The following is a 115,343-nucleotide window of genomic DNA, read 5'->3' as shown; positions in this document are numbered from 1 at the left end:
CAGCAGCGCGCCCCGCACGGCCTGGGCGAGGCCGTCGCCGGGGTGGACGAACCGGCCGGCGATCAGCAGGGCGGGCAGTGCGGAGAGCAGCGGCAGGGCGGACAGCGCGAACCCGGTGGCGCCGTAGACGGCCGCCCAGCGGGCGGTGCGCGGCGGGCGCTGCTTGGGCCAGCCTCGGGTGGCCTTGCCGGTCTTCACGGCGGGCGCGCCCGCCCAGCGCTGGCCGGTCGGGACGTGCCCGGTGACGCTGGAGCCGGGCGCGACCTCGGCCCGCTTGCCGATCTTCGCGCCGGGCAGCAGCGTCGAACGGGTGCCGACCACCGCGCCCGCGCCGATCCGCAGCGCGCCGATCTCCAGCCGGTCGCCGTCCAGCCAGTAGCCGGACAGGTCCACCTCGTTCTCGATCGCGCAGCCCTTGCCGAGCCGCAACAGGCCCGTCACCGGCGGCAGCGCGTGCAGGTCCACGTCCGGCGCGACCCGGCAGCCCAGCGCCCGCGCGTACCGCACCAGCCAGGACCCGGACAGCTGCACCGCCCCCGACGCCTCGGCGATCCGCTCCGCCGTCCACAGCCGAAGGTGCACGCCGCCGCCGCGCGGGTACGTGCCGGGGCGGACGCCGCGCAGCAGCAGCCGGGCACTGCCCGCGGCGATCGCCAGGCGGCCGGGCGCCGAGTACAGCAGCGCCGCGCCGGCCAGCAGCAGCCACCACGGCGCGGTGGGGGCCCACGGGTAGTCGCCGAACAGGCTCAGGGCGGTGCCGAGGACGGCCAGCAGCAGCGACCAGCGCAGGCCGGTCAGGGTGGCCGTGGGCAGCATCAGCAGCAGTTGCAGGGCCTGGGCGCGGCGCGGGGTCGGCTCGACGGTGCGGGCCGGGCCCTCGGGCTGTGCGGACTTCTCCAGCAGCCGGGCCAGCTTGCGCAGCGTCGGCTGCTGGTAGATGTCGATCACCGAGACCGCCGGACAGCGGCCGCGCAGCAGCGTGGTGAGCTGTGCGGCGGCGAGCGAGCCGCCGCCGATCGCGAAGAAGTCGTCGTCGGCGCCGCGCACCGGGGTGCCGAGGATCTGCGTCCACTGCTCGGCCAGCCACGCCTCGGTGCCGTACAGCTGCTCGGCGGGGCCGGAGGTCTCCAGGTCCGACAGCGGCCAGGGCAGCGCGTCCCGGTCCACCTTGCCGGACGTCCGGGTCGGCAGGTGTTCGACGGTGGCCAGCAGCGGCACCAGCGCGGCGGGCAGTTCGGCCCGCAGCCTGGCGACCGCCGCATCACGGTCGAAGCCGTCCTGGACCACCAGGTAGCCGACCAGCAGCTGGTTGCCGCCCCGCGCCGTCCGCACCGCGGCTGCCGCACCGGACACGGCGGGCAGCGCCTGCAGCGCCGCGTCCACCTCGCCCAGTTCGATCCGCCGGCCGCCCAGCTTGATCTGCTCGTCGGCCCGCCCGAGGAACACCAGCCCCTCGGGTTCGGCCCGCACCAGGTCGCCGCTGCGGTACGCCCGCTCCCAGCCCAGCGACGGGAGCGGCGCGTACTTCTCGGCGTCCTTCAGCGGGTCCAGGTACCGGGCCAGGCCGACCCCGCCGATCACCAACTGTCCGCTGCCGCCCATCGGCACCGGCGCGCCCGCCTCGTCGACGACCGCCAGCTCCCAGCCGTCCAGCGGCAGTCCGATCCGGATCGGGGCCCGCCCTGTCAGCAGCGCCCCGCAGGCGACAACGGTCGCCTCGGTCGGGCCGTAGGTGTTCCACACCTCGCGGCCCTCGGTCACCAGCCGCTCCGCCAGCTCCGGCGGGCACGCCTCACCGCCGAAGATCAGCAGCCGCACCTCGTTCAGCGCCTCGGCCGGCCACAGCGCGGCCAGCGTCGGCACCGTGGAGATGACGGTGATCTCCTGCTCGGCCAGCCACGGCCCCAGATCCGCACCGCTGCGCACCTGCGCGCGCGGCACCGGCACCAGGCACGCGCCGTGCCGCCACGCCAGCCACATCTCCTCGCAGGACGCGTCGAACGCCACCGACAGCCCCGCCATCACCCGGTCCCCGGGCCCGATCGGCTCCTCCCGCAGGAACATCGCCGCCTCGGCGTCCACGAACGCCGCCGCACTGCGATGCGTGACCGCCACGCCCTTCGGCTTGCCGGTCGAACCGGAGGTGAAGATGATCCACGCGTCGTGCTCCGGCCTCGGCGGGGCGGCCTCGTGGCCCGAGGGCTTCACCTTCTCCGGCCGGCCGTCCACCCCGATCACCGCGTTGACGTCCGCCTCGCCGAACACCAGCTCCGCGCGCTCGTCCGGATCCTCGAAGTCCACCGGCACGTACGCCGCACCCGCCGCGAGCACCCCCAGGATCGCCACGTACAGCTCGTTCCCACCCGAGGGCACCCGGACCCCGACCCGGTCCCCCAGCCCGACCCCGGCCGCCCCCAACTCCCCCCGCACCCGCTCCACTTCGGCCATCAGCCCGGCATAGCTCAAGGTCTGCCGCCCGTCGTCCAGGGCGGGCTCCTGCGGGTACGCGGCCGCTGTCGCCGCGAGCACATCCACCAGCGTCCGCGCCGCGGCCGCCGGCCGGGCGCGGAACAACGCGGTGTCGGAATCGGTGATCATGGCCATACGGTCCTTGTCCTGGGTTCCCCGGCAGCCAACCGAACGTGTCCAAAACGCGACAACCCGGGAAAGTCTAGGTGAACGGGGCCGTGACGCCAGGGGCACGGGGAACCGCGCGAGCCGGAAGGCACCCAACGGCAGGATCGCGACGCACGCCAATGACCTGCGCGTGGCCGCGACCCTGCCGTACCGGGCGCCCGGCTACTGCCCCCGCCGCACCGCGCCCGGCGCCTTGCGCGCAGGCCGGTCCGCCCTCTTCGCGGACGTCAACTGCCAGGGCACCGATATGACCATCACCCCGGGCGTGAACAGCAGCCGGCTCTTCAGCCACAGCGCCGACTGGTTGTGCAGCAGGTTCTCCCACCACCGCCCCACCACGTACTCCGGAATGAACACCGCCACCGCGTCCCCCGGCCACTGCTCCTTCAGCTCCCGCACATGCGTCACCACCGGCTTGGTGATCTCCCGGAACGGCGACTCCAGCACCCGCAGCGAAACCTCCAGGCCGCTGGCCTCCCAGGCGGACCGCAGGTCGGCCGTCGCCTCCGGCTCGACGTCCACCGTGACCGCCTCGACCGTGTCCGGCCGGAACGCCTCCGCGTAGCCCAGCGCCCGCAGCGTCGGCTTGTGGAGCTTGGAGACCAGCACCACCGCATGCACCTGGCGCGGGCGCGAGCTCTCCGCGGCCACGTCCTCGACGGAGAGCTCCTCCGCGACGTGGTCGTAGTGCCGCCGGATGCCCCGCATGGTGAGCCAGAGCAGCAGCGCGGCGACCACGGCCAGCCACGCGCCCTGGGTGAACTTGGTGATCAGGACGATGACCAGCACCAGCGCGGTGGTGACGGCGCCCAGCCCGTTGATCAGCCGGCTGCGCTGCGCGGCTGCCCGCACCGCCGGGTCGCGTTCCTCCGCCAGCGCCCGGTTCCAGTGCCGGACCATGCCGATCTGCGACAGCGTGAAGGAGGTGAACACGCCGAGGATGTACAGGTGGATCAGGCTGGTGACGTCCGCCTTGTAGAACCAGAGCAGTCCGCCGGCCACCACGGCGAGCGCGATGATGCCGTTGGAGAAGGCCAGCCGGTCGCCGCGGGTGTGCATCTGCCGGGGCAGGTAGCGGTGCTGGGCGAGGATCGAGGCGAGCAGCGGGAACCCGTTGAACGCGGTGTTCGCGGCCAGGATCAGCACCAGCGCCGTCACGGCCTGGATGAAGTAGAACAGCAGCGTGTCGGAGCCGCCGAAGACGGTCGCGGCGAGCTGCGCGATCACCGTCTGCTGGGTGTAGGTGTGACAGTCGCCGGCCAGGCCGGTCAGCTGGCAGGCGTCCTCGACGTAGTGCACGTGCGAGGTGAGGGCCAGCAGCGTGACGCCGGCGAACATCACCACCGCGACGATGCCCATCACGGCCATGGTGGCGGCGGCGTTGCGGGACTTGGGGGCACGGAACGCGGGCACGCCGTTGGAGATCGCCTCGACGCCGGTGAGCGCGGTGCAGCCGGAGGCGAAGGCGCGCAGGCCGAGCATCAGCAGGCCGAAGCCCTGGAGGGTGTCCTTGCCGTCCACGGCGGCGATGCCGAGGGCCGCCGTGGGGGCCTGCGGGTTGTCGCCGAAGGCCAGCCGGATCAGGCCGGTGACGACCATCAGCAGGATGCCGCCGATGAACAGGTAGGTGGGGGCGGCGAAGGCCCGGCCGGATTCGCGCACGCCGCGCAGGTTCATCGCGGTCAGCAGCGCCACGAAGCCGACCGCCAGCGCCACCCGGTAATCGGCGAGCGAGCCGAACGCGGAGATGATGTTGTCGACGCCGGACGCCACCGAGACGGCGACCGTCATCACGTAGTCGACGAGCAGCGAAGCCGCCACCACCAGGCCGGAGTTGGCGCCGAGGTTGCGGGAGACCACCTCGTACGAGCCGCCGCCGCTCGGGTAGGCGTGCACCACCTGCCGGTAGGACATCACCACCACGGCCATCAGGGCGACCACGCCGGCGGCGACCCACGGGGTGAGGTACAGGAAGGCGGTGCCACCGACGGTGAGGACGAGCAGGATCTCGCCGGTCGCGTAGGCCACCGAGGAGAGCGGGTCGGAGGCGAAGATCGGCAGCGCGAGCCGCTTGGGGAGCAGCGTCTCGCCGAGCTCCTCGCTGCGCATGGCGCGGCCGATCACGAGGCGCTTGAGCGCCTGGGGGAGGTTGAACACAGCACGGGAGCGTATGCGCCCCTGCCGTTAAGACAAGCAGCCTGTCCGATCAGTGGATTTGCCGCATTCCCGCAGGCCAGAGGCGGTGCAAGTGATCGAATCGAAGGCCCAGGGGCCGTAAAGGCTGCCGTTAAGGATTCGTCAATGTCTCTTGTCGGGCGCCGCAAAACGGGACAAAACAGTCACCGGGAGGCCGGCAGCCGGGCCTCGATGGCGGCCAGAACCGCCCTGATCGTCGCCACGTCGCCCTTGTCGGCCACCTGGTCGCCCTCCTTCAGCTTCACCAGCAGCGTGCCGCCCGGCTCCAGCACGATCAGTGAGGTCTCCTCCACCCCGTTGCCGCCCTGGTGCCGGATCGCCACGTCCAGGTCCGGCACCCGGATGCCCTGCCGGGCGACCTCCCGCAGGTCGTACCGGCCGTCTTGGCCCAGCACCGTCGGCGTCCCGTCCAGCAGCCGGTTGAACCACTCCCAGCGCGCCGCCTGCCGCACCAGCACCCAGTCCGTGAGCAGCAGCACCAGTGCCCCGTACAGGCCGCCCACCACCGAGTTGTCGTTCCCGATCACCGCGTTCTGCACCACATTCGACAGCAGCAGCATGACCACCAGGTCGAAGGTGTTCAGCTGGGCCAGCCCGCGCTTGCCGACCACCCGCAGCAGCACCAGCAGCGCCAGGTACACCAGTACGGTGCGCAGCGTCTTCTCGCCGTACGAGATCCCCGCCTGGAACATGTCGTGCCACATGCCCGCCACCGTAGGCACCGGCCCGATCCACCGCTCCGGCCCCCACGCCCGCACTCCCCCGGACGGCCTACCGGCGGCGGGTGCCCGGATCGCCACCCCCGGCGGGTGGCCGGCAGCAGACCGGTCGAACAGTCCAGGTAGCGCCTGCCCGGCGGTGGGTGTGCCCTCCGGTGGCGGATCGGGGACCGGGCCACGAGGGTGACTTCCGGGGGAACACCGGAACGCCTCACCGGAAAAGAGCGAGAGATGCCCGAAGTCACCAAACCGTACGAGACCGGCACTCCGTGCTGGGTCGATCTGATGGCGAAGAACCAGCAGGCGGCGCTGGACTTCTACCGCGACCTGCTCGGCTGGCAGGGCAAGCCCGGCCCGGCCGAGTTCGGCGGGTACGCGGTCTGCGAACTGAACGGCAAGGCCGTCGCCGGGATCGGCCCGGCGATGGCGCCCGAGGGCCAGCCGGAGCCGCCGACCGTGTGGACCACCTACCTGGCCACCACCGACGCGCAGGCCACCCAGGACGCGATCGTCGCGGCCGGCGGCACGCTGCTGGCCCCGGTGATGGACGTCGGCAAGCTGGGCCGGATGCTGATCGCCCAGGACCCGCAGGGCGCGGTGTTCGGCGTGTGGCAGGCCCTCGACTTCTCCGGCGCGCAGGTGGTCAACGAGGCCGGCGCGGTGGTCTGGAACGAGCTGCACACCAGCGACATCCCGGCGGCCACCGCCTTCTACGGCGAGGCGTTCGGCATCGAGATCGAGCCGATGGAAGGCGCGAAGGACTACTGGGCGCTGCAGGTCGGCGGCCGCGCGGTCGGCGGTGCCACCCTGCTCGCCAACGACCCGCCCGGCACCCCGGCGCACTGGCTGACGTACTACGCGGTGGACGACGTGGACTCCACCGTGGACGCGCTGGCCAAACACAAGGGCACCGTGCTGGTCCCGCCGTTCGACATGGTGGCCGGGCGGATGACGGTGGTCTCCGACCCGCAGGGCGCACCGTTCGCGATGATCAAGCCGAAGCCGATGTAGGCGCCTGTCGCGCTCCCGAAAGCCGCCCGCCCGGGTCCGTCCGGGGCGGGCGGTGCCGTGTGTTCCGGTGTGCGGTCTGCCGGGCGGACGGTACCGTGCGGCCTGCCGTGTGGTCCGGCGTGCGGTCAGGGCAGGACCGGGCCGCAGGTGAACAGCAGCGGGAGGACGGGGGCGGCGGCCGTGGTGAGCACGGCGGCGGCGCGCAGCGCGGGGTGCGGGGCGGTGGCGGGGGCCAGCAGGCGGCGGACCCGCAGCAGCGCGGCGGGGCCGCCGGCGGCGAACGCGGCCTGCGGGACCTGGCCGCCGGCCACCCGGTACATGGCGGCGGCGAGCACAGCGCGCGGGTGGCGGCGCACGGCCCGGTCGTCGGCAGCCATCTCCAGCAGCAGCGGGGTCTCCCGGGCGGCGAGGCGGGCCAGCGGGAGGAACGGGAACGCGGCGGCGAGCGCGTCCGCGGCGGTGCGGGCCAGGTGGTGACGGCCGGTGACGTGGGCGCGCTCGTGGGCGAGCACGGCGGCGAGTTGACCGTCCGTGAGGACATCGAGCGCGCCGCGGGTGAGCACGATCCGGGAGCGGCGGCCGGGCAGGCAGTACGCGGCGGGGATGTGGTGGTCGAGGACGTGCGCGCCGAGGCGCGGGTCGCGGGCGGCGACCAGGTCGAGCACCGTCCGGTGGCGGCTCCGGTGCCGGGCGGCGCGGGCCAGCACGGTGGCGAACCGGCCGAGCGGCCAGAGCGCGGCCGCGGCGGGCAGCAGCAGCCGCCATCCGCCGCCGAGGGCCGGCCCGGCAGGGTGGTCGACACCGCACAGGTGCATCAGGCCGACCAGCCCGAGGTGCAGGTGGCCGCCCGGGACGGCCAGGTGATGGACGGCCAGCACCAGGGCGGTGAGGAAGGACAGCGCCAGCCCCTGCCAGAGCGCGACGGCCAACCGGGGCGCGCGGTGCGTCCAGCGCGCCCGGGCCAGCGGCAGCGGGGCGAGCACGCCGACCAGCATCGCGTACCCGAACAGCGCGAGCGCGGCGCTCACCGTGCGCCCCCTGCGCCGCCGCGGCCCGGCTGCTCGCGGTCTACGGAGTCGATGGCGGCGCGCAGCGCGTCGAGTTCGGCCGGGGTGAGCTGCTCGACCAGGTGGGCGAGGGCGCCGGTGGGGTTGGGGCTCTCGCCGAGGACGTCGCGCATCAGGGCGGCGCTGTACGCCTCGCGGGTGCACGCGGGCCGATAGCTCCAGGCCCGGCCGGACTTCTCGCGGCGCAGCATGCCCTTGCGGTGGAGGATGTCGGCGACCGTCATCACGGTGGTGTACGCGAGCGGCCGGGAGCGGTTGAGGTCGTCGACGATCTCTCGGACGGTGGCGGGGCGGCCCCAGGTCCACAGGCGGTCCATGATCTCCGCCTCCAGGTCGCCGAGTCTGCGCACTGCCGTTCCGTCCTCTTCGGGTCCCACCGGTGGTCCGGCTCATCGTAGTGGGCGCGGGGTGGCTTGCCGGTCCTTCTACTGAACTACTAAGTTGTCTCGTAGTTAAGGCCCGGAGTTCTGAGGAGAGACGCAGCGATGGGAACGCACCGCCGCCCCCGACCCGCCGGACGCACCAGGACGGCCGTCCTCGGCGCGGCGGCCGGCGCCGCCGTCCTGCTGCCCACCGGCTCGGCCTGGGCCGAACCGGCCACCGGCACCATCGACCAGGTCAAGGCCAAGGTCGACGCCCTGTACGAGGACGCCGAGGCGGCCACCGAGCAGTACAACAAGGTGGACGAGCGGGCCAAGCAACTCCAGGACCAGGCCGGGAAGTTGCAGGACCGGCTGGCCGGACAGCAGGCGAAGATCCTGCAACTCCAGGACACCCTGGGCGCGTTGGCCGCCGAACAGTACCGCGGCGGCGGAGTCGACCCGAGCATGCAACTGATGCTCAGCTCCTCCCCCGACGAATACCTGCGCCGGGCAGGCCTCCAGGACCTGGCCGGCGGGCAACAGGCCGACGCGCTGCGCAGCGCGCTGCGCCTGCAGCAGTCGATCGACCAGGACCGGGCCGAAACCGCGGGCAAGCTGGCCGAGTTGGAGCAGGCCCGCAGCACCCTGGCCGCGAAGAAGACCGAGGTGCAGGACAAGCTGGCCGAGGCCAGCCGCGTCCTGGCCGGTCTCAAGGCCGCCGACCGGGCCCGCGTCCTCGGCGACAACAGCCAGGCGGCGTCCCGCAGTTCGACCCGCGGCCAGACCTACACCGGCCCCGCCACCGGCCAGGTCAAGGCGATCCTCGACTTCGCCTACGCCCAGATCGGCAAGCCCTACGCCTGGGGCGCCACCGGCCCCAACTCCTTCGACTGCTCGGGCCTCACCCAGGCCGCCTTCCGGGCCGGCGGTGTCAGCCTCCCCCGCGTCTCCCAGGACCAGTGGAACGCGGGCAAGCGCATAGCGAAGGCCGACATCCAGCCCGGCGACCTGCTCTTCTACTACAACGACCTGCACCACGTCGGCATCTACATCGGCAACGGCAAGCTCCTGCACGCCCCCCGCACCGGCAAGAACATCGAAATCGTGGACATGGACGTCATGCCGTACATGGGCGCGGTCCGCCCCTGAGCGGCGCCGGGCTACGGGTTGATCGAGATGCTGCGGACCCGAGTCGTGCTGGTGTTCGGCGCGTGCTCCGTGCGGTTCCTCAAACGCTCATGAGCCGGAATCGCCCGACTCCGTGACGGGCAGGCACTCGGCCAGGAGGTCGAGCATGTCGCGCCAGGCCCGGGCGGCTTGGCGGGGGTGGTGGCCGACGCCCGGGAGGACGACGGCGTTGACGGTGGGGTGGTGGAAGGCGTGCTGGGCGCCGCCGTAGACGGTCAGGCGCCAGTCGACGCCGGCGTCCTGCATTTCGGCGGTGAAGGCCTCGCGGCGCTCGGCGGACATGATCGGGTCCTCGGAGCCGACGCCCGCCCAGACCGGGCACGGGATGTTCGCGGCCTCGCCGGGGCGGCCGGTGGTGACGGCGTTGAGGGTGCCGATGGCGCGCAACGGGGTTCCGGCGCGGCCGAGTTCGAGGGCGATGGCGCCGCCGGTGCCGTAGCCGATGGCGGCGATCCGGTCGGGGTCGGTGCGCGGTTCGGCGAGCAGGACGTCGAGGCCGGCGCGGCCGATGCCCCGCATCCGCTCGGGGTCGGCGAGCAGCGGGAGGGCGCGGGCCAGCATCTCCTGCGGATCGGTGAACCAGCGACCGCCGTTGATGTCGAACAGCAGTGCCACGTAGCCGAGTTCGGCGAGGGCGTCGGCCAGGCCGCGCTGGAAGTCGCTCAGGCCGGGGCCTTCGGGGCCGATCAGCACCCCGGGCCGGCGGCCGGTCCCGGCGGGCAGCGCGAGGTGGCCGGCCATGGTCAGGCCGTCGGCGGGGTAGTGGACCGTGCGGGAGGTGACCGTCGTCATGCGATCGGACTGTACGGACCGTCGCACCCACTCGGTACCGTCCTTAGCTGCGGGCAGAGCGGAAGGGGTGCACGGATGCGGCTGCGCAACGTCGGGCCGGGGGACGTCGGGGCGTACCTCCGGATGCGGTGCGACCCGGCGATGACGGCCGAGTTGGGCGGGCCGCTGCCGGCCGAGGGCATGGCCGAGAAGGTCCGGCTCGATGTGGAGCGGACGGTGGCGGACGACTGGTGGGTCCGGATGATCGTGCCGGACGGCGCCGGGCCCGAGGTGGTCGCGGGGACGGTGACGCTGTGGCCGCACAAGGAGGACGGCGCGTCGATCTCCGAGATCGGGTGGATGGTGCTGCCGGAGTTCCAGCGGCGCGGACTGGCCAAGCGGGCCGTCCATGAGGTGCTCGAAGCGGCCGGCGCGGACGGGCGTTGGGGCCCGGTGCACGCCTTCCCCGGGGCGGCCAACGGCGCGTCGAACGCGCTGTGCCGCTCGCTCGGGTTCGAACTGCTGGAGGAGCGCGAGGTGGTGTTCGCGGGACGGGTGCTGCGGACCAACCATTGGGTGATCGAGCCGTAGGGCGGAGAGTTGGTGGCCCGGCCCCGGCCGCGGGAGACGTGTCGGCCGGGGCGGGCCGGTCGGTGGGCCGGGCGATCAGCGCTCGCGGCGGGTGCGCGGCGGCCGGGGGCTGCGGGCGGGCGGACGCACGGTGGCGAGCGGGCGGCGCGGGGCGGGGATGGCCGGCGGGCGGGACTTCTGGAACATGCGGGAATCCTCGTTCTCGATCGGCGGCCCGCCCGTGGGACGGGACGGGTCGGGTCCGCTCAGCATGCGGCACCCGCTCGGCCGCATCCGGACGGCGCAACGGGAAGCCACCCGAACGGGCCAGGGCGGCCCGCGTGTCGGGCCCGGGCGGCCCGCGTGCCGGGCTGGGGCGGCCCGCGTGCCGGGCCCGGCGGGCGCTGTGTCAGCATTCGGAGCACAGGCCGCTCCAGGGTCAGGACAGGCGGCCGGATCGGAGGGACTGTGGGAACCGTCGTCGCCCCCAAGCCGCTGCTGCTCCAGGACGGCCGGCCGGCCGCCGCCGGGTGGTCGCTGGACCCGTCGTTGCGGCATCTCAATCACGGTTCGTTCGGGGCGGTTCCGCTGGCCGCACAGCGCGCGCAGCAGGATCTGCGGGAGGAGATGGAGCGCGCCCCGGTGGTGTGGTTCCCGGCGCTCCCCCGCCGGGTCGCCCGGGCACGGGCCGCGATCGCCGAATTCCTGGGCGCCCCGGTCGAGTTCACCGCGCTAGTGCCGAACGCCAGTGCGGGCGCGAGTGCCGTGTACAACAGCCTGCCGCACCGGCCGGGCGGGGAGGTGCTGGTCACCGACCACGGCTACGGGGCGGTCACCATGGGCGCGGCCCGGCTGGCCCGGCGCTGGGGCGGCTCGGTCCGCACCGTGCACGTGCCGCTGGCGGCCGGTCCGGAGGAGGCCGCGGCGGCGGTCCTCGAGGGGATCGACGACCGCACGGCGCTGATCGTGCTGGACCAGATCACCTCCGCCACCGCGCGCCGTCTCCCGATCGACCTGATCGGTCCGACCGCCCGCGAGCGCGGCATCCCGCTGCTGGTGGACGCCGCGCACGTCCCCGGCCTGCTGGAGGACCCGCGGGCGGGCCTGGACTGCGACGCCTGGGTCGGCAACCTGCACAAGTTCGGCTGCGCGCCGCGCGGCACCGCCGCGCTCGTCGCGCGGGGCGAACTCCGGCACGCGCTCTACCCGTTGATCGACTCCTGGGGCGCGGAGGAGCCGTTCCCGGAGCGCTTCGACACCCAGGGCACGGTGGACGCGACGAGCTATCTGGCCGCGCCGACCGCGCTCGACTTCGTCGCGGAGCAGTGGGGTTGGCCGCAGACCCGCCAGTACATGACGGAACTCGCCGACTACGCACAGGAGTTGATCGGCGAGGCGTTCGCCAATGCCACCGGGGAGTCGGCCGCGGCGGAGGTCGGCATGCCGGTCAACGCGCTGCGGCTGGTCAAGCTGCCCGCCGGACTGGGGCGGACCCGGCTGGAGGCGGACGGCCTGCGGGACCGGCTGGCAACGGAGTTCGGGGTGGAGGCGGCATTCACCAGCTTCGGCGGGACGGGTTACTTCCGGCTCTCCACGCATGTGTACAACACCGCCGCGGACTACGAGTACTTTGCCGAGACCTGCGTCCCGGTGCTGTGCGCCTGGGCCGCGAAGCACCGCCAGGAGGCTTAGCCGGATGGGCAGTTACCGGAAGGTTCCACCGGGTCGGCGGCGGGTGCAGGTGGATCTGCCGGTGGAGCTGGCGGAGTGGCTGCAGAACTTCGCGGAACTCTCGCACCGGACGGCGACGGACGTGGTGCGCGGGCTGGTCGAGCTGGAACGGCAGCGGGTGGAGGCGAACTGGTCCCGCCCGGAGTGACCGGCCCTCCCACCGGCCACCGCTACGACGGGAGTTCGGCGTAACGGCGGCAGGTGGGAACGAACCGGCCCCGCGTGCAGTGCGCAGCGCGGGGTCACCGGCCTTCGCTACGCCGGGAGTTCGTAGTCGAGGTGGATGCGGTGGGTGCCGTCCTCGTCGATCACGATGCCGCCGGTGCCGGTGATGCCGGCCAGGCCCGCGGTGCCGCTGCCGGGAACGATCACGAAGTACTCGCCCTCACGGCCGGCGCCCAGCGTGGTGGCGGAGTGCGCGAAGTTGAACGTGCCTTCGGTGTCGTGCAGTTGGCCGGCGAAGGACTCCATGGCGAGGTACGTCCCGACGCCCGCCGCATGGTCGAAGGCCGAGGTGAAGAGCGTGGTGGAGCGCCCCTCGATCTCGCCCCGGAACTCCTTGCGCATGGTGGCCACACCGACGCCGACGGCGGTCTTGATGTCGCCCTCCGGGACGGGCGCGGGGGTGAACTCGGGGACGGTGAAGGTGCCTGATGCTCGCATGGGCGCGATGGTAGAGGCTGGCACCGACAACCGGCGGCCCGTCAGGGCGCGGCGGCCATTGGTGCGGGCGGTGCGGGGCGGCGACCGGGGCGACGAACCGACAACCGGCGACCCGTCAGGGCGCGGTGGTCACCCACTCCGGGTAGGCGGTCGGCGTGGGGCGGCGCCGGCGGCGGGCGAGCATGCCGAGGATCGCGGCGATCAGCAGGAAAGCGCGCCGAGCACCGCCACGACCAGTGCCGCCTTGCCGAGTCGGCCCCACTGCCGCATGTGCGTACCCGTTCCCCGCGCCGAACGCCCGGGCAGGTGCGCCCGGGCGTTCGGGAGTGTAGCGGGCGGGGTGTGGCGACGCCCCGTCAGTCCACCGTCCGCTCCCGGGCCAGGCCGAGGCGCTCCCGCAGCGCGGTCAGTGGGCGGGGCGCCCACCAGGCCCACCGGCCGAGCAGGCGCAGCGCGGCGGGGACGAGGACGGCGCGGACCAGGGTGGCGTCCACGGCGACGGCGACCACCAGGCCGACGCCGATCATCTGCAGGAACGCGAGGGAGGAGGCCACGAAGCCGCAGACCACCGTGATCAGCAGCAGTGCGGCGCTGGTGATGATCCCGCCGGTGCGCTGGAGGCCGAGGGCGATCGCCTCCTCGGGGTCGGCCCCGCGGTCGTGGTGCTCCTTGATCCGGGAGAGCAGGAACACCTGGTAGTCCATGGCCAGGCCGAAGGCGATGGCGACGATCAGTACCGGGAAGTCGGCGTCGATCGCGCCGATCGGGTCGAAGCCCAGCAGGCCGTGCAGGTGGCCGTCCTGGAAGATCCAGGTGATCACGCCGAACGCGGCGAACAGCGAAAGCAGGCTCAGCAGCACGGACTTGACGGGGATCGTCACCGATCCGAAGGCCAGGAACAGCACCAGGGCGGAGACGGCGGCGACGAACAGCGCCATCCACGGCGCCCGGGAGCCGATCATGTGGACGATGTCCGCCCGGGAGGCCGGCATGCCGGTGAGCAGGGCGCTCGCCCCGTCGGGGGGTGTCTGGGCGCGGAGGTCCCGCACCATGGCGGCGGCGTCCGGCGACATCGGGTCCATGGTGTAGTGCAGGGTGATCCGCGCGGTGTCGCCGTCGGTGGCCGTCACGGCGGCGTCGGTGACGCCGGGTCCGGCCGCCAACCGTCCGGTGTAGGCGGCCAGTTCGGGGCCGGCGGCGTCGGCGGGGCGGGGCAGGTGGACGACGGCGGTGAGCACCTTGGTGGGGTCGTGGTCGAAGTCGGTGGTCAGGCGTTCGGCGACCACCCGGGCGTCGGCATCGGCGGGCAGCACCCAGTCGCCGGGCCGGGCCCAGTTGACGCCGAGGAAGGGCGCTCCGGCGGTGAGCAGCAGGGCGACGGCCGCGGCGGCGGTCAGCAGCGGGCGGCGCATCACCAGCCGGGCGGTGCGGTACCAGCGGCCCTTCACCGGAGCCGTCGGGCGGCGCCAAGGCGTGGGTATCCGCCAGGAGTTGACGCGATGCCCGGTGACGCGCAGCAGCGCGGGCAGCACGGTGAGGGAGGCGAGGACGGCGAAGGCGACCACCGAGACGGCGGCGTAGCCCATCGAGCTGAGGAAGCGGGACGGGAACAGTGCCAGGCCGGCGAAGGAGATGGCGACGGCCAGGCCGGAGAAGGCGACGGTTCGTCCGGCGGTGGCGGTGGTGCGTTGGACGGCGAGGTCGAGCGGGGTGCCGTCGGCGAGCTCCTCGCGGAACCGGCCGACCATGAACAGGGCGTAGTCGATGGCCAGTCCGAGCCCGAGGATGGTGATCACGTTGATCACGCTGCTGGAGATCGGCACCGCGTAGGCGACGATCCGCAGCACGGTGAACGAGCCGAGCGCCACCACGGCGCCGGTGGCCAGCGGCAGCAGTGCGGCGATCGCGCTGCGGAAGATCAGCACCAGCAGCAGGAGCAGCAGCGGCACCGAGAGCAGTTCGGCGCGCCCGATGTCCTTGCCCGTCCTGGCGTTGACCTGTTCGGTCATCGCGGTGACACCGCCGAACGCTACGTCGGTGCCCGGGACTTGGAACCGGCCCTCGATGCGCTGCAGGGCCTGCACCCGCTGCTGGTCGTCGGACGCCTTGAACTGGACGGTGACGTAGGCGGCGTGGCCGTCGTGGCTGAGGAAGTCGGCGTCGCCGGTGGACCAGTAGGACTCCAGCCGGGCCACGTCCTCGCGCGGGACGGCATCCAGCACGGTGCGCAGTTGCGCGGCGAGGCCGGGGTCGTCGATGCGGCCCTCGTTGCTGCGGTAGAGCACCACGACGTCGGGTTGCAGGCGGCCGAGCGGGCCGGCCAGCACGCGGTCGGCGCGGACGGAGGCGCTGTCGGGGTCGTCGAAGCCGGCGCCGCCGGTGATGGCGCCGAACACCTGGGTGCCCCAGACGCCGGCCACCAGGGTGAACAGCAGCGTGGCCAGCAGGACCAGGCGTCGGCGGCGGGCGGCGAATCTTCCGAGCAGGGCGAACACGGGCGGCTCCTTGCCGAGGGCTTGTGGGCCCCGCACTCGCGGCTCGTGCGGTCCGGGGTGCGGGTTGCGGACCCCACACTCGCCGCCCGGCCGGGCCCGCCGCCTCGGGCGATCGGTCCGGGCCGGCCGACCGGAAGGAGGAGACGTCTCCTCCGCACGGGGGACGAAACCCCGGCCTGCGGGCCCGTAGGGTCGGATCCCGTGCTGCGCATGCGGATCGAACGAATCCTCGGCCGCAGGTTCGGCCCGATGCGGCTGGCCCTGCTGGCCTTCGGCCTCGGCTACCTGCTGCTGCTCCGCCGACCCGGTCAACTCGGGCCTGCGGACTGGGCGGTGGGCCTGGGCGTGCTGGCGCTGTCCGCGCTCGGCGGGCTCCGCCCGGCGGTGACGGCGCTCGGCCAGTGCGCGATGCTGGCGCTGGCCGAACTGGTCGCCCCGCTGGTGACGGTGGAGGCGAAGGTCGGGGCGGCGGCCGCCCTGTTCGAACTGGCGGTGCGCCGGTGGGGCCGGCCCGCCGCGGCCGCCTCGGTCGGCCTGGCGCTGGCCCAACTGGTGCACACCGGCTGGCCCTTGACGAGCGACCTGTTCCCCGCGCTGTACCGGGCGGCGGTGATCGTCAGCGTGCCCGTGCTGCTCGCCGGGTACATCCGCTCCGCGGAGCGCGCCGCGACCATCGCCCAGGAGCGGGCCCGGGAGGCCGAACGCAGCCGTGACCTCGCCGAGTGGGGCGCCAGAATGGGCGAACGGGCGTCGATCGCCCGGGAGTTGCACGACATGGTGGCCCACCACCTGGCGTCCACGGTGCTGCGGGTGGGCGTGGCGCGGCACGTGCTGCCGCAGACCGACCGGCGCCTCACCGAGGTCCTGGACGACGTGCACTCCAGCGCCAACACCGCGCTCACCGACCTGCGCCGCCTGCTCACCGCGCTGCGCGAACCCGCCGCCGACCAACTCGCCCCGCTGCTCGCCGAAACCACCGACCTGCCGGCCGCCGTCCAGGGCGTGGTGGAGCGCAGCCGACAGGCCGGACTGGACGTCCGGGCCGAGGTCGATCCGGCGATCTCGCGGCTGGACGCGATGCGGTCGCTGACGGTGCTCCGGCTGGTCCAGGAGGGGCTGGCCAACGTCACCAAGCACGCCGGGCCCACCGCCCGAGTGCTGCTGCGGACCGCGATGGCGGACGGCGAGCTACGGCTCGACCTGGCCAACACCCGCCCGTCCCGGGCAAGTTCACCGACCGCGGTCGGCCCGTCCGGTGGGCACGGCCTGCTGGGCATGCGCGAGCGCGTCGCCCTGGTCGGCGGGACGATCGAGGTCGGACCGACCCCGACGGCTGGCGGATCAGGGCCGTCCTGCCCGCCGACGCGAGCGGGGTGGGCGCGTGATCACCGTCCTGATCGTCGACGACCAGCATCTGGTCCGCGCCGGGGTGCGGATGCTCTGCGAGTCCACCGAGGACATCACCGTGCTCGGCGAGGCCACCGGCGGCGCCCAAGCCGTCTGGCTGGCCGAGGAGTTGGGGCCGGACGTGGTGCTGATGGACCTGCACATGCCCGGCATGGACGGCATCACCGCGACGGCCGAGATCCTGCGGCTGCGCCCGGCCACCCGCGTCGTGGTGCTGACCACCTTCGACGACGACGACCGGCTGTACCCCGCACTGCACGCCGGGGCCTGCGGCTTCCTCGGCAAGGACGTCGAACCGCCCGCCGTGCTGGACGCCGTGCGCCGCGCCGCCGCCGGGGACAGCCCCTACAGCCCGACCGTGCTGCACCGGGTGGTGACCCGCGCCGCCCGCGCCTGGGGCGGCCCGCCCGGCCGGGCGGGCGGCGGCTCGCCGTTCACCCAGCGGGAGACCGAGGTGCTGCGGCTGATCGCGGCCGGGCTCTCGAACAGCGAGATCGCCGAGCGGATGCACATCGGCCTGACCACGGTGAAGACCCACGTCTCCAGCCTGATGACCAAGACCGACACCACCAACCGGGTCCGCCTCGCCGTCCTGGCCAATCCAGGCGGGCATCACTGTCGATCACCCGCGCTCTGACAGGTGATCAGGTGGCCGGTTCCGGGGGCGGGATCACCTGGGGCCGAGGTGGGCACGGATCGGATCAGGTTGGGGTCGGCGTTGGTGGGTGGGCGGTACGGCCGTTGCAGGCGGTGCGGCCGTGGGGATGCTGTCCGCCGGGAGGGCGGCGAGGGGACTTCGGGGCGGTTCACGCCGACGCGCCGAGGTCAGTATGGTGCGCCCATGTCACCACACTTCCCGGATCCTGGACCGTTGACCCCATCGCAGGCCGACGGGCGCACGCCGGTCACGGCGGCGGATGTTGAGCAGGCCGTGCGGCTGGCGGTCGCGGCGCTGACGGACGCGCCGTCCGCAGGCTGGCGCGCCCGGGCCTGCGGACTGGAGTGGGACTGTTGGGAGACCCTGGAACACCTGGCGGATGCTTTGTTCAGCTACGCGACCCAACTCGCGCCCGCCCGGCCCCCGTTGGACGGGTACGTGCCGTTGCGCTGGCAGCGGGAGCGTCCCGCGGGGCCGGCGAGCGTGATCTTCGTCGATCGCGCTGTCGGACCCGCCGGCCTGCTTCAAGCCCTGGACGCCGGAGGCGGGTTGCTGGCGGCCATGGTCCGGACGGCTGCTCCGCAGGTCCGCGCGTTCCACTCCTACGGGGTGTCGGATCCGGCGGGTTTCGCCGCGATGGGCGTGGTGGAGACCCTGGTGCACACCCACGACGTGGCCGCAGGCCTCGGCCTGCCCTGGGACCCGCCTGCCGAGCTGTGCGACCGCGCCCTGACCCGGCTGTTCCCCGAGGCGCCTTCGGACACCGACCGGTGGACCACTCTGCTCTGGTCCACCGGCCGCGCCGAACTGCCCGGACACGGCCGCCGCGTCTTCGAGCGCTGGCACAGCGAACCGCTGCCGTGAGGACCGTCAGCCACTGCCCCAAGGGTTGACGACGGTGCGCGGTTCGGCCACCCACCCGGCTGCCAGCACCAGCCGGGAACCGCGGTGCACCGCGAGGAAGGCGAACGGGCGGTCGAACCGGACCTCGATCCGCCGGACCAGGTACGGAGGTTTGCGGCTCGACACGCCAGCGGCCGTCGCTCCGAAGGCCGTGGCGGACTGGGCGGCCGCGCCGATCGCGAGCGGCGCGGAGCTGATCCCCGGGAAGTGCCCCCGGATGGTGTCGGTGGCGGAGCGCAGTCCGAACAGGCCGGGGCCGGACAGCAGGTCGCGCTCCCCCGCAAGGTCGAACTCCGTGGTGCTGACGTCGAGTTGGTGACCTCGGCGGCGGCTTCGCCGCCAGAGCGCCCGCAGCCCCGGCCCGGGCTCGCCGTTGCCGAGTGCACTGCCGGGCCTCAGGGGGGCGGAGCTTTTCGACGGTGCAGACGGCGGCGGCCAGCACGGGTCCGGGTTCGGCGTCCTCGGCGTCCAGGCACAGGTGGACGTCGATGCCGTCCATGCCGAGCACGCGCAGCACCGTCAGCGGGCCGACCTCGGTGTCGGCGGCCCCGACCCGGTCGAGCAGCGCGGTGAGGCGGTGCAGCTCGGCGACGCACAGGCCCCGCCAGGGCCCGGCCTCGACCTCGCCGGGTTCGCCCCAGAACCCGGCTCGGTGTCGTCGCGGACCTCAACGGGCATCCGGCGGATCGCCCCGGCGGTCCGTTCAGCAGCCCAACTGTCCATCTCCGCCCGGCCCTTGGTGTCATCCACACCGAGAAGGCCGTGGCTGTGCGGGGGCAGGGCGGCCGACCGGCGCAGCTCGACGGGCAACCCCGCCCGGGTCCACACACCGAGCCCGGCGACCAACTCGCGCCCCGCCTCGGCAGCCCGGTGCGGCCGCACGCCCAGCGCGAGCGCAAGTTCGCAGACGGCCGGGCCAGCGGCCCCCACGGCCAGGAAGGCCGACGGCGCCCAGGCCAACGGGGCGCTGAACACCGCGTTCCGGCCGGGCGTCGCGTCCGTTCAGGCCCAACGGGCCGTCAGCTGGTTCACGGCGCGGACGGTGTAGGACGAGATCGGCCCGGCACGGCTCCTCGGAATACAACTGCGCCCGGAGTTTGGGCGAGCGGCGGAGCGCCCCGCGACCGCGTTATCCGGCCGCGGCGGTCTCCGCGTCCAGCCAGGCCAGGTAGCCGGGCGACCCCGAGGTGATCGGCACGGCGATCACCTCAGGGGTGTCGTACGGGTGCAACTCGCCGATCCGGTCGACGAGTTGCCCTACGAGCGCGGCCCTGGTCTTGAGGTCGATCCGCCACTCGGCGGCGTCCTGGACCTCGCCGTCCCACCAGTACACGGAGCGGACGGCGTGAACCTGGGCGCAGGCGGCGAGGCGTTCACGGACCAGGGCGGTGGCGAGGGCGCGGGCGGCTCCCTCGTCCTCGTGGGTGGTGGTGACCACCAGATGCTGGGGCTCGGTCATGGCCCGAGCCTACGGGGGCGGCAGGGAGGCACTGGGTGGGCTCGGGTGGCTTCGCGTGGCTTCGGGTGGCGGCACGGGCAGGGGTCACTGGCCACCGGCTCCGGCCGTGGCGCGCCATGGCGGCTCGGGCACCCCGCGCTCGGGCCGCCATGGCGCTTGACGGTTGGCGGCCGCACTCCCGGTTCTCCTCTCCCGGAGGTGCGGGCCGCGCCGCCGCTTCGGATGGCGGTCTGCCACCACGGGTGGCCGGCGCCACTTCGGGTGGCTGTCGCCGCTGACCGCCCCGCGTGGGGGTGGGAGCGGTCAGCGGCGGGACCAGAGGGCGGGGACGTTCGGGGGTTCCCAGCCGGCGAAAGCGGTGTGCGCCTGGATGCAGACGTACGTGACGCCGTTGTAGGTGGCCTGGTCGCCGACCTTGTAGCTGGTGCCGACCTGCCAGGTGGTGGTCCCGCCCGGGGAGGAACTCGGGCTCGGGCTCGGCGAGTTGCCGGTCGGGCTGCTGCTCGGCCTGGGCGTCCCGTTGACGTTGAGCACGAAGTCGAAGCTGGCCTGGCGCCCGTTGCCGACCTGCTGGACGGTCATCACCAGCGCCGGGTCGAAGATGCTGTCGGTGGCGTTGCGCGGCTCGTTCGGGAAGTACAGCTGCGTGGTGAGGATCGGCTGCCCGGGGGCCTGCACCTTGACGTGGATGTGCCGGGTGCGGCCCGGGTAGAGGCCCGGGACGATCGTGGTCAGTGTGTACGCGCCGTTGGCGTCGCTGAACTGGTGGCCGCGGAAGGTGTACCCGGCGTTGTCGTAGCTGCCGTTGGTGTCGGCCTGCCAGAAGTCCAGGAGCGCGCCGGAGATGGGGGCGCAGTTGCGGCCGAACACGTAGCCGCTGACCGTCAGCGGGGTGCCGGGGGTGCCTGCGGTGACCAGGTTGGTGCGCAGCGGGGAGCCCGGCTTGAAGTACGGGCCCTCGATCTGCTCGCCGGTGGGCGCGTCGCCGTCGTGGCACGTGGGCGTGAGCGGGGCCGTTCCGCCGGAGGCGGCGGTGTCGCGGGCCAGGGCGGTGCCGCCACCGATCAGCACCGGCACGGCGCCGACCAGGGCGGCGGCCTTGAGCAGGCTCTTGCGGCTGATCTGGCGGTCGCCCAGGGGATTGTGGGGGGTGGACATGGCTCTCCGTTCGGATGCTTCGTCGGACGCCGCCCGCCCGGATCCCGTGAGAGGACCATGACACCTGGAGAGGTCGGGTGTCCCCGTTCGGCGACGCTGTGGGGTGCCTCAGACGCTAGGCCCTGCCGCGCGGGCCGTCGATGGACGGGGGCCGCCGGACGTGGTGCATTCCTCAGCCGGGCTTTACCCACCGTTGACTGTGCCGGTTCTTGCCGGATTCGCTTCTCCCGCCCGGCCCCGTCAGCCGCTGTGTTCCCGGAACTCCTTTGGCGTACAGCCGACTTCGCGCCGGAAGAAGCGGCAGAAGTACGCCGGATCCGAGAACCCTCCCGCGAAAGCGACCTGACGGATCGTCATGTCGGTGGTGGCGAGCAGTCGTTTGGCCTCCAGGGTCTGCTGTTCACGGATCAGCCGGGCCGGTGTGCGGCCGGTGGCGTCCTTCACCACCTCATGCAAGTAGCCTGCGGAGACGCCGAGTTCGCGGGCCAGCGCGAGCACCGAGCGGCCCGCGCGATCAGGCTCGGCGATCAGCCGGGCGAACCGGTCCACCAGCGGATGCACCGGCGCTCTCGGCACCAGCGTCCCGTCCGCGCCCTCGCCCTGCCTGGCCACCCGCAGCGCGCGCACCAGCAGGACATGCAGCAGCGCCTGCAGCACCCCCAGCCGACCGTCCAGGCCGGCCCGGTACTCCGCGCTCAACTCCACGAGCAGCCGGGAGAGTTCACCGTGCCCTCGGCGGTTCGGGTGGGAAGCGGTGGCACCGGCCAGCGCGCGCAGCAGGGCAAGATCCTCCGGGTGCCGGTGCAGGAAGTCCTCGTTGAACAGCAGTACCCAGCCGTCGAGTTGGCGCGCCCGCACCCAGTGGTGGACCTGCCCCGGCAGCACCACGTACAACACCGGCGGCTCGATCCGGTACTCCGCGAGATCGACGGCGTGGGTCCCACTCCCCTTGGTCACGTAGATCAGTTCGTAGAACGAGTGCCGGTGCGGGAAGTCCGCCCTGGAGAGCGGCCCGATGGAGTCGAAACTGCCGGCGGCGAACGGCAGCAACCCCGGGTCCGGGACGTCCAGGTCGTGCAGTTCCAGGCCGGCGGGCGGTCGGAGCGTCATCGCGCCAGTGTGCGCGGACTCCCCTCGAACCGTCCAGTGGTCCAGACCATGGACGGCCACCGCTGGGTGCTGGCACCCGGTGGTGGGGTAGGGAAAAGTCGACCAGCAAGTCTCGACCTGGCCCCGCTGACGCCGCCCTGTCCACCGACTGGAATGGGCGGGTGCTCACTTCTCCCCGCCAAGTTCGCCGCAACCGCCGCTGGTTGTGGCCCGCCGGCTGGCTGCTCTGCGCGGCCTGGGCGGCCGCGTTCCCGCTGGTCTCCCCACTCGGCCCGCACCGCGACTGGGGTACCACGGCCGCCATCGGCTACCTGCTGGCCGCCGTCCTCAGCGCGCCGCGTCGCGATTGCCGACTGCTCTCCGCGGTGGTGGCACTCGGGGTCTCCGGACTGCTCCCGCTGCTTCTGGCCATCCGATCGGGCGAGGGCCAGAGCGAGGTCACGGTGATCGGCCGGGCCGGCACGGAACTGCTGGCCCACGGCTCGCCGTACCTCGACTCCCCCACCTCCGTCCTGGACCTGACGCCGTACCTCCCCGGCATGGCCACCTTCGGCCTGCCACGCGCCCTGCTCGGACCGGACGCCGCATTCGGCGACCCGCGACTGTGGTGCGCGGTTGGGTTCCTGGCGGCGGTGGGGGGCGCGTGGCAGGTGCTGCGGCGAGGTGGGGGGTCGCTGCATGCCGCCGAACTTCCGGCTGAACGGCTGCCGTTGGCGCTGACGGCGGGATCAACTGTCGGGCGGGGCGTGGGGCGCTCCGGCCTGCGGCGGCTCGGCCGAGCGACGCTCGCGCTGCGCGCGGCGGCACACCCGGCCTCGGTCGGCGACGGGCGGACCGCCCTGGGCCCGGGCGCACAGGCCCCCGCCAAGCGCGCCATGCGGCCGTCCGGCCTGCGGCAAGTCGGCCGATCGACGCTCGCGGCGGACGCGGCAGCCGATCCGACAACACTCCCGGCCCCGACTGGCGACAAGTACACCACCCAAGGCCACCCGCACCCATGGGCCCGCCCGACGCCACCAAACCCACAGGCCACCACCTTGCGCACCCTGCGACTGACCGCCCTGCGGCGATTCGGCCGATCGACGCTCGCGGCGGACGCGGCAGCCGATCTGACAACGCTCCCGGCCCCTGCTGGCGACAAGTGCACCACCCAAGGCCACCCGCACCCGGAGGCCCGGCCGACGCCACCAAGCCCACGGGCCACCACCTTGCGCACCCTGCGACCGTCCGCCCTGCGCGTCGATCGACCGGTCTTCGCATGGTGTGCCAGGCGGCTGCCGCTTCTCACCCAACTTCCGTCCTTCAGTGCGTCGTTGGCGCCTGGCGCACTCGCGTTGGTGGCCTCGCCGGTCGTGGCATTGCCGTTGGCGGTGAGTGGGGTCGATCTGCCGATGACCGGTCTGCTCTGCCTGGCGCTCGCCCTCGCGGCGCGGCGGCATGCGGGTGGTGCCGGGCTGGCGCTGGCGGTGGCGTGCACGTTGAAGTGGACGGCCTGGCCTGCCGTTCCGGTGGCTGTCGCGCTGCTCGGGGCTGTGGCCGGACGGCGGGCGGGGTGGCGCTGCGCCGGGGTCGCGGCGACGGTCGCCACCGCGTTGGTGGCGCCCTGGCTGGTGCTGGCTCCCGGACCGATGGTGCGCCAGGTGTTCGCCTTCCCGCTCGGCCTCGGCAAGTGGCGGACGCCCGCCGCGAGCCCGCTGCCCGGACGCCTGCTCGCCCAACTCGCCCCGGGCGGCTGGTGGCTGGCGCTCGCACTGCTCCTGCTCGGCGGGGGCGCGGTGGCCGTGTCCCTGGTCCGCCGCCCACCCACGAACGCGATCGCCGCCGCCGATCGCCTGGCCGTCGGACTGGCCCTGGCCTTCCTGCTCGCACCGGCCGGACGCTTCGGCTATCTGGCGCTGCCACTGTTCCTGGCCGTCTTCACCCGTCTCGCCTCGGGTCGAGCAGGCGCCCGGCGGACGTCAACTCCCGCCCCGCAACCTGGCGTCGGCCAACCGGTGCCACGGGGCGCCGCACCCAGCTCCTCGCCGACCGACCCGCCCACGGAACGTCGCCCCACCTCTCCCGAACCGGTGTCCACCGGGCGCCGTCCCTGAGCGCCACACACCGCACCCGCCACTCCGGCCACCCGCCCCGGAGCAATCAACTCCCCGTTCCCAAGCCTGAATTCACCGCTGTCACCTCCGCTGCCGCATCGCCGCCCCCTCCTCCGGCGCCGCGCCCAGCCCCCGGGGCCACCAGCCCCGCGAACCGGTCAACTCCCGCCCCACGCGGGCCAGTCCCCACCGGCCGCCACCGCTGACCGCTGTCTCGCACACCGCCCCCAGTCCGATCAACTCCCCTCTGGCAAGCCAGCGTTCACAGCAGCAACCTCCACCGCCGAATCGCCAATCCCTCCTCCGGCCGTGCGCCGAACAGCAACTGCTCCCCAGCCAGCGGCGTCAGCCGACCGCCGCATCCCCACCTCGGGTCACCAGCACCGGGAACCGGTCAACTCACCTCCCGCAAAGCGCAGTTCCTCCCCGCCGGCCACCCCAGGGCCGTCAGCCCGGGCCGATCCGTGTCGGTCCCGACCCGTGACCGCCCGATCGGGCCCCGCCATCCGATCCGCTCAACTTCCGTCCCCTACCCGCCACTTCCCTCCGAATCCACTGCGAGGCACCCATGACCACCACGCTGATCGTCACCAACGACTTCCCGCCCCGGCAGGGCGGCATCGAGACCTTCGTCCACGCGATGGCCGTCCGGGTCCCGGACCATGACGTGGTCGTCTACACCTCGGCCGAGCCGGGTTCGGCGGCGTACGACGCGACCTTGCCGTTTCCGGTGGTTCGGGATCGGTCGCGGATGTTGCTGCCCACGGGGCGGGTGGCGCGGCGGGCGGTGGAGATTGCGCGGGCGCACGGGTGTGATCGGGTGTGGTTCGGGGCGGCAGCCCCACTCGCGGCGATGGCCCCCGCACTGCGGCGCGGCGGCGTGCGGCGGCTGGTGGCCACCACGCACGGGCACGAGATCTGGTGGGCCCGGACACCCGGGGCCCGGAGCCTGTTGCGGCGGATCGGCACGCACTGCGATGTCGTCACGTACCTCGGCGAGTACACCCGGCGGCGGATCGGCCCCGCGCTCGGACCGAAGGCGACGCTTGAACGGCTGGTGCCGGGCGTCGATCCGACGCTGTTCCGGCCCTCGGCCACCGCGCGACGGGCGATCCGCGAGCAACTCGGCCTCGGGGACGCCCCGGTGGTGCTGTGCGTGGCCCGGCTGGTGCCGCGCAAGGGGCAGGACATGCTGATCCGCGCCCTTCCGTGGATCCGCCGCCGCGTTCCGGGCACCACCCTGTTGCTGGTCGGCCAGGGCCCGGACGAGACCCGCCTGCGGCGCCTGGCGGAGCGTCACGCCCCGGGCGCGGTGGTCTTCGCGGGCGGCCACCGGCACTCCGACACCGCTCCGTTCTACGCGGCGGCCGACGTCTTCGCGATGCCGTGCCGAACCCGCCGCGCCGGCCTGGAGGCGGAGGGCCTCGGCATCGTCTTCCTGGAGGCCTCCGCCACCGAACTCCCCGTCGTGGCAGGCCACTCCGGCGGCGCCCCGGACGCCGTCCTCCCCCACCGAACCGGCCTCGTCATCGACGGCCGCGACGTCCCCGCCCTCGCCGACGCCATCGCCTCCCACCTCGAAGACCCGTCCCACGCCGCCGAGTTCGGCCGCGCCGGTCGCACCTGGGTCCAGCAGGAGTGGTCCTGGGACGCCTCCGCCACCCGCCTGAACGCCCTCCTCGCCGGAACGGCGGCCGCCTCAGCCTGAGATGCCCGGCGCGAAGTGTCCCGTCTCATCGACGTCTGCACCGTTTCACCCGAGTCTGAGCGTGGACAATCGCATCGGCGTGGAGGAGCTCACGTCCCCTCGGTGAGGAACTGGCGGGCGCCGCGGAGCCTGGTCCGGAGCCGGTCCTGGGTGGCACGGCTGTCGAGACGGACGTCGAGTGCTCCGGGAAATACGCTGTCGGCCCGCAGGCCAGTAGGGAGCCGGGAGGCATCGAGCCCGTCGCGCCGGGCGATGAGGGTGCCGAGTTCGTGGCGGCTCACGGCATCGGTTCCGGCCAGGTGATGCACGCCGGACAGGTCGCTCGACGCAAGTTCCAGCAGGGCGGCAGCCAGGTCGGCGACGTGTACAGGGCAGCGGATGTCATCAGTGAAAAGGACACCGGTGCGGGCGCCTGCCGCGAGGTCGTGCACTGCGCGTACGTGTTCCGATCGCCGGTCGCCGATGATCAGGGAGGTTCGGGCGACGACGGCGCCCGGGTCCACAAGGCGGACGCCGGTCTCCGCTGCGGCCTTCGCGGCGCCGTAGGGGGTGAGCGGGTCGGGGAGGCGGGATTCGTCATAGTGGATGCGGGCGCCGGAGAACACGGCGTCGCTGGACACGTGAACCAGGCGGCTGCCGTGCTTCGCCGCGGTCATCGCCAGGCGGACCGGTCCCTCGGCCGTGACCGACCAATCAGGTCCGCCACTTGTCGCGTTGACGACCGCGCGAGGTCCCACCTTGGCCATGACTGCCTCGATGCGATCAGAGTCACGCAGGTCGAGGGCGTGCCACGAGACCTCCGGGGTGCTACCGGGCCGGGTGGCGAAGGTCGCAGCCGTCCCATGGCCCGCCGCTGCCGCTTGGCGGACCAGTTCGGCACCCAGGAATCCACTGCCGCCGATGATCAGGATGGTCATGGTGCAAAACAGTAGAGGGGTTGCCCCTCGCGCCGGCGGACCGCGCCGAGCGGCTTCGCAAGGAGCTCGCCGAGATCCACGCCGAGGTGGCCCGGCCGGCGTCCGCCGAGGTCGTGACCGGCCAATTCATCGAGACCGCACGATGCGGGCAGGCCGAGGATCCATCCATGGTCGAGGAGTTGGAGAAGCTGCGCGCGGCGTCAAGAGCCCGGTCGCATGTGACTCGGCGTTGCGCTCTATGGCAGCGGGGTCGCGATACGGGCTGGGTCAGACTGGGCGAGGGTAGCTGTCCCGTGGGGTGCACCGCTCGTGCCCTGTTCCCAGCCCCGCCCGGTCTTCGCCGGCGGCCCGAGTGTAGGCGCCCCGGACGATATCGCCGGGTTCCTGATGTCCGCGGGCACTCGCAACACGGTTGTCCTGCACCCGACGATGCCCGCGGCCTTCGGCGGCGCCGACGAGGCAGACTGGCAGCAGCCACCGCTCACCGCCGCCACCGACCCTCCGAAGGTTGGGCCACCGATGGACACCACACCGCAGGACCTGCTGGTCGTCGCCCTGGAGGCAGGGGCCGGCCCTCCCCCGGAACAAGGCGAACTGTCACTCGCACTCGCCGGCGCCGAGCTGATCGATCTGCTCGACGCCGGGGCAGTCCAACTGGACGGCACCCAGATCCTGCCCGCCGGCCCGGCGCCCGCCACGGAGGCGCTGCTGGCCGAGGCCGCAGCGGCGGTCATCCGACAGCCGCCGTTCGAATCGGTCGAGGACTGGCTGTGGCGCCGGGGCCGAGGGCTCGCGGCCGCCTACGCGACCGCGCTCGGCACACCGCCCAGCATCCGCCGCCCCCGCCTCCACCGGATACACGGAGCACAGGAAGCGCCCCAGGCGAAGCCCGGTGACCCCGCACCGCCCGAGTCCGCCGGACGCCGTGCGGCGATCGACCGCTGGATGTCGCGCGAGCCCGTGCTCACCACCCTGGCAGCGGCCGCCGGCATCGCGGCACTGTCGCCGGGCGCGCAGCCCGACATCACCGACGACGACTTGGCGGCAGTCCTCGCCACGGTCAACGACGCGGTCCGGGAACTGGACGCCGTACGCCGGCGTCGCGCCATCGAGAAGGCAGCGTTCGACAACATCTGGCGTGGCGCGGTCGGCTGAACACGAACCGGGCAGGCCGGCCGCCGGCGCTCCCGACCACCCGCGCCCCGGCCCCGCCCCGGCCACGCCGAGGCCGGACGGTGGGCCGGTGGCGGCGCAGCCGGTCAGCGGGGGGCGTCCGGGCGGTGGACGCTGAGGCTGCCGTAGGCCGACAGCGCGCCGGCCAGGTCGCCGGGCGCGTGCCGCAGCGTGGCGTCCAGGAAGGCGAGCGTGGTCGCGGCGACGACGCGGGGGCTCCCGGTGCGGCCGAGGGAGCCGACGATCGAGGGCACTGGCGGCAGGTACAGCGGGCCGTCCATGAAGGTGAGGTGGGCGGCGCCGGGGACGGTGAGCCGGTAGCTCGTCGCGGTGTTGGATGCGAGGGCCTCGGTGAGGCGGGGCAGGTATCGCGGGTCGGTGCTCGGGGTGACGGCCTGGGTGAGTGCGAGCACCGGCTGGTGGAGGGCCGGGGAGGCGGGGCCGTGGGGGTAGCCGTCCAGGTCGATGACGGCGGCGAACCGGGGGTCCTGCCGGGCTGCCTGCAGGGCGGCGGCACCGCCCATGGAGTGGCCGGTCCCCACGGCCCGGCCGGTGTCCAGACGTCCGGCCAGCGGGTCGCGTCCGGTCGACGGGTCACTTCCGGTCGACGGGTCACTTCCGACGAGCGGGGCGGCGATCGCGCCGCGGTCCAGGCCCTCCAGCTGGGTGAGGACGAAGCCGAGGTCGGCGGCCCTGACGGCCGTCCAGCCGGCCGCGAGCTCCTCGTCCGCGTCCCGGTCGCCGGTGGATGCGGTCGCGGCGCGGATGGTCCGGCCGTCGTCCAGGACGACCGCCGCGGAGTCGTACGGGTGGTCGAGGCCGGCCACCACGTAGCCATGGCTGGCCAGTTCCTCCGCCCAGGCGGTGTTCTGGGTGCGCACCCCGCCCGCTCCGGGAGAGAACAGCACGACAGGGAACCGTTCCCCCCCGCCGGCCACCGGGGCGTTGAAGACCGCGTGGGTGCGGGCCTGCGGTACGCCGTCGACCAGGAAGCCGGGCAGGCCGACGGCACCGGCCAGGGCATCGGAGACGGTGCGCGCCTCCTGCTCCGTGCGTCCGAGGTACTGGGCCCGCTGCGCGCCCGCGGGGCTCTTCCGCGCGGGGTACCAGAGCTGGACCACGACCGTGCGCCGGTCGTCCGGGTCGGCGGTGAAGGTCTCGGGGCGGTTCGGGTCGGTCCACTGCATCACCCGGGTGCCGACGGCGAAGGAGCCCGATGGCTCGGGGAACACGGGCACGGGAAACGCCCAGGCGGCCACCGCCCGGCGGCGATCAGGCCGAGGCAGGCCACCGACCCCGGCAACGCCAGCCACCACCGCGCCCGCCACGCCCGTCGGCCGGGACGCCGCCGGAGCGTTCGGAGCAGCGGGGAGAGGGCGAACAGCAGCGCGACGGCACCACCCGCCAGCACCGGCAGCACCTGCCAACGGATCCCCGCCACACCCAGCACGATCACGGACAGCACGAACACCGCCCCCGCCGCGATCGTGACGCGCGGACGGGCAGCAGGGGGAAGCCAGCGCGCCACCAGCAGCGCGACGGCGCCCAGCACGACAAGGAACTCCGGAAGGGACATGGACAGTCCCGCGATTGTCTCGGTCACCCCGCCATCCTCGAAGCGGCGCACACGGCGGCACATCGGCCCGCCGTCTCCGGCGCATGCCACCCCAGTCGCAAACGGACACCCCGAAAGGGAGGGCGCTGTGCGACCGCAGAAGGTACCCGGGCTCCTCCTGCGGTCGTACTCCGGCGCGGTGTCCTCCGACGGCGGACGGACGTGCGCCGCCGCCCCCGCCACCTACCGTGGCAGGACGGATCACGGCAAGGGGGGACCCAGGGGGCCGTGGGTCCTGTCCCCTGGCGGCCGGCTCCGGCCGTACGCGGCGGCGGCCCCGGCCCGCGGACCCGGACCGCCACGGCGCCGCACCGGCAAGGGACATCGACAGGGACGTGACGATGACGGAGGCTGCCGCAGGGCACGACAATGCCCACCCGGTACGCCACCGGGACCGCGCACAGCAGGCGACGACAACCGGGCTGCCGACCACGGCCCCCGACCCCGCCACCGCCACCGCCGCCGGGCGGGCGACGGGGCCGGCGGAACCGACACAAGCCGCCCGGCGCTACGGCCGGCGGCTGCCGCCCGCCGTACGGCGCGCTCTGCCGCCCACGCCGCTCCTGCTGATACCCCTGCTCCTGCTCCATGTCGCGGCCACGCGCGCGCCGCACGAGCTCTCGGCGGGCATCGGCAGCGGTGCGTGGCCACCGTCGGTGCCGGTAGCGCAGCCAGGCGTGCAGCAGTGTGGTCGTGGTGTCATCGAGGTGGACGATGTGGCGGCCGTGCGCGCGGCGGATCAGATTCTGTCGGCGGGCGAGCAGAACGTCGGAGAGGGTGAGGTTGCGCAGGTCGGTGCCGTTGGTTGCGTGGAGGGCGGCCAGGGCTATGACCAGGCGGTCGGCGGGGCGAGTGCTGGTTCAAGGAGCCCGGCGAGCCGGTCGGGGGCCAGAGTGGCGGGCAGCAGTTCACTACCAGGCCACCCTGGCCAACGCCGCAGCGCTGGACGGCGACAGGCCCACCGCCACCCGCTCCCTGGCCGCCTCGCAGACAGCCATCGAGCGCGCGACCGGCGCCCCCGGCGACTCGTGGGCCTCGCACTACAGCATCGGCCGCTGGGCGCACGAGGCCGGCATGATCCTGGCCCGGCTCGGCGACTCGGCGAGCGCACAGGACCAGCTCCACCACGCGCTCGACATCCACGGCCTCGACCGACGCCGCACCCGCGCCATCGTCCTGGCCGACCTCGGAGCCGTCCGGCTCCGCCAGGATGACGTGGACGGCGCCATCGCTTCCTCGAACGACTTCCTCGACTGCGCGGACGGCATCCGCTCGATCAAGATCCAAGACGCCGTCCACGACATGCGAGCCCGCCTCTACCGGCTCCGGGATGCGCGCGGAGTCGAGGAGCTGGACGAACGAGCAGCCGCCCTCGAATGACCGGCACGCAGGTGAGCCGGGTGCTGGAGCGGTCGGAGGGCGTCAGGCCGGGTCGGCCGCCGCGTGGTCGCGGTAGGCGAGGACGGCGAGGACGCGGCGGTTGCCGTCGGTGGGGTTGAGGTCGAGTTTGGTGAAGATGTTGCCTGCGTGTTTGACCACGGAGGCTTCGGTGACGGTGAGGCGGTGGGCGATGGTCTGGTTGTTGAAGCCTTCGGCCATCAGGGCGAGGACTTCGTGTTCGCGGGGGGTGAGGCGGCGCAGGGGGTCGTCGGCGGTGCGGTGGGCGAGCAGGATGCGGACGACTTCGGGGTCGATGACGGTTTGGCCGGCGGCGACGCGTTCGAGGGCGTCGGTGAAGTCGGCGACGTCCATGACGCGGTCCTTGAGCAGGTAGCCGAGGCCGCCCCGGTCGGCGGTGGCCGCGCCGAGCAGGCGGGTCGCGTAGGCGGTGGCGACGTACTGGGAGAGCACCAGGACGGGGAGGCCGGGGTGGCGTTCGCGCAGGTGGAGTGCGGCGCGCAGGCCCTCGTCGCGGTGTTCGGGGGGCATTCGGACGTCGGTGACGACCACGTCGGGGCGGTCCTCCTCGACGGCCCGGATCAGCTGTTCGGCGTCGCCGACGGAGGCGGTGACCTGGTGGCCGAGCCGGGTGAGGAGTTCGACCAGGCCGGCCCGGAGCAGGACGGCGTCCTCGGCGATCACGATCCGGAGCACGGGACCTCCAGGCGCAGGCGGGTCGGCCCTCCGGTGGGGCTGGTCACGGTGAGGCGTCCTCTCAGGATGGCCACCCGGTCGGCGAGGCCCTGCAGGCCGGCGCCGGTGGCGGGGTCGGCACCGCCGCGGCCGTTGTCGGTGACGGTCAGCACCAGGGTGTCACCGTCGAGCGCGCCGTGGACGGTGATCTCGTCGGCGTCGCTGTGCTTGGCGGCGTTGGTGAGCGCCTCGGTGACGGTGAAGTACGCGGCGCTCTCCACCGGCCCGGGCAGCCGGTACGGCAGGTCCAGATCGACCAGCACCGGTACCGGGTGGCGCAGCGCCAACTCGGCGACGGCGGCCGGGAGTCCGTGGTCGGTGAGCACCTGCGGGTGGATGCCCCGGACCAGGGTGCGGAGCTGGTCGAGGGCGAGCCGCGCCTCGCCGCGGGCCCGGGTGACGAGCGCGGCGGCGGGGCTGTCCTGGCCGCGCAGTTCGAGTTCGGCGAGGCCCAACGTCATGCCGAGGGCGACGAGTTGCTGCTGCGCGCCGTCGTGCAGGTCACGTTCGATGCGGCGCCGCTCGGCCTCGAAGGCGTCCGCCAACCGGGCCCGGGAGCGGGTGAGTTCGACCACCTGCGCGCCGAGGTCCTCGTCGCGGACGGTCAACAGCAGCCGGGCGAGCCTGACTTGCGCACCGGCCACCAGCGCACCGCTGTACGCCGCGATCACCAGGCCGAGCAGGCCGACGCCGCTCGCCGCGAGCCCGTCGAGCGGACCGGACACCGCACGTCCGGGCAGCAGCATGACGGTGTCCGGGCTGACCACCCAGATGAACACCGGCGCGGACAGCAGGAGCAGGCCGAATCCGATTCCCGCCGCGAACACCAGGCCGACGGCGGTGAACACCGTCGACTGCAGGGCGGTGTAGCCGAGTTCGCGCCACGTGGCCCGCTCGCGCAGCCGGGTGCGGATCCATCGCCGGGTCACCGTCCGGTGCGGATCGGCGAGTTGAACGGGCTCGACCAGGCGCAGGCGGTGGCGTTCCAGCGCCCCGACCGGCACCCCGAGAACGGCTGTCGCGGCGAGGATCACCAGCCCGACCCCGAGCCCCGACAGGGCGACGCCCGCCAGCACGCCGACGGCCAGCACCAGCAGCACCAGTACGCCCTGCACCGCGCCGCTCACCAGCAACGCCCAGGCCCGCCAGGGCCATCCGGACACCAGGAACCGCAGCGGCCGCCGCCGCACGGCCGCCCACACCGCGATGTCCATCCGCCCACCGCCCCCTTTCGTGCTCGGGCATGCCGCAAGCGGTCGGTCCTCGCCCGCCGGCGCCTCCCGCAGCGCGGTCTCCGGCTGCCGGAGGGCGGGCCGGTGCGTGAGGCGGGACGGGCGGCCGGCTGCTGCGAGGTCGCCGCGGCGCCGGGCGTTGCCGGCGGCGGCTGTCGAGGCCCGTGCCCAGTATTGGATCACGGCCCGCCGCCGCCCCGGCCCCCGGGTCCGCACGTCCGTCCGCCCGTTGGCCGCGCGCTCGGGCGTGCCGTCCGCGGTCAGTCCTCGCCCGCCAGCGCCTCCTTCAGCACGGCCGCCGGCTGGTGGAAGGCGGGCCAGTGCGTGATGCGGGAGAGGCGGTCGACCGCCCGGGCGAGCCACTCCGGGTCGCCGAGGAGCTGGGCGTTGCCCGCGGCGACGGTCGAGGTCATCAACTCGACGGTCAGCAGCACCTCTTGGGCGGGGTAATAGTGCGGGTGCCGGTCGAAGGTCAGCTTGCGGTCCTCGTACGGGTGGCGGAGGGTCAGGTAGAGGTAGCCGATGCCGGGCCGCTTGGAGGGCCACAGGCTGTCGAGCCCGAAGCCGGCCTCGAACCTGCTTCCTCGCGCGAAGCGCCCGATGTGGATGCCGATCCCGTCCATCACGCTGGACCAGCGGATCAGCTCGCCCTCGATGTCACCGGTGTGCGGCACCATGCCGTCCGCCCGGAGCTCCACCCAGCGGCCACTCAGCAGCGTGGAGTCCCCCACTGCCCAGCGTCCGTCGAGAACTTCCAGCGGCCCGTAGTACTTTCGTTCGTCCCCCATGGCAACGATTTGATCACCCGGGTCTGCGGAGCGGAAGCCCCCGCCGCGTCGGAGCGTCAACTGCCGGTGCCCTTGGGGCTGCTCAGACGATCACGAGTTCGCCGCAGGATTCGGTGAGGGCGGTGCGGGCGTCCGCCGGGATCTCGTGGTCGGTGATGAAGCAGTCGAGGTCGGTGAGGGCGGCGAAGCTGCTGAGGCCGACGATGCCCCATTTGGTGTGGTCGGCGACGGCGACGGTGCGGTGGGCGGAGGCGATGAGGGCGCGGTTGGTCTGGGCCTCGGCGAGGTTGGGGGTGGTGAGGCCGGCGTGTTCGCTGACGCCGTGGGCGCCGATGATGAGGAGGTCGACGTGCAGGGAGCGGATCGCCTGGTCGGCGAGCGGGCCGACCAGCGCGGCGGAGCGGGTGGGGGCGCCGCCGGTGAGCAGGAGGTCGGGGCCGTCCTCGGCGGTGTGGGTGCGCAGGAGTTCGGCGACGGGGAGGGAGTTGGTGACGACGGTGAGGCCGGGGACGTCGAGCAGGCGGGCGGCGACGGCGTAGGTGGTGGTGCCGGCCGAGATGGCGACCACGCTGCCGGGCCGGACCTGGGCGGCGGCGGCTTCGGCGAGCGCGGCCTTGGTGTCGGTCTCCAGCCCGGACTTGGCCTCGAAGGCCGGTTCCTCCGCCGTGGCGGTGCGGGCGACGGCGCCGCCGTAGACCTTGCGGACGGCGCCGGTGCGGGCAAGGGCGTCGAGGTCGCGGCGGACGGTCATGTCGGAGACGCCGAGCCGGTCGACCAGTTCGGCGACCTTGACGGCTCCGTTCCGGCGTACCTGGTCGAGGATCAGCGCCCGTCGCTGGGCGGCGAGCAGTGCGCCGTCGGTCACTCGGTCCTCCGCCGGGGTGTTGGGGAGCCGCCAGCATAGTCGACGGGTTCGACACTGTTCGGCTCTGGTGCTGTGTGTTTGAATGTGTTGAGTATCGCCGAGTATCCCCTATGTCGTGATCACCCGCTGGAGTGCCCGATGACCACCGACGCCGCCGCCACCAGCGCAACCGACGCCACCGAAGCCTTCGCCGCCGCCTACGGTGACGCCCCCGACGGCGTGTGGGCCGCGCCCGGCCGGATCAATGTGATCGGTGAACACACCGACTACAACGAGGGGTTCGTGCTGCCGGCGGCGCTCCCGCACACCACCCGGGTCGCGGCCCGGCGCCGTACCGACGGCCGGATCCGGCTGACCAGCGTGCAGGGCGACGGGAAGGTCACCGAGCTGGCCCTCGACGGGCTCGCGCCGGGCGCGGTGCCGGGCTGGGCGGCGTACCCGGCGGGCGTGTTCTGGGCGCTGGCGCAGGCCGGTCACCCGGTGGGCGGCGCGGACCTGGCGTTCACCTCGGACGTGCCGACCGGCGCGGGCCTGTCCTCCTCGGCCGCGCTGGAGTGCGCCACGGCGATCGCCCTGGACGAGCTGTTCGGTCTCGGCCTGGACGCCCCGGCCCGGGCGCTGCTCGCGCAGCGCGCCGAGAACGACTTCGTGGGTGTGCCGTGCGGCGCGCTCGACCAGATGGCGTCCAGTTGCTGCGTCGCCGGGCACGCGTTCTTTCTGGACACCCGCACGCTGACCGGCCGCCAGGTGCCGCTCGACCTGCCCGCCGTGGGCCTGTCGCTGCTGGTGATCGACACCCGGGTCAAGCACGACCTGGGGGACGGCGCGTACGCCGCGCTGCGGGCGGGCTGCGAGCGGGCGGCCGAGCTGCTGGGCGTGCGGGCACTGCGCGACCTCGGCATCGAGGAGCTGGCGGCGGCCGAGGAGAAGCTGCCGGCCGAACTGCGGCCGCTGGTGCGGCACGTGGTGACGGAGGACCAGCGGGTGCTGGACACCATCCGGCTGCTGGACGCGGGCGAGCCGCAGGCGCTCGGCCCGGTGCTGACCGCCGGGCACGCCTCACTGCGCGACGATTACCGGGTGTCCTGCCCGGAGACCGACCTGGCGGTGTCCGCCGCGAACGCGGCCGGCGCGCTGGGCGCCCGGATGATGGGCGGCGGCTTCGGCGGTTCGGTGCTGGCCCTGGTCGACACCGACCGGCTGGGCGCCGTCGAGCGGGCCGTGTGCGCCGCGTTCGCCGAGGCCGGGTTCGCCGCCCCGTACGTGTTCCCGGCCGTTCCCTCGCAGGGTGCCCACCGCATCAAGTAGGCAGGGAAGCACGGAGCCCCGCCCCTTCCCTGGGCGGGGCTTCGCGCTGAGGAACGCTGAGGAACGCCGAGGAACCCCGGTGGCTACAGCTCGCGCAGCGTGCGGGCGGCGGTCTCGGGGCGGATGTCGTTCATGAACGCGCCCATGCCGGACTCGGTGCCGGCCAGGTACTTGAGCTTGCCGGCCGTCCGTCGGATGGTGAACAGCTCCAGGTGCAGGGCGAGTTCGGCCTCGGCGGGGCGCGGCGCCTGGTGCCAGGCGGCGATGTAGGGGGCCGGCTCGGGGAACAGCCGGTCGAAGCGGCGCAGCAGGTCGAGGTGGAGCCGGGGGAACTCGGCGCGGGCCGGCTCGTCGAGTTGGGTGAGGTCGGCGACCCGGCGGTTGGGGTACAGGTGCACCTCGTAGGGCCAGCGGGCGGCGAACGGGACGAACGCCGTCCAGTGCTCGCCGGCCAGCACCACCCGGGAGTCGGGGTGGCCGAGGGTGGCCCGTTCGGCGGCGAGGACGTCGTCGTACAGGTTGCGGCCGGTGGCCCGCTGGTGGTCGGTGACCTTGGCGAGGGCCTGCGTGGTGCGGGGCGTGGTGAACGGGAGGGCGTAGATCTGGCCGTGCGGGTGGCCGAGGGTGACGCCGATGTCCGCGCCGCGGTTCTCGAAGCAGTAGACCTGGCGGACGTCGGGGCGGGTGTGCAGTTCGGCGGTGCGGTCGGTCCAGGTGTCCAGGACCAGGCGGGCCTGCCGCTCCGTCAGGTCGGCGAAGGACGCGCCGTGGTCGGGGGTGAAGCACACCACCTCGCACCGTCCGGTGCCGGGCGTGAGCGTGTACGGCCCGTCCGACCAGGGGGTGACGAGTTCGGCGGAGGAGCCGGCCAGCGACGGGAAGCGGTTCTCGAACACCGCCACCTGGTAGTCCGCGGCGGGGACTTCGCTGAGCCGGCCGTCCCGCGAGGGGCACAGCGGGCACTCGTCGGCCGGCGGGTGGTAGGTGCGGCCCTGTCGGTGTGCGGCGATGGTGACCGCGTCGCCGGTGAACGGGTCGATGCGGACCTCGGAGGCACTGGCCGCCGGGGCCGGCGGCCGTGCGTCGACCGCGTCGCGCACGGCGGGCTCGGTGTCGTAGTAGATCAGTTCGCGGCCGTCGGCCAGCTTGGTCACCGTCTTGTGCACGGCGGCGCTCCCTCGAGGTTCGAGCATCACATCAAACATCTTCGAACATGAAGCACCGCAATGCAACATTCGTGGGCGGCCGGGAGACCCACTGCGGGCCTGTCTGTGCCGTCCGCTAGAGTCCGCCCGAACGAATGGGAACGGCATGGGACCGTTTCCAGGGGGAGAACCAGAATGTTCAGGACCGGACGTACCTTCCTCGCCGCCACCGCCGTCGTGCTCGCACTGACCGCGACCGGCTGCGGAAACAAGGACGCCGACGGCAACACCGTCAACAAGGCCGGCAACTCCGCCGACAAGGGCGCCTCCTCGGCCCCCGAGCTGGCGCCCGCCGCAGCGCTCGCGCTGGTGGGCGAGAAGACCACCGCGGCCAAGTCCGCGAAGTCCGAGGTCACCATGCAGGTCGGCACCGGCAAGGCCACCACCGTGAAGGGCGCGATCTCCTGGGAGCACGGCCTCCAGGGTGAGCTGGCCGGCACCATGGGCGGGCAGATGGCCCAGAACCTCGCCAAGGCCGGCAGCGACGGCACCTTCACCGCGCGCTACCTCAGCGACGCCATGTACATCAACATGGGCTCGGCGATGGCCGCTCAGCTCGGCGGCGCCCACTGGATCAAGTACAACTACGCGGACCTCGCCCGGCTGATGGGCGCGGCCGGCGACAGCCTCAAGAGCCAGTTGCAGAGCTCCGACCCGGTCGCCTCGGTACGGGCCCTGATCGCCTCCGGAAAGGTCGGCAAGGCCGGGACGGAGAGCCTGAACGGCGTGCAGGTCACCAAGTACACCGGTGACCTCTCGGCGTCCGAGATCGCTCAGGGCACCACCAAGGGGCTCACCCAGGAGCAGGTGGACGCGCTCCAGAAGCAGTTCGCCGCCGCCGGGATCACCAGCGATCACATCGAGGTCTGGGTCACCGGTGACAACCTGCTGGTGAAGAAGGTCGAGCAGATGCAGAGCAAGGCCGGTCAGATCACGACCACGGCGACCTACTCCGACTACGGCACCGCGGTCACGGCCACCGCCCCGAGCGAGAGCGACACGGTGGACTTCACCAAGCTCGTGGCGGGCGCCAAGAGCGGGAGCTGACACAGCACGCGCGGGGCGGTCCGACCGCCCCGCGCGTGACTGCCGTCGATGTCGGGATTACTTCTTCTTCGGCGCCGGCTTGTCCTTGATCCGCTGCGCCTCCTTGCGGACCTCGGCCTGGATGGTGCGCTCGCGCTGCAGCCAGTCGGGGTTCTCCTCGCGGAGGGCGTTGATCTGCTCGGTGGTGAGCGCCTCGGTGATCCCGGCCCGGTTGAGGCCGGTGACGGAGATGCCGAGGCGGGCGGCGACCACCTGGCGCGGGTGCGGGCCGTTGCGGCGCAGGTCGGCGAGCCACTGCGGCGGGGTGGCCTGCATGGCGTTGAGCTCGTCGCGGGTGACGACGCCCGCCTGGAACTCGGCGGGGGTCGCCGCCAGGTAGATCCCCAGCTTCTTGGCCGCAGTCGCGGGCTTCATGGTCTGGGAGCTCTTGGGCTTGGGCGTAGTCATGGTCCAAGGGTATAGGGAGTGCGCACCTGCCCAGGTCACGGTGGGTAGCCTGGACGGTGTGACCGAGATCGAGCAGCCTTCCTCTTCCTTCCGCCTGGTGTACGTGCCCGGGGTGACGCCGACCAAGTGGCTGCGGGTGTGGGGTGAGCGGCTGCCCGACGTCCCGCTGGAACTGGTGCAGTCCACGCCCGTCGCCGGGCACGAGCTGCTGCTGTCGGGCGGCGCGGACGCGGGCCTGGTGCGGCTGCCGGTGGACCGGACGGTGCTGAGCGCGATCCCGCTGTACACCGAGACCACCGTGGTGGTGTTCCCGAAGGACCACTGGCTGGCCGCCGCCGAGGAGGTGTCGGTCGCGGACCTCGCGGAGGAGATCGTCTTCCACCCGCAGGACGACGTGCTGGAGTGGCCGCAGGGGCTGCCGGGCCGCCCGGCGTTCGAGCGTCCCGCGAGCACCGCCGACGCGATCGAGCTGGTGGCGGCGAACGTCGGCGTGCTGGCGGTGCCGCAGTCGCTGGCCCGGCTGCACCACCGGCGTGACCTGACCTACCGCGTGCTGGCGGACGTCCCGCAGTCGCAGGTGGCGCTGGCCTGGCCGGAGGCGGCGACCACCGACCTGGTCGAGGAGTTCATCGGCATCGTGCGCGGCCGCACCGCGAACAGCTCCCGGGGGCGCGCCGCCACCGAGCCCGCGAAGAAGCAGCCCGCAGCGGGCAAGCCCGCCGCCAAGCCTGCCAAGTCGCAGGCGCAGCCCGGCAGTCGGCAGCAGAAGCCCCGGCCGGGGCAGCGTGCCGGCGCGCCCCGGAAGGGCCAGCAGGGGCAGGCGAAGCGGGGCCGCAAGCGCTGATTCCCCGTCAGGTGTGCTGGCGCGTTCCCGCAGTTGGCGCGGTGTGGCCCGCATGATGGTCGGCGGGCATCCTTGCCGTACCGACCGAGGAGAGAATCCACCATGGTGCACGCACGGGCCGGGCAGCCGGCGCAGCCGCAGGACCTGATCGACGTTCCCCGCCTGGTGACGGCCTATTACGCGCTGCATCCGGACCCGGCGGAAGTCGGGCAGCGGGTGGCGTTCGGCACCTCGGGCCACCGGGGTTCCTCGGTGCGGACGGCGTTCAACGAGGACCACATCGCGGCGACGGCGCAGGCGATCTGCGACTACCGGGCCGAACAGGGCACCATGGGGCCGCTGTTCCTCGGCGTCGACACCCACGCGCTGTCCGAGCCGGCCCGGGTCACCACGCTGGAGGTGCTGGCGGCGAACGGCGTGACGGTGCTGCTCGACACGGCGGACGGCTACACCCCGACGCCCGCCGTCTCGCACGCGATCCTCGCGCACAACCGCGCCCGCCCGTCCGCCGCGGCGGACGGCATCGTGGTGACGCCCTCGCACAATCCGCCCGGCGACGGCGGGTTCAAGTACAACCCGCCGCACGGCGGCCCGGCCGATTCGACCGCCACCGGCTGGATCGAGCGCCGCGCCAACGAGTTGCTCGCCTCCGGGCTGAAGGAGGTCCAACGGGTGCCGTACGCGCGGGCGTTGGCGGCCGACACCACCGGGCGTCACGACTTCCTGGGCGCGTACGTGGACGACCTGCCCGCCGTCCTCGACCTGGACGCGGTGCGGGCGGCGGGGGTGCGGATCGGCGCGGACCCGCTGGGCGGCGCGTCCGTCGCGTACTGGGGGCGGATCGCCGAGACGCACCGGCTCGACCTGACGGTGGTCAACCCGTTGACCGATCCGACCTGGCGGTTCATGACGCTGGACTGGGACGGGAAGATCCGGATGGACTGCTCCTCCCCGTACGCGATGGCCTCGTTGATCGACAGGCGGGACGCGTTCACGCTGGCCACCGGCAACGACGCGGACGCCGACCGGCACGGCATCGTCACCCCGGACGGCGGGTTGATGAACCCGAACCACTACCTGGCCGTCGCCATCGACTACCTGTACCGGCACCGCGAGGGCTGGCCGGTGGCGGCCGCGGTCGGCAAGACGCTGGTGTCCTCCTCGATGATCGACCGGGTGGCCGGCGCGCTCGGCCGGGAGCTGCTCGAAGTCCCGGTCGGCTTCAAGTGGTTCGTGGACGGGCTGCTGAACGGGACGGTGGCGTTCGGCGGTGAGGAGTCGGCCGGGGCGTCGTTCCTGCGCCGCGACGGCTCCCCGTGGAGCACCGACAAGGACGGCATCCTGCTGGCCCTGCTGGCCTCCGAGATCACCGCCGTCACCGGCCGCACCCCCTCCGCGCTCCACCGCGAGCTCACCGCCCGGCACGGCGACCCGGTCTACGCCCGGGTGGACGCCCCTGCCGACCGCGCGCAGAAGGCCGCCCTGGCCGCGCTCGACGCCTCCCGGGTCACCGCCGACACGCTGGCCGGCGAGCCGATCAGCGCCGTCCTCACGCACGCCCCGGGCAACGGAGCGGCGATCGGCGGCCTGAAGGTCTGCACCCACAACGCCTGGTTCGCGGCCCGCCCGTCCGGCACCGAGGAGGTGTACAAGATCTACGCGGAGAGCTTCCTCGGCGCCGAGCACCTGGCGCGGGTCCAGGACGAGGCCCGCACCCTGGTGGCCGAGGTGCTGGCGAAGCCCTGACCGACGGACAAGGCCGACGGCCCGCCGGGTGCTCCCGGCGGGCCGTCCGTGCGCCTCGTCAGTGCTGGCGGCGCAGGTGGGTGTGCAGGCCCTCCAGGACTTCGGCGGCCTGCGGTTCGCCGATCTCGCGGCACCAGGCGCCGGCCGCCTCCAGCCGGGTCAGCGCGTCCTGGGTGCGGTCCAGGCGGGTGCCCTCGATCAGGGCCGCGTAGCGGATCGATTCGGCGCGGGCGAGCCGGGCCTCGGGGCCGGCGGCGCCGAACGCCTCGATCGCCAGTTCCATCTCGGCGAGGGCCTCCTCGGGGCGCCGGAGGCCGACCAGGGTGCGGGCGCGGGTGTCGTGCAGGGTGCCTTCGGGGCTGTCGCTGCACAGTGCGGGGCCGTCCCGCCGGGCGGCTTCGACCAGTTCGGCGGCCTCGGCGAGCCGGGCGAAGGCCTCGTCCTGGCCGTCCGGGCCGCGCGTGTCGACGGTGAGCCGGGCGAGGCGCAGCAGCATGTCGAAGACGGCGTCGGCCTGAGGTGCGGTGCGGTGGCTGTCGAGGGCACGCTGCCGGGCGAGGTCGGCGGCGGGCCACTGGCCGGTGCGGGCCAGGGCGACGGTGGCCTCGCAGGCGGCCACGGTGTGCACCTCACGGTCGTCGTCCCGGTCGGCGGCGAGTTCGGCGACGTGCAGGAACTCCTCTGCGGAGGCCCGGTGTTCGTCGAGTTCGCGCAGGGTGCGGGCGAGGTTGAGCCGGATGTGCATCTGCTCGCGGACGTCGAGGTCGGCGAAGCCGGGCTCCAGGCGGACGGCTTCCAGGACGGCGGCGGCGTCGGCGAACCGGCCGGCCGCGGCCAGCACCTGGCCGAGCCGGCCGCGGGCGGAGGCGGCTTCGTCGGCCTGCCCGGCGTGGTCGAGGCGGGCGGCGGCCTCGGTGAGGGCGCGGGCGGCGGAGTCGTATGCGCCGCGGGCGAGGTGCACCCGGGCCAGCAGGAGCTGCACCCGGGCCGGGACGGCGGAGCGGTCGCCGTACTGGGCGGCGAGCTTCAACCCATGGTGGGCGAGTTCCTCGGCGCGCTCCAACTCCTCGGCGTCCAGCGCGAGTTCGGCCTGCCAGCCGTGGATGCCGACCAGCTTCCACGGGACGTCCGCGGCCTCGGCCCGGAGCCCGGCCTGCCGGATCAGCTCGGCGCTCTCCTCCTTGCGGCCGGTCAGGAAGTAGGCGCGGGCGAGGAGTTGGTGGGCGCTGATCTCGGTCAGCGCGTCGCCCTGCCGGACGGCCTCCTCGCGCAGGCGGGCGACGGCGGCCTCGGAGCGGGTGAGGTCGCGCTGCTCGGGGCCGTCGGCGTCGTGCTGGTGGGTGTCCGGCAGGTCCTGGCGGATGGTGAGGACGGCCCTGGCGTGCAGCACGGTGGTCAGGGCGTCCTCGGCCCGGGTGGCCCCGGCCTCGACGAGTTCGCGGACCCGCTGCTCGATCCGGTCGAGTTCCGCCGCGGTGTCGGCGTCGGTGTCGGCACCGGCGTCGGCGTCCGGTGTGGGCAGGGACGCCGCCAGTGCGCGGCAGCCGAGGGCCTGGGCGGGGCGGTCGGCCTGCTCGAAGTGCTCGGCGGCCTCGGTGAGGTGGGCGGCCAGTTCGCCGTCGCGCAGGCCGTCGCGGCGGGCGCGCTGTTCGGCGAGCTCGGCGCGCAGCAGGACGAGCGGCCCGAGCTCGGGGTCGTCCGGGTGCTGGTAGTCCTCGGCGGTGGCGAGGGCCTCGATGCGCCGCCACAGCGCGACCGCCTCGGGGTGCCGCTGCTCGTGCAACTCGCGGGCGCGGGCGACGAGTTCGGCCAGCGTCTCGGTGGCGGCGGGGGTGCTCCGCGCGGGCTGCGCCGGGGCGGGCGCGGGCGCGGGGGTGGCGGCGCGCAGGCCGAGGGCGAGCGGTTCGGCGAACAGCGGGGCGCGGCCGAGGCGTTCGCGGCGGGCGTCGCCGACGGCGGTGGTGCCGTGGCGGGCGTCGAAGCGGGCAGCGAGCGCCTCGCCCTCGGTGCCGAGCTCGGCGAGCAGCGCGGCGGCGGTCCAGCTGGTGCCGGGCGGGCCGGCCACCGGCAGGTCGCCGTGGCCGGTGGCGGCGAGCCGGGCGAGCAACAGCTGGGCGCCGGTGAGGAAGTGCAGCCGGGCCAGCGGGTCGCCATGCTGGCCGAACAGGTCGCGGTTGTCGGCGAGGATCTCCAGGCCGCGCGGTTCGTTGCCGGTGAGGGCGCAGAACTCCAGGTGCAGGCCGATCTCCTCGGCGGCGCGGGAGCGGCCGCGGGCCCACCGGTAGCCGGCCAGGTGGGCGGAGCGGGCCTCGTCGGCGCGGCCGGCCCGCAGCAGCGGCAGCAGCACGTGGGCGCGGCTGACGTGCGGCTCCTCGGCGCAGGAGTGTTCGCCGTCGAGCACCGGCTGCCAGATCGTCAGCGCCCGCGCGTCCTCGCCGAGGCGGACGAAGTGCCGTGCCTGGGCGCGCAGTTCGCAGGCCTTGCAGTCGCTGAACGCGGAGCGCGGGCGGGCCGCCCACAGCTCGAAGGCGTTCTCGGCCCCCTCGCCGGCGAGCGCGGCGAGGTGGTACTGCTCGCCGTAGTAGGGCTGTAGGTCGTGGCCGGCGGTGCGGTAGTGCTCGCGCAGTTCGCCGTGCCAGCGGCGGACCGCCTCCAGCGGAACCTCGGGGACGCTGCGCAGGGCGTTCGCGACCCACTTGTAGCGCCAGTCGGTGGCGCGTTCGGCCCAGCCGTCGAAACCTTCGGGGTGCTTCTTGCGCAGGGTGACGATCCGGGCGAAGACCACCGGGAGCTTTCGCCGTTCGGCGTCGTTCTCGTAGGCCTCCATCAGGTCGAGGAGGGCGTAGGCGAGCAGCTCGGGGTCGTCGAACTGCTCGGCGGCGTCGACGAGTTCCTCGGCGGTGACGGTGCGCTGCCGGCCGTACGGCTGTTCGTCGTTGGCGCGCAGGGCGGCGCGGACGGCGTCGATGGTGTCGAGCATCACGGCTCCCGGTGCGGCGTGGTGGGCTCGTGGCCGAGCATGGCGTGGTCGAGCAGGGCGAGGAACGAGCGGTTGAGCAGGGCGGATTCGCTGGCCTTGAGCGGGCGCCGGGTGAGCAGCAGGGCCTGGCCGTACAGCGCTTCCACGGTGGTGGTGGCGAGTTCGCGGTGCCGGATCGCGGCAGCGCGCCGGACGAGTGGGTTGAGGTGGTTCAGGACGAGTTGGGCGCGCGGCGCGGAGCTGCCCAGCGAGCCGAGGATGTCGGCCCACAACCCGTCGGCCTGGTCGGCGAGTTGGGTGCGGGTGCGTTCGTGCCGGGCTTCCCGGTCGTCGAGCAGCAGGGCGGGGGCGCTGCTGGGGTGGAAGGTGCGCAGCGCGACGTCGCAGTCGAACCGGCCGAGGACTTCGCGGGCGGTGGCGAGGAACGCGGCGGCGGCGAGTTCGGTGGCCGCATCGACGTTGTCGAGGTGCGCGGTGACGGTGGCCGGGTCGAGGTCGGCGACGGTGGTGCCGGTGCGGATCTCGGGCAGCCGGTGCACCAGGTCGCGGTCATAGGTGTAGCCGCCGTTGACCACGCCGAGGCCGGCGGCACCGGCGATCGGGGCGACCTGGCGGAACTCCTCGACGGTGCGGGTGACCAGGATGACGGGGTGGGCGCGGGCGAACTCGTCGAGGGTGACGTTGCCGTCGGTGGTCTCGAACGGCAGCCAGGGCAGCAGCATCCGCAGCAGTTGGTCGTCGTGCCGGGCCAGCGACTTGACGGCCAGGTGGTGCACGGACAGGAAGCGGTGCAGCAGCGCCGGGTCGCTGGCGGACAGGCCGGTCAGCCAGTCGCGGATCCGCAGCCCGAGTGCCTCGCGGACGGCGGCGAGGGTCTCGTCGGCGTACAGCGCCTCGCGGGAGGCGGTGGGGCGCAGCCGTTCCGCGTCTACCACGCAGCGCACGAAGAACGCCCACTCGGGGAGCAGTTCGTCGGCCTGGTCGGAGAGCAGCATGCCCTTGAGGTGGACCCGGTGCCCGGCGCGGCGGGACGGCGGGACGGCCTCGGGCAGCACGTAGGCGACGCCGCTGAGGCCGACCAGCGGCAGGTCGAGGTCGATGGTGTCGAGCGGGGTGAAGTCGAAGGTGTCGCGGCAGTGCGCGGTGAGCGCCTCGCGGCGGGCGGCCGGGGTGTCGTGGCGGCGGGCCCAGGGCGCGGGGGTCTCGCTGATCCGCGTGCTGCGGCCGGCCGCGTCCAGCACCGTCACCTGGTGGCGCAGCAGGCTGCCGTAGTGCCGGGCGAGTTCGGTGACCCGCCGGGTGGACGTCCATTCCTCGGCGTCGGCCCGGGGGGTGAGGGTGACGGTGGTGCCGGGCTCGGGGCGGGCGTCGGCGGGCAGCGTGGTGATGGTGTAGCGGCCGTCGGAGCGGCCGCGCCACTCGATCACCGGGGCGTCGGGGGTGCGGGCGGAGCGGGTGCGGACGGTGATCTCGTCGGCGACCACGAAGCAGGCCAGCAGGCCGATGCCGAACTGGCCGATGAACTCCTGGCGGGCGTCGGCGAGTTGGCCGGCGTCCAGGGCGCCGTCCGGGGTGCGCTTGGAGCTGCGGCCGATGGTGGCGAGGAAGGTGTGCACGTCGGCCTCGGTGAGGCCGACGCCGGTGTCGGCCACCGAGAACTCCTCGCCGGTGGTGACGGTGATCGTGGCCGGCGCGGTCGCGTCGAGCTGCTGCCGGGCGGTGATCGCGTCGACCGCGTTCTGCAGCAGCTCGCGCAGGTAGACCCGCGGGCTGGAGTACAGGTGGTGGGAGAGCAGGTCGACCAGTCCGCGCAGGTCCACCTGGAAGGTGTGCGCGTTGGGGTCGTTCGGGGTCACCTTCGAGGTCACCGGGCGGGTCCTTCGCTTCGGAGGTCGGTGCGGGTCGCAGCTACGGCCGGACGGCGGGCCGTGCGGGGCACGGCTGCGGCTGGACGGAGGTCGGTACGGGGCACGGCGGTGGCCGGGCGTCAGGCGCACGCGGCGCGGATGCGGCGGAAGGTGTCCACCGGGTCGCCGCCGAGGTAGTTCCAGGGGTCTTCGCAGACGGCGTCGCCGATCTCCTGGAAGATCAGGTTCGCGGCGTGCGGCTGCCCGGCCAGGTAGAAGGCCAGCGCGAAGGTGTTGTGGGCCTGCGGCCAGTTCCGGCGGCGCAGGTGGTCGGGGTGCCGGATCGAGCGGTCGGCGGCCTCGTGGAGCTGCGCCCGGACCGGGTCCCGGTCCATGTAGGACGCGTCCTCGCCGGAGGGCAGGGCGAGCCAGTGCTCGATGTGGGCGAGGGCGACGAGCTCGCCGAGCGGGCTGCCCTCGGGGGCGGCGAGCATCGAGGCGCGGGCGAAGGAGTGCATCTGCTCGTGCGAGCCGCTCCACTTCTCGCACAGCTGCTGCAGCCGCTGGCGGTGCGAGGCCGGGTGGCCGGGGCTGCGGCGCAGCGCCGCGTCGAAGCGGTACCGGGCGGCGGCCCGGTCGATGGAGGCGCCGCGGCCGCTCATCTGCAGGAAGAGCCAGGGGCCGAGCAGCTCCGGGTCGAGTTCGGCGGCCTTGAACAGCAGTTCCTCGCCGGCCTCCAGGCGTTCGTGGAAGGTCCGCCACTGCTCCTCGCTGACGTACTGTGCGCGGGCGCCGGTGCGCGCCTCCCAGCCCCAGTGGATGTGCCGGGCCCCGTACGCGAGCAGGGTCACCGGGTCCTCGGGGTCGGCTTCGAGGGCGGTGCCGAGCCAGCTCTCGCTGCCGGTGTGGTCGGCGAGGTGGCTGATCATCAGGGCCAGGTCGTCCTGGTCGAGGGCGCGGTCGAGGACGGCGCGGACGCCGGGCCAGTCCCCGGCGGCGGCACGCTCCCGCAGCAGTGTCAGCTCGGGGTCGCCGTGGGCCGGGTCGATGGTGAGGCCCGGCGCACCGCCGCCCGCGTTCCGGCGGCGCGTCAGCCGCGCGAACAGTCCCATGCCCGGTTCCCCTCGAAGAGTGCTGTGTGTCCACGTGGGCGGCCTTCTGCTGCCCTCGGACGGATGTTCATATCACGTCCGTGCGACAGGTATGCGAATCTTTCCCGGGATCCGGACCGGGGGCCTGGGCTCAGGCTCGCCCGCTGATCCGGTCGGCGAGGGTGGCGAGCGGGGAGGTGCGGGCGTGCTCGTGCCGGTCGGCGTGGCGGTAGACGGCGTAGAGCGCGTGCACACCGAGCCAGCGCAGCGGTTCGGGCTCCCAGCGGCGGACCCGGTGGCCGACCCAGGGCAGCTCGGTGAGCTCGGTCCGCCCGCCCTTGCCGAGGTGGCGCAGCGTCAGGTCGCGCAAGGTGCGGCCGGCCAGGTTGGTGGTGGCGACGCCGCTGCCGACGTAGCCTCCGGCGAAGCCGACTCCGGTGGCGCGGTCGAGGTCTACGGTGGCGCACCAGTCGCGCGGGACGCCGAGCACGCCGGACCAGGCGTGGTCGATCCGGGCCTCGGCCGCGGCGGGGAACATCTTCCGGAGAATCTCCCGGAGTTGGGCCACCGTGCCGTCGGGGGTGGTGCCATCCTGGTCGATCCGCGAGCCGTACCGGTACGGGTAGCCGCGGCCGCCGAGCGCGATCCGGTCGTCGGCGGTGCGCTGCGCGTACATGTAGGCGTGCGCCTCGTCGCCGAGGACCTCGCGGCCCTCCCATCCGATCGCGTCCCACACCTCGGCCGGCAGCGGCTCGGTGGCGATCATCGAGGAGTTCATCGGCAGCCAACTGCGCTTCTGGCCCGCCAGGTTGGCGGTGAATCCCTCCGTGCAGCGGAGCACCACCCGGGCCTTGACGCCGCCCTGCGCGGTGGAGACCCGACCGGGGGCGATCGCGGTGACGGGCGTCGCCTCGTAGATCCTCACGCCCGCCCGTTCGACGGCCGCGGCCAGCCCGACCACCAGCTTCGCCGGGTGCACCCGCGCCCCGTTCGGCGTCCAGGTCGCTCCCAACACGCCCGGCACGTACAGCCGTTCGGCCGCCTGCGCGGCGTTCAGCAGCTCCACCTGGTCCGCACCGAACGCCTGCTCGTGCGCGAACCTCTCTTTCAGCCGGGCCAGTTGGGCGGGCGAGGTGGCGATCTCCAGCACCCCGCCCCGGTGCGCGTCGCACTCAATGCCTTCCGCGGCAGCGGCCCGCAGGGTCTCCGACACCGTCTCGTTCATGGCGAGTTGGAGCCGTCGCGCCGCGTCCTCCCCGTGCGACCGGGCGTACCGGCCGCGCCCCGCGATCCCGTTGTACAGCCATCCGCCGTTGCGTCCGGACGCCCCGTATCCGCAGAACTCCTTTTCCAGTAGCACCACTTCGAGCTCGGGCGCCGCCTGCTTCAGGTAGTGCGCGGCCCACAGCCCGGTGTATCCGCCACCGACCACACAGACGTCCGCCGTCACCTCCCCCATCAGCCCGGCCCGCCGCTCGGGCAGCCCGGTCGCCGCGTACCAGAACGAGACGCCGCCATTGACGGTGGTCATGTCCACCCGCTCCACCCTTCTTTGAACCACGCCCCTCGATGTGCAGGGACGCTATGTGCGCCGCCCCGCCCCGGGCAACGGGCACCGTGTCAGGCCGACCGGGCCCGGCCTGACACGCTGCCCGGCCGGTGCGGCACACGCGTCCGGGCCCCGGGTACTGGCCGCCCTCGCCGAACGCGTCGAGTCGGCGGCCCCGAGCACGCCGCGGCCCGGACCGGCCGAGGGCGGGAGGTGGCTCTGATCGTCCACTACCGCTCGACGACCGGTCCGGGCCCGGCGGCCGACGGCGGCCTATTCCGCGGTGAAGACCTCGCGGCCGCCCACGTAGGTGCGCAGGACGCGGGTTTCGGCGATCTCCTCGGCGGGGGCGGCGAACGGGTCGCGGTCCAGGACGACCAGGTCGGCGAGGTGGCCGGGGCGGAGGATGCCGGTGGTGTCGAGGTGGTTGAGGTGGGCGGTGCCGGCGGTGTAGGCGGCCAGCGCGGTGGCCAGGTCCAGGCGCTGGTCGGCGAGGAAGACCGGGGTGTCGGGGTCGGCGCCGGGTTCACGGCGGTTGACGGCGACGTGCAGACCGTCGAGCGGGACGGAGCTGGAGACCGGCCAGTCGCTGCCCGCGGCAAGGGTCGCGCCGGAGCGCAGCAGGTCGCCGAACGGGTACTGCCAGGCGGCGCGTTCGGGGCCGAGGAAGGGGATGGTGAGTTCGTCCATCTGGGGTTCGTGGGCGGCCCACAGCGGCTGGATGTTGGCGATCGCGCCGAGCTCGGCGAACCGGGGCACGTCCTCGGGGTGGACGAGTTGCAGGTGGGCCAGGTGGTGGCGGTTGCCGCGCCGGCCGTTCGCGGCGATCGCGGCCTCGACGGCGTCCAGCGCCTCCCGGACGGCGCGGTCGCCGAGGGCGTGGAAGTGCACCTGGAAGTCGAGCGCGTCCAGTGCGGTGACGTGCTCGCGCAGCGCGATCGGGTCGACGAAGCTCAGGCCGCTGTTGCCGGTGGCGCAGCCGCAGGCGTCCAGGTACGGGCTGGTGAGGGCGGCGGTGAAGTTCTCCGCGATGCCGTCCTGCATGATCTTCACGGCCCCGGCGCGGAACCGTCCGTGGCTCAACTTCTCGCGCCGGGCGACGAGTTCGGGGATCTGTTCGGCGCCGCGCTCGCGGTCCCACCAGAGCGCGCCGACCACCCGGGCGGTCAGCGTGCCGTCCTGCGCGGCGGTGAGGTAGGCGTCGGACGGGTCGTCGTTGCCGCCGAACGCGCCGAGCAGGGCGTCCTGCCAGGCGGTGATGCCGAGCGAGTGCAGCATCCGCTGGGCACGCAGCAGGGCGGCCAGGCGGTCGGCGGCGGTGGCCTGCGGGGCGTGCCGGCCGACCAGGCCGACGGCGCCTTCCTGGAGCATGCCGCTCGGGGTGCCGTCGGCCTCCCGCTCGATCCGGCCGTCGGCCGGGTCCGGGGTGTGCCGGTCGAGCCCGGCGATCTCCAGCGCACGGGAGTTGGCCCAGGCCCCGTGGTGGTCACGGTTGGACAGCAGCACCGGCCGGTCCGGCACCACCCGGTCGAGCAGTTGCCGGGTCGGCAGTCCGCCGTCGAAGCTCTCCAGCGACCAGCCGCCGCCGGTGATCCACTCCCGCTCGGGGTGGGCGGCCGCGTACTCGCCGATCCGCTGCAGGTATTCCTCGACGGTGACGGTGCCGGTGAGGTCGCAGGAGGCCATTTCGAGGCCGCCGTAGACCGCGTGGATGTGCGCGTCCTGGAAGCCGGCGATCAGCAACTTGCCCTGCAGATCGACGACTTCGGTGCGCGGCCCGATCAGCTCCCGGACTTCGTCGTGGCCGACGGCGGTGATCTGCTCGCCGCTGACGGCCAGCGCGCTGGCCCGGGTGCGGGCGGCGTCGCCGGTGTGGATCGGGCCTCCGGTGAAGACCAGGTCGGCGTGGTTCATGCGGGAATCTCCAAGTGGTGCAGAGGATGTGACGGTACGTCAGTCTTGCTCGGTGAAGTACGGCGAGCGGCGCCCCCAGCGCGACCAGGCCGCGGCCAGCAGTCCGGAGCCGATCATCAGCACCGGCACCGAGAGTTCGAACCACCCGTTGTCGGCGGCGAGTTCGAAGTGGTCGGTGGAGTCGTAGAAGGTCCAGGCGAGGTAGCCGCCGACCAGCAGCAGCACCGTTCCGCCGAGCAGCGGCGCGACCACCGCCTTCAGCCCCTCGACGAGGTTCTCGCGCAGCAGGTGCCGGAACCGCACCGCGGAGGCGATCGCCACCAGCGCGTAGTAGAGCGCGACCACGATGCCGATCGCGTTGACGGTCGCCGAGATCAGCTCGGTGACGGTCGGGATCACCAGGGACAGGGTGGCCAGCGCCAGCGCGATGCCGGTGATCAGCCAGGTGCCGGCGGACGGGGTGCGGTGGCGCGGGTGCAGCCGCGTCCAGACCTTGCCGAGGGTGCCGTCGCGGCCCATCGCCAGCGCGCCGCGCGCGGTCGGGATCACCGCGGCCTGCAGCGAGGCCGCCGCCGAGCAGGTCAGTGCCACCAGCGGCAGCGCGGCCAGCGGCTGGTCGGCGAGCTTCTCGGCGAAGTAGGCCAGGCCGGTGGCCCCGTTGTCGGCCAACTCGTCCAGCGGCAGCACCCGTTGGAAGGCGGTACCGGCGAACAGGAACAGTCCGAGCATCAGCAGCAGCGACCACAGGCCGCCCCGGGTGGCGTCCTTCGGGTCGTGCACCTCCTCGCCGACGCTGAAGACCGACTCGAACCCCCAGTAGCAGAACACCGCCAGCACCATGCCCTGGGCGAGCACGCTCGGCGACGTCAGCTCGAACGGGTTGTACCAGGACAGGCTGAACGGCTGGTCACCCGCGAACAGCCCGTATCCGCAGAACGCGAGCAGCACCGCGTACTCGAAGATCAGCAGGTACTTCTGGAGCGCCGCGGCCAGGTCAAGTCCGCGCACCGCCACGACCGTCGCGCCCACCAGCACCAGCATGCCGATCAGTGTGCACTGCACGCTGGAGTCCGGGTCCAACTCCACGCCGAGCAGGGAGTGCAGCCCTGCCTTTCCGACCAGCTGGACGAGCGCCGAACCGGTCACCGTGGTGGTGTACGCCATGAAGACGATGGTGGAGACGATGTTGACCCAGCCGGTCAGGAAGCCCAGCCACGGGTTGAGCACCCGGCCCACCCAGCGGTACGAGCTGCCCGCGTCGGGCTCGACCTGGTTGAGCCGCCCGTAGCCGCAGGCGATGCCCAGCACCGGCAGGAACGCCAGCAGCATGATGGCCGGCAGGTGCAGGCCGACCACCCCCGCCATCAGGCCCAGGCCGATGCCGATCGAGGTGGTGGCGGCCGTGCTGGACGCGGCGATCACCACCACCGCGCCGACGCCGACCGACTTGCGCATCGCCTCCGTGCCGCCGGCGCCGGTGCCGGTGCTGGGGAGGCCGTTGTCCTCGACCGTCGTTGCCAAGGGATCACCACCGATTCAATCGTGGGGGAACGCCCGTACGACGGGCGCGAATTGAGGGTGCACCGCCCGGGGTCGGCGGCGGCGCGGCAGTGCGGCGGCGGCCGCGAAGCGGGCGGCGCGCCGGGGTGGGGGAACGCACCGGCGGGAGAACCGGTGGCACGTCATGAAACCTGCGCCCGCTTCACACGTCAATGCTGTTGACGTAAGCTCGCCGACCATGAGCGACCGAGTCGTCCCGGAGACCGCACGCCGCCGGCGGCGCCCCACCAAGCAGGGCACCGTGCTCTCCGAGCAGATCATCATCGAGACCGCGCTGCGCCTGGTCGGCCAGCACGGCGCGCAGGCGTTCACCGTCCGCCGCCTCGGCGCGGCGCTGGGCGCGGACCCGAGCGCGATCTACCGCTACTTCCACAGCACGGACGACCTGCTGCTCGCCGTCGCCGACGAACTCATCGGACGCGGCCTGCGCGGCTGGCAGCCCACCGGCGACTGGCGCACCGACCTGCGTGAGGTCGGCCTGCGCATCCACGCCCACTCGCTCGCCCACCCGCAGGCCGCCGTGCTCGCCGCCTACCGCACCACCGGCCGCGCCAACGAGATCCGCGCCATCGAGACCATGCTCGGCATCCTGCGCGACGCGGGCTTCCCCGACCCGGATGCCGTCAGCCTCTACCACGCCTTCATCGACCAGGCCCTCGGCTTCGCCGTCCTCGACTCCGCGTCACTCGCCCTCCCCGCGCCCGCGCAGAACGCCGATCTCGCCGTCTGGGACACCGCCTACCGCACCCTCTCCCCCGCCACCCATCCGCACATCGCCGCCACCACCCACCTGCTCGCCGCCGACATGCGCCACAGCGCCTACCCCCTCGCCCTCGACCTCCTCCTCGAATCCCTCGCCGCCCGCCTCCCCGACCCGCTTCGAACTGCCCACCCCTGAGCGGACTTCCGCGTTCGCGTCCGCCCGGCGTGCCACCGGCGCCCGGGGTCACGGTCGGCCGTAGGGTCTGGGGGCGGGGATCGGCGGCGAGGCCCGGAGGGCGGCGGGATGCGGATCTACATCACCTCGGTGTTCGTCGAGGACCAGGCGAGGGCGCTGCGCTTCTACACCGAGGTGCTGGGCTTCGTGGTGAAGCACGATGTGCCGCTGGGCGGCGGGGCGCGGTGGTTGACGGTGGTCTCGCCGGAGCAGCCGGAGGGCACCGAACTGCTGCTGGAGCCGTCGGGGCATCCGGCCGTTCCGCCGTACAAGGCGGCGCTGGTCGCGGACGGCATTCCGGCGGTGTCCTTCGCGGTGGACGACGTGCAGGCCGAGTACGAGCGGCTGCGGGCCCTCGGCGTGGAGTTCACCCAGCAACCCACCCGGCTGGGGCCCGTGACGGCGGCGGTGTTCGACGACACCTGCGGCAATCTGGTGCAGATCGTCCGGGTCGTATAACGACGGGCGGTGCGTGGGCCGCGTCCGCTAGCCTCCCCGCGTGATCATTGAGGGGACGCGCGAGGGCGCGAGCTGGTGGGGAATCGTCAAGTCGCGGGCCGCGGCGGGCTGGTGGCGACTGTTGCTGTTGGCGTTGGTACCACTGCTCGCGGAGTGGGCGGTGCAGTTCGGCGGAGCGGCGGTCCGGGCCCCGTTGGCGATCACCCTGGTGCTGCCGGTACTGGTCGGGGTGGCGGTGTCGGCCGTGGTGTGGGCGCCGAAGCTGGAGGTGCTGTCGGGCCGCCGGGGCCTGCTGGGCACGGCAGGGGCCGGGGTGGCGGTGCTGGCGGTGGCCCTGCTGGTGCCGCAGGCCCGCCGCTTGGTGATCACGGCGAGCTTCCTCATTCCCGAGTCCGCCGTCGGCACCCGCAACAACGTCTTTGCCACGTTGGTCCTCCCGCCGGGCGGCGCGGTGCTCGAACTGGCCGCACTGCTCGGCTCGCTGGCACTGACGCTGCTGCCGATGGCGGTGCTGCTGGAGGGTGCGGGCGTGCGCCGGGCGTGGGCGGTGCTGCGCGGCGACTGGCGGACGGTGCTGCGCGCAGTCGGCATCACGCTGATCCCGGCGATGGTTTCGTCGCTCGTGCTCTCGGCGCTCATCTCCTCGCCTGCCATCGGCTTCGACCACGCCTTCGTGATCACGATGCAGCTGACCCAGGCACTGATCAATGCCCTGATGGACTCCGTCACCGCGGTTCTGCTGTACGCGACTTGGCAGCGCGCTGCGGTGGTGCGAGGCGGCAACGGCGCGGCGCGGGAGGCGGTGTCGGCGGGAGTGTGACCTCAGGCCAGGCTCTGGGCGAGGATCCGCCCGGCGACCAGGTCGGGCGCGTCCATCGGCAGTGAGTGCCCGGCACCGGGGACGATCTCCACCTGGGCCGCGGGCAGCACGCGTCCGATCCGGGCGGCGACCTCGGTGGAGTCGTGCAGCGCGCTGCGTGCGCCGAGCAGGAACAGCGCGGGCAGGTCGATCCGGCGCAGTTCCTCGTCGGTGAGCACCGGCGGGACGGGCAGCGCGCGGCGGAAGCCCATCGCGGCGCGGGTCAGCCGCATCAACTCCTCCTCCAGCACGGCACTGTTGCCGACCGCCCGGGCCAGCCTGGGCCGCAGCGCGCGGGGCGCGGACGCGGCGAGGCCGCCGGCGATCAGCCAGGCGTAGAAGCGGAAACCGAAGCCGTTGAACCCGGCCGGGTCGAGCAAGGTCAACGCGCCGACCCGCCCGGGGTGGTACAGCCGGTGCTGGAGCGCGACCCACCCACCGTACGAGCAGCCGACCAAATGGGCGTCGGCGAGGCCGAGTTCGGCAAGGACGCCCTCCAGCCAGGCAGCGGCGTCGGTGCCGTCGGCGATCGGCGCGGTCTGCTCACTGGCGCCCGGTTCGCCGATCGGGTCGAGGGCGAACACCGGGTGGCGCTCGGCGAGTTGGCCGAGCTGATGGTGCCACATCAGCGCGTTGCCGCCGGACGCCGGGAGCAGCACGATCGGCCGCCCGCGCTCGGCGCCGGTGCGATGGACGCGGGTGGTGCCGTACCCGCCCGGAACGTCGATGGCGGTGCAGGGGCCGGGCCAGAGGGCAGCCAGGGCGTGGTCGTAGGCCGTGCGGAAACGGTCGGCGGCCTGGGCGTTCCGGAACTCGCTGATTCGCATGGTACATGTGTATCACGGCATGATACGGGTGTACCAGGGAGGCCGGACCATGAACACGAAGCTCGAACACGAGGAGCGCCGACGGCAGATCGCCGAGGCGCTGCTCCGGATCGCCGACACCCAAGGACTGCAGTCCGCCAGCATGCGCGCGGTCGCCGCCGAGGCCGGCGTCTCACTGCGGCTGGTCCAGTACTACTTCGAGACCAAGGAGGGCCTGCTGCTGGACGCACTCGCCCGCCTCGGCGCCCAGCTCCAGGCCCGGATGGCCCGCTGGATCGCCGCCGCCGGCAACCCGCCCACCCCACGCGCCCTGATCACCGCCGTGCTGGCCTGCATCCTGCCGACGGATGCCGAGAGCCGACGCATCGCCCGCACCTACACCGCCTACTACGCCCTGGTCCTCAACGACCCGGCGGCACTGGAGAAGCACGGCACCGGCCAGGCCGACCTGCTGGAGTCCTTCCTCACCAAGCAGCTCCACGCCGCCCAGCAGGACGGCACCCTCTCCCCCGCCCGCAACCCCCGCATCACCGCCGCCGGCCTGGCCGCCCTGGTCAACGGCCTCGGCCAGAGCGTCCTCGGCGGCCAACGCGACGGCGAGGCCGCGCTCGCCATCCTCACCCACCACCTGGACGAGCTGTTCGCGCCAGCGAGTTGACGGCAGGGCGAGACCCGGACGAGGAACATCTCCCACTCGCTCGGCGGGCGGCCGGTCCCGTCATCGCACCGGATCTGCGGCAGCCACTCGACGGCCGGCAGCTCCCCGTCCTCGCGGACCAGCCACCGGAAGCGGACGGCGACGGACGCCTCGCCCCCCGGGAGCGCGCCCAGAACCGGCCGTTCCGGCCCGCGTGTCGAGGGGCTCGGGTAGGTTGCCCGTCATGAGTGATCATGGAAGTGTCCGCTGGCCGTCCGCTCCCATCAGCACCGAGCGGCTGGTGCTCCGACCGTCCGAAGCCCGCGACCGGGCCGCGTTCGTCGAGCTGTTCGCCTCGCCGGAGGTCGGCACCCACATCGGCGGCGCCCGTCCGCGCGAGGACCTGGAGCGTGCGGTGCCGGAGGTGCCCGGGCAGCGGCCCGGCGTGTTCGTGGCCGAGCTCGACGGCACGATGATCGGCCTCGTCACCCTTGAGGTGCGCCCCGCCGACCGCCCCGGCCACATCCGTCCGGAGGCCGGCGAACGCGAACTCGGCTACCTGTTCCTGCCGCACGCCTGGGGTCACGGCTACGCCGCCGAGGCCTGCACGGCCGCCCTCGACTGGTACGCCGACGCACTCCCGGCCGAGCCGGTGGTGCTCTGCACCCAGCTCGCCAACGGCGCCGCCGTGCGCCTCGCGACGAAGCTGGGCTTCACCGAGATCGAGCGGTTCGAGGAGTACGGCGCCGAGCAGTGGTTCGGCGTCCGGCAACCGCGCTGAACTCCGCTGCCGGGTAACGCCGTTCACGAACGGGCCGCTCGCGCCGGAAGGCGTGCGGTAGGTTGCCGGGCATGACCGACCTCGAAGCCGTCGCCTGGCCGCCCTCCCCGATCCGCACCGAGCGGCTCGTCCTGCGCGAGCCCGAGGCCCGCGACCGGGCGGCGGTCATCGACCTGTTCACCTCGCCGGAGGCCCGCGAGTACCTCGGCGGCCCGCGTCCGCGCGCGGAGGTCGAACAGGCGATGCCCGGGACGCCCACCCGGCGGCCCGGCGTGTTCGTGGCCGAGCTCGACGGCACGATGATCGGCCTCGTCACCCTCGACCGACGCGACACCGACCGCCCCGGCCACGTCCGCCCCGAGGGCCTGGAACCCGAACTCAGCTACCTGTTCCTGCCGCACGCCTGGGGCCACGGCTACGCCACCGAGGCGTGCACGGCAGCCCTCGGCTGGTTCGACGGCGCGCTGCCCGGCGAGCCGGTGGTGCTCTGCACCCAGACCGCCAACGAGCGGGCGATGCGCCTCGCGACCAAGCTGGGCTTCGCCGAGGTCGAGCGGTTCGAGGAGTTCAGCGCCGAGCAGTGGTTCGGTCTCCGCCTGCCGAGCTGAACTCCGCACCCGCGCACGCGCCGAGCCGCCACCACCGAGACCTGCGCGGACGCTGCCGGGGACCGGACGCTCATGCGACGGCGCGGACCTCATCGACAACGCCCTCAGCGCGCTCATCGGCACGGTTGCCCGCAGTCGTCACGGCCGTCGTCCGGCGGCTCGCGCCGCCCCACCGTGATGCCGCCGGGATCGTTGCGAACCCCACCGCCGGCCAGTACGAGACGGCGCGGCAGGTCGCCACACAGCTGTTCGGCCCTGGCACTGTGGTCGAAACCTGACGTTCAGTCGGATTCCTTGCAGAACAGGAGACTTCATGACCGTCCTCGCACACGAGCTGACCACTCCCTGGGAGGCGGTCTTGATGGAGCCGACCGCGGGCAACGGCACGGGCGTCCTCGTCCTGGCCGGGTCGAGCGGCCGGGTGGACCGCCAACGGGCGAGGCTTCTCGCCGAGCGGGGGTTCCTCGCTCTGGCCATCCGCTGGTACGGCGGACCGGGGCAGCCGCCGGGGATCTGCGAGGTGCCGCTGGAGACGTTCGTCGCGGCCGTCGCCCTGCTGCGATCCCGTGGAGCGGAACGCGTCGGCATCCTCGGCTGGTCCAAGGGCGCCGAGGCCGTGCTGCTCACCGCGGTCCACGAGCCGCGCGTGGACGCGGTGGTGGCCATCTCTCCGACGTCGCTGGTCTGGTGCAACGTGGGACCGGGGCTCGACGGGCGGGACCGGCCCTGGCGGTCCTCCTGGAGCTGGCAGGGGAAGCCGCTGCCCTTCGTCCCGATGGACGGTGACCGCTGGGAGCCCGAGGGGCAGGGCGAGGGTCCGGTGGCGATCCGCGGCTGGTACGAGCTCAGCGAGCGGACCTACGCCGGGCGCCTGGACGCCGCCGCGATCCCGGTGGAGCGGACGTCCGCCGACCTCCTGCTCGTCGCGGGCGGCGACGACGAGATGTGGCCGTCCCTGCGGTACGCCGAGCAACTGGCCGCGCACCGCCGAGCAGGTGGAGCCCCTGTCCAGCTGGTGAGCCGCGAGGACGCCGGGCACCGCCCGCGCTTCCCGGGCGAAGGCCCCGCCGCGCCCTCGGAGATCTTCGCCTACGGAGGGACAGCCCGAAGCGACGCCCTGCTCGGCGAAGCAGCCTGGGAACCCGTCCTCGACCTGCTCCATCCCGGGCTCAACTCAGCCTGACAGGCGCAGACTTGGCGGGCGGACGGACAAGGGCCGCCGGTAGCGTGGCGCCCCATGACTCCGCATCGGCGCCACACCTCCCGCATCCTGCTGCTCGACCACCACGACCGCCTGTTGCTGCTCTGCGGCCGCGACCCGCGCCGTGACGGTGCCCGCTGGTGGTTCACCGTCGGCGGCGGAATCGAGGAAGGCGAGGACGCATTGGCCGCCGCCGTACGGGAGTTGCGCGAGGAAACCGGGCTGACGGTGACCGCCGACCGGCTCGGCCCGCTCGCCTGGACCCGCCGCACCCGGTTCAGCGTCGACGGTCGGCACTTCGACCAGTCCGAGGCGTACCGCCTCTGCCGCCTCACCGCCGCCGAGGCCGCCGCCGCGCGGATCGAGACCGAGGAAGCCCGCTACGGCCACCACTGGTGGAGCATCCGGGAGTTGGCCACCACCGACCAGACCGTCCGCCCCCGCCGACTGGCCCACCACCTGGCCGGGCTGCTCCGCTCCGGCCCCGGCCAAGTGCCGCTCCACCTGGGCGACTTCAACGAGGACACCGCCCCGGATGCAGCTACTGGCGATGCGTCAGATTGCTGAAGCCGAAGCCGAGTTGCCAGCGAGACGGTCGGCGAGGCCGCAGACCATGGCGGCGACCGCGAGGAAGGCGACCATCGCGCGGAGCAGACCGCTCTCGGGATAGGTGTCGGCGACCGCGCGCAGGGCCAGGTAGGCGGCACCGAGACCAGCCGTCGCGGCGAGGGCGAGCGGCAGCAGCGCGTCCCGGACCTGGCGCCGGCACAGCGCGCCGAGAGCGGTGAACAGCCCGCCTGCGAGGGCGACTTGCGGGTGGGCGAAGCCCAGGCCGTAGCGCACCGCCAGGGCCGGCACCAGGAACAGCACCAGTCCGCGGCGCAGCACCGTCACAAGCGCGGCGTCCCGCTTCTCGTCGTTGGTCAGGTTCCCGTTCATCGGGGTGAGCGCCCGACGGCGAGCCGACCCGGTGCGTGGGCGCGGGGCCGGCTCCTGTTGTCAGTGCGGCGTGACCTTGCCTGCTGGCTGATTACTTCGCCTGGGAGAGCGAGACCGCGTCGGGGCCGGCGGGGAATCGCAGCTGGCCGGTCGTGTCGTGCACGGCTCGCCACACTGTCTCGGCGACGTCGCTCTCCTTGGTGAACAGGTCCTGGCCCGTGAAGTCGCCCATGGCCTTCTTCGCCCATGGTGCGTAGGGCGCCGGGACCAGCTCGTCCAGCGAGGCGCCCTTCGTCGCGTTGGCCGCGAAGTTCGTCGTCAGGCAGGCGCCCGGCTCGACCGTCTTGGCCTGCACACCGAAGGGCGCGAGTTCGAGCGCGAGGGATGCGGTGAACCCCTCGATGGCCATCTTGCTTGCCTTGTAGACGGCCGAGAGCGGCATGTGGCCCAGCACCACGCTGGAGGTCACGTTGACCACCACGCCGGAGCCGCGCTCGCGGAACTGGCGCAGCACCGCCTGCGTCGTCGCCATCACGCCGAACGTGTTGGTTTCGAAGACTTCCCGCACTCGGGCCATAGGGGTGCCCTCGAACACGCTGATCAACGGGACGCCCGCGTTGTTGACCAGGACGTCGATGGGCCCGGCCGCCTCGAACGCGGCGGTGATGCTCTGGGGCTTGGTCACGTCGAGCTCGACGACGCGGAGCCGGTCCGACTCGGGCAGGACGCCCGCACGCGGCGTCCGCATCGTGGCGATGACGTTCCACCCCTGCGAGTGGAAGTACAGGGCGGTCTCCCGTCCGTATCCGGATGAGGCACCAGTGATCAGAACTGTCTTCATGCGGTGATCCTTGCGATGTAGTGGGATCCGCGGATGGACGGGCATTTTCCTGCCCGCGGAAGAACGGGTGATCCCATTGAATCGCTCTGACCTGCTGGAATAGTAGAACTATTGTCGCTTCGTCTTGCACGATCCTCCCTCATGGTCCGGCCGCTCAAGGAAGGACGCCTGCAGTGCTTCGCAGGCGGGCCGCGTCCCGGCTCGGGGGTGCGCCGAACTGGCGGCGGTACTCGCGGCTGAACTGCGACGGGTTGTCGTAGCCGACGCGGTGGCCGACTCCGGTGACGTCGCCCGGGTGGGTGGCGAGCAGCAGCCGGGCCTCCTGGAGCCGGATCTGTTTCTGGAACTGGATGGGGCTCATCGCGGTCACCGCCTGGAAGTTGCGGTAGAACGCGGAGACGCTCATCCCGGACAGCCGTGCCACGTCCTCGACCCGGAAGGGCTCGGCGTAGTGCTCGCGGATCCAGCGCACGGCCCGGGCGACATGGCTGAGGCCGCTGTCGGCGAGGCCGAGCTGGCGCACCGTCGCGCCCTGCTCGCCGGTGATCAGGCGCCACAGGATCTCGCGTTTGACCAGCGGGGCCAGTACGGCGCGGTCGCTGGGCTCGTCGAGCAGGCGCAGCAGCCGGACCACCGCGTCGAGCAACGCGGGCGGGGCGTCGCTGACGGCGATCCCCGACGGAGTGCCTCCGGCGGGGCGGGGGATGTCGCCGGGACCGGCTTGCAGTAGCAGTTCGGCGACGGCGGACGGTTCCAGCGTGAGGCCGAAGCCGAGGGCCGGCTGCTCGGGGGCGGCCTGGGTGAACTGTCCGGTGACGGGCAGGTCGACGGATGCGACCAGGTACTGCCCCGCGCCGTACGCGTAGACCCGGTCGCCCAGCGCGAGGCGTTTGGCGCCCTGGGCGATGACTGCGAGCACCGTGCCGGACATCGAGGGCGCCGGCGGATCCGGCCGGTCGACCTTGGAGATGAGGACGCCGTCGATGGCGGTGGTCCAGTCGGGCCGGGCATGCCGGGCCAGCAGGGTGCGGAGCTCTTCGAGGTGCATGCGTCCATTGCAGCACTGTGCTGTGCTGCAATTCCCGTACTCGCGAGGATCGTGCAAGCACCAGCGAGCATCGTTCTAACGTTTACGCAGGTCACAGCGATTGAATGGAATCACCGCACTCCATCAACGCAGAAGAAGGCCGCCATGATTGCCAGGTACGGCTTCAACGCCACGCTGACCGCCAGGCCCGGAATGGGCGACCGGCTCGTCGACCTGCTGCTGACCGGCCTGCACGAGGGCAGCCCCGGCGCGAGCGAGTACTGCGTGGTCTACCTCGTCTCCCGTTCCGCGTCCGCCCCCGACGTCGTCCACGTCACCGAGGGCTGGACCAGCGAGGAGGACCACCACCGGATCTTCGCCGGCGAGGCCGCCCAGGCCATCGTGGCGCAGATCGGCGGACTGCTGGCCAAGGAGTCCGAGTACACCGACTACGTGCCGGTCTGCGGCAAGGCCGCCTTCTGACCCGCCGAACACACCCCAGCCGCTGCCGCCTCGGTGCCCGCCGAGGTGGCCCCCGTCCTCACCCGACCGTCCGCCACCACCCATGAAAGGCAACGACCATGACCACGGCACGCCCCTCCCTCGACCCCGAACTGCATGAACTCCTGGCCGACATGCCGCTGATGTCCCAGCTCAGCCCGGAAGTGCTGGCGCAGGTACGCCCCTTCTCCTCGATGCCCGTCGAACCCCTCCTGGAAGGTCGCGCGATCGACCGGCGCGAGGTCACCGCTGCGAGTCCGGACGGCACCCCGATCCCCTTGTCCGTCTTCAGCCCCGCGAACACCGATCGCGCCACCGCCGCACCCTGCGTCTACTGGATGCACGGCGGCGGGATGGTCATGGGTGACCGGTTCTCACAGATCGACATCCCGCTGGAGTGGCTCGACGAGTTCGGCGCCGTCGTGGTCTCCGTCGACTACCGGCTCGCGCCCGAGTCCACCGGTATCATCCCGGTCGACGACTGCTACCAGGGACTGCTCTGGATCGCCGAACACTCCGAAGAACTGGGCATCGACCCCGCCCGGATCATCGTCGCAGGCGCCAGCGCGGGCGGCGGCCTCGCCGCCGGCGTCACCCTGCTGGCCCGCGACCTCGGCACCCCGACGATCGCCGCCCAAGTCCTGATCGGCCCCATGCTCGACCACCGCAACACCACCGCCTCCAGCCTCCAGTACTCGAACGGGCCCGGCGTCTGGACCCGCGAGATGAACGGATTCGGATGGCGCTGCCTCCTCGGCGACCTCACCGACGACGAGGTACCCGCATACGTCTCACCCGCCCTGGCCGACGACCTCGCGGGCCTGCCGACCACCTACATCGACACCGGCTCCGCCGAAGTCTTCCGCGACGAGGACACCGACTACGCCACCCGCATCTGGGCGGCCGGTGGCCAGGCCGAACTCCACGTCTGGGCAGGCGGCTTCCACGGATTCGACGCCCTGTACCCGCAGGCACACATCTCGGCCACAGCCCGCCGAACCCGCACTGACTGGCTCGCCCGACTCCTGCCCACGAACCCCGCCGCATAGGGGAAGTCGACGAGTTTCGGTCGTCCGCTTCAGCCTTGGCCAAGACCTCAGCGTCTGCTGTCTCCGGGCACGAGCAGGCTGGTGACCTCGGCGATCGCCTCCGCCGAGGGGTGGAAGTAGCGCCGTACGTTCTCCGGCTTCCTGTGCCGGGATTTCGCCATCAGCATCAGCTCGCTTGCCCCGGCTTCGCCGAGGTGGGTCAGGGAGGAGTGGCGGTACTCGTGCAGATCCCAGCCGGTGCCGGGCCCGGCCAGCGCGGTGTGCTGGTCGAGCAGCGCGCGCCTGCCCGTAGGAGAGGCGGGCCAGGCCAGTGTCCGGGCAGACGTCGCGGGCGGAGAGCACCTTGCCGGGGTTGGGGCGGCGGTGGGTGACGAACACCGGGGTCCGGCGGCGGCAGCCGCTTCGCCCAGGCCGGGACCGCCGGACCGTCGTAGCCGCGCTCGACGCACCAGCTCGTCCACGAGAGCACCGCGCCGCGGCGGGCGTTCCAGGTGTTCACCGCCGAACTGCCCCACAGCAGCTCCAGCGCCTCACCGATCTCGTCGTCCGCGACGGCGGCGAGCGGGCGGCCCTCGCCGATCCGCTCGGCGGTCTTCCCGACGGCGATGCCGTAGTTCCGGACGGTGTTCGGGTTGCCGAGCGAGTCGAGGAAGGCGTCAGCCGCCGTCCGGACGGTCAGTGTCTTCCCGGTCGGCAGCAGCAGGACCGCAGGCACCGTCTCTCCCTTGCCACAGATAACAGGGTCGCTTCACGCAACGTGCGGAAGAAGTCCCCGCAGGTCGCACTCGGTGATACCGCAGATAATAGGGCGTTATCTGCGAACGACTTCAGCACCGCCCCGGCGTCGACGGCCCGTCAGCCGCCCACCAGCAACGATCCGGGCTTAGCGCCGGTTTTCGTTCCGATGTTCCTCAACCCCCGGGAGGCCCGCGAGTTCGCGGAAGCTGAAGGTCTTTTCGCGGGAACCCGAGGATGGATGGTCGTGTTCTCGTGGGTTCGGCTTCCGGGTTCAGGCGAACACGCGGGGCAGGTGCCGAGCGGGCCCGCCCCTGGGTGCCTTCCCTGGAAACGGTCCTGACCCGTAGGAGTCATGAGAGCAGAAGGAACGACACCGGAACCGGAAACCTCTATGCAGAGTGGGCTCACATCTCTGGGTGAGGTAGCGTGCCGTTATCAGGCGGATGAGATACGCCCGGAAGATCTGCCAATCGCTGCTGAGGCGCTCGCAGCCGGACTGGACACCCCGACATTGTGCGAGCTCGCCGGTTGGCCTCGCAACGCGGATGTCCGCGACATTCGTGACGCGTTCGAGCAAGCACTTGCCGAGTCCGGGATCCGGTTGCCGGATCGGGGCCTGGCGCGGCGCCACGCTCTGCGCCGGATGGCGGCGAGATTCATCGATGGAGAGATAACTCCCGCTGACCTGGCGACGGACGATTGGTGGGAGACGGATGTCGAGACCGCGGCGGAGCAATCGTTCGTGGCGCTGATCCCGCAGTGCGATTGCTGCATCGAGTACACGTTGGGGCTTGACCAGCAGACGTGGGCGGCCCAGCTGCGGAACGCTGCCCTCGCCCTGACATCGTCTCCGCCGATCAGCCGCGGATGCTGACTGTGCCTGGCGTGCTCATCCTCAGCAAAGGCGTGGACCGTTAAGCAGATTTCACTGAGCCTCTTTCATCCTCTGCTGGAGGGTGTTTGTGCGCGCAGAGAATACTTCGACGGCGCTGCCAGACAAGCATCGTTTGTACAGACCCGTAACTTCTACATGCAAGGGGCCTGTCTGCAATTGACGGCCCCGCGCACTGTATCAAGGGAGTGAGTCATGAGTTCTCAGGTGAAGGCATTCGGGTTCGGCATGCCGTGGGAGTCGCTGTACGGGTACAGTCAGGCCACTCAGGTCGGTGACACGGTTTATGTGTCGGGGCAGCTGTCTCATGACCGTCACGGCAACTTCGTGGGTGCCGGCGACTTCGAACTGCAGGTCCGCACCACGCTGGAGAATCTGGACCTGGTGCTGAGGCAATTCGGGGCCGAGCGTGGCCAGATAGCGGAGACCACGGTTTTGGTGAGGAACCTGCGGGAGAACTTCGACACGACAGCACGCCTCCACGCCGAGTACTTCGGGGAGCACCGGCCCGCCAGCACGGTCATGGGCGTTTCCGACTTGGCACTGCCGGACCAACTCGTGGAGATCGGCGCGCTCGTGCGTCTCGATGTGAAGCCATAGGTGAGGAGGCCGGCCTGATTCCTCCAGTGAACCTCTTACATCCTGAATAGTTGCAGGTCAGCAGCGTGTGGACGGCTTGGACGATGGTGCTGATAAGGCGGGTGGAGCATCTGGCTCGTCGCAGCAGCCGCCAGGCTTTCAACTGGGCGAAGGCGCGTTCGCCGGGGGCTCTCAGCCGGGCGTGATCGCGGATGAACTGCTGGTAATGCGGGGGCTGTTCGCGGTGGCCATGCGGGACGTCGAGCGGGGCAGGATACGGAACCAGCAGGGCCCCTTCGGCCGCCGGTGTGATGAGTGGAATCACCACGCCAACGACGAGGGGCCCTGCCTCGTCACCACACCCGCTGACCAGCCCATTTCATCCTCCAGCACAGGACGAAAGAGGTTCACTGAAGTGGCTGTTCAGCGGCCTGGTGCAGCAGCGTCCGTGCGGAGTCTGCGTAGCGCATCGCGGTCTTCTCGTCGAGCCCGAACACCTCGGCGAGGTGGAGCGGGTCGGGCCCGTGAGTCAGGGCCTCTTCGAATTGTCGGTCGACGCGGAGCCGCTCCAGCGTCGCGTCCTGCCCACGCATCGCGGCGCTGATCCAGTGATTGCTGGCGCGGCTGGTTTTCGTGGCGGTCCGGTTGTTGATCAGCAGGTGGAGATTCGCGGTGTTCGGCCACCGGCGGCGCCGGTGCTCCAGCCAGTCCAGCAGCAGCTTCCGGGTGAGATCGTCGAGCGGGCGGACGCGTCCGGCGATGGTCAGCCGGCGATTGCCGAGATCGACGTCGTCGAGCATGAGGTTGGCGATCTGGGCGACCCGGGCGGCGTGGACCGCCGCGAGGGCGAGGATGAGCCGCGTCGCCGGCGTGGTGGCCGCGGGTCTCGGCGAGCCGGTGGGCGAGGTACTTTGCCCAGGCCAGCCACGGGCTGGTCAGGTCGGCGTCGGCCAGGGCGAGCCGGCTGTAGTCACGGGGGATCTGTGCGAACAGCGGTAGCTGCTGCCATCCGGGATCCGGGTGCCAGGCCGGTGCAGGAGGCGGCTTGCGCGGGGCTCCCCGCCGTCCTCCGCGCGTCCGAAATGTGGGGGTCGGTCTCCTGCGGTAGTGCATCCCGACGAAGAACAGTTGGCGGTTCCCGCACCGACCGCGGCCCGTTCCGTCTCCTCGGCCCGGCCAGGGCGGCTGACCTTCTCCGGTTCGGGGATCAGCAGGTCGCCGATCTCGCAGCCGAGGACCGCGCAGATGACGTCCAGGTCCTCCAGCTTGAGCGAGACCGGCTGGCCGGACCACAGCCCGGACATCTTGCCGGCCGAGATCACCAGGCCGTGCTCGGACAGGCTCCGCTGGAGCTCGGACGCCTTCCAGATACCCTTGTGCGCGGCGGTCAGCCGCAGGTTCCACCTCATCGGGCCAGTCCTTCCAGCCGCTTCGCGGCCCGTTCCATCCCGGCGGCCCAGGCGTCCTCGACCCGGGTCTGCTGCACGTGGATATACCGCATGGTCGGGGCGATCCAGGAATGTCCTAAGACCTCCTGGATTGCGAGCAAATCCAGTCCGTTTCCATAGAGTTGGGACGCACAGAAATGCCGCAGGACGTGCGGTGTCAACCTTCCAGCTCGGCAGGTGAGCCTGGACCGCGTTGTCGAGCCCGTTGCGCAGGGCGTCGTCGCCGACCCGGCGGGCAGAGCCGTCGGTGTTCTTGCGCTCGCTCGGGAACAGCGGGGCACCAGGGCGAGCGTGATCGTCGTCGAACTGACCCCACGCATCCTCGATAAACCATCGCAGTGTCCGGTCGGCACCATTGATCAGCGGAACCATCCGCTCGCGCGGCCCCGAGCCGCAGGCCCCCTTGCCGTGGCGGACGTGGAGCTTGCCGAAGCGGCCCAGGTCCCACTTGATGTCGCCCAGGTCGAGCCCACACGCCTCGCTCACCCGCAGGCCGACCTGGGACATCAACTTCGAGGCGGTGTAGTTCCGTGCGGTCGGGGCGAACTTCCGGCAAGTGGCCAGCTCGCCGCCCCAGCCGGTGAACAACGTCCGGATCTCCGGCTCACTCGGCGGGATCCGCAGCTGGGTGTCCTTGGCCCCGCGCGGCCGGTTCATCTCGTCGATCGGGCACTCGACCACTCGGCCGGTCATCCGGTGGATTTCAACCTTGTGCCGCAGCTTCGCCCTCGAAGCGGTCCTCCCTGCCGAACCGCCCGCGTTTCCGAACGAGGGCCACCTGCTCGTCCGCAACAAATGACGGCGCGGGTCGGCCTGCCGGAGCAAGACCCTTGTGCCGGCACGCGAATATCGCCGAGTCAGCATGAACACCGCCGCGAGTGGCTTCCCACCTTCGTCGCGGCACGACTCAATCAGGGCCGACCACCTGGTGGTTGACATGGCCGACAAGCCTGGGCCCACACGACTGACCAACCCGGCGAACGGCACTGGCGGCCGACGCTCGGCCTAGCGGGCCCGGCCCGGCCCCGCCGCCCCGCACGTTCCGTCTGGGGTTCGGTGACGTTCCGTTGCCGTCGGGTGGTCAAGGGGGTGGCGTCGCGGGACTCCGGCGCGGGGTGAATGGGGGCTGACGGAGCGGTGGTGGTAATCGCTTTCCATTCCCGTGCGGGCGCAATCGGGAGGCGCTTGGGGCGGCGTTCGTGCGAAGGCAAAGGAAGCTGATTCGGGGCGGGACGGTCTCGGCTCGGGCGGCAAATTCAGGGGCATTTCGCAGCGGCCCCGTCCGGCATCACGGGTGCACCGACACCCCGCCCGGCAGTGGACCGGACCAGTCTCCGAGGGGGTCCGGAGACGAGTCGCGGGGCGGTCGGCGCCAGCTGGGGGGCTTGATCACGGACGGTGATCAAGGCGGAGGCGCGGGGAGTTCACAGATCGGTTACAGGTCTCTCGGGAAATCGACTCAACAACCATTGTGGGGCCGGGGGGCGAGAGGTAGAGTCCCGGTTCGCCGAAGCACGGACGGGCACCTCTGGGCATTTATCTTGGAGCGGGCATGTCAAAGAACGGTGACATCAACAGATCGGGCCCCGACCTGTTGGATGCGTTTGCGGAAGCCGTTCTCCGGTGGCCCGAGCGAACCGCGATCGAGTCCCCCGAGCACACTCTCAGCTACCAGCAACTCGCTCTCTCTGCACAACGGTTGGCCGATCGATTGGGTGACCGGCCGGGGCCGGTCGCAGTGTCGGCCGGGCATCAACCGGACACCGTGGTGGCGCTGCTCGGCATCCTCCTGGCGGGCGGTGTGTACGTACCGCTCGACCCGGGGTTCCCGGTGACGCGGCGCCAACGGATGGTCGAGGCGGCCGGGTGCCGGTTGCTGGTCGGTCCCAAAACGAGCAAAGAGGCCGGGCAACTCGGGCTGGAGTACCTCGAGTTGGACGACGAAGAGGCCACAGGGGCGGCAACGGTCGTCACGCCCGAGGATCCCGCGTACGTTCTGTTCACCTCGGGGTCCACGGGGCAGCCGAAGCCGGTGGTGACGCCGCGTCGGGCGATCTCGGCCACGGTCGCATCGCTGCGCGAGTTGTTCGAAGTCGGGCCGGAGGACCGGGTGTTGCAGTTCGCTTCGCTGAACTGGGACACCTGCTTCGAGGAGATCCTGCCGACGCTGACGGCCGGTGGCCGGCTGGTGTTCGACCCGGAGGCGCACTCGGCGTCGTTTCCCCGGCTGTTACGGATGGTCGAGCGTCGCGGCGTCACCGTGCTGGACCTGCCCACGGCGTTCTGGCACGAGCTGGTCCTGCATCTCACCGAGGACGATGCGAAGTCCGAACTCCCGGACTGTGTCCGGCTGGTGGTGATCGGCGGCGAGGCGGCGAGCCCGGCCAGGCTGGCGGACTGGAGCCGGCTGGCATGCAGCTCGCGGATCCGGTTGCTGAACACCTACGGCTGCACCGAGACCACCCTAATCACGCACGCGGTGGACCTGCTCGGCCCGCGCACCCGGGAGCCGGGCGGCAGATGGGATCCCGCCGAGCGGGCGCCGATCGGACGGGCACTCCCCCACGTGGCCGAACTGCTCACGCCTGACGGGGAGTTACTGATCGGCGGCCCCGCTCTCGCGACCGGCTACCCGGGGCTTCCGGAGGCCACCGCCGAGCGTTTCGTGCTGCGCGACGGGCAACGCTGGTTCCGGACCGGGGACCGCGCGGCCGCCAACCAGGACGGGGTGCTGACCCCGCTGGGACGGCTGGACCACGAGGTGAAGATCCGCGGCATCCGGGTCGATCCGGCGGAGGTGGAGGCCGGACTCGGCACCCACCCCGGGGTCGGCGCGGCAGCGGTCACCGCCACCACGCTGGCCGGACGGGCCGCCCTGGTCGCCTACGTCGTCCCGCGCACCGGCGGGCCCGACCCGGCGCTCGCCACCGAGCTCCTGCACTACCTGCGCGAGCGACTGCCCGGCCACCTCGTCCCGAGCCGGATCACCGTGGTGCCGGACCTGGTCCGCACCGCCAGCGGCAAGGTCGACCGCGCCGCCTCGCACCGCCTGCACAGCACCGCCCCGCGCTGAGTCGAACCTTCCCCTCGGATGACGGACGGCCGATCAGCGAGCTGACCCACCGTCAGCTCGCTCTCACTGCCGGGCCGCAGACCCCAGCGCCCACACACACTGCACCAGGCACAGCACCGCACACCACGCACCGCTGGCACCGCCGACACCACGCCGGACCACGCGCACCCCGCACCGGTCGAAGGAGACCCCCGATGAGCCTCGACATGCCCGTCACCGCACCCACCACAACGACGCCGGAGGCACGCCCGGTGGAGGAACGCCCGGTGGAGGCACTGGCTGCGGTGCTCTGCCGGGTCCTGGAGCTGGACGACGTCCCGGCCGACGGCAACTTCTTTCTCCTGGGCGGCGATTCGCTGATCGCCACCCGGGTGCTGAGCGCCGTCGCCCGCGAGCACGGCGTCGAGCTGACCTTCGAGGACTTCTTCGCCGACCCCACCCCGGCCGGCCTCGCCACCCGCGTCGCGGCGGAGAGAATCGCGGCCGCCCGATGAGCGCCGCCTCCCACCCGCAAACGGCAAGCCCCGCGTCCCGCTCCGAACCGGTGAGCGCCGCGTCCCGCCCGCAAACGGCAAGCGGCGCGCCCCGCAGGGAAACCGGACCGGCGCCGCGTTCGGTGATCGTGGTCGGCGCGGGCCTGGCCGGGCTGACGGCGGCGGTCGAACTGGCCGACCAGGGCGTGCGGGTGACGGTGCTCGAGGCCCGGGACCAGGTCGGCGGGCGAACGCGTGGGATCGAGGTGGCGCCGGGGCGGTGGATCGACGCGGGCGCGGCCTACCTGGGCGACCTGCACACCGAGCTCCACGGCCTGCTCGCCGCCTGTGACTTGAAGACCGCGCCGACCGTCATGCGGGGCGCCAGCCGCTTCGCCCTCGCCGAGAACCGGACGGACGGCGCCGCGACCCGCGACGGGCGGTTCCCGCCGCTGAGCGCCGTCGCGCTGGGCGACCTGTTCGAGCAGCTGGAGGAGTTGACGGCCGCCGTCCGCCCGGACGCGCCGTGGCTCTCGCCCGACGCCGAGCGGCTGGACGCCATCACGGTGGCCGACTGGGCGGAGCGGCAACTGTCGCACCCGGACGCCAAGTTGTTCTTCCCGTTGTTCCTGGGCGAGATGATGGCGGCCGACCCGGCAAAGATCTCGGTGCTGCACATGGCGTTCTACCTGCGCTCGGGCGGCGGGCTGCGCTATCTGAACGCCTTCGAGGGCGGCGCGCAGCAGGACCGGGTGGCGGGCGGCGCGCACCGGTTGTGCGAGCGGCTGACCAGGCGGCTGCTGGACCGGGGCGGGATCCTGCACACGGACGAGCCGGTGCTCTCGGTGGAGCAGTCCGATCGGGAGGCCATTGTCCGTACGCCCGAGGGGAGTTACCGGGCGGAGGCGGTGGTGGTGGCGGTGCCGCCGCTACTCGCGGACGCGATCGGGTTCGAGCCGCAGCTGCCGTTCCCGAGGGCGGCGTCGCGGACCGGGCGCGGCTGCGCGGTGAAGGTGAATCTGGTGTTCCCGGAGCCGGTGTGGCGGGCGCACGGCCTGTCGGGGTGGTCGGTGAACGCGGCCGGTCCGCTGCTGTCCACGGTGGACGACACTCCGCCGGAGGGGTCGCCGGGGGTGCTGACCGGGTTCGTCACGGGTGCGGAGGCGCACCGCTTCGCCGCTCTGACGCCCGAGGAGCAGCGCGCGGCGGCCCTCGCGCAGGCGTCCCGGCTGTTCCCGATGCTGCCGGAGCCGCTCGCGTTCCATGTCACGGACTGGGTCAACGAACCGTGGAGCAGGGGCTGTTACGCGGCACTGTTCGGGCCCGGCGACTGGTCGGCGCTCGGTCCGACGCTGACCGCGCCGCACGGCCGGGTGCGTTTCGCGGGCACCGAGACCAGCACCGAGTTCTTCGGTCTGCTGGAGGGCGCGGTCCGTTCGGGTCGCCGCGTCGCCGCCGAACTCCTCGGCTACTAAAAGTTTCTGCCGTTACGTCAGTTGCCCCCCAACCATTCCCCGGCCCGGCTGCGCTTCATGAGGGCGCGCCCGGGCGTCGAGTCCTGCTTCGGACGACCGAAGAGACCGGAGACCGCCATGAGCGATCAGACATCCATCGCGCCGCTCGCCGTCAGGGAGCGCTTCATGTCCGACCCGACCCTGGGTGCGGGCAACTTCCTCGACCGGGCGGTCGAGGCGAACCCCAACCGTGCGGTGCCGTTCGCGTTCAGCCACCGGCTGGACCACCGGGGGCAGGTGGTGCTGCGCGGGCACAGCCTGCTGGATCTGGTGGCGCTGCGCGACCGGTACGCGGCCTGGTACCACGCGAACGGGGTGCGGCCCGGCGACCCGGTGGGCGTGGTGATCGCCGAGGGCCTGGAGCCGCTGCTGCACTTCTTCGCGCTGACCGCGCTGGGCGCGGTGCCGGCCCTGGTGAACGATGCGATGCGGCACGACGTGATGGTGCGCTACCTGAGTCACGTGGGCGTAGTGGGGGTGGTCGCGGACGACACCACCCGGCTGGCCTCGGCGTACCGGCAGGATCCTCAACTGCGTCCGCGTTTCCTGTCGTTGACGGCCGAGGTGCAGGCGTTCGACGCGGCGTCGGCGCCGCTGCCCAAGGAGTACCCGTACCGGCACGCGGCCGAGGACGTGGTGGCGCTGATCCACTCCTCAGGGACGACGGGCACGCCGAAGTCGACCATTCTGGCGCACCGGCAGTTCTGGGAGGGCAAGCAGCCGCGGATGGTGCGGTTCCCGGCGGAGCCGTCCGACCGGCTGATGTCGTTGATGCCGCACACCCATGCGGGAGGCCTGAGTTACTTCCTGACGGCGACGCTGCTGGGTCTGCCGACGGTGGTGATGGCGGACTGGCGGCGGGTCACGGTGGAGCCGGTGATGGAGGCGTTCCGGCCGACCATGGTGGCCTCGTTCCCGCGCACCTTCGTGGAGTTGGCGACGGGCGAGCTGCCGGTGGTGGGCGCGTCCAAGGTGCACTCCTGGTTCAACACGGGCGACAGCGCGCACTACGGGCACATTCGCCGCCTGGTTCAACTCGGCGAGCGCCCGGCGGGGTTGATCCGGCCCTGGCTGCTGCCGCAGGAGCGGGCCGGGCAGGCGGCGCTGTCGGGTTCGCAGTTCGTGGACGGGCTGGGGTCGTCCGAGATGGGCATGGCGCTGTTCGGGCAGGTCACCTCGCCGGAGACGGGGCGCGCCGACCGTTGCGTGGGCAAGCCGTCGGAGGTGGTGGAGCGGGCGGCGGTGCTGGACGAGGACGGCGTGGAGGTCCCGGACGGCACGGTCGGGCTGCTGGCCGTCATCGCGCCGTCGATCACGCCGGGGTACTGGAACAACGAGCGGTTGACGCAGTCGTTCCGGCGCGACGGGTACTGGCTGACGGGCGATGTGGCCTACCGGGACGGCGAGGGGCGGTTCTTCCACCTGGACCGGACGGTGGACGTGATCGACACCCTGGACGGGCCGGTGTACAGCCTGCCGCTGGAGGAGGTGCTGCTCGCCGACTGCGCCGAGTGGGTGCAGGACTGTTCGGTGGTGGGCGTTCCGCACCCGGACGGCGGCCAGCGGCCGGTGGCCGTGGTGCGGTTGCAGGACGGGGCGAGCGCGGACGGGCTGTTGGAGGCGGCCAACGCGGAGCTGGCGAAGGCCGGTCTCGCGGAGCTGGCGGCACTCCAAGTGGCGTCCGGCGCCGAGGAGTTCCCGCTCGGCCCGACGGGCAAGGTGCTCAAGCGGGAGCTGCGCACCCGGCACGCCGGCCTGCTGTCGCCCGCCGCATCTGCTGCGGCGCGTTCCTGATGGACCGTCGGGTTCGGCAGCCGTACCAGTATGTGCGGCGGGAGCTGGTGGAACCGGACTGGCGGCGGCTGCCGGGCTGGCGGGAGGTGACGGCCGCGCAGTGGCGGGACCCGCAGTGGCAGCGGGCGCACTGCGTGCAGAACGAGCGGCAGCTGCGGGAGCTCTTCGGGCGGCTCCTGGAGGACCGGTTCTATCGTGAACTGGCCGCTGACCAGGCCGAGTTCGCGACCATGTCGGTGCTGTTGCCGCCGCACATGCTGAACACCATGGCGGCGGGCGCCGCGCTGGATCCGGGGGCGTTCACCGAGGCGTTCCTGGCGGACCCGGTGCGGCGGTACATGCTGCCGGTACGCTCCGACCGGCACCCCGAGTGGCCCAGCCACCCACTGGCGGCGCGGGATTCGCTGCACGAGGCGCAGATGTGGGCGGTGGAGGGCCTGACGCACCGCTACCCGACCAAGGTGCTCGCCGAGTTGCTGTCCACCTGCCCGCAGTACTGCGGGCACTGCACCCGGATGGACCTGGTCGGCCGCTCGACCCCGCAGGTGGTCAAGGCACGGCTGGTGCTGCGGCCGGCCGACCGCGAGGAGCAGATGCTCGACTACCTCAAGCGCACCCCGTCGGTGCGGGACGTGGTGGTGTCGGGCGGTGACCTGGCGAACGTGCCGTGGCCGCGCCTGGAGTCGTTCCTGCTGCGGCTGCTGGAGCTGGGCTCGGTGCGGGACATCCGGCTGGCCAGCAAGTCGGTGGTGGGTCTGCCGCAGCACTGGCTCCAGCCGAAGGTGCTGGCGGGCGTCGAGCGGGTGGCCCGGCTGGCCGCCCGGCGGTCGGTCAACCTGGCCGTGCACACCCACGCCAACCACGCGGCCTCGGTGACTCCGCTGGTCGCCGAGGCCGCCCGGGGGCTGCTGGACGCGGGGGTGCGGGACGTGCGCAACCAGGGCGTGCTGATGCGCGGGGTGAACGCCACCCCGGCGGCGCTGCTCGACCTGTGTTTCGCCCTCCAGGGAGAGGCGAACATCCTCCCCTACTACTTCTACCTGTGCGACGTGATCCCGAACGCCGAGCACTGGCGGCTGCCGCTGTCCGAGGCGCAGCGCCTCCAGGAGGCGATCCTCGGCTACCTGCCGGGGTACGCGACGCCGCGGGTGGTCGCGGACGTGCCGCAGGTCGGCAAGCGCTGGGTGCACCAGGCGGTCGGCTACGACCGGGAGCGCGGCATCTCGTACTGGACCAAGAACTACCGCACCGCAGTTGAGCTTGGTTCGGCCGAAGAGCCGTGCGAGGACGGGCAGTTGGGCCGCCGTTTCCCGTACGTGGATCCGGTGGACACGCTGCCGGCGGCGGGCCGCGCCTGGTGGGCGGAGCGGGCAGCGCGCGGTGCTGGTGCGCAACTCAGGGAACTAGTGGGCCTTTTGGAGGGCGAGTGAGCGAGGCGCTGGCGCCGCTGCGCCGGATGTGCTGGATCTTCCCGGACCGGGAGTCGACCCGGTCGGGGGCGATGTGGAAGCACTATTTCTGGGACATGTTCGCGGAGGTCGCCGCCGGGATGGGGATGGAGTGGTCCCGGCACGCCCCGGAGGCGGTGACGGTGGACGGCACCGATCCGGGCCGGCCGCGGGTCTACGTGGACGACCGGCTGGTCACGCCCGGGGACACCTTGTTCATCACGGCGCTGTATTCGCTGCCGTACCAGTCGATGGACGTGTTCAATCAGCTCGCGCTGTGCACGGTGCTGGAGCAGGCGGGGTTCTACCTGCCGTTCCCGGCGCAGGTGTCGCTGCTGGGCAACGACAAGCTGGCGACCATGCTGTTCCTGGCCGACTCGCCGGTGCCGCCGATCCCGTCGGTGCGGATCGGCTCGGGCCGGGACGTCTCCAAGCACCAGTACGAGGTGGCGCTGGACGGGTTGACGTTCCCGGCGATCGTGAAGCCGGCCGGCTGGTGCGGCGGTGGCGGGATCTGCCTGGCCCGGTCGCCGGAGGACGTGCGCGGCCTGGCCAGTCTCGCCCAGGGCGGTGACACCACCCTGGTCGCCCAGCCCTACCTGGGCGACGGCACGGTGGACTACCGGGTGTACGTGATCGACGGGAAGCCGTACGCGGTGCTGCGGCGCACCCCGGAGGCCGGGTCGCCGGTGGCGAACGCGAGCCGCGGCGGCTCGATGGAGTTCTGCGGGATCCCGGCCGAACTCGCCGACGCGACGGCGTACTTCGCGAAGAAGCTGCCGATCCCGTTCTTCTGCGTGGACTTCCTGCACGACGGGGAGCGGTTCTGGTTCTCCGAGCTGGAGCCGGACGGGGTGATCGCCCCGGATCTCGACGACCCGGACCGCTCGGTCCAGCGGGACGTCACCCGGGCCCGGTTCGCGGCCTACCGTGACGCGCACGCGGCCTTCCTGGCCAGCGGGGGTACGGTTCGATGAGATTCTCGCTGACCGAGGAACAGGCCACCGGCGGCCTGGCAGTGGCCCGCCGCAACCTCGAACTGCTGCGCACCGTACCTGAGTTCGGCGATCGGTACGCCGAGGTCACACCGCCCGGCACGCTGGCGGAGCTCGCGGCGCTGCCGCCGCTGGCCAAGGACGACCTGAACACGGCCCTCGCCCACCTGGAGCCGACCGCCGAACAGGGCGCCACCTGGCTGTTCCAGAGCGGCGGTTCGACCGGCGCGCCGAAGGTCGGGTACGCGCCGACCGGGTTCTACATGGCGAAGGTGTTCGAGCACTGGCAGCCGTTGGACCGCGACGACATCTTCGTCAACGCCTGGGGTGCGGGCCGGATGTGGGGCGCGCACTTCCTGGCGGCGGGCCTGGCCGACCTGTCCGGCTGCCGGGTGATCGCGCTGGGGTCGGTCACCCGGGAGGAGTATCCGCAGTGGCTGGGCTTCCTCGCCGACCGGAAAGTCACCGCGATCGGCGGCACCCCGAGCGTGCTGCGGCTGTGGTTCGCGCACGCCCGCGCCGCCGGGATCGAACTCCCCTCGCTGCGCAAGGTGTTGTGGCTGGGTGAGGCCTGGCAGCCGCAGTTGGAGGAGGACTTGGCCCTCGTCGCGCCGAAGGCCCGCCGGCACGGCATGTTCGGCTCCACCGAGACCTGGGTGGTGGGCTCCAACACCCCGGACTGTCCGGCCGACACCTTCCACCCCTTCCCGCACCAGCTGGTGCACGTCGGTGACGGCGGCCTGCTCGACTTCACCTCCCTCGACCCGGCGATGCTCAACCCGGTGCTGCGCTACCGCACCGGCGACGCGGGCGAGTTGACCATCTGCCGGTGCGGCCGGCCGGGCCCGGCGATGCGGGTGCTGGGCCGCCGCGACAGCGTGGTGCAGGTACGCGGACTCGGCCTGCATGTGGACGAGTTGCTCGCCCGGGTGGAACGCGAACCGGGCGTGCTGCGCGCCCAGGTGGTGATCACCGAACAGGGCGGTCGCGCCCAGCAGGTGGACGTCCTGATACTCGGCGCGCTCTCCGATCCGGACGCGCTGCGACGTGAACTGCTGTCCGCCACCTTCACGTTGAGCACGGCCTTCGTGCACGACCCGGAGCAGGTCCGGGTCCGGGTGGTGGATGCGCTGGTCGGCAACGACCGCACCGGGAAGACCGCCGCGTTCGTGGTGCGGGACGAGACACCTGTGGTCGGGGAGGAATCGTGAGACTGCACGCGCCCGAGCAACTCGGCCGGGGCTTCAACCTGTTCTGGTTCGGCAAGTCGATCTCCAACGTCGGCGACCGGGTGACGGTGTTCGTCGTCCCCACCCTGATGATCTTCGTGCTGCACGCGTCCGCGTTCCAGGTCGGCATCGTCGCGATGGCCCAGTACCTGGGCATTCCGCTGCTCGGGCCGATCGCGGGCGTGCTGGTGGACCGCTGGGACAAGCGGATCACCCTGCTGGTCTGCGACCTGGTCCGGCTGGTGGCCGTCGGCATCATCCCGCTCGCCTACTGGCTGGACTTCCTCTCCACGCCGCTGCTGTTCTGCTGCGTCGCCGCCGTCTCCGGCGCCACCATCTTCTTCAACGTCGGCTACCTGGTGGCGGTACCGGCCGTGGTCGAGCAGCAGCAACTGGTGCGCGCCTACTCGCGGTTGGAGGGCAGCGGCTCGGTCGCCGAGGTGGCCGGGCCGTCCATCGCCGCCGCCCTGTACAGCGCGCTCGGCGCCGCCTCGCTGCTGGTGGACGCCGCCAGCTACCTGGTCTCCGCGGCCTGCTTCCGCTTCATGCGGCCGTGGGGCGAACGCACCGTCGCGCAGGGCTCGGTGTGGCGGCGCCTCACCCTGGGGTTCCGCCTCAACTGGCAGGACCCGGTGCTGCGCCGGGTGGTGCTGGCCGCCGTCACCCTGAACTCGGGCGGGCCGGTGTTCGTCACCGTGCTGCCGGTGTTCGCCTACCGGGGCCTCGGTGTCACCGTCGGCGTGTTCGGCGCCGCGATGTCGGCGGGCGCGGTCGGCGCGCTGCTCGGCGCCCTGGTCGCCCCGAGGATCAGCGGGCGCCTGGGCATCGGACGAACCATGGCGTGGGCGCTGCTGCTGCACTGCCTGGTCGGCCTCGGTGTACTGGCCGCGCCCGCGCTGCCCGCCGGGCCGGTCATCGCCGTCACCATGGGCTGCTACGGCTTCTTCATGTCCTGCATCAACGTGTGCTCCGCGCCCGCCCGGCAGTCCCGGATGTCCGCGCAGCACCAGGGCGTCATGCACGCCGCGTTCCGCACCGCCACCTGGGGCGTCATCCCGCTCGCCGCACTGGCGGGCGGCTTCGCCGTCTCGCTGCTCACCGGCCCGCTCGGCATCCTCGACGCCACCCGCTGGACCATGGTCGGCGGCACCCTGCTGGCCGCCTGCTCCTTCCTGCCCGCGCTCGGCGTCCAGGCCCGAATGGACGCCGACCTGCCGAAGGCCGCCGACAGCTTCACCGAGCTGGCGGAGGCCACCTCATGACGGTCCGTCAGGTCGTGCTGATCACCGGCTGCTCGTCCGGCATCGGGCTGGCCACGGCGGCGGCCGCGAGCCGGGCCGGCTGGACGGTGATCGCCACTGTGCGTTCGCCCGACCGCGCCGACGCCCTGCGGGCCGCCGCGCCCGACGCCCTCGTCCGGCAACTCGACGTCACCGACGAGGAGTCCATCACCAGGTGCTTCGCCGGCCTGGACCGGCTCGACGCGCTGGTCAACAACGCCGGGATCTCCAACTTCGACCCGACGCTGGAGATGTCCACCTCGGCCGCGCTGCGCGCCAACCTGGAGGTCAACTTCTTCGGCACGGTGGCCGTTTCGCGCGCCGCGATGCCGCTGCTGCGCGCCTCCGGGGGCCGGCTGCTCACCATCGGCAGCGTGCACGGCGTCATCGGCCAGCCCTTCAACGAGGCCTACTGCGCCGCCAAGTTCGCCGTCGAGGGCTTCATGGAGGCGCTCGCCCCCGTCGCCGCCGCGCACGGCGTCCAGGTCTCGATGGTGGTGCCCGGCTACGTCCCCGACACCCGCTTCGGCCACTTCCCGGACGTCAACCGCCGTACCGTGCAAGCCGCTTCGGGCCCGTACGCGGAAACCTTCGGCGCGTACGTCGACCGGCTCGGGCAGAGCTGGGCGAACGCCGGGCAGCCCGCCGCGGAGGTCGCCGACGCGGTGGTGCACGCGCTGGCCGCGGACCGGCCGCCGTTCCGCATCCCCACCAACGCCTGGGCCGCGACCTACCTCGACGCCAAGCTCGCCGACCGCGACGGCCGCACGATCCAGCGCCTCGCCCACGACTGGATCGGGCTCACCCCCACCTCCTGACCTCCACTGAGGAGCAACCGCCATGCCCGCCAGGCCACTTCAGGTGCTCGTCGACCACGCCCGCCACAACTCGCCGTTCTACCAGGAGCTGTACCGCGACGTGCCCGCCGTCGTCACCTCGCTCACCGACCTGCCCGTCATCGACCAGGTCGCGTTCTGGGCCGCCAACTCCTGGCCCGACAACCGCCTGTTGACCGGCCCGCTCACCGACGCCTGCGTCTACAAGTCCGGCGGCACCACCGGCGCGCCCAAGTTCTCCCCCTGGACCCGCGGCGAACACCTCGACTCCGTCACCGCGTTCGGCGCCGGCCTGGTCAACGCCGGCCTCAAGCCCGGCCAGCGGGTCGCCAACCTGTTCCGGGCCGGCGAGTTCTACAGCGGCTTCCTGTTCATCGAATACGCCCTCCAGCACGCGCCGATCGACAACGTCCGGCTGCCGATCGCCACCGCGCCCGACGAATACGTGGCCGACGTCATCCACGGCTTCGGCGCGGACGTGCTGGCGGGCGAGCCGATGAAGCTCTCCGCCGTCGCCGAGACCCTGCTCAAGCAGGACCGGCCCGCCCCGCAGGTCGAACTGATCCTGTTCGGCGGCGACATCCTCTTCAACGACCTTCGCCCGCTGCTCCGTTCGGCCTTCCCCAACGCCGCGCTCTCCTCCATCGGCTACGCCTCCGTGGACGCCGGCCTGGTCGCCGGCCCCGTCCCCGCCAGGGACGACCTGCGCGTCCACCAGGCGTTCCCCGACCGGACGGTGGTCGAACTGATCGACGACGCCACCGGCGAGCCGATCACCGAACCCGGCGTCCCCGGCCGCGTCGTCGTCACCAACCTGTTCCGCACCCTCGTCCCGATCCTGCGCTACCCCGCGGGCGACCGCGCCGAATGGACCGACGCCTCCTGCCGCACCTTCCGCCTCCTCGGCCGCTCCACCGAGGGCGCCCGGGTCGGCATCGTCTCCATGCCCACCGAACAGGTCCGCGACGTCCTGCTCGCCCACGACCCCGAACACCACATCACCGGCATGCAACTCGTCCAACGCCGCTGGGCGGGCCGCGACGGCCTCATCATCCGCCTCGGCCACACCACCCCACCCCCCGCCACCCTCACCGAAACCCTCCGCCGCGCCGTCCTCGACGCCCGCCCCACCTACGAAGCCGAAAGCGCCATCGGCGCCATCCACCCCCTCCACATCGAATGGGTCCCCCGCTCCCACCTCGCCACCAACCCCCGCACCGGCAAACTCCACCAGGTCATCGACGAACGCCCCACCCACTGACCCGCCGGCACCCAGCAAAAGGCCGGGCCCGGCCGGGGTTGGTGTGGGGCGGCTGTCAGGTGTTGGGGCCGGTGAGGGTGAAGGCGGGGTCGGACGGGGTGCCGGTGCGTGAACCGGTCCAGGTCTGGAGGGTGCCCTGCGGGGTGATGGCCCAGAGGGAGGGGGCGCCGTTGCCGATCAGTCGCCGTCGGAGCCGATGCGGGGCCAGGCGGCGGCAGTGATGCCGGTGGCGATTCTTCGCCGAATGGCGAGCCACCAGTTCTCCTCGAATCCGACACCGCGAGGGAGTCGGCGGAGGAGGCCGACAATGCCATCGCCACGCTGACGCAGTGGTTGCTCGGCCACTGACGCTCCGCGCGCCCTGGGCTGTCCGGGCGGCCCGGGGTCAGCGGGAGGTGGTCACCAGGCCCGCCTCGTAGGCGAGGATCACCAGGTGGACGCGGTCGCGGGCGTCCAGTTTGGAGAGCAGGCGGGTGACATAGGTCTTGATGGTGGTGACGCTGAGGTGGAGGTGGTCGGCGATCTCGGTGTTGGAGAGGCCGCTGCCGATCAGCGTGAGGACTTCCTGTTCGCGTTCGGTGATGGCGGTCAGGGCCAGCGTCGGCCGTGAACTGCCGGGCGTGGGGCGGGCGGTGAGGTCGGCGATCAGGCGGCGGGTGACGCGGGGGGCGAGGAGGGCGTCGCCGGCGGCGACCACGCGGACGGCGGCGAGGATTTCTTCGAGGCCCATGTCCTTGACCAGGAAGCCGGATGCGCCGGCGCGGAGCGCGCCGTAGACGTACTCCTCGTCGTCGAAGGTGGTGAGGACGAGGACGTGGGCGGCCGAGGAGGGGCCGGAGGTGATCCGGCGGGTGGCTTCGATGCCGTCCATGCCGGGCATGCGGATGTCCATCACGATGACGTCGGGCGTCAACTCGGTTGCCAGGCACACTGCTTCGTCGCCGGTGCCGGCCTCGCCGACGATCTCCAGGTCGGGGGCGTCCTTGACCACCATGGAGAGGGCGGCGCGCACGAGGGGCTGGTCGTCGACGAGGAGGATGCGGACGGTCATCGGGCACCTGCCGTGACGGGGAGGGTCGCCGCCACCCGGAAGCCGCCGCTCGGACGCGGGCCGGCCGCGAACGTGCCGTGCAGCAGTGCCACACGTTCCTGCATGCCGAGCATCCCGAAGCCCGCGCCGGCGGGCTGGGTACCGCGCAGGCCGCCACCGTCCAGTACCTCGATGGACACGGAATCCTCCCCGCAGGAGATGGTCACTTGGCAGGAGCGCGCCCCGGCGTGGCGGACCACGTTGGCCAGCGACTCCTGGACGACACGGTAGGCGGACAGGTCCACCTCGGGTGGCAGGGGGCGGCGTTCGCCGCGCCAGCGGAGCTCGACGGCGACGCCCGCGGCGGTGGTGGTTCGGGCGAGGCGGTCGAGGTCGGCGAGGCCGGGGGCGGGGGCGAGCGGGGGGCGGCCATCGGGGGTGTCCTCGGCGGCGCGCAGCGCGACGAGCATGCGGCGCAGGCCGGAGAGGGTCTCGCGGCTGGCGGTCTCGACCTGGCCGAGTGCGTCGCGGGCGGCTTCCGGCTGGGTGGTGAGGACGAGGCGGGCCGCGCCGGCCTGGAGGGCGACGATGCCGATGCTGTGCGCGACCATGTCGTGCAACTCGCGGGCGATCCGCAGCCGTTCACCCGCGACGGCACGCGCGGCGGCGTTCTCGCTCAGCTCGGCGGCATGCCGGCGGGACTCCCCGGCGGAGTTGCCGAGCAGGGCGGCGACAACGGCCGTGAGCAGGACGGCCAGCGCGCTGGAGGTGCCGATGACGAAGCCCGCGAGCACCCGTCCGATCGGGTAGCCGAGCAGCACCAGGGCGGCCATCCCGGAGGCGATCACCGCCCGACGGCGGGGCAGGGTCGCCGCGACGTACCAGAGCGCCACGTCCGGGCCGAGGACCAGCGGGACGTCGATCGCGGTGGAGTGCATCGCGAACGCGCCGAACACCGCGCCCGCCAGCAGCAGCCCGAGGGCGGTCAGCGGCACGCGGCGCAGCAGCACACAGCCGGCGATGGAGGCCACCGCGCTGAGGGCGAGCCAGATCTGGTTGCCGTCGGCCAGCAGCAGACCGCGGTAGAAGTTGTCCGGCGACTCGCCAGGCAGCCGGACCAGCACCACGAAGGAGTACACCAGGCCCGCTGTCCAGGCCACCGCCGCCCAGCCGCCGGGTGTCACGCGTCTGAGCAGGGAGGGCGAGTTCACGGGCATGAGGGTGATCGTAGCCAGCCACGCACCCGGCAGGCGTCGGACCCGGGACGTACAACCTGGGAAGACACCGGCCGCCGGAGGTGTCGGCGGCAGGCCGACGCGGGACGACGCGCCGACACGGAACTGTGGTTCCCGTGATCGAAGTCAACGAACTCACCAAGCGCTACGGCCGCACGGTTGCCGTCAACGGCCTGACCTTCACCGTCCGCCCTGGCTGCGTCACCGGTTTCCTCGGCCCGAACGGGGCGGGCAAGAGCACCACGCTGCGCATGATCATCGGGCTGAACGAGCCCACCAGCGGCACCGTCACCGTCCAGGGCCGCCGCTTCCGCGACCATCCGCGCGGCCTGCGCCATGTCGGCGCGCTGCTGGACGCCTCGGACGTGCACGGCGGTCGCAGCGCCGCTGCCCATCTCGGGGTGCTGGCCCGGACGAACGCGATCCCGCTGCGGCGGGTGGACGAGGTGCTGGAGGAGGTCGGGCTCGCCGGGGTGGCCCGGCGGCGGATCGGCGGCTACTCGCTCGGTATGAAGCAGCGCCTGGGCATCGCGGCCGCGCTGCTCGGCGACCCGCCGGTGCTGCTGTTCGACGAGCCGCTGAACGGCCTCGACCCGGAGGGTGTGCGCTGGGTGCGCGGCCTGTTCCGGCGGCTGGCCGCCGAGGGGCGCACGGTGTTCGTCTCCAGCCACCTGATGAGCGAAATGGAGCACACCGCCGACCACTTGGTGGTGGTGGGCCGGGGCCGGCTGATCGCCGACGAGTCGCTGTCCGCGTTCGCCGCCCGCGGCCGGGGCAGCAGCGTCACCGTCCGCACGCCGGACGCGGGCGCGCTGGCGGACGTGCTGACGGGGGCCGGCGCGCAGGTGCGGCCGGACGGGGACGAGCGGCTGGTGGTGACCGGTCTGGACGCGGACGCGGTCGGCGACCTGGCCCACCGGCACGGCCTGCGGCTGCGCGAACTGGCCACCAGCGCCGCCTCCTTGGAGACCGCGTTCATGGAACTCACCGCCGACAGCGTCGAATACCTCGCAGGAGAATCCCGATGACCGCGCTCAGCTCCGTCGCCCCGCCCGCACCGCTCACGGTCGACGAACCGAAGGCCCGCTTCCGTGACCTGCTGCTGGGCGAGTGGTTCAAACTGATCTCGCTCAGGTCGATCCGCTGGGGCCTGCTGCTCGGACTGCTCGGGCTGGTGTTCCTGAACGTCAACGCGGCCATCGCCGACGTGAACGACTGGGACCATTTCACCTCCGGGATGCGGGAGTTCTTCGTGCCCGCCGGGTCGCTGGCGGCCTCCTTCACCAACAACGCGTGCATCGCCACCCTGCTGATCGCGGGGTGCCTGGGCGCGGTCGCGCTGGTGAGCGAGTACTCGACCGGCCAGATCCGCACCACCTTTGCGGCGGTGCCGGCCCGACCGGCGGTGCTCTCCGCGAAGATCATCGTGCTCACGGCGGTGATGACGGCCTTCGGCACGGTGGTGACCGCAGTGTCCTTCTGGGCCTCGCAGGCGGTGCTGTCGAGCAAGCACGCGGGCATCTCGATCGCCGAACCGGGCATCTGGCGCGCCCTGTTGGCCTCCAGCCTGCTGCCGCCGGTCTGCGCGCTGACCGGCCTCGGCATCGCGGCCGTCGTCCGGCACAGTGTGGCCACCATCGTCGCCACCGTCACGGTGCTGCTGCTGATCCCCAACTTCCTGAGCGAGAACCACCATTGGTCGGCCTGCCTGTTCCACGCGACGCCGTTCCGCGCCTGGCAGGTCCTGCACGACCTGGTCGGCGCCCCGGTCAACCCGCACATCCCGTTCCCGGCGGATCCGGCCGGCGAGTGGTGGGTCTACGCCGCCTGGGCCGTGGGCGGAGCGCTGGCCGCGCTGGTGTTCGGCACCCGCCGCGACGTCTGAACTGTCGGGTGTTGCACGGCTCTTGGACAGCCAGGCGCCGTACCACACCTGAACGGTCAGGCGCTGTGCGGCACTCCGGCGACCAGCACGCTCTGGCCGCGGAACTCGGCGACCACGGTGCCGCCGACGCTCCGGACGGTGACGTCGTAGACGCCCTGCCGGCCGGAGCGGGTGCGTTCCACCGCCTCGGCGATCAGCTCGTCGCCGATTCGGGCGGGGGCGAGGAAGGTGACCTGCGCGCCCTGGGCGAGGGCGACCGGGCCGTAGCTGTTGCAGGCGTAGGAGAACGCGGCGTCGGCGAGCAGGAACACGTACCCGCCGTGGCCGATGCCGTGCGCGTTGGCCATCTCCGCCGTGACCGTCATCCGGGCCACGGCCCGTCCGCCGGTCACCTCGTCGAGCACGATGCCCGCGCCCCGGCAGGCCCGGTCGCGCTCGAACAGTGAGTCGATCCTGGTGCTTCCCATCCGGCTCCCCCCAGGTGAGCTGCCCGTTTCCCGGGCGTCAGCATTAGATCGACCGGACCGAACGGATGTCAACGCCCCACGCCGAAACGATGGTTGTCGAAACCGAAGGCCGCCGGGGCCCGCACCGACGGGTCCCGGCGGCCTTCCGGCCGGAGTGGGTCAGGCGCTCCAGCCGCTCTGCGCCCCGGCGGTCGGATCCTCGAACGCGACCGGCCCTTCGGCCGTCCTCCGCTCGACGTGCGCCGCACCTTCCTTCGGCGCGTGGTCGGCGTGGTCGAGGTCGGCGTTGGCGTGGTCGAGGTTGGCGTGCTCGGCGCCGAAGCCGTCGTCGATGTCCATCGGCTCGGACGTGTCGCCCGACGGCTCGCGGCGGGTGAACGTGCTGTAGCGCTCCATGAATTGCGGGTCGTGCGGCCCGGAGATGTTGGTCTCGTGCCGGTCCGCGACGGAGGCCCACAGCGTCCACGAGGAATCGAAGCTGTAGGGCATCTCCCCGGGCCGCGCGGGAACCACCCGGCGGTCCGTCAGGTCGGCCCAGCGCAGCACGCCGTCCCGGTCGTGGACCAGCGCGACGGCGTGACCGGCGCCGGTCGGCCCGGCGCCCAGCACGGTGGCGAAGCTGCCCTTGCCGCCGGCCCTCACCTTGGCCATCAAGTCGTTGACCGCGTCCGGCCCTTCGCCGAACCGCGCGGGCCCGTCGTGCCGCTTCCACAGGACGTTGCCGGGGATCGGCTCGACCGTGCCATTCAGGGTCTGCCCGGACACCCGGGGTCGCCCGAAGTGGGTGTCCCGGTACGCCTCGACGTTCTCGAAGCAGGCGTTCAGGTCGCTGCCGGGCCGGAAGCCCTCGGCGGGCCGGACCGGCGTCTGGTGCGGATTGACCTTCTGGAGCAGGGAGTTGCTCATCGGCGGATGCAACTTCGGTGCGCCGCCCAGGTAGTCGACCAGCTGGCCGGTCAACTCGTGCTGCGAGCCGACCGCTTGGTACCCGCGGTCATGCATGACGGCCTCGGAGTTCTCGTACGCGGGAGTGCGCTGCCGCTTGGCCTGCGGCCCGTCCGGCTCGGTCTCCCGACGCACCGCCACTTCCTCGTCCTCCCGACCGCGCTTGCGGCCGTTGCGGGGCTCCTCGCGCGGCGCGCTGCTGCCGCCCCGCTCAACCCCCGTCTCGCGCCGAGCAGTTGACGGCGCGGTTTCGATATCCATCGGCTCCACGTCCCGGCCGACGACGCGCTCAATCGACGGCACATGCCCCGCAGTCGGCGACACCGACTCGACGCCCACCGGCTCCCCGCCCTTGCCCGCGACAGCCTCAACCGACGGCACGTGCGCCGCAGTCGGCGACGGCGACTCGACGCCCACCGGCTCCCCGCCCTTGCCCGCGACGTGCTCGGTCGGCGGGGTGCCGCCGGCCTGCGTCTCCCGCAGCGAGCGGGCGGCGTCGGCGATGTTGGTCCGCCGGGTGCGCGACGCGGTCATCCGGTCGACGAACCGCCGGGGATCGAACTCCTCGATGAAGTCGACTGCTTTGTCCGGCAGTTGGCGGTCCGAGAGGTACCGGTGGGACAACTGTTCGGCGGCCTCCCGGGCAGCCGGGGTCGGCGGCTCGATCTCCATCGGTTCCACGTCCCGACCCACGAGGTGCTCGGTCGGCAGGGTGCCATGCCCGCCCGTGGCGGGCGAGCCGAAGCCCTCGCCGGTGGCCGAGGCGTTGTGGGCCTGGAGCTGCTTCTCGCTGTCCTGGCTCATCCGTTCGATCCAGTGGCCACCGTTCTGCGGTTCGAGCGCCCGCAGCATGGTGTCGATCCTCCCCTGCCGCGAGTGCGGTTCCGCGCCCGGGCCGTGCCCGGCGGTCTCGCCCAGTAGCGTGCGCATCGAGCCCTCGATCAGCAGCTTGCTGTCGTTCGCGACGGCGTTGTGCCGAGCGGCGCCGTCCGCCAACCGCTGGGCGGTGTTGCGCACGTCCTGCAGGCTGTGGCCGGGCTGTTGGAGCCCGATCACGGTGCTCAGCTGCTCGGTGAGGTGACCGCGCAGCTGCCCGAACTGCTGCTCCAGCATCCCGTGGACCGGGCTGGTGCGGTCCAGGTCGCGCAGCGCCAGCTCGGCGGCCCGGTCGAAGTTGCTCAGCTGCTCGCGGGCGGTCGCCTCGTACGTGCCGACCGTCATCCGGACCCGGTCGGCCTCGGTCGGCGGGTTGAAGTTCAACGGCCGCCGGTTCTCCCGGCCGATCCCGAACTCGCCGTTGTGGTCGACCACTTCGTGGCTGATCACCTCCCAGCCGTGCTCGCCGTACTTGAGCATGTTGGTGACCTCGAACGGTCGCGACTGGCCGGGCGTCATGTACTCCTCGACGCCGAACCAGTCGGTGACCGACTTGGTCGCCCGGAAGTCCGCGGTCATCTCCAGGTTCGAGGACGCCGAGTACGACTGGACGTGCCACACGGTGAAGTCGTGCGGTGTCACATCGGTGATCGCGAACGCGCAGCCGTTCATGCCGCCGGTCAGCACCAGGCCGTCGTTCGGCCGGGACGGATCCGGGTGCAGCGGGACCACGGTCCTGCCGATCGCGCCGGGCACGTTCGGGTCCGGGCGGCCGGTCTTGTACGGCACGTACGAACCGGTGACGTAGTGGTGGTCGGGCTGCGGCGCGGGCAGCGTGGTGCCGGCCGGGGGACGCGGGAACGACGGGTCGTGCTCGGCGTACTTCTCCCAGGCCGGGGTCAGCACGAAGCCGTTCTTGCCCGCCCCGACGTGGGTGCGGTCCGGCACCAGGGCGAACCAGTGCCGGTCCGCCTTCTCGATGGCCGCGACGAAGGAGTTCGCCTGCTGCTTGTTCAGTCCGGGCATCCGCTGCATCGCGCCGTCGGCGTAGTTCACCGTCACCGGCGCCTTCGACAACAGATCGGCCGGGTCCTGCACCAGCCAGCGCTCCACCGTGCCGGGCGGCGGCAGCAACGGCCCGCCGTGCAACGGCTGTTGGGCGTCGAACGGCCGGTCGTGCGACGGTGCTTCGGACAGCGGCGCTTCGTGCAGCGGCGCGTCATGGGACGGCGCGTCGTGAAGCGGTGCCGCATGGACGGGCGACTGGGGCGAAACCGCCGACGCGCCGTCGTGGACGCTGCGCACCGGCGGGGGCGGCGGCGGTGCGGCCGGGCTGCCGAAGCCGCGGGTGCCGGTGCCCGCGCCGTGCCCGCTGCCCGCGCCGTGGCCGGTGGTGGCGGGCGGCGGCGGGGGCGGCGGAGGCGGGGTGGGGCCGGTCAGGTTGAGGTCGTTCAGGCGGCGGCGCACGGCGTCCGGCCCGGGCTCGCCCTCGCCGTCGGACTCGCTGTCGTCCCGGCGGCGCTTCCGCTCGGGCCGCACGAGGTCGGCCGTCCCGTCGTGCATCTGCACGTCCCCGTCCGGGGTGTGACCCGTGGACTGGCTCGCGTCGGCCATCACCACGTCGTGGTCGGGCGCCGGCTGCGGCACGTGGTCGGGCCGGTACAGGCCCTCCACGCCGAGCCGGTTCAGCTGCTCGTCCGTCAGCTTGGCGGTGTCGGCGCGGCTGGCGAAGTCGCCGGACGAGGAGACCGGCACCTTGGCGGCGTGCGGGGACGGGATGCCGAGGTCTTCGACGATGGTCGTCGCGCTGTCGCTGAGCTTCCCGGCCGTCCGCAGCTGCTCCAGGTCGGCCTGGGTCTTGGGGGCCATGAGGTCGCGCAGCTCGGGCGGCACCAGGCCGTTCGCCTCCAGGCTGCGGACCGCCTGCAACAGGCCGGCGGTGTGCGGCGTGTACAGCACCTCCGGCGGCAGCTGCTCGTGGGCGACCGCGGTGAGCAGGTCGGGCTCGCGGATGATGTGCGGGTCCAGGAAGTTCTGGATCCACTTGTTCACCGCCTCGTCGCCGAACCGCAGGTTGGAGGCACTGTTGGACAGGTCGGCAGTGATCTTCTCGACCAGTGCGGGCACGTCGTCGAGGTGCGCGGTCAGTGCCTGCTCGAACATCGCGGCCGGGTGGTTCTCCCCGTCCCCGGCGCGCGGGTACGAGCCGCCGTACTGCTTGCCCGCCGTCTCCAGATCGACGGTCGCCCGGGCCACCCGGCCCGCAGCCGCCTTCTGCGCGGCCGAGGGCTTGGTGACGCCCGACAGTTGGCCGTCGTAGACCTCTTTCACCCGGTCGCGCAGTGCCTGGGCGGTGGCCAGGGTCTGCTGGGCACCGGGCAGCTTGGCCTTCTCGTCGGCCACCTTCTTCGCCGCCTTGTCGGCCTCGTCCTTGGCCTTCTTCTCGGCCTTGCCGTCCGCCTCCGCGCGGGCCTTGTTCGCGGCCGTCGGGGAGTCCTCGGCGAGCTTGGCGGACTTCGCGGCCGCCTGCTCGGCGGTGGTGTGCGCGGTCCTGGCGGCCGCCAATTCCCCCTCGGCCTCGGCGATCTTCTCCTCTCGATCCGTCACCGCCTCCTTCGCGGTGGTCACCTCCTTCTCCGCCGGAGCCTCCGGCTTCCTCGGGGTCTTGCCCTTCGGAACCTGCTCGTTCAGCAGTGTGTCGACCTCGTGCTGTCGTACGCCGGGCCGGTCCTTCGCCAGCTTGTCCGCGACGTCGCTGTACCGGCGCGGGGTGAGCCGGTCCGGGTGGTCGCGCAGGTCGCTCGCCAAGTCGCGGACCGGCTTCGGGTCCTTGCGGGCCGCCTGGAGGTGGTCGGCCAGGTCGTCCAATGTCTTGGCCAACCGCTTCTGCTGCTCGGGCGTCCGGGGCCCGCCCTCGCCCTCGGCGAGTTTGCTCAGCAGGGCCGCTGCTTCGTCCAGCTTCTGCGGCCCGGTGACGCCGTGGACCAGCGCCAGGTCGTCGACCGCCTGCTCCTTGATCTTCTGGTGGACCGCCCCCACCGCCGCGTGCACGTCGGCGAGTTGCTTGGCGGTCGGGCTGTCCGGGTGCACCTCGGCCACCGCGGCGTTCAGCCGGTCGAGTTGCTCGCGGGCGGGCACGTCCAGGCCTGACCGGCCGAGCTCGCGCTCCAGGTTCTTCGCCGCCGTCTCGGCACTGCCGCGGTCGGTGATGCCGGTGGTCCCGAACGCGCCCGGCAGCCGCTCGTTGCCGTACGTCGCCGTCAGGTCGACAGTGTCGGGGGTGCGGGTCAGGTCGTGGTTCCTCAGCCCGGCATGGTCGTAGGCCTCCATGTCGATCCGGGCCTGGGCCGCCTTGCCGATGGAGTCGTGGACCCCCGCGCCGATCCGGGCCTCGGCCGCCTTGCGGATGAAGTCGTGGACCCCCGCGCCGATCCGGGCCTGGGCCTTCTTGCCGAAGGAGTCGTAGATCCGGTGCTGGTCCGGCGCCATCGCGGAGACGAAGTCGCCGAACGCGTCCGAGGCGGCCCGATGGCTGCTCTCGTCCATCGTGCGTGCCTTGAACACCGCCGCCGTCACGTACTTGTGCACCATGTAGTCGGCGATCACATGGTTGCGGTTGACCTTCGCCGCGGTCATGTCGACCTTGTCGGCCTTCACCCGCGCCGAGACCTTCTCGGCGTGCGGCTGATGGCTCATCACGCCCTGGTCGGAGTAACCGAACGCCTTGCGGTAGTCCTTGTCGAACTTCGCCCAGGCGGCCTTGTTGTCCAAAACGTCCACTCCGCCCTTGCGGGTGCCACCCGTCGGGGGCGCCGCCACGGGTGGCTTCTTGACCTCCGCGTCCGCCTTCCTCAGGTCGTCCTCGCGCTGCTTGAGGTCGGCGGCCAGCTCTTCCTTGCGACGCTTCAGGTCGGCGTGGCGCTCGTTGTGAACCTTGTTGCTGTATTCGCCGGTGGGCTGCTTTCCGGCCTCGCGGCGCTGATCGGCCTGCGCGAACAGCACGTCGTTGCGCAGCTGCTCGGCCTTGATCCGCTCAATGCTGCCCGGCAGGACCCGGACCTCGGCCTCGTACCGGGCCCTGGCCAGCGCGTCCTTCTCGGCGCCGTCCTTGAGCCGCTCGTGCTCGAAGATCGCCATCCGGTCGCGCTGCTCCTGGATGCCGGCCTTGGTGGTCTCCAACCTCGCACGCTGCGATTCGAGTTCGGCGATCCTCTCGGGTGGGTGGTTGCCCGTGGTCAGCTCGTGGTCGACCGCCCGCAGCCGCTCCTCGACCTTGGCGATCGCCTTCGGGAGCTGCTCGGCGTTGCGCGACAGCACATCCACGTGCTGGAGCTTCTCGATCCGGTACTGGGTGAACATCGCGGCCGTGTCGTCGTCCTTCAGCGCCGCCCGGTCGTAGCCCTGCACCTGCTCGCGGACCCGCTGGAACTCCGGGGAGTCGCTGAGGAACTTGTCGAGGATCTCGAAGGTCTTCTTGCCGTCGATCTTGTGCTCGTAGTCCCCGTTCGCCCGGTTCTGCCCCGAACCGTCCGCGTTGTTGACGCGCGGCGGCAGGGGTGGCAGTTGCTCGGCGGTCGGCGGCTTCTGCTCGGCCGCCGGGGGCACGTTCTCACCTGCCAGGGGCCGGTGCTCGGCCGCCGGAGGCTGGTGGTCGCCAGGGGCGGTGCCGTCCACGTGCTCCATGAACTCGCGGAAGCCCTCGTACGTGGCGTTCTGCGCGGTGGTCTCGTTCACCGGGTTCGCGGTGCCGTCGTGGATGGCGGACGGGTTCTCGCCGTACAGCTTCTTCAGCAGCGGGTACAGATCGGGCTCGTGCTGCTTCACCCACTCCGGGCCGTTGTTGCGCGGCTCACCGGTGTACGGGTCGGTGCCGCGGTTGGTTCCCAGGTAGGCGTTGGTGGCCTGGGCGAAGTACTCCCGCTCGTCCCGCGAGGAGTAGTTCCCGGGCGTGTTGCCGTCGGGCCACTGCACGGGCGCCTTGCCGTTCTTGGGGTCCGCAGCCTCCTCGGCGGCCTTCGACTTCTTCTCGAAGGCGTCCGTGATCGCCTTCTTGTCGTGCTCGCTCAGCCCGTACTCGTGCACGGTGTGGCTGAACTCGTGCGTGGTGGTGGAGTATCCGTCCTCGTAGTGGCTGCCCTCGCCGATCGTGGTGTGCTCGCCGAGCAGGTTCTCCTCGGTGACGGCGGAGTGCTTGCCGCCCGAGCCACGCATCTCGTCGTAGCCGCGACCGCCGCCCGCCTCGGTGTCGTTGGTGACACCACGCAGCTCGTGCAGCCCCGGAACGTCGGGCATCCGGACGTCCTTCGGGACGATCACCACGTCCGCGCCGTTCTTCATCAACTGCGCGGCGGTGTCCGGGTCCTGGAGCATCCGGGCGACCTGCTGCTGCGCCTCGTGACGTGCGGACGCGGCCTGTTCGGCCCGCGGGTCCACGTGCACGATCAGGTCGGCCGTCACCTTGGCGAAGTCCTTCGCGGGCAGCGCCGACTTCAAGGAGTCCACGAACTCCGGGTCGCGAGCCAGCCAACGCCGGTGCTCCGGCTTCAGGTTGGCAAGTTCCTGGGCGCGCTGCTCCGGCGTCATGCCCGGCATGTCCTGCCGCAGCCGGTCCGCGTCGGCGGGACGGACCCTGGGAACGTTCCGCCGGGTACCGCCGAGTTGCTCAACGGCATCCCGCACGTTCGTCGCCCGCCCCAGCCGGTCGAGTTCCGTCTGGCGTTCCTGCCGCTGACGGTCCAACAACTGGTCGCGAACCTGCTCCGGGCCGGGCCGGGACGCCGTGGACTTGGCGTCGCTGCCCGCCTCGGGGGTCCGGCCCGCTTCCGGGGTACGACCCGCCTCGGAAGTGCGACCCACCTCAGGGGTACGACCCGCCTCGGAAGTGCGACCCACCTCGAAAGTCCGGCCCGCCTCAGGGATACGGCCCGCCTCAGGGGTACGACCCGCCTCGGAAGTCCGGCCCGCGCCGGGGCGGATCGTGGCACCGGCCGGGGTGGCCGCGTTCGGGGTGGCGGCCGGCTTGGCCCCGCCCTGCTGCGGAACGGTCGTGGACGGCGTGGCGTGTGCCGAGGCCCCGGCCCCGCCGTGCCCACCGGCGCCGCCGACCGGGCCGGACGCGAACCCGCCCGCCATCGGCGTACCGGCCATCGGGTTCTGCGTGGTGCCCGTGGTCGCCGGGGCCTCGCCCAGGCCGTCCGGCACAATCTGCGGGACCGCCTGCTCCGGCCCCGCCGGACGGGCCGTGGCCGGCCCGGCGGACAGCCGCGTCCCGCCGTCCAGATGGGTGCCGCCACCGGCCCCGGCCAACTGCCCGGCGCCGCCGAGCACGCCCGCCAGGTTGGGCATCGCGGACGCACCACTCGGGCGCGGCTCGCGCGGATCGTTCTGCGGAAGGGGCTCGTGAACGGTCGAAGTGTCGTGCGCCGCAACCGGGTTGACGCTCTCCTGACGCGACACCGAATGCTGCACGGGGGTAGCCGGTTCCGTGCTGTGCGAGGGCGTGACGCTCTCCTGGTGCGGCACCGAGCCGTGCGTCTGCGGCGCGGTCTGCGTCGGGACCGACTCGTGCGACACGTTCTCCTGACCGGGCGCCGCCTCGTGAGTCCGCGCGATCGGCTCCGAACGCGGCACCGACTCGTGCACGGGCGCAGCGGGCTGCGACTCCGTGTGCGGCGTGACGGCCTCGGTGCCCTGGCGCGGCACCGACTCATGCACAGGCGCGGCAGGCTGCGACTCCGCGTGCGGCGCCACGGCCTCGGTACCCTGGCGCGGCACCGACTCGTGCACGGGCGCGGCAGGCTGCGACTCCGCGTGCGGCGCGACGGCCTCAGTAGTCTGGCGCGGCACCGCCTGCTCCCGCAAAGGCGCAACACTCTCCTGACGCGACACCGACTCATGCACAGGCGCAGCGGGCTGCGACTCAGTGCGCGAAGTAACGGCCTCAGCACCCTGACGCGGTACCGATTCCTGCACCGGTGCGACCGACCGCGACTCGGCCCGAGGGGCCATCGACTCCTGGACGTGCGTCGCCGCCTGCTCGTGCGGGGTCGGCGTCGGCGCCGTGTTGTGGCCGGCGATCGACGAACCTGCGGACGGAACGTCCCCGGCCCGTCCCCCACCGAACGGGGTCAGCCCGTTCACCTTCGACGCACCAGCACCAGCGCCCGCACCCGCACCAGCGCCCGCGTCCGCACCCGCACCGGAACCCCTGTGCGGCGTCCCGGAACCGCCGGACGGCCCGTGGTACGCGGACGCGCCACCGGCGGTGTCCGGCTTGCTGAAGCTGGGCGTCCCACCGTGCTCGCCCGCGGCCGCGCCCGCGCCCGTGCCCGCTCCGGCGCCTGGCAGCTTCGGCGCTTCCGCCGCCTTCGGTGCGGCGAGGTGTCCCTTGATCTTGGACGCGCCCGCGTGCAGGCCTGCGCCCGCGCCGCCGGAGAGGCCGGAGCCGAGCAGGGAGCTGCCGTCCACCTTGCCGGTGGTGAGCAGTTGGGCGGAGACGTCCGCGCCGACGCCGACGGCCGCGCCGGTGGCCATCTTGCCGCCGGTGGTCTTGAGTGCGCCCTCGACGCCGAGCTTCTCGCCGGCCTTGCCGATGCCCTTGCCGATCAGGTGGCCGGAGGCGCCGCCGGCGGCACCGCCGGCCGCGCTCATTCCGACTTCCTTCATGTCGATGCTCTTGCGGTGGCCCTCGGCGAGTTCGATGCCCTGGGCCATCAGGTTGATCGCGGCCATCTGGGCGGCCTGCTTGGCCGCCATCACGATCATTTCCTTCAGCAGGAGCTTCAGCGTTGCCGAGACCGTGGCCTTGCTCGCCGCGATGAACGCGGGCACCTCCAGCATCGACGCGCCCGCGGTGAACGGCGCTTCGGCCTCTGCGGTCGCGATCTCGAAGGCCAGGATGCCGAGTTGGGCGATGATCTGAATCTTGGCTGTCTCCGCGGAGTTGGCCACCTGCTCCAGCATGTCGCCCATGCCGTTGAGCGCGTTGATCGCGCCGGGCAGGTAGCCGGGGTCCTGTTCGGTGCCCTTGCCGACCGAGTACTTCTCCCAGTACTTGCCCAACGCCTCGGCAGCAACGCCCTGTTGGCCTTCGAGCGCGCGCTTGATCGTGGCGTCGCCGCTCTGCGCGGCGTCCTTCAGGGTGTCCGCCGCCTTTCGGCAGTGGTCGGCCATGTCGCGGAGCTGGTCCTCGTCGGCTTCCGGCCAGCGGCAGCCCGCGAGCAGCAGGAGCACCCACTGGAGGGGCTCCGGGAGTTCGACAGCCATCTGGTCAGTGCCTTCCGCTCTCGTGGGTCCGCGGGGTGATCCGCATGGGGGCCGAGTTCGGCAACTGCGGCGAGGCGGGCATCGGCGCGGTGCCGGGGTCCACGCCGTTCAGCTCGGTGATGACGCCCTCGTCGGCGCCCTGGTAGCCGTCGGCCATCGCCTTCAGGCCGTCGGCGATGCCTTTGAGGGCGGCCGGCAGGCCCTTGATGACGTCCAGGGTGTCCTTGCTGTATTTCAGGTAGCCCTTCTCGCCCTCGGCGAACTGCTTGCCCGACTCGTCGTTGCCCCAAGGGTGTTGTGACTCCAGCGACGGCAGGTACGAGCTCAGCGCGGCGTACAGCGTGCCGACCTGTTCGGCGACGGCGAGCATCGGCGACACTGCGGCCCGGTACTGCGCGGGGTCGACCTGGAAGCCCTGGCCGGCGTTCCCGGACGAGTCCCGGTTGACGGCGGCGGGCCTGGTGCTGATCCGGTTGGCCGCGACGGTGTCCGGCTTCCCGCGGGCGGCGAGCGGGGCAGTGGCGTGCTCCCCGGCCGGCGTCCGCTCCGTCGCCTTGGTGGCGGCCGCCGGTTCCACCGGGTGCGCGGCGGCCGCCGGTTCGGACCGGGTGAGCCCACGAGCCGTGATCCGCGGGGTCTGCGCCCCTTCGAAGGGCTCCACTGGCGAGGCGGCGCCCGCCGCCCGCTCGAACGGCCGCAGGGGGGCGGCCGGTTGGTCCCGCTGGAACGCCTCCGGCGCGATCCGCGCCGCGTCCGTCCGCTGCTCGAACGGCCGGAGCGGGGTGGCCTCGGCCTGCTGGAACGGTTCGGGGCTGATCCAGTCGGGCTTCTCGGCGGGGACGGCCTGGTGGCGCGGCTCCACCGGGACGCTCGCGGGGAGGACGGTGCCCACCCGCAGCCGGGCCGTGTCGGCGGGTTCGGTGGCGGCGTACCAGGCCTGCTCGTCGTTGCTCATGGTGCTCCTTCGTCAGGTCGGATCGACGGCGGGCCCGGTCAGCCTGCGGCGGGAGCGCCGGGCGCTGCGGCCAGGCGGGACAGGGCGGCGCGCAGGAACGGGCTGGGCACCTGGAAGCCGCCCTCCTCACGCAGCGGGGCGCGCTGCGGCGTCCCGCTCCCGCCCGACGCAGCGGCCGCACCGGCACCGGCCGCACCGGCCGAACCCGAGGACCCCGCCGCAGCGGCCGACCCGGCTGCCGCGACGGCCGGTGCGTCCCCGTGGCCACGCCGGGCGGCGGCGCTGCGCGCACGCTCCAAGTAGGCGTCGTCCGAGCTGCCGGCCGACGTCTGCGCCGGGGCGGCACCGGTCTCCCGACGCGCCGTCGGGCCGCTCGCCGGCGCATTCGCCTCCGACGGCGCCGCACCGTCAGCCGCCGCACCATCGGCCGCCGCGCCCCCGGCACCCGCGTCCGCACTGCCACCCGTCCCGAGCAGCACCCCGGCCAGCTGGCTCAGCACCTCCTGCTCACTCGCGGGCCCGGTCGGCGCGGGCGGGGCCGCGGCGGTCTCGGGCGTGACGAAGTGGCCTTCGACGCGGGCGTCGTCCAGCCAACGGCGGCGTGCGCGCTGCCAGTTGCGGTCGCGCGGGTCGACGTCCCCGGCCTGGCCGAGGATGCCGCTGTCGTGCAGCAGCGCCTCGTCCTCCTCGCCCTCGGCGCCGAACCGGGTCGGGCCGAGGAAGCGGTTGGCGCCCTTGTTGTCCTTGCCGCCACCGCCGCGTCCTGCGCCGCCCATGCCGGGCAGGTGACCGCCCGCGCCCAGGCCGGCGGCACCGGCGGCGGCACCACCGCGCCCGGCCGCGCCGCCACTGGCGAGCCCGCTCGAACCGACCCGCCCGGACGCCGAGGACGCACCCGACAGCCCCCTGCCGGACGCGCCGAGCCCGGCGCCGCCGCCCGCCCGGGAGGCCAGCGAGCTGTTGCCGAGCCCGCTGCCCCCCGCGCCGCCACGCATCGCCGAGCCGACCCCGCTGCCCGCGCCGCCACCGGCACCGCCGCCACGCATCCCGGAGCCGCCGACGCCGCCGCCGCGCGCGGTCGAGCCGCCCGCGCTGCCGAACGGGCTGCCGCCGCCACCGCCGAACGGGGTCAGGCGGCGGGCCGGAGAGCCGCCCGAACTTCCGGTGTGGCCACCGATGTTGGGCATGCCGCCGATGGTGCCGAACGGGCTCCCGCCGGGGGCTCCGCCGGTCAGGCCGGGGCTGGGGGTGTGGTTGCCGCTGCCGAGCGGCGCGTAGTGGCTCCCGCCGGGCACCCCGGTGCCGATGGTGCCGAGGTCGCCGAGGCCCGCCAGGTTCAGCGGGCCCGCACCGGAGCTGCTGAGCGGGTTGAACACGGGTGCCCCACCGCCGGAGCCGCCGCCCTGGAAGCTGGGCATGTTCGGGGTGGGCAGCTTGAACGGCGTCAGCGCCGGACCGCCGCCCGCCGATCCGACCCCGCCGACCCCGCCGACGCCACCGGCCGATCCGACCCCGCCGAGGCCGCCCGCGGATCCGATTCCGCCGATGCCGCCCGCGGCCCCGGCCCCGGCCCCGCCGAGGTGCGAGCCCGGCCCGCCGGGGGCGTCGGGCAGCGAGAACGCCCGGGGCGTGGCCGGGGCGCCCGCACCGGCGAGCGGGCTGCCAGGGACATCGCCGTCCGCGCCGGTGCGCAGCCCGGCCGGCACGACGGAGGGGCTGCGCCCGGACATGTCCGTGCCCGCCGCGCCCGCACCGCCCGAACTCCCGGCGCCACCGGCTCCGTTGAGGGCGCAGGTCTGGCCCATTCCGGTCATGTCGGCGATGTGGCCGGCGTTCTTCCGCAGCATGCCGTCCACGTCGCCGCCGATCTGCCCGACGTACTGGTGGTAGACGGCGGCGGCCTGCTTGATGCCCTCGGAGTTGGCGATGTCGTCGTGCTTGCCGGCCGGGTTCTGCTCCATGTACGTCTTGGCGTACTGGAGTTCACGGACCATCTCGTTCTTGGTGTCGATCACCGCACCGGACGCGCCGTGCAGCGACTTGGCGACCGCCCGCCCGGACTGGAGGGTGGTCGCGACGTGCGAGTCCTCGCCGCCGGCGAACTTCTGCAGGTACTGCTGGAAGGTGTTGGCGGCGGGGCCGGACATGCTGGCCATCGCCCGCTGGGCGGCCTCGGTGATCGCGCGGACGTGGGTGTCGGCGACCTGGTTCCACTTGTCCCAGGCGGCGGCGAGGTCGGCGAGGAGTTCCTCGTTGGCGTCGGGGAAGGCGATGTCCTTCCCGTTCTCGTTCTTCTGAACGGTCTTCAGTACCTCGGCGAGGTCTGCGGGCAGCTGGATCATGGCGGGAGACTCTCCGGTCGGACGTTCGGAGTCGGCTCGGGGGTGTTGCTGCCACCCCCGGCGACGGTGGGACGGGGCGGGTCGGCCGTAGAGCCCGTCCGGGCGACAACTCGCCCGGCGGGCACGTCAGATGACCTGCCGGGTGCCGGGGCCGGTGCCACGGAACTGCGCGTCCGTGGGCTCGTCCTTGTGGTGGTTGTAGTCGAGCGTGGGCGCGTCGGGGCGGTGGTAGTCGCTGCCCGCGTCGGTGTTGCCGATCGGCTTGACCGGGGCCGGCGGCGGCGGGGCCGCCGTGGTGTCGGCGGCCGGTGCGACGGTCTCCTGCGGCGCGCGGACCACGCGGTCCGCGGTCGCCGGGTCGGGGCCGGGCTGGGCGCCGCCGGCCAGGCGCGGGGAGGCCGGCAGGTCGCCGTTGGTGCTGATCCGGCCGATCTCGGTGCCGTGCTGCTCGTCGTTGGTCCGGTGCCGGGCCGCCATGGTCTGGAGGTTCTGCCCCATCGCGTTGGCGTTCTTCAGCAAGGTCCGGATTCCCGCGAGGGTCTGCTGCTGGTGCTTGGCCAGGCCGCCGACCGAGGATCCGGCGCCTTTGAGGGCCTTGCCGAGCAGGTCGGTGCCGTACACCGAGTCCTCGACCTGCTTGATCACGGCCTCCAACTGGTTGGCCGGGCCTTCCAGTTCATGCAGCAGGCTGATGATTTTCTTCGCTGCCGCATCGACCTCGTCGAGGTCCATCCATACCGTTTCGTCCGCCACTGTCCACCCTCCAGGTCACCGCCCCCGGGCAGCCGGACGTCCGCCGGGCCGCCCACCGGCCGGGGGCGCGCCGCAGCGCCCGCGCCGGATCCAGGGCAGGCCGAAGGCACTCGCGGCTGCCGCACCCGCTCATTTGTCAGGTAACTTTACTAGGTGTCCGAGGACGCACCGGCCAAGCGCGTCAACCGAGGTGACGGGACGTCACCTCGGTACGAGCTTCGCAGAGCGGCAGAACAGGGCACGAGGCCCGAAGGTATGCAGTTGGTAAATTCCCGGCGCGAATCACCGGCCATGTGGCAGAAGGGGGCGCTCCGTTCAGGGAGGTCGTGAATGTCCAGTGAGGAATGGGCGGCTTTGGGTGAACTGTGGTGGTGGCGGCCGGACTTCGTCGCGCCGAGACCCGGCCGCCGGTGGACGGCGACATCCACCCCCACAGGCGGTCACCGTCCGGCGTGGCGCTCCTGGTAGGCGGCGATCACCGCGTCGATCGGGATCGACGGCCAGGTGCTGAGCTCGCCGGTGCCGCGGTCCACCACGCCGGTGGCGTCACCGAGGTTGGCCGGCGGCCGGACCTGCCCGGTCACCGGGTCGACCTCCAGCGGCGCGGGCGCGGCCCACACCACCCAACCGAGGTCGAACTCCCGGAACTTGACCTCACGCGCGGTGCCCTCCGGGGCGCCTTCGTTCAGCCATGCGTGCGCCTTCGCGATGGCCTCGTCCTGGGTGATCATGCGGGGTTCCTCCTATGGTGCGATGTGTGCTGCGGGCGGTGCGGCCGGAGCCGCGACGCCCGCGATGGCGGCGTCCGGACCGGACGGCCCCGGGCGGGGCTGTCCGGTCCATGATCCCGGTCGGGCGCGACCCGTCGATCGGCGGCTCAGTGCTCGCGCCCGGGGGCGGTGAAGGCGTCGAAGGTCTCGGTGAAGTACGGGTCCGGCGGGCCCGAGATGGTGTTCTCCTCCGAGTCGGAGACCGAGGCCCAGAGGTTCCAGCCCAGGCCGAAGGTCCTCGGCATTCCGCCGGTGGCCTCGAACACCCGGCGTTCCGTCAGGTCGGCCCAGCGCAGGCGGCCGTCCCGGTCGTGGACCAGCGCGACGGCATGGGCGCGCCCCTCCTCGCCGACGCCCAGCACGGTGGCGAAGCTGCCCTTGCCACCGGCCTGCACCTTCTCCATCAGCGCCTTCACCGCGTCCTCGCCCTTGCCGAACGCGGCCGGCGCCTCGGGCCGCGTCCACGCCGTGCCGCCGGTGACCGGCTCCGCGTCACCGGGCAGGCTCGCCCCGGACACCCGGGGACGCCCGAAGTGGGTGTCCCGGTACGCCTCCACGTTCTCCACCGACGCGTTCAGCTCGGGGCCCGGCCGGAAGCCGGTCCCGTCCTGCTCCGGCGCCTGCCGCGGATTGACGTGGCCCAGCAGCGTGTTGCTCATCGGCGGGTGCACATGGCCCGGCCCGCCGACGTAACCGGCCAGCTTCTGCGCCCTCGGGTCGTCGTCCGGGACAGGCGCGAAGGCCCGCTCCTGCGACGCGCCCGCCGGGTCGGCCGGCGCCTGGTCCGGCACGGGCTGCTGGGCGGCGGCGTCCCGCTTCTCGATCTGGGCGGTGGCATCGTCGGCCATCACGCCGATCCAGTCCGACTTGCCGAACTCCGAGAACAGGGTCGCGGTGGTCCGGTACTGGTGGTCCGTCAGCACCTGGTTGGCCAGCGACTGGATGTGGTTCTCGTGGAGGGTGAGGAACCTCCGCCTCTCCTCGCTCTTCGCGCGCAGCTCGGCCGCGGCGGACTGGATGTTCTCCAGGGTCGCCTCGGGCCGCTGAAGGGCCTCCACCAGGTTCTTCTGCTCCAGGAGCATCTCCCGCATCTGGCCCATGCGCTGGTTCAACGACCTGACATGGGGGTTCGTCAGGCTCAGGTCCTTGGTCAGACCGTAGGCCGCGTCGTCGAAGTGGCCGAGCTGTTCCTTCGCGTTGATCAGGTACGGGTCGACCGTCATCTTGACGACGGCCTGCGGGGTCTGCGTCCCGACCTCGAACGGGACCGCGGACTGCCGGGAGACCCGCGGCAGGGTCAGCGGGTTCCGCGCGTCCTTCTGCACCTCCTGACTGACCATCTCCCACCCGTCGGGGCCGTACCGCAGCATGTTGGTCGCTGCCGGGGTGTGCCCGGGGGGCAGGATCGCCGCGTAATCGCCGCCACCCATCCAGGTGGTGACCGTCTGCGCGGCCCGGAACTCGGCGGCCGTCCGAAGGGCGTCCGAGGCCGAGTAGGACTGGTAGTGCCAGGCCGTGAAAGTGTCGCCGCCCGGCTCGACGGTGGCCACGAAGGCGCAGCCGTTCATCGCGTCGGTGAACACCAGACCCTCCCGGGGGCGGGCCGGGTTCGGGCGCAGCGGCACCTCGGTGTGGCCGATGGTGCTCAGATCGTCGAGGCTGGCCCGCTTGTCCGCCTCGTAGGGCACATACGCGCCCCTGACGTAGTGGCTGTCCTCCTTCACCGGCGGCAGCCCGCCGCTGGGCCGGGGGAAGTCGGAGTAGTGCTCGGCGTACTTCTCCCACGCGGGCACCAGGTGGTAGCCGGGCTTCCCGGTGGCGGCCGCGGCCGGGTCCGGCACCATCTCGAACCAGTGCTGGTCGCGGCCCCGCATCGCCCTGAGCAGGTTGTTCTCCTCGAAGGGCTTCAGCCCGGGCATCCGCTGCCGGACGCCGGCGGCGAAGTCCACCGAGACCAGGTTCTCGTCCAGGAAGGTGCGCGGGTCGTGCATGATCCCGTGCTCCGGCGTGCCCACCGGCGGCAGCGGCTCGGGCGTGACGGGCGGGTGCTCGGCGCCGTCGTGCTCGTTGTTGGCGTGCTCGTCGTTGCCGTCGTGCTCGTTGTTGGTGTGCTCGTCGCCGTCGTGCGCGCCGTTGCCGCCCTGGTCCTGGTGCTCCCCGTCGGCGTGCTGCGACGATCCGCCGTCGGGGGCGGCGCCGGGCGAAGCGTCCGGACGGTGCTGCGAACCGCCCTCGTGCTCCCCCGCCGACCGCTCCTGCGGCTGGTGTTCGCCGAGGCCGGCCGGGTCCGCCGGCGGGCGGACGTCGGAGACGTACTCCGAGCGGGCCGACGGGACGCCCAGGTCGCCGAGCGCCTTGTCGAAGTCCCGGGCGGCGCTGAGGAATTCGTCGCGGCCGCGGAGCATCGTCTCCGCGCTGTGCTTGCGCCGCTCGGCGAGCGCCGCCCGCTCCTCGCGGCCGGTGCTCTCCTCCCACTTGAGCTGCTCGGCGCCCTCCGCGAAGTGCTTGGCGCCCTGCTCCGCCCGGTTTGCCAGCCGGTGCAGCTCGGCCTTGAGCGCCGGGTCGGCGGCCAGGTCGGCGACCTGGCGGCGGGCCTTGATGTTGTCGTGCAGGTCGGCGGCGACCTCGCCCGCGATCCGCTCGGCCATCGGGATCTCCTGCCGCACCTGGACGGTGGACTTCGGGTCCGGGTGAGCAGACAGGTCGGGATTGCCGTGGTGCGGCTCGTCGAGCCCGAAGCTGCGGAAGCCGGCCATCGCCAGCGCCGCGTGCATCGCCACGTCGTCGGAGGCCCGGTCCCAGGCGTTCTGGAACCTGGCACCGTGCTCGCCGACGAACACCTCGTCGCCACCGTCCGGCGAGTACTCGCCCGCCCGGTCCTTGGCCGCGGCGCGCAGCTCGGAGAACTTCTGCTGGATCGCCGCCGGATCGTAGGCGACGCCCTGCTTCTCGTTCTCCTTCAGCCAGCCGATGAACTCCTTCTGGTAACCGGGGTCCGGCGGCGGCCAGCCCTCGGGGTAGAACTCGTTGAGCTCCCTGATCGCCCGCTGATGCTCCTCGGTGCGGCTCATCATGAAGCCGTGCGAGCTCTCGGCCTGGCCCTCGCCGGTCAGTTCGGCGCTGCCGTACTGCTCGGTCATCTTCTTGTTGCCGGACCAAAGGTTGTACTGCACCTCGGAGTTGGGCCGGTCCGCCTGCCCGGTCAGCCCGTCCTGGCCGAGCTCCAGCCGGCCCAGGTTGGTCCGGATCTGCTCGTAGATCTGCTCGGTGTGCACCTGGAGTCCGACCAGCTTGTCGCCGGCCTCCTGGTTGCCCTTGGGATCGTCCTTGCCGGTGAAGGCCGGCATCTTCGCCAAGGTGTCCTGCGGCAGCGGCTCGGGCGCGGACCGCGGCGCCGGGACGCCCGCCGGGTCGGCCGGGGGCCGGGGGGACTCGACGCCCGCCGGGTCGTCCGGGACCTGCTGGGCGGCCTCGTCGCGCTTCTTGATCTGGGCGGTGACGTCAGCGGCCATGTGGTCGACCCAGTCCGGCTTCCCGGGCTCGATCGAATAGCCGAACTCGGAGAGCACGGTGTTGCCCGACCGGTTCGGGTGCAGCGGCGTCGCGTCGATCGCCAGGCGCTCGATGTCGGCCCGGTGCTCGTCCAGGAACATCTGGCGCGAGCGCTTGATCCGCTTCAGCCCGTTCGACAGCTGCTGAAGGTCCTCCAGGGTCGCTTCCGGCCGGTTGTACGCCTTCACCAGGTCGTTCTGCGCGCCGAGCATGTCGTTCATGTCGGCGAGGTGTCCCTGCAACTTCTTGAGCGCGGGGTTCTTCGGGTCCAGTCCCGTGGTCAGGTCGTGCGCCGCCTGCTGGAAGCGGTCGAGTCGCTCCTGCGCGATGACGTGGTACGGGTCCAGCGTCATCTTGACGACGGTCTCGGGGCTCTGCGTCCCCACGTCGAACGGGATCCGCTTCGGCGGGTACAGGGTCGGCGGGAACTTCCGCATCGTCTCCGACGAGCCGTCGTACGTGTGCGACTCCTGGCTGATCATCTCCCAGCCGTTCGGGCCGTGCTTCAGCATGTTGGTCGCCGCCGGCTTGAAGCCCAGCGGCAGCGGGTGGGAGTAGTCGCCCACGCCCATCCACGCCGTGACGGTGTGCTGCTTCCGGAAGTTGTAGCCGCCCTCCAGGTGCCCGGCGGACGAGTACGACTGGAAGTGCCAGGCGGTGAAGGTGTCCCTGCCCGGCTCGACGGTGGTCACCAGGGCGCAGCCGTTCATCGCGTCGGTGAACACCAGCCCCTGGCGCGGCAGGTCCGGGTGCGGGTTGAACGGCACCTCGGTGTGGCCGATGGTGTCCGGCTTGGCCGGGTCGGGACGCTGCTCGGACTTGTAGGGGATGTACGCGCCCTTCACGTACTCGTGGTCCTCCTTGACCTGCGGCAGGCCGGATTCGGGCCTCGGGAAGCCCTCGTAGTGCGCGGCGTACTTCTCCCACGCCGGCACCAGGTGGTAGCCCGACGGCTCGCCGTTCTTGCCGACCCCGTTCGGCTCCAGCACGAACCAGTGCTGGTCACGCCCCTTGATGGCTTCCAGGAACGCGCCGACCTCCCCCGGCTTCGCGTGCGGCATCCGCTCCTTGACGCCGGTGGCGAAGTCCACCGAGACCTGCTTGGTCTTCAGGAACTCGGCCGGGTCGTGCATGATCCCGTACTCCGGCGTCCCCACCGGCGGCAGCGGCTCGGGCACCACCGGCGGGTGCGCGGCGTCCTCGCCGTGCGGTGCGGTGGTGTCCTGCTGGTTGGTGCCGTCCTGGTGCTGCGAGGACCCGGCATGCTCGGTGGCACCCGGCGAGGCGTCCGGACGCGAGTTCTCGCCCGACCGGCCTTCGGGGCGCGGGCCGGCCTGCTGCTTGCCGTCGCCGGCGGGCGGGCCCGACGGGTGCACGGGCGCACGGTCCGGGGTGAGCGGGACGGCGAACAGGCCGCCCTCGCCCGCGTACAGCGGCCGGTCGCTGGTGCGGCCCAACTGCGGGTCCGCGTACACGATCGTGCCGTTGTGGTTCATCGCGTTCCAGGCGTGGGTGCGGCCCTCGCTGTCACGGCTGATGATCACCGCCTGCGAGCCGTGCCCGCTGTCCAACAGGGTCTGCGCCAACTTGTCGTGCCCGGCCTGCCCGGCGCCCAGGTGCTCGAACTTCCCGCCGAGCGACTGCTCGATCCGGTCCCGGCCGCCCTTCTCGCCGACCGAGTTGTTCTCGGTCCGCGGCGCGGCGACGGTCGGGTGACCGTCGTAGGTGTCGACCAGCGAAAGCGCCGCGTCCGCGCAGTTGTTGGCCCGGCCCGGGGCGCCCGGGCCGTCGCCGTTCAGCTTCTTCAGCCAGTCTCCCGAGGTCGGATCAGGGTGCCGCTGCGGCGAACCGTCCGCGTGGTGCGGCACCGCGTCCTGAAGCTGCTTCAGGTCGTGCTCCGACGGCCGCTTCAGCCCGCCCTCGACATCGAACGGCCGCTGATCCGTGGCCGGGTGCCGCGGACCGCCGCCCTCGTGGTCTCCCAACGAGCGCTCGTGGGACGGCTGTTCGTGGTTCGGCAGCTCGTGGCTCGGCTGCTCGCGGTTGGGCAGTTCGTGGTTCGGCAGCTCGTGGCTCGGCTGCTCGCGGTTGGGCAGTTCGTGGCTCGACTGCTCGTGGTTCGGCAGCTCGTGGTTCGACTGCTCGTGCGAGGGGTTGCCGAGGCCGGCCGGCTGCTCGGGGGCGACGTCCTGGGCGTGCTCGTTCACCTGCTGCTGGTGCGGGGCGTTCTCGTGCCCCGCTCCGGGCGGCGGGTTGCCGCCCGGGTGCTGGGCGGCCGGCGCGTGCGGCGCCGGGGCCGCCGGCTGGGGCTCCGGCAGGTGTCCCAGCCGGAGGTCGTGCACCGCCGTGCCACCGACGGCGTTCGTCCCGTTCGGAGTGGTCAGGCGCACCGACGGCGCCCCCAGCATCTCGGCCGTGCCGGGAATCCGTGCGCCGCCACCGCTGGTGGTGGAGTGCTCGTGCACATGGGCCTCGCCGGTGACCAGGATGTACTTCCCCGACTGCCCGACGCGGTCGGAGGTGATCGCGTCGTGCATGTACGAGTTCAGCATCCGGGCCCGCTGCTCCAGCGGGCCGTAGCCGGGTCCGTCCGGCCTGCGCGCGGGGTAGCCGTCCACGGCCCGGACCCGCATGCCTTCTTCCTGCGCCTTCACCACCGTTTCGTAAAGACCGGCGTTCTCCGGGGAGTTGTTGTTCCGGTCGTAGGACCGGAGCATCCTCTCCAGGTTCGGCGGCATGGTGCCGCCGGACTCCAGATAGGTGTCCAGCTCGTGCTGGAGCGAGTCGTCGCGAAGTGCCTCGACGTAGATGGTGTCGACGCCGGCCTCCTTCAGACCGGCCATGTTCTCCTTGAGGAACTTCCAGCTGGGCGAGTTGCCGTGTGCCTCGCCCAGCACGATCCCGGGGGGCTCCGGGTTGACGCCGTCCCCGTTGAGCAGGCGCTGGACGCCGTCCAGGGCCGAGGCCTGCCCGTCCAGCCGCTGCTGCACCTGTGCCCCGTCGACCGGGTGCCAGACGGTCTCCGCGTCCTGGCGGGCCAGCCGCTCCAGCACGTTCTGACGCTCGCGCTGGGCCTGGAAGTTCGGATCGGTCCGGTAGTCGAGCTTGCCGCCGTGCTCCAGCAGCTTGTTGCCCGGGTAGACGTAGGCCTCGGTCTCGCCGGTCGCCACCAACTTGGTACGCAGCCCCTCGTTCAGCGCCGACGCCGCGTCGGGGTGCAGCGCCTTCAGCGTCAGCGGGTCGAGGTGCGACTTGAAGCTCTGCGAGTACGGGCTGACCTTGACGTCGGGCGTCCCGCTCGCCGTGAAGGAACCCGAGTGGTGGCGGCCCTTGTCGCTCTGCGGCAGGGAGTTGGCGGACACGGCCAGATCACCGGTCAGGGTGAACTTGAACTTGTTGTCCTTCTTGTGCTGCGCGAGTGCCGTCGGGTCGGCGGAGGGCGGGTAGATCAGCGCCGGGCCGGGCGGGTCCTGGTGGAGCTTGGCCTTCTCCTCGGCAGTGGGACGTTGCTCGATCGGAGGAAGCGGCGGCTCGGGACGGACTGCCATGCCCGGGTCCGAATCCGGCCGTTGGGCGTCCGGCTTCGGGCCGGCCTGGTGGTTGCCGTCACCGGCGGGCGGGCCGGACGGGTGCAGGGGCGCGCGGTCCGGGGTGAGCGGGACGGCGAACAGGCCGCCCTCGCCCTGGTACAGCGGCGTGTGACTGGTACGGCCCATCTGGCCGTCTGTGTACACGATCGTGCCGTTGTGGTTCATCGCGTTCCAGGCGTGGGTGCGCCCCTCGCTGTCACGGCTGATGATCACCGCCTGCGAGCCGTGACCGCTCTCCAGCAAGGTCTGCGCCAGCTTGTCGTGCCCCGCCTGACCCTTGCCCAGGGACTCGAACTTCCCACCGAGCGACTGCTCGATCCGGTCCCGGCTGCCCTTCTCACCGACCCCGTTGTCCTCGGTCCGCGGCGCGGCCACCGTGGGACGGCCGTCATAGGTGTCAACCACCGAAAGCGCCGCATCCGCACAGTTGTTGGCCCGCCCCGGAGCACCCGGACCGTCACCGTTCAGCTTCTTCACCCAGTCGCCCTCGAACGGGTCCGGGTGCCGCTGCGGGGTGCCGTCCGCGTGGTGCGGAACCGCGTCCTGGAGCTGCTTCAGGTCGTGCTCCGACGGCCGCTTCAGCCCACCCTCGACATCGAACGGCCGCTGATCCGTGGCCGGGTGCCGCGGACCGCCGCCCTCGTGGTCCCCCGACGGCTGCTGGTGCGGCTGCCCAGGGCTGTTGTGCTCGTTCCCGGCCTGGCGGTCGGTGTTGCCCTCGTGCTGATGGGGCTGGTTGGGCTGGTCGTGCTGCGGCCCCTGGCCCTCCAGGTACTCGGAACTCCCGTGCGGCGCCTGCGCGTCGGGGTGAACCGGGCCGAGTCCGCCCGGGTTCCCCGGCGCCGACGGGTGGGTGGAGTCGGTGTGCTGCGGCGGCGCGCCGGCCGGGGAGTGGTTGTCGGGGGTGGGCAGGTAGCTGAGCCGGACGTCGTCCGGAGGCGTGCTGCTGCTCGCCCGGTTCGGCGCTTGGTGCGGTGTCCCCGAACCGTCGGTCAGGTGCACGGCCGGGACGCCCAGCAGGTCGGCCGTGCCGGGGATCCGTCCACTGCCCGAACCGGTCGTGGAGTGCGCATGGCTGGCGCCGACCACGACCACGTACTTGTTCCCGCCACTGGCGGCGTCCGAGCTGATCACATCGTGGGCGTACGAGTTCATCAGGCGGGCCCGCTCGTGGACCCCGCCGTCCTCGTTGATGGTCCGGGCCGGGTATCCGTCCACCGCACGGACCTTGACGTTGTTGGCCTTCGCCGCTTCCAGCACCTCGGTCAGCTTGGCGCTGTGGGAGCTGTCGTACTTCGCGGCCGCTTTCTGCAGGCTCGGGGGCATGGGCCCCTGGTGGGACGGGTCCAGGTACGTGTCCAGGTCGTGCTGGACGGCGTCGTCCCGCAGGGCCTCCAGGTAGATGGTGTCGACCCCGCTGGCCTTGAGCTGCGCCATGTTGTCCTTGAGGAACGGCCAGGTCGCGGACTGGCCGTGTCCTTCGCCGATCACCACTCCCGGGAATCCGGCGTCGCCTCCGTGACCGTTCAGCAGGCGGTTCACACCGTCCATCGCGGAGCTCTGGCCGGCGAGCTGGCCCGACACCCGGTCGCCGTCGATCCAGGTGCCCTTGTCCGTGTTCTGGTTCGCGAGGTCCTTCAGCAGCTGCCGGCGCTCCTGCTGCTGCTCCATCGTCGTCCTGGACCGGTAGTCCAGCTTCGCGGCCTCTTCGAACACCTTGTTGCCCGAGTACGCGATGGCGTCCGGGCCGAGGGCGTTGCGCAGCGGCTCCCGAAGCTTGCCCCCGACCGGGCCTTCCACCAGGGTCAGGGTCGCCGGGTCGACGTAGGCCTTGAAGGTGTGGTCCTTGATCTTGGCGTTCGGCTTCCCGCTCGCCGTCGAACCCTCCGACTGGTGGGTGTTCTTGCCGTCCTTCACCGGCAGGTGGTTACTGACCTCCTTCAGCTCCGGCGAAAGGTCGGACTTGAACTTGTTCGCAAAAGCCGTCCCAAGGTGCGCCGCCCTGCTGTTGCTCGGCGGGTAGACGATGGACGGCCCTTCCGGGTTCTGGTGCAGAACCTTCCGTCCCTCGGGGGTCAGCCCCTGACTGTCCATCAAGGACTTCCGGCTGCCCAGCCCGGCCGGCTCGGCGTCCGGCCGTAGCCCGGTCGGCGTGTCGTCGGGGCGCGTGGAGGTGGGGTGCGTCGAGTCGCCCAGGCCTCCCGGACTCTCCGGGGCCCGGGTGTGCGAAGTGTTGGCGTGCTCGTCCCCGAACGGGTTCGACACCTCCGAGCTGGGGCTGTTGTGGCCCGACGAAGCGGCGTGCTCGTCCCCGAACGGGTTCGACACCTCCGAGGCGGGGCTGTTGTGGCCCGACGAAGCGGCGTGCTCGTCCCCGAACGGGTTCGCGCTCGACGCCCCGGCAGTGGGACGGTTGCTCGGCGGAACCTCCGGCGGGGCACCGACCGGCCGTTGAGTGAACGGCGGCGGAACCGGCGGCGCGGAACCGGCGTGCTGCTGAGCGGGTCGCGGGGGAACCGGCGGCGCGGAACCGGCGTGCTGCTGAGCGGGCGGCGGCGGAACCGGCGGCGCGGAACCGGCGTGCTGCTGCGTGAACGGCGGCGGAACGGGCGGAGCGGCCGGGGCGTGCTGGCCGGCGAACGGCGGCGGAACCGGCGGCGCGGAACCGGCATGCTGCTGCGTGAACGGCGGCGGAACCGGCGGCGCGGAACCGGCATGCTGCTGAGCGGGCGGCGGCGGAACCGGCGGCGCGGAACCGGCGTGCTGCTGAACGGGCGGCGCGCCCTCTGGCGCGGGCGCGGCGGTCGTACCGCCGGCGGCAGCCGCAGCGTCCGCCCGGTTCTGCGCGTTCAGGTGCTCGACCAGGTACGCCTTCGCGAAGTTCTGCTTGACCTTGGGGTAGTTGGAGTACGGCTCCCTCCCGGTCGCCTCCACGATCTGGTCGAACAGCCGCTGCTCGTTCGGGGTCTTCGGCATTCCTGCGACCGTGTCCCAGTACCGGCTCGGCGGGAAATGGCCGTCCTCCGGCAGGCCGAGCAGCTTCTTGACGCCCTTCTGTTCCTCGCTCGACAGTCCGCCCTGCCCGTCCTTCTTCTGGTATGTCAGGCGCGGCTCCTTGCCCTCCTCGTGGAACTTCACCTCGTTGGTGAGGATGTTGTGGTATTCGATGAGCGCGGGGTTGTTCTGCGTCTTGTCGATGTCGATCTGGTCGAGCGCCTGCTTGTGGTGCCCGAGCTCGTGCTGGATCACGTGCTCCTGCGCGAACCCGTCCTTGATGTTCATCCGCTGGTTGACGACCAGCACGTCGGGGGCTCCGTCCGCCCCCTTGACGTACGCTCCGCCGCCCTTGCCGGAGATCGCCGTGGCTGCGGGGGTGCTGTCACCGTCCTTCAGTCCGTCGATCTTTCCGATGGTGAGCTTGCCGCCGTCCTCGGACAGATGGCCGACCCGTCCGTCCCCGTATTCGGAGAACGGCGTGGAGACGGTGGCCGTGTCCGGCACGAACACCATGACCGGGAGCTGGTCGTCCGGAATCCCCAGCCGCCGACCGATCTCCTGCGTCTCTTCGAGGGTGGGGATGTGCCGCTTGTCCTCCAGGCCGGGGAACGGCGACGGGTCTTCGTGCGTCTGACCGCCCGGCGTCTCGTCCGGCCGCACCTCGTCCGGCCGCGGTTCCTCGGGCCTCGGGGACGTGTCGGACTCGGGCCGGGCACTGGGGGCCGTCTCGGGCTTCGGCTGGGCCTCGGGCCGCGGTTGGGCCTCGGGCCGCGGGGACGCCTCCGGCCGCGGGGACGCCTCCGGCTTCGGGGTGGTCTCGGTCTTCGGGGTGGTCTCGGGTCGGGCGCCGGCCTGGTGGTTGCCCGTGGTGTTTCCGGCGCCGTGGTTGGTGGGGTGCAGCGCGCTGCCGTTCGGGCCGAGCGGGACGGCGAACAGGCCGCCCTCGCCGGCGTACAGCGGCTTGTCGCTGGTACGGCCCATCTGCGGATCGGCGTAGACGATCTTGCCGTCGTGGTTGACCACGTTCCAGGCGTGCGAGCGGCCGTCGCCGTCGGTGCTGATGATCAGCGCCTGCGAGCCCGGACCACTCTCCAGCAGGGTCTTCTGGAGCTTGTCGTGACCTCCCGCGCCCGCGCCCTGGTGCTCGAACCTGCCGCCGAGCGACTGCTCGATCCGGTCGCGGCCGCCCTTCTCGCCAAGGCCGTTGTTCTCCACGCGCGGCGCGGCCGCCGTGGGGTGGCCGTTGTAGGTGTCGATGAAGGAGAGTGCCGCGTCGGCGCAGTTGTTGTTGCGTCCGGGCGCGAACGGGCCGTCGCCGTTGAGCTGCTTGATCCAGTCGCCGTCCTGCGGGTCCGGGTGGATCTTCGGCTTGCCGTCCTCGTCACGCGGGACGGCGTCCTCGATCCGCTTCTGGTCGTGCTCGGAGGGCTCCTTCAGGCCCCCGGGCTCGTCGATCCGCCGCCCGTCCGTCTTCCGGGGCTGCGGCTCACCCTCGTGGTCGGCACCGGGCCGGTTGGGGTGCTCCTCGTGCGACTTCTGGTCGTGCGGCTGCTGCTCGTGCGACGCGGGCGGGTGCTCCGTGCCGTGCGGCGCCGCGTCGGCGTGCTCGGTCGGCTTCGGGGCCGGGGCGTGCTGCTGCTCCGGGACGGTGTGGGCATCGGGGCCCGAACCGCGACCGCCACCGGGGCGGAGCGAACCGCCCCCCTGCTGGCTGCCGCCACCGCTGTGGACGGTGCCGCTCTGGCTACCGGGCCTGGGCGCACCCGAGGTTGACGGAGCGTCGGGACGGGCGCCGCCACCACCGATGTGGCTGCCGCCACCGACCGGGCCGTGGGCGAACCCGCCGCCCATGGGCGGGACAGCGGTCTGGTTCGGGCTCTGGGTACCGGAGTTGGGCGGAGTGTCGCCGAGGCCCTCGGGCATGCCCTGACCGGGGACGGTCGCCGCGTCCGGGCGCGGCAGCGTCGCGCTGCGGGCACCGTCGAGGTGCGTGCCGCCCGCATTGCCGCCGCCACCGCCATGGCCGGACGAGGACGCGGCGCCGGCAAGGCCCGCCGCACCGCCCAGGACGCCGGACAGGTTGGGCATCGCACCCGCGCCGGTCGGACGCGGAGTGCTGTCATCGCCCGACGAACTCTCGTTTCCGGCGGACGAGTTGTCGCGGGCCGGCGCACTCGACGCCTCGTTCCGCACCGGCTGCTCGTGCACCGGACGGCTCGGCTCCTGCCCCGAGAGCGGCTCGTGCGACGGCCGCACCGACTGCCCCTCCTCGCGAACCGGCGCACCGGACCCCCGCGAATCGGGCCGGGTGCTCTGCCCCTCCGCCTCGTTCCGCACCGGCTGCTCGTGCACCGGACGGCTCGGCTCCTGCCCCGACAGCGGCTCGTGCGACGGCCGCACCGCCTCCACGTGCTCGCGCGCCGGCTGCGACGGAGTGTGCTCGGTCAGCGGCTCGCGCGTCGGCCGAATCGCCTCCGCCTGCTCGTGACTCTTGCCACCACCCGACTGCTCGTGCGCCTGCGGCGGAGCCTGCTCATGGGCCCGGCCACCACCCGACTGCTCATGCGCCTGCGGCGGAGCCTGCTCATGGCTCCGGCCACCACCGGACTGCTCGTGCGCCGGCGGCGGAGCCTGCTCATGGGCCCGGCCACCACCCGACTGCTCATGCGCCTGCGGCGGAGCCTGCTCATGGCTCCGGCCACCACCCGACTGCTCGTGCGCCTGCGGCGGAGCCTGCTCATGGCTCCGGCCCGCTCCACCCGACTCGGAGTGGGACGGCGGGGCGTCTCCGCTGGTGCGGCCGGAGCCGAACGGGGACAGGCCGCCGGCCGTCGAGCCGCCCGAGCCCGAGCCAGCCGAACTCGACTTGCCCGAACCCGAACCCGAACCACTGGAACCCGAGCCCGAGGCACCCGAGCCCGAGCTACTGGAGCCCGAACCCGAGCTGCTGCCACCCGAGTTGGAGCTCCCGCTGTCGCCGGACGGGCCGTGGTAGGAGCTGTTGTCGCCCGAGGAGGTGTCAGGCTTGGTGAACTTCGGCGGGCCGTCCTGGCGACCGCCTTCGCCGGGGCCGACGGGTCCGGGAATGTGCGGGGCATCGCCGGGCTTGGGCGCGGGGCCGTGCCCGTTCATCTTGACAGCACCGTGATGCAGGCCCACGCCCGCACCACCGGACAGGCCCGAGCCGAGCAGCGAGGAGGTGTCGACCTTGCCCGTGGTGAGGAACTGGGTAGCGGCGTCCGCGCCGACGCCGGTGGCCGCGCCGATCGCCATCTTGCCGCCGAGCGAGTTGGCGGCGCCGCCGAGGCCGACCTTGCCGGCCGCGCCGCCCAGGCCCTTGCCGATCAGGCCACCGGCGGCGCCGCCGATGGCGCCGCCCTTGGCGTTGTCGCCGACTTCCTTCCAGTCGATGCTCTTACGGTGGCCCTCGGCGAGTTCGATGCCCTGCGCCATCAGGTTGATCGCGGCCATCTGGGCGGCCTGTTTGGCCGCCATCTTGGCCAAGTCGAGCACCAGGGTCTTGAGGGTCTTGGTGACGAACGTCCGGGCCGCCGCGATGAACCCGGGCACCTGGAGCATCGACGCACCGGCCGTGACCGGCGCCTCTGCCTCGGCGGTCGCCAACTCGAAGGCCAGAATGCCGAGTTGGGCGACAATCTGAATCTTCGCGGTCTCGGCCGAGTTGGCCATCTGCTCCAGCATGTCGCCCATGCCACTGAGCGCGTTGATGGTCGCGGTCAGCCGGCCCGGGTCGTCCTCGGTGCCCTTGCCGACGGTGTAGGTGGCCCAGAACTTGGTCAGCCCCTCGGCGGCGCTGCCCTGCTGGCCCTCCAGCGCACGCTTGATCGCCGCGTCCACGCCCTGGGTGGCGTCCCGCAGCGTCTCGGAGGCCTTGCGGCACTCGTCGGCCATGTCACGCAGTTGGTCTTCGTCCGCTTCCGGCCACCGGCAGCCGGCGAGCAGCAGGAGCACCCACTGGAGGGGCTCCGGGAGTTCGACAGCCATGGGTCAGTGCCTTCCAGTCGAGCCGGTCATACCGGGGGTGAACATCGGACGGACGTGGGTCGGCACGGTCGGTGCCGCACCCGGCGAGGGCGGTACCGGAGCCTGCCCGCCGTCCATGCCGGTGAAGGAACCGGCTGCGCCTTCTTCGGCGGCCTGGTAGTTCTCGCCCATCCGCTTCAGGCCGTCAGCGATGTCGCGGACTTCCTTGACCAGACTCTGAAGCGTCTTCAGGGTGTTGTGGCTGTACTCCAGATAGCCCTTCTCACCCTCGGCGAACTGCTTGCCCGACTCGTCGTTGCCCCAGGGGTTCTGCCCCTCCATCGGAGGCAGGTACGAGGTCATCCGGGAGGCCAGCGAGGCGATCTGCTCCGACGCGGCGAGCACCGGCGAGACCGCCGCCTTGTACTGATCGGGATCCACCTGGAACCCCTGCCCGGCCTTGCCCGTGTCCGAGGAACCCGAGCCCGAGCCCGACCCGGAGCCTGAACCGGCGTTGGTGCCGTTGGCCGCCCCAGCCCGCTGCCCGGCCTCGGCCGACTTCTGCGGCACCCCGTTCTCGATCGGAGTCCCGCTCGACTTCATCCGCGCCGCTTCCGTCCCGGGCGCGAGCGGCTCCCCGGCCGTCGCCGGCACCCCCTCCTGGAGCGGGGTCCCCTGCGCCTTCAACCGCCCACTCTCGGCAGGCATCGCAGGCACCGTGTCACCCAACGGCACGCCCTCCGACGCCTTCAACCGCGCCGACTCCGCAGGCATCGCAGGCACCGCGCCACCGAGCGGCACACCCTCCTGGAGCGGGGTCCCCTGCGCCTTCATCCGCGCCGTCTCGGCGGGCATCGCGGGCATCGCCTCATGCAACGGCACGCCCTCCGATGCCTTCATCCGCGCCGTCTCGGCGGGCATCGCAGGCACCGCCTCATGCAACGGCACGCCCTCCGACGCCTTCATCCGCACCGACTCGGCGGGCATCGCAGGCACCGTGTCACCCAACGGCACACCCTCCGACGCCCTCATCCGCACCGACTCCGCAGGCATCGCGGGCATCGCCTCATGCAACGGCACGCCCTCCGATGCCTTCATCCGCACCGACTCGGCGGGCATCGCGGGCATCGTGTCACCCAACGGCACGCCCTCCGACGCCCTCATCCGCACCGACTCCATCGGCTCGCCAACGGCCGTCCCGACCCGGAACGCAGGCATCTCGTCCGGCGCAAGCCGCCCGACGTGCGCCGCCTCCGTGAACGGCGAGCTCCCGTCAATCCGCTGCGCAGGCATCACATCCGGCT

The 115,343-nt window shown here is 72.6% G+C and carries 82 protein-coding genes and 5 pseudogenes (1 of these 87 only partly in view); 40 read left to right on the top strand and 47 right to left on the bottom strand.

Going from position 1 to position 115,343, the window contains the following annotated elements:
- From ACZ6R9_RS15635 to ACZ6R9_RS15625, 3 genes are all read right to left on the bottom strand, one after another.
- On the bottom strand, positions 1-2,598 hold the 5' portion of the coding sequence (locus ACZ6R9_RS15635; RefSeq protein WP_465538537.1) for a Pls/PosA family non-ribosomal peptide synthetase. It extends 1,236 nt beyond the left edge of the window; only the first 2,598 of its 3,834 coding nucleotides appear in the window; its start codon is at positions 2,596-2,598; its stop codon lies off the left edge, out of view.
- Positions 2,599-2,799: 201 nt separating this feature from the next.
- A complete protein-coding gene (locus tag ACZ6R9_RS15630) occupies positions 2,800-4,794 on the bottom strand; it encodes an APC family permease (protein WP_465538536.1) in 1,995 nt (664 codons plus the stop codon).
- 182 nt (positions 4,795-4,976) lie between these two features.
- Entirely contained in the window at positions 4,977-5,537 is a 561-nt protein-coding gene (locus ACZ6R9_RS15625; RefSeq protein WP_380477890.1) for a DUF421 domain-containing protein, read from the bottom strand.
- Positions 5,538-5,783: 246 nt separating this feature from the next.
- Here ACZ6R9_RS15625 and ACZ6R9_RS15620 point away from each other — a divergent pair, with 246 nt between their 5' ends.
- The gene (locus ACZ6R9_RS15620; protein WP_465538535.1) at positions 5,784-6,563 is read left to right on the top strand and encodes a VOC family protein; all 780 of its coding nucleotides are present in this window, start codon (positions 5,784-5,786) and stop codon (positions 6,561-6,563) included.
- A 125-nt stretch (positions 6,564-6,688) separates the two neighbouring features.
- On the opposite strand, the gene ACZ6R9_RS15615 is transcribed toward ACZ6R9_RS15620, so the two are convergent.
- Together ACZ6R9_RS15615 and ACZ6R9_RS15610 are read right to left on the bottom strand one after the other, a co-directional pair.
- The gene (locus tag ACZ6R9_RS15615) at positions 6,689-7,591 is read right to left on the bottom strand and encodes a M56 family metallopeptidase (RefSeq protein ID WP_465538534.1); all 903 of its coding nucleotides are present in this window, start codon (positions 7,589-7,591) and stop codon (positions 6,689-6,691) included.
- On the bottom strand, positions 7,588-7,980 hold the full coding sequence (locus ACZ6R9_RS15610; protein ID WP_465538566.1) for a BlaI/MecI/CopY family transcriptional regulator: 393 nt from the start codon (positions 7,978-7,980) through the stop codon (positions 7,588-7,590). Before ACZ6R9_RS15610 ends, ACZ6R9_RS15615 begins: the two co-directional genes overlap by 4 nt.
- A 135-nt stretch (positions 7,981-8,115) precedes the next feature.
- Between ACZ6R9_RS15610 and ACZ6R9_RS15605 the strand changes: the two genes are divergently transcribed.
- Entirely contained in the window at positions 8,116-9,141 is a 1,026-nt protein-coding gene (locus tag ACZ6R9_RS15605) for a C40 family peptidase (protein ID WP_465538533.1), read from the top strand.
- 87 nt (positions 9,142-9,228) lie between these two features.
- Here ACZ6R9_RS15605 and ACZ6R9_RS15600 read toward each other — a convergent pair whose 3' ends face one another.
- Positions 9,229-9,972, bottom strand: a complete 744-nt coding sequence (locus ACZ6R9_RS15600) for a dienelactone hydrolase family protein (protein WP_380477894.1) — start codon at positions 9,970-9,972, stop codon at positions 9,229-9,231.
- A gap of 75 nt (positions 9,973-10,047) precedes the next feature.
- Here ACZ6R9_RS15600 and ACZ6R9_RS15595 point away from each other — a divergent pair, with 75 nt between their 5' ends.
- From ACZ6R9_RS15595 to ACZ6R9_RS15585, 3 genes are all read left to right on the top strand, one after another.
- Positions 10,048-10,542: a GNAT family N-acetyltransferase gene (locus ACZ6R9_RS15595; RefSeq protein WP_465538532.1), complete on the top strand. Its 495-nt coding sequence runs from the start codon at positions 10,048-10,050 to the stop codon at positions 10,540-10,542.
- Between the two features lie 447 nt (positions 10,543-10,989).
- Positions 10,990-12,213 (top strand): aminotransferase class V-fold PLP-dependent enzyme, encoded by a 1,224-nt coding sequence (locus ACZ6R9_RS15590; protein WP_465538531.1) that lies wholly within the window; start codon positions 10,990-10,992, stop codon positions 12,211-12,213.
- 4 nt (positions 12,214-12,217) lie between these two features.
- The gene (locus ACZ6R9_RS15585; RefSeq protein WP_380477897.1) at positions 12,218-12,400 is read left to right on the top strand and encodes a hypothetical protein; all 183 of its coding nucleotides are present in this window, start codon (positions 12,218-12,220) and stop codon (positions 12,398-12,400) included.
- A 107-nt stretch (positions 12,401-12,507) separates the two neighbouring features.
- Here the strand turns inward: ACZ6R9_RS15585 and ACZ6R9_RS15580 are convergent, their stop codons facing one another.
- From ACZ6R9_RS15580 to ACZ6R9_RS15565, 4 genes are all read right to left on the bottom strand, one after another.
- Entirely contained in the window at positions 12,508-12,915 is a 408-nt protein-coding gene (locus tag ACZ6R9_RS15580) for a DUF3224 domain-containing protein (protein ID WP_380477898.1), read from the bottom strand.
- 115 nt (positions 12,916-13,030) lie between these two features.
- The gene (locus ACZ6R9_RS15575; RefSeq protein ID WP_465538530.1) at positions 13,031-13,177 is read right to left on the bottom strand and encodes a hypothetical protein; all 147 of its coding nucleotides are present in this window, start codon (positions 13,175-13,177) and stop codon (positions 13,031-13,033) included.
- Positions 13,178-13,271: 94 nt separating this feature from the next.
- On the bottom strand, positions 13,272-15,410 hold the full coding sequence (locus ACZ6R9_RS15570) for an MMPL family transporter (RefSeq protein ID WP_465538529.1): 2,139 nt from the start codon (positions 15,408-15,410) through the stop codon (positions 13,272-13,274).
- Between the two features lie 308 nt (positions 15,411-15,718).
- Positions 15,719-16,186, bottom strand: coding sequence for a hypothetical protein (locus tag ACZ6R9_RS15565; protein ID WP_465538528.1), 468 nt, complete (start codon positions 16,184-16,186; stop codon positions 15,719-15,721).
- Between ACZ6R9_RS15565 and ACZ6R9_RS15560 the strand changes: the two are divergent.
- The 3 genes and pseudogenes from ACZ6R9_RS15560 to ACZ6R9_RS15550 form a co-directional block, all read left to right on the top strand.
- Positions 16,146-16,289, top strand: a pseudogene (locus ACZ6R9_RS15560) (histidine kinase); the annotation flags it as partial. The gene ACZ6R9_RS15565 and the pseudogene ACZ6R9_RS15560 sit on opposite strands and share 41 nt — an antisense overlap.
- A gap of 502 nt (positions 16,290-16,791) precedes the next feature.
- Positions 16,792-17,454, top strand: a complete 663-nt coding sequence (locus tag ACZ6R9_RS15555; RefSeq protein ID WP_465538527.1) for a response regulator — start codon at positions 16,792-16,794, stop codon at positions 17,452-17,454.
- A gap of 234 nt (positions 17,455-17,688) precedes the next feature.
- Positions 17,689-18,339 (top strand): DinB family protein, encoded by a 651-nt coding sequence (locus ACZ6R9_RS15550; RefSeq protein ID WP_465538526.1) that lies wholly within the window; start codon positions 17,689-17,691, stop codon positions 18,337-18,339.
- A gap of 6 nt (positions 18,340-18,345) precedes the next feature.
- Here ACZ6R9_RS15550 and ACZ6R9_RS15545 read toward each other — a convergent pair whose 3' ends face one another.
- The 4 genes from ACZ6R9_RS15545 to ACZ6R9_RS15530 form a co-directional block, all read right to left on the bottom strand.
- Positions 18,346-18,504, bottom strand: a complete 159-nt coding sequence (locus ACZ6R9_RS15545; protein ID WP_465538525.1) for a hypothetical protein — start codon at positions 18,502-18,504, stop codon at positions 18,346-18,348.
- 1,003 nt (positions 18,505-19,507) lie between these two features.
- A complete protein-coding gene (gene cutA, locus ACZ6R9_RS15540; protein ID WP_465538524.1) occupies positions 19,508-19,837 on the bottom strand; it encodes a divalent-cation tolerance protein CutA in 330 nt (109 codons plus the stop codon).
- 303 nt (positions 19,838-20,140) lie between these two features.
- Positions 20,141-20,995, bottom strand: coding sequence for a dioxygenase family protein (locus ACZ6R9_RS15535; RefSeq protein ID WP_380477906.1), 855 nt, complete (start codon positions 20,993-20,995; stop codon positions 20,141-20,143).
- A gap of 240 nt (positions 20,996-21,235) precedes the next feature.
- The gene (locus tag ACZ6R9_RS15530) at positions 21,236-22,105 is read right to left on the bottom strand and encodes a helix-turn-helix domain-containing protein (protein ID WP_465538523.1); all 870 of its coding nucleotides are present in this window, start codon (positions 22,103-22,105) and stop codon (positions 21,236-21,238) included.
- A gap of 161 nt (positions 22,106-22,266) precedes the next feature.
- Here ACZ6R9_RS15530 and ACZ6R9_RS15525 point away from each other — a divergent pair, with 161 nt between their 5' ends.
- Complete coding sequence (locus tag ACZ6R9_RS15525) at positions 22,267-24,198, top strand: hypothetical protein (RefSeq protein ID WP_465538522.1); 1,932 nt, start codon at positions 22,267-22,269, stop codon at positions 24,196-24,198.
- Positions 24,199-24,766: 568 nt separating this feature from the next.
- Complete coding sequence (locus ACZ6R9_RS15520; RefSeq protein ID WP_380477909.1) at positions 24,767-25,906, top strand: glycosyltransferase family 4 protein; 1,140 nt, start codon at positions 24,767-24,769, stop codon at positions 25,904-25,906.
- An 89-nt stretch (positions 25,907-25,995) separates the two neighbouring features.
- Here ACZ6R9_RS15520 and ACZ6R9_RS15515 read toward each other — a convergent pair whose 3' ends face one another.
- Positions 25,996-26,823, bottom strand: a complete 828-nt coding sequence (locus ACZ6R9_RS15515; protein WP_465538521.1) for an SDR family oxidoreductase — start codon at positions 26,821-26,823, stop codon at positions 25,996-25,998.
- A 519-nt stretch (positions 26,824-27,342) separates the two neighbouring features.
- Between ACZ6R9_RS15515 and ACZ6R9_RS15510 the strand changes: the two genes are divergently transcribed.
- Positions 27,343-27,978: a GPP34 family phosphoprotein gene (locus ACZ6R9_RS15510; RefSeq protein WP_465538520.1), complete on the top strand. Its 636-nt coding sequence runs from the start codon at positions 27,343-27,345 to the stop codon at positions 27,976-27,978.
- Between the two features lie 104 nt (positions 27,979-28,082).
- Here the strand turns inward: ACZ6R9_RS15510 and ACZ6R9_RS15505 are convergent.
- A pseudogene (locus ACZ6R9_RS15505) lies at positions 28,083-29,635 on the bottom strand (alpha/beta hydrolase family protein).
- Between the two features lie 828 nt (positions 29,636-30,463).
- Between ACZ6R9_RS15505 and ACZ6R9_RS15500 the strand changes: the two are divergent.
- Positions 30,464-30,991, top strand: coding sequence for a hypothetical protein (locus ACZ6R9_RS15500; RefSeq protein WP_465538519.1), 528 nt, complete (start codon positions 30,464-30,466; stop codon positions 30,989-30,991).
- A 42-nt stretch (positions 30,992-31,033) separates the two neighbouring features.
- Here ACZ6R9_RS15500 and ACZ6R9_RS15495 read toward each other — a convergent pair whose 3' ends face one another.
- The 4 genes from ACZ6R9_RS15495 to ACZ6R9_RS15480 all read right to left on the bottom strand — a co-directional run bounded on the left by ACZ6R9_RS15495 (position 31,034) and on the right by ACZ6R9_RS15480 (position 34,629).
- Positions 31,034-31,705 (bottom strand): response regulator transcription factor, encoded by a 672-nt coding sequence (locus ACZ6R9_RS15495; protein ID WP_380477914.1) that lies wholly within the window; start codon positions 31,703-31,705, stop codon positions 31,034-31,036.
- Positions 31,690-32,958, bottom strand: a complete 1,269-nt coding sequence (locus ACZ6R9_RS15490) for a sensor histidine kinase (protein ID WP_465538518.1) — start codon at positions 32,956-32,958, stop codon at positions 31,690-31,692. The genes ACZ6R9_RS15495 and ACZ6R9_RS15490 overlap by 16 nt, the downstream gene beginning before the upstream one ends.
- Positions 32,959-33,236: 278 nt before the next feature.
- Positions 33,237-33,764, bottom strand: coding sequence for a hypothetical protein (locus tag ACZ6R9_RS15485; protein WP_380477916.1), 528 nt, complete (start codon positions 33,762-33,764; stop codon positions 33,237-33,239).
- A gap of 82 nt (positions 33,765-33,846) precedes the next feature.
- The gene (locus ACZ6R9_RS15480) at positions 33,847-34,629 is read right to left on the bottom strand and encodes a DeoR/GlpR family DNA-binding transcription regulator (RefSeq protein WP_380477917.1); all 783 of its coding nucleotides are present in this window, start codon (positions 34,627-34,629) and stop codon (positions 33,847-33,849) included.
- Positions 34,630-34,767: 138 nt separating this feature from the next.
- Here ACZ6R9_RS15480 and galK point away from each other — a divergent pair, with 138 nt between their 5' ends.
- Positions 34,768-35,937, top strand: coding sequence for a galactokinase (gene galK / locus ACZ6R9_RS15475; protein ID WP_465538517.1), 1,170 nt, complete (start codon positions 34,768-34,770; stop codon positions 35,935-35,937).
- An 83-nt stretch (positions 35,938-36,020) separates the two neighbouring features.
- On the opposite strand, the gene galT is transcribed toward galK, so the two are convergent.
- Positions 36,021-37,103 (bottom strand): galactose-1-phosphate uridylyltransferase, encoded by a 1,083-nt coding sequence (galT, locus tag ACZ6R9_RS15470; RefSeq protein WP_465538516.1) that lies wholly within the window; start codon positions 37,101-37,103, stop codon positions 36,021-36,023.
- Positions 37,104-37,277: 174 nt separating this feature from the next.
- Here galT and ACZ6R9_RS15465 point away from each other — a divergent pair, with 174 nt between their 5' ends.
- Positions 37,278-38,189, top strand: a complete 912-nt coding sequence (locus ACZ6R9_RS15465) for an SCO4651 family lipoprotein (protein ID WP_465538515.1) — start codon at positions 37,278-37,280, stop codon at positions 38,187-38,189.
- A 57-nt stretch (positions 38,190-38,246) separates the two neighbouring features.
- Here the strand turns inward: ACZ6R9_RS15465 and ACZ6R9_RS15460 are convergent, their stop codons facing one another.
- Entirely contained in the window at positions 38,247-38,636 is a 390-nt protein-coding gene (locus ACZ6R9_RS15460; protein WP_380477921.1) for a DUF5997 family protein, read from the bottom strand.
- A gap of 58 nt (positions 38,637-38,694) precedes the next feature.
- On the opposite strand from ACZ6R9_RS15460, the gene ACZ6R9_RS15455 reads away from it, so the two are divergent.
- Together ACZ6R9_RS15455 and pgm are read left to right on the top strand one after the other, a co-directional pair.
- Positions 38,695-39,480, top strand: coding sequence for a LysR family substrate-binding domain-containing protein (locus ACZ6R9_RS15455; RefSeq protein WP_380477922.1), 786 nt, complete (start codon positions 38,695-38,697; stop codon positions 39,478-39,480).
- 102 nt (positions 39,481-39,582) lie between these two features.
- Positions 39,583-41,226 (top strand): phosphoglucomutase (alpha-D-glucose-1,6-bisphosphate-dependent), encoded by a 1,644-nt coding sequence (gene pgm / locus ACZ6R9_RS15450; protein ID WP_465538514.1) that lies wholly within the window; start codon positions 39,583-39,585, stop codon positions 41,224-41,226.
- A 58-nt stretch (positions 41,227-41,284) separates the two neighbouring features.
- On the opposite strand, the gene ACZ6R9_RS15445 is transcribed toward pgm, so the two are convergent.
- The 6 genes from ACZ6R9_RS15445 to ACZ6R9_RS15420 form a co-directional block, all read right to left on the bottom strand.
- Positions 41,285-44,206 carry a hypothetical protein gene (locus ACZ6R9_RS15445; protein ID WP_465538513.1) on the bottom strand — a complete coding sequence of 974 codons (2,922 nt, stop codon included), beginning with the start codon at positions 44,204-44,206 and terminating at the stop codon, positions 41,285-41,287.
- Positions 44,206-46,074, bottom strand: a complete 1,869-nt coding sequence (locus ACZ6R9_RS15440; protein WP_465538512.1) for an HSP90 family protein — start codon at positions 46,072-46,074, stop codon at positions 44,206-44,208. Before ACZ6R9_RS15440 ends, ACZ6R9_RS15445 begins: the two co-directional genes overlap by 1 nt.
- Positions 46,075-46,193: 119 nt before the next feature.
- Positions 46,194-47,165 (bottom strand): hypothetical protein, encoded by a 972-nt coding sequence (locus tag ACZ6R9_RS15435; RefSeq protein WP_465538511.1) that lies wholly within the window; start codon positions 47,163-47,165, stop codon positions 46,194-46,196.
- A gap of 130 nt (positions 47,166-47,295) precedes the next feature.
- Positions 47,296-48,675 (bottom strand): NAD(P)/FAD-dependent oxidoreductase, encoded by a 1,380-nt coding sequence (locus ACZ6R9_RS15430; protein ID WP_465538510.1) that lies wholly within the window; start codon positions 48,673-48,675, stop codon positions 47,296-47,298.
- A gap of 291 nt (positions 48,676-48,966) precedes the next feature.
- Positions 48,967-50,607 carry an amidohydrolase gene (locus ACZ6R9_RS15425; RefSeq protein WP_465538509.1) on the bottom strand — a complete coding sequence of 547 codons (1,641 nt, stop codon included), beginning with the start codon at positions 50,605-50,607 and terminating at the stop codon, positions 48,967-48,969.
- 39 nt (positions 50,608-50,646) lie between these two features.
- Complete coding sequence (locus ACZ6R9_RS15420; RefSeq protein ID WP_380478299.1) at positions 50,647-52,062, bottom strand: APC family permease; 1,416 nt, start codon at positions 52,060-52,062, stop codon at positions 50,647-50,649.
- Positions 52,063-52,345: 283 nt separating this feature from the next.
- Here ACZ6R9_RS15420 and ACZ6R9_RS15415 point away from each other — a divergent pair, with 283 nt between their 5' ends.
- From ACZ6R9_RS15415 to ACZ6R9_RS15405, 3 genes are all read left to right on the top strand, one after another.
- Complete coding sequence (locus ACZ6R9_RS15415) at positions 52,346-53,065, top strand: TetR/AcrR family transcriptional regulator (RefSeq protein WP_465538508.1); 720 nt, start codon at positions 52,346-52,348, stop codon at positions 53,063-53,065.
- A gap of 108 nt (positions 53,066-53,173) precedes the next feature.
- Positions 53,174-53,563 (top strand): VOC family protein, encoded by a 390-nt coding sequence (locus ACZ6R9_RS15410; protein WP_465538507.1) that lies wholly within the window; start codon positions 53,174-53,176, stop codon positions 53,561-53,563.
- A gap of 40 nt (positions 53,564-53,603) precedes the next feature.
- Positions 53,604-54,383: a hypothetical protein gene (locus ACZ6R9_RS15405; protein WP_465538506.1), complete on the top strand. Its 780-nt coding sequence runs from the start codon at positions 53,604-53,606 to the stop codon at positions 54,381-54,383.
- A gap of 2 nt (positions 54,384-54,385) precedes the next feature.
- Here the strand turns inward: ACZ6R9_RS15405 and ACZ6R9_RS15400 are convergent, their stop codons facing one another.
- On the bottom strand, positions 54,386-55,249 hold the full coding sequence (locus tag ACZ6R9_RS15400) for an alpha/beta fold hydrolase (protein WP_465538505.1): 864 nt from the start codon (positions 55,247-55,249) through the stop codon (positions 54,386-54,388).
- A gap of 49 nt (positions 55,250-55,298) precedes the next feature.
- Here ACZ6R9_RS15400 and ACZ6R9_RS15395 point away from each other — a divergent pair, with 49 nt between their 5' ends.
- From ACZ6R9_RS15395 to ACZ6R9_RS15375, 5 genes are all read left to right on the top strand, one after another.
- A complete protein-coding gene (locus ACZ6R9_RS15395) occupies positions 55,299-55,907 on the top strand; it encodes a TetR/AcrR family transcriptional regulator (protein ID WP_380477932.1) in 609 nt (202 codons plus the stop codon).
- A 223-nt stretch (positions 55,908-56,130) separates the two neighbouring features.
- Positions 56,131-56,667: a GNAT family N-acetyltransferase gene (locus ACZ6R9_RS15390; protein WP_465538504.1), complete on the top strand. Its 537-nt coding sequence runs from the start codon at positions 56,131-56,133 to the stop codon at positions 56,665-56,667.
- Positions 56,668-56,738: 71 nt separating this feature from the next.
- Entirely contained in the window at positions 56,739-57,275 is a 537-nt protein-coding gene (locus tag ACZ6R9_RS15385) for a GNAT family N-acetyltransferase (RefSeq protein ID WP_465538503.1), read from the top strand.
- Positions 57,276-57,588: 313 nt separating this feature from the next.
- The gene (locus ACZ6R9_RS15380; protein WP_465538502.1) at positions 57,589-58,458 is read left to right on the top strand and encodes an acyl-CoA thioester hydrolase/BAAT C-terminal domain-containing protein; all 870 of its coding nucleotides are present in this window, start codon (positions 57,589-57,591) and stop codon (positions 58,456-58,458) included.
- Positions 58,459-58,512: 54 nt separating this feature from the next.
- A complete protein-coding gene (locus ACZ6R9_RS15375; protein ID WP_465538501.1) occupies positions 58,513-59,043 on the top strand; it encodes an NUDIX hydrolase in 531 nt (176 codons plus the stop codon).
- On the opposite strand, the gene ACZ6R9_RS15370 is transcribed toward ACZ6R9_RS15375, so the two are convergent.
- From ACZ6R9_RS15370 to ACZ6R9_RS15360, 3 genes are all read right to left on the bottom strand, one after another.
- Positions 59,032-59,415 (bottom strand): hypothetical protein, encoded by a 384-nt coding sequence (locus ACZ6R9_RS15370; protein ID WP_465538500.1) that lies wholly within the window; start codon positions 59,413-59,415, stop codon positions 59,032-59,034. The genes ACZ6R9_RS15375 and ACZ6R9_RS15370 overlap by 12 nt on opposite strands.
- 91 nt (positions 59,416-59,506) lie before the next feature.
- Positions 59,507-60,256 (bottom strand): SDR family oxidoreductase, encoded by a 750-nt coding sequence (locus ACZ6R9_RS15365; RefSeq protein ID WP_380477938.1) that lies wholly within the window; start codon positions 60,254-60,256, stop codon positions 59,507-59,509.
- 154 nt (positions 60,257-60,410) lie between these two features.
- Positions 60,411-61,304 carry an AraC family transcriptional regulator gene (locus ACZ6R9_RS15360; RefSeq protein WP_366807888.1) on the bottom strand — a complete coding sequence of 298 codons (894 nt, stop codon included), beginning with the start codon at positions 61,302-61,304 and terminating at the stop codon, positions 60,411-60,413.
- 144 nt (positions 61,305-61,448) lie between these two features.
- Between ACZ6R9_RS15360 and ACZ6R9_RS15355 the strand changes: the two genes are divergently transcribed.
- Entirely contained in the window at positions 61,449-61,766 is a 318-nt protein-coding gene (locus ACZ6R9_RS15355; protein WP_465538499.1) for a putative quinol monooxygenase, read from the top strand.
- 98 nt (positions 61,767-61,864) lie between these two features.
- Positions 61,865-62,833, top strand: a complete 969-nt coding sequence (locus ACZ6R9_RS15350; RefSeq protein WP_465538498.1) for an alpha/beta hydrolase — start codon at positions 61,865-61,867, stop codon at positions 62,831-62,833.
- 47 nt (positions 62,834-62,880) lie between these two features.
- Here the strand turns inward: ACZ6R9_RS15350 and ACZ6R9_RS15345 are convergent.
- Positions 62,881-63,548 (bottom strand): annotated as a pseudogene (locus ACZ6R9_RS15345) (hypothetical protein).
- A gap of 375 nt (positions 63,549-63,923) precedes the next feature.
- Between ACZ6R9_RS15345 and ACZ6R9_RS15340 the strand changes: the two are divergent.
- Together ACZ6R9_RS15340 and ACZ6R9_RS15335 are read left to right on the top strand one after the other, a co-directional pair.
- Positions 63,924-64,445 (top strand): hypothetical protein, encoded by a 522-nt coding sequence (locus tag ACZ6R9_RS15340; RefSeq protein WP_465538497.1) that lies wholly within the window; start codon positions 63,924-63,926, stop codon positions 64,443-64,445.
- Between the two features lie 213 nt (positions 64,446-64,658).
- Positions 64,659-65,063, top strand: a complete 405-nt coding sequence (locus ACZ6R9_RS15335; protein ID WP_345515915.1) for a RidA family protein — start codon at positions 64,659-64,661, stop codon at positions 65,061-65,063.
- Between the two features lie 40 nt (positions 65,064-65,103).
- Here ACZ6R9_RS15335 and ACZ6R9_RS15330 read toward each other — a convergent pair.
- The 3 genes and pseudogenes from ACZ6R9_RS15330 to ACZ6R9_RS15320 all read right to left on the bottom strand — a co-directional run.
- Positions 65,104-65,289 (bottom strand): annotated as a pseudogene (locus tag ACZ6R9_RS15330) (IS5/IS1182 family transposase); the annotation flags it as partial.
- Between the two features lie 160 nt (positions 65,290-65,449).
- Positions 65,450-65,842 carry a hypothetical protein gene (locus ACZ6R9_RS15325; protein WP_465538496.1) on the bottom strand — a complete coding sequence of 131 codons (393 nt, stop codon included), beginning with the start codon at positions 65,840-65,842 and terminating at the stop codon, positions 65,450-65,452.
- Positions 65,843-66,172: 330 nt separating this feature from the next.
- A pseudogene (locus ACZ6R9_RS15320) lies at positions 66,173-66,451 on the bottom strand (helix-turn-helix domain-containing protein); the annotation flags it as partial.
- A 1,591-nt stretch (positions 66,452-68,042) separates the two neighbouring features.
- Here ACZ6R9_RS15320 and ACZ6R9_RS15315 point away from each other — a divergent pair.
- From ACZ6R9_RS15315 to ACZ6R9_RS15270, 10 genes are all read left to right on the top strand, one after another.
- Entirely contained in the window at positions 68,043-69,563 is a 1,521-nt protein-coding gene (locus ACZ6R9_RS15315) for an amino acid adenylation domain-containing protein (RefSeq protein ID WP_465538495.1), read from the top strand.
- A gap of 194 nt (positions 69,564-69,757) precedes the next feature.
- The gene (locus ACZ6R9_RS15310) at positions 69,758-70,057 is read left to right on the top strand and encodes a phosphopantetheine-binding protein (RefSeq protein WP_465538494.1); all 300 of its coding nucleotides are present in this window, start codon (positions 69,758-69,760) and stop codon (positions 70,055-70,057) included.
- Positions 70,054-71,511: a flavin monoamine oxidase family protein gene (locus ACZ6R9_RS15305; protein WP_465538493.1), complete on the top strand. Its 1,458-nt coding sequence runs from the start codon at positions 70,054-70,056 to the stop codon at positions 71,509-71,511. The genes ACZ6R9_RS15310 and ACZ6R9_RS15305 overlap by 4 nt, the downstream gene beginning before the upstream one ends.
- A gap of 117 nt (positions 71,512-71,628) precedes the next feature.
- A complete protein-coding gene (locus tag ACZ6R9_RS15300; RefSeq protein ID WP_465538492.1) occupies positions 71,629-73,344 on the top strand; it encodes a class I adenylate-forming enzyme family protein in 1,716 nt (571 codons plus the stop codon).
- Positions 73,344-74,774, top strand: a complete 1,431-nt coding sequence (locus ACZ6R9_RS15295) for a KamA family radical SAM protein (RefSeq protein ID WP_465538491.1) — start codon at positions 73,344-73,346, stop codon at positions 74,772-74,774. The genes ACZ6R9_RS15300 and ACZ6R9_RS15295 overlap by 1 nt, the downstream gene beginning before the upstream one ends.
- A complete protein-coding gene (locus ACZ6R9_RS15290; protein WP_380477946.1) occupies positions 74,771-75,769 on the top strand; it encodes an ATP-grasp domain-containing protein in 999 nt (332 codons plus the stop codon). The genes ACZ6R9_RS15295 and ACZ6R9_RS15290 overlap by 4 nt, the downstream gene beginning before the upstream one ends.
- Positions 75,766-76,998 (top strand): AMP-binding protein, encoded by a 1,233-nt coding sequence (locus ACZ6R9_RS15285; RefSeq protein ID WP_465538490.1) that lies wholly within the window; start codon positions 75,766-75,768, stop codon positions 76,996-76,998. The genes ACZ6R9_RS15290 and ACZ6R9_RS15285 overlap by 4 nt, the downstream gene beginning before the upstream one ends.
- Complete coding sequence (locus tag ACZ6R9_RS15280; RefSeq protein WP_465538489.1) at positions 76,995-78,278, top strand: MFS transporter; 1,284 nt, start codon at positions 76,995-76,997, stop codon at positions 78,276-78,278. The genes ACZ6R9_RS15285 and ACZ6R9_RS15280 overlap by 4 nt, the downstream gene beginning before the upstream one ends.
- On the top strand, positions 78,275-79,114 hold the full coding sequence (locus ACZ6R9_RS15275) for an SDR family NAD(P)-dependent oxidoreductase (protein ID WP_465538488.1): 840 nt from the start codon (positions 78,275-78,277) through the stop codon (positions 79,112-79,114). Before ACZ6R9_RS15280 ends, ACZ6R9_RS15275 begins: the two co-directional genes overlap by 4 nt.
- 22 nt (positions 79,115-79,136) lie before the next feature.
- On the top strand, positions 79,137-80,393 hold the full coding sequence (locus ACZ6R9_RS15270; protein WP_465538487.1) for a phenylacetate--CoA ligase family protein: 1,257 nt from the start codon (positions 79,137-79,139) through the stop codon (positions 80,391-80,393).
- Positions 80,394-80,448: 55 nt separating this feature from the next.
- Here the strand turns inward: ACZ6R9_RS15270 and ACZ6R9_RS15265 are convergent, their stop codons facing one another.
- From ACZ6R9_RS15265 to ACZ6R9_RS15255, 3 genes are all read right to left on the bottom strand, one after another.
- A complete protein-coding gene (locus ACZ6R9_RS15265; protein ID WP_465538486.1) occupies positions 80,449-80,649 on the bottom strand; it encodes a hypothetical protein in 201 nt (66 codons plus the stop codon).
- 129 nt (positions 80,650-80,778) lie between these two features.
- Positions 80,779-81,444, bottom strand: a complete 666-nt coding sequence (locus ACZ6R9_RS15260; protein WP_465538485.1) for a response regulator — start codon at positions 81,442-81,444, stop codon at positions 80,779-80,781.
- Positions 81,441-82,640: a sensor histidine kinase gene (locus tag ACZ6R9_RS15255; protein ID WP_465538484.1), complete on the bottom strand. Its 1,200-nt coding sequence runs from the start codon at positions 82,638-82,640 to the stop codon at positions 81,441-81,443. Before ACZ6R9_RS15255 ends, ACZ6R9_RS15260 begins: the two co-directional genes overlap by 4 nt.
- 134 nt (positions 82,641-82,774) lie before the next feature.
- On the opposite strand from ACZ6R9_RS15255, the gene ACZ6R9_RS15250 reads away from it, so the two are divergent.
- Both ACZ6R9_RS15250 and ACZ6R9_RS15245 read left to right on the top strand, forming a co-directional pair.
- Positions 82,775-83,686, top strand: coding sequence for an ABC transporter ATP-binding protein (locus ACZ6R9_RS15250; protein WP_465538483.1), 912 nt, complete (start codon positions 82,775-82,777; stop codon positions 83,684-83,686).
- Positions 83,683-84,543: an ABC transporter permease gene (locus tag ACZ6R9_RS15245; RefSeq protein ID WP_380477954.1), complete on the top strand. Its 861-nt coding sequence runs from the start codon at positions 83,683-83,685 to the stop codon at positions 84,541-84,543. Before ACZ6R9_RS15250 ends, ACZ6R9_RS15245 begins: the two co-directional genes overlap by 4 nt.
- Before the next feature lie 56 nt (positions 84,544-84,599).
- Here the strand turns inward: ACZ6R9_RS15245 and paaI are convergent, their stop codons facing one another.
- From paaI to ACZ6R9_RS15205, 8 genes are all read right to left on the bottom strand, one after another.
- The gene (paaI, locus tag ACZ6R9_RS15240) at positions 84,600-85,010 is read right to left on the bottom strand and encodes a hydroxyphenylacetyl-CoA thioesterase PaaI (protein WP_380477955.1); all 411 of its coding nucleotides are present in this window, start codon (positions 85,008-85,010) and stop codon (positions 84,600-84,602) included.
- A gap of 159 nt (positions 85,011-85,169) precedes the next feature.
- Positions 85,170-95,096, bottom strand: a complete 9,927-nt coding sequence (locus ACZ6R9_RS15235) for a WXG100-like domain-containing protein (protein WP_465538482.1) — start codon at positions 95,094-95,096, stop codon at positions 85,170-85,172.
- 4 nt (positions 95,097-95,100) lie between these two features.
- Complete coding sequence (locus ACZ6R9_RS15230; protein ID WP_380477957.1) at positions 95,101-96,051, bottom strand: hypothetical protein; 951 nt, start codon at positions 96,049-96,051, stop codon at positions 95,101-95,103.
- A 38-nt stretch (positions 96,052-96,089) separates the two neighbouring features.
- Positions 96,090-98,393, bottom strand: a complete 2,304-nt coding sequence (locus ACZ6R9_RS15225; protein ID WP_465538481.1) for a WXG100-like domain-containing protein — start codon at positions 98,391-98,393, stop codon at positions 96,090-96,092.
- A 126-nt stretch (positions 98,394-98,519) separates the two neighbouring features.
- Positions 98,520-99,125 (bottom strand): hypothetical protein, encoded by a 606-nt coding sequence (locus ACZ6R9_RS15220; protein WP_465538480.1) that lies wholly within the window; start codon positions 99,123-99,125, stop codon positions 98,520-98,522.
- A 461-nt stretch (positions 99,126-99,586) separates the two neighbouring features.
- Positions 99,587-99,877: a hypothetical protein gene (locus ACZ6R9_RS15215; RefSeq protein WP_380477960.1), complete on the bottom strand. Its 291-nt coding sequence runs from the start codon at positions 99,875-99,877 to the stop codon at positions 99,587-99,589.
- Positions 99,878-100,023: 146 nt separating this feature from the next.
- Positions 100,024-114,060: a toxin glutamine deamidase domain-containing protein gene (locus ACZ6R9_RS15210; RefSeq protein WP_465538479.1), complete on the bottom strand. Its 14,037-nt coding sequence runs from the start codon at positions 114,058-114,060 to the stop codon at positions 100,024-100,026.
- 3 nt (positions 114,061-114,063) lie between these two features.
- On the bottom strand, positions 114,064-115,343 hold a 1,280-nt coding region (locus tag ACZ6R9_RS15205; protein ID WP_465538478.1), incomplete at its 5' end, for a WXG100 family type VII secretion target.

This window comes from Kitasatospora sp. NPDC048662, assembly GCF_055587065.1.
The sequence above is the reverse complement of the archived record's forward strand: the minus strand, read 5'-3'. Positions and strand labels throughout refer to the sequence as shown.

Coding starts and splice junctions, on each gene's coding strand:
- ACZ6R9_RS15625 (WP_380477890.1), bottom strand. CDS start 5,537: ATGTGGCACGACATGTTCCAGGCGGGGATCTCGTACGGCGAGAAGACG.
- ACZ6R9_RS15620 (WP_465538535.1), top strand. CDS start 5,784: ATGCCCGAAGTCACCAAACCGTACGAGACCGGCACTCCGTGCTGGGTC.
- ACZ6R9_RS15605 (WP_465538533.1), top strand. CDS start 8,116: ATGGGAACGCACCGCCGCCCCCGACCCGCCGGACGCACCAGGACGGCC.
- ACZ6R9_RS15600 (WP_380477894.1), bottom strand. CDS start 9,972: ATGACGACGGTCACCTCCCGCACGGTCCACTACCCCGCCGACGGCCTG.
- ACZ6R9_RS15595 (WP_465538532.1), top strand. CDS start 10,048: ATGCGGCTGCGCAACGTCGGGCCGGGGGACGTCGGGGCGTACCTCCGG.
- ACZ6R9_RS15585 (WP_380477897.1), top strand. CDS start 12,218: ATGGGCAGTTACCGGAAGGTTCCACCGGGTCGGCGGCGGGTGCAGGTG.
- ACZ6R9_RS15580 (WP_380477898.1), bottom strand. CDS start 12,915: ATGCGAGCATCAGGCACCTTCACCGTCCCCGAGTTCACCCCCGCGCCC.
- ACZ6R9_RS15565 (WP_465538528.1), bottom strand. CDS start 16,186: ATGTCGTGCAACTCCCGGGCGATCGACGCCCGTTCGCCCATTCTGGCG.
- cutA (WP_465538524.1), bottom strand. CDS start 19,837: ATGACCGAGCCCCAGCATCTGGTGGTCACCACCACCCACGAGGACGAG.
- ACZ6R9_RS15535 (WP_380477906.1), bottom strand. CDS start 20,995: ATGTCCACCCCCCACAATCCCCTGGGCGACCGCCAGATCAGCCGCAAG.
- ACZ6R9_RS15530 (WP_465538523.1), bottom strand. CDS start 22,105: ATGACGCTCCGACCGCCCGCCGGCCTGGAACTGCACGACCTGGACGTC.
- ACZ6R9_RS15520 (WP_380477909.1), top strand. CDS start 24,767: ATGACCACCACGCTGATCGTCACCAACGACTTCCCGCCCCGGCAGGGC.
- ACZ6R9_RS15515 (WP_465538521.1), bottom strand. CDS start 26,823: ATGACCATCCTGATCATCGGCGGCAGTGGATTCCTGGGTGCCGAACTG.
- ACZ6R9_RS15510 (WP_465538520.1), top strand. CDS start 27,343: ATGGACACCACACCGCAGGACCTGCTGGTCGTCGCCCTGGAGGCAGGG.
- ACZ6R9_RS15490 (WP_465538518.1), bottom strand. CDS start 32,958: ATGGACATCGCGGTGTGGGCGGCCGTGCGGCGGCGGCCGCTGCGGTTC.
- ACZ6R9_RS15485 (WP_380477916.1), bottom strand. CDS start 33,764: ATGGGGGACGAACGAAAGTACTACGGGCCGCTGGAAGTTCTCGACGGA.
- galK (WP_465538517.1), top strand. CDS start 34,768: ATGACCACCGACGCCGCCGCCACCAGCGCAACCGACGCCACCGAAGCC.
- ACZ6R9_RS15465 (WP_465538515.1), top strand. CDS start 37,278: ATGTTCAGGACCGGACGTACCTTCCTCGCCGCCACCGCCGTCGTGCTC.
- ACZ6R9_RS15460 (WP_380477921.1), bottom strand. CDS start 38,636: ATGACTACGCCCAAGCCCAAGAGCTCCCAGACCATGAAGCCCGCGACT.
- pgm (WP_465538514.1), top strand. CDS start 39,583: ATGGTGCACGCACGGGCCGGGCAGCCGGCGCAGCCGCAGGACCTGATC.
- ACZ6R9_RS15445 (WP_465538513.1), bottom strand. CDS start 44,206: ATGCTCGACACCATCGACGCCGTCCGCGCCGCCCTGCGCGCCAACGAC.
- ACZ6R9_RS15435 (WP_465538511.1), bottom strand. CDS start 47,165: ATGGGACTGTTCGCGCGGCTGACGCGCCGCCGGAACGCGGGCGGCGGT.
- ACZ6R9_RS15430 (WP_465538510.1), bottom strand. CDS start 48,675: ATGACCACCGTCAATGGCGGCGTCTCGTTCTGGTACGCGGCGACCGGG.
- ACZ6R9_RS15425 (WP_465538509.1), bottom strand. CDS start 50,607: ATGAACCACGCCGACCTGGTCTTCACCGGAGGCCCGATCCACACCGGC.
- ACZ6R9_RS15420 (WP_380478299.1), bottom strand. CDS start 52,062: ATGCGCAAGTCGGTCGGCGTCGGCGCGGTGGTGGTGATCGCCGCGTCC.
- ACZ6R9_RS15415 (WP_465538508.1), top strand. CDS start 52,346: ATGAGCGACCGAGTCGTCCCGGAGACCGCACGCCGCCGGCGGCGCCCC.
- ACZ6R9_RS15410 (WP_465538507.1), top strand. CDS start 53,174: ATGCGGATCTACATCACCTCGGTGTTCGTCGAGGACCAGGCGAGGGCG.
- ACZ6R9_RS15400 (WP_465538505.1), bottom strand. CDS start 55,249: ATGCGAATCAGCGAGTTCCGGAACGCCCAGGCCGCCGACCGTTTCCGC.
- ACZ6R9_RS15395 (WP_380477932.1), top strand. CDS start 55,299: ATGAACACGAAGCTCGAACACGAGGAGCGCCGACGGCAGATCGCCGAG.
- ACZ6R9_RS15390 (WP_465538504.1), top strand. CDS start 56,131: ATGAGTGATCATGGAAGTGTCCGCTGGCCGTCCGCTCCCATCAGCACC.
- ACZ6R9_RS15385 (WP_465538503.1), top strand. CDS start 56,739: ATGACCGACCTCGAAGCCGTCGCCTGGCCGCCCTCCCCGATCCGCACC.
- ACZ6R9_RS15380 (WP_465538502.1), top strand. CDS start 57,589: ATGACCGTCCTCGCACACGAGCTGACCACTCCCTGGGAGGCGGTCTTG.
- ACZ6R9_RS15375 (WP_465538501.1), top strand. CDS start 58,513: ATGACTCCGCATCGGCGCCACACCTCCCGCATCCTGCTGCTCGACCAC.
- ACZ6R9_RS15370 (WP_465538500.1), bottom strand. CDS start 59,415: ATGAACGGGAACCTGACCAACGACGAGAAGCGGGACGCCGCGCTTGTG.
- ACZ6R9_RS15365 (WP_380477938.1), bottom strand. CDS start 60,256: ATGAAGACAGTTCTGATCACTGGTGCCTCATCCGGATACGGACGGGAG.
- ACZ6R9_RS15360 (WP_366807888.1), bottom strand. CDS start 61,304: ATGCACCTCGAAGAGCTCCGCACCCTGCTGGCCCGGCATGCCCGGCCC.
- ACZ6R9_RS15355 (WP_465538499.1), top strand. CDS start 61,449: ATGATTGCCAGGTACGGCTTCAACGCCACGCTGACCGCCAGGCCCGGA.
- ACZ6R9_RS15350 (WP_465538498.1), top strand. CDS start 61,865: ATGACCACGGCACGCCCCTCCCTCGACCCCGAACTGCATGAACTCCTG.
- ACZ6R9_RS15340 (WP_465538497.1), top strand. CDS start 63,924: ATGAGAGCAGAAGGAACGACACCGGAACCGGAAACCTCTATGCAGAGT.
- ACZ6R9_RS15335 (WP_345515915.1), top strand. CDS start 64,659: ATGAGTTCTCAGGTGAAGGCATTCGGGTTCGGCATGCCGTGGGAGTCG.
- ACZ6R9_RS15325 (WP_465538496.1), bottom strand. CDS start 65,842: ATGCTCGACGACGTCGATCTCGGCAATCGCCGGCTGACCATCGCCGGA.
- ACZ6R9_RS15315 (WP_465538495.1), top strand. CDS start 68,043: ATGTCAAAGAACGGTGACATCAACAGATCGGGCCCCGACCTGTTGGAT.
- ACZ6R9_RS15310 (WP_465538494.1), top strand. CDS start 69,758: ATGAGCCTCGACATGCCCGTCACCGCACCCACCACAACGACGCCGGAG.
- ACZ6R9_RS15305 (WP_465538493.1), top strand. CDS start 70,054: ATGAGCGCCGCCTCCCACCCGCAAACGGCAAGCCCCGCGTCCCGCTCC.
- ACZ6R9_RS15300 (WP_465538492.1), top strand. CDS start 71,629: ATGAGCGATCAGACATCCATCGCGCCGCTCGCCGTCAGGGAGCGCTTC.
- ACZ6R9_RS15295 (WP_465538491.1), top strand. CDS start 73,344: ATGGACCGTCGGGTTCGGCAGCCGTACCAGTATGTGCGGCGGGAGCTG.
- ACZ6R9_RS15285 (WP_465538490.1), top strand. CDS start 75,766: ATGAGATTCTCGCTGACCGAGGAACAGGCCACCGGCGGCCTGGCAGTG.
- ACZ6R9_RS15275 (WP_465538488.1), top strand. CDS start 78,275: ATGACGGTCCGTCAGGTCGTGCTGATCACCGGCTGCTCGTCCGGCATC.
- ACZ6R9_RS15270 (WP_465538487.1), top strand. CDS start 79,137: ATGCCCGCCAGGCCACTTCAGGTGCTCGTCGACCACGCCCGCCACAAC.
- ACZ6R9_RS15260 (WP_465538485.1), bottom strand. CDS start 81,444: ATGACCGTCCGCATCCTCCTCGTCGACGACCAGCCCCTCGTGCGCGCC.
- ACZ6R9_RS15255 (WP_465538484.1), bottom strand. CDS start 82,640: ATGCCCGTGAACTCGCCCTCCCTGCTCAGACGCGTGACACCCGGCGGC.
- ACZ6R9_RS15245 (WP_380477954.1), top strand. CDS start 83,683: ATGACCGCGCTCAGCTCCGTCGCCCCGCCCGCACCGCTCACGGTCGAC.
- paaI (WP_380477955.1), bottom strand. CDS start 85,010: ATGGGAAGCACCAGGATCGACTCACTGTTCGAGCGCGACCGGGCCTGC.
- ACZ6R9_RS15235 (WP_465538482.1), bottom strand. CDS start 95,096: ATGGCTGTCGAACTCCCGGAGCCCCTCCAGTGGGTGCTCCTGCTGCTC.
- ACZ6R9_RS15230 (WP_380477957.1), bottom strand. CDS start 96,051: ATGAGCAACGACGAGCAGGCCTGGTACGCCGCCACCGAACCCGCCGAC.
- ACZ6R9_RS15225 (WP_465538481.1), bottom strand. CDS start 98,393: ATGATCCAGCTGCCCGCAGACCTCGCCGAGGTACTGAAGACCGTTCAG.
- ACZ6R9_RS15220 (WP_465538480.1), bottom strand. CDS start 99,125: ATGGACCTCGACGAGGTCGATGCGGCAGCGAAGAAAATCATCAGCCTG.
- ACZ6R9_RS15215 (WP_380477960.1), bottom strand. CDS start 99,877: ATGATCACCCAGGACGAGGCCATCGCGAAGGCGCACGCATGGCTGAAC.
- ACZ6R9_RS15210 (WP_465538479.1), bottom strand. CDS start 114,060: ATGGCTGTCGAACTCCCGGAGCCCCTCCAGTGGGTGCTCCTGCTGCTC.